This is a genomic window from Bacteroides sp. HF-4919 (genome assembly GCF_018860125.1).
The window spans coordinates 1-96860 of record NZ_JAHKNF010000018.1 but is presented as its reverse complement, the minus strand read 5'-3'; the positions used below and the strand labels follow the sequence as shown (position 1 = coordinate 96860).

The window sequence follows — 96860 nt, the reverse complement described above, 5'->3', positions numbered from 1 at the left end:
AGCTAGCGTTCATCCTGAGCCAGGATCAAACTCTTCATTGTAAAAGTATTGTTATATATCCCGTAAGGGATAATATTAGCTCTGTTCAGGATGTCGAAAATTTATTGACGGTCATTTTTTCATATACCTATATAATAAGTATTGACGGTTCTAAATTTACTTGTACTACTTGTATTGTTTATCAATTTTTCAAAGAACTCTTCTTTTCGATTGTGCTTCGTTTCAAAAGCGGGTGCAAAGGTAAAAGGTTTATTTTAAAACACCAAATGTTTTGGAAGTTTTTTTTAAATGTTTTTCCCGGTCTGTTCTCTGGCTCTCTTAGCGAAAGGAAAAGGCACCGGAATAAACGCCTTTTATCGCGAATCGGACTGCAAAGATAACGAATTTTAATATTAAACTCCAAAGAAAAAGGAGATTATTTTGGTTATCCGTTAAGGCAATCAATACGCACTTGCAACATGTCAATTTCAATCGGCTCTCCGTCTCTTGGAAAGCGGGTGCAAAAGTACGCGATTTACCAATACAAGGCAAATATATAAGGAAGTTTTTTAAATAAAAATATAAATTTATATGTAAAGGGCTGAGGGAGAGACCGGTTTTAAAACAGGATTATGGGGAACGGAAAGGAAAAGAAGGAAAATGACACATTATTATATTATATAAAGGGGAAGTTTTCCGGAGAGGACGGAAAGGATATGTGCTACGAAAGGGAGGAGAACGAGTGTTTTGGGGTGGAATTGCGGAGAAAAATAGGGAATTGGAGGAAAATTGGAGGGGATGAAACTGGAATTGGACAGGGACTGAATGGAGAGTGAACGGGAATCAGATGGGAGTCAAACAGGGATTAAACTGAAAAGTCGGTGGGAATCAGACGAGGATTGGACGGAAATTAAAACAGGAATCAGACGGGGATTGAATGGAAATTGAGCAGGAGCCAAACAGTAATCAGACAAGGATCAAACAAGAATCAGACGGGAATTGAACGGAATCCTGCGTTAACATTGTTAATGCGGTTGGGGAAACATTTATTTCAGGGATGGAAATAACAAGGCTTTTGCTTCGAAAAGACTTGTTATTTGGAGACAAAAGCCTTGATTTAACATCCTGTTAAATCAGGTAATAGGAAGAGAAGAAACGAAAGGAAGAAAAAGATTGAAGATGAAGACAATAGAGAGACAAGGGAATGTTTTCCGGGAAAAGGGATAAGTGGCGGACCGAAAAGGATAGTTACGATTGAAGTAAGTATAGTTGCGATCAAAGCAGATATGGGTGCAATCAGAGCAGGTATAGGTGCAATTAAAGCAAGTGCCAATGCAATTCGGAAGAACACATTTGCGATCCGTAAAGCCTAGTTATACAATATTTTCACAAGCAAAATTTGGGATGGAAACGGGAGAAGCCTACCTTTTAAACCAAAGGCTCGTTGGTTTAAAACCAAGGAAGCGTTGATTTTAGAGGTAAAGGGTCTTGGTTTTAAAAGTAAAAGGATGGCCGTATAAGGAGGCTATAGGGGCGTTTTTCAGAAAATTGAGAAATGATCAGAGAAAAAGGGAGAATAAGGAAATATACCGATTTAAGAAAAGACGAAGTTGAAAATTAACGGTAATTGAACCACAGATTAAAGTAAGTCGTTACTATTCTTATCCTCCTCCCCTTCCATTTATAAGAATAGAATAAAAATAGTAACGACACTAACAATTTCTATTGAAAGCCCTTCTTACAAATAACCGGCATAAGAGGGCAACAGTAAATTTGTATAATCCGTAGTGAACTATTTACGACTCCTTCACCAACTGCCCCATAGCCCATACCGCCTTGACGTTTAGATCACGATCCAGGATCAGAATATCCGCATCTTTATCCTTCTGGAGAGATCCTTTACGGTCATAAACTCCCATAATACGGGCAGGAGTCTCAGAAGCCATACGTATGGCATCTGCCAGAGGAATATCAGCCTTCACCATCGTACGCACCAACTGATCCATGGTAGCAATACTACCTGCCAAGGCCGAACGGTCGGCAAGCTTGCACACACCGTCTTCTATAATAATACGGGGATCGTCAATTGCCTTGCCTTCAGCAGCCGCATATGAAAGTGCGTCGGTCACCAGGCAAGTATGCTCCACTCCCTTCAGCTTATAAGCCAGTTTCAAAATAGTGGAAGGCAAATGAATGCCGTCAGCAATCAGCTCGATAGTCATGCCATCGGTCAGGTAGACACTCTCAACCGTTCCCTCGTATTTATATTCGCGACGCTTATGAAAGCCCGGCATTGCATTGTAGAAGTGCGCAGCATGTGTAAATCCTGCCTCGTATGCTTCCTTTATGCCATCATATTCGGCTTCCGTATGCGAAACAGCTCCTACAATTCCCTTCGACTTCAGATAACGTGCAAAGTCAAGTGCTCCGGGCAGTTCGGGAGAGGCATCCCAACGCTTGATGCAATCGGTGCTTTCAAGCAAAGAGGTGTATTCTGCCACATCGACTTCTTTCACTTGGTTTGCAAACTGTTCTCCCGCCATCTTACGGTTCAGGTAAGGGCCTTCCACATGCAAGCCGAGTATCGGGCTATCGGGTTCGGCCATCAGTTTTTCGCATATATCTACAGCTTTGCGTATTTCGGAGAACGGAGAAGAAGAAAGTGTCGGGAAAAAGCTGGTGGCACCGTGCTTCATGTGTGCAGCTATCGCCGTACGGAAAGCCTCTTCGGTACATTCTGTAAAATCGTGTCCTCCCCCACCATGGGCATGCATACAAACAAAGCCGGGAACAATATACATTCCTCTGGCATCCACCAGATTGGCACCGATCAGCGCCAGATCGCAATTAGTTACTTCCAGAATTTTTCCATCTCTCATCAACACAGAACCTTCGTTCAACCAACCTTGCGGAGTAAATATGCGTCCATTGATAATTTGAGTCAACATGATAAATTATAGTATTAGAGATTCATACTCGTGTTATTTTTGTTTATTGGAAACAAAATTAGACACTTCTGTTGAGATAGAAAAATAAAATAGCTTTTCTTTTCAGTTTTATTTCAGAAATAAGCCTTTTCTTTGCAGGTAGAAATAAAAAGCCCTATGAAAATATTAATAATCGAAGACGAACCCTCACTGAGGGAACTTATCCAGCGTTCGCTCGAAAAAGAACGCTATGTAGTGGAAGCTGCCGCAGACTTCCAGTCGGGATTACGCAAGATAGAGGACTACGATTACGACTGTGTCTTGCTGGACATTATGTTGCCTGACGGCAATGGGCTGAACCTGCTGGAGCAACTGAAAAAGATGCGTAAACGGGAAAACGTAATTATCATCTCGGCCAAAGACTCCCTGGACGATAAAGTACTGGGACTGGAACTGGGTGCCGACGACTATCTGCCCAAACCCTTTCACCTGGCCGAATTAAATGCCCGCATCAAAAGTGTGATCCGACGCCAGCGACGCGACGGAGAAATGGACATACGCCTGGCCAACATACGTATTGTTCCCGATACATTCCAGGTATTCGTAGATGACAAGGAAATAGAATTAAACCGCAAAGAGTATGATATCCTTCTCTACTTTGCCAACCGTCCCGGACGACTGGTAAACAAAAACACGCTTGCCGAATCGGTGTGGGGAGATCATATCGACCAGGTAGACAATTTTGATTTCATCTATGCGCAAATCAAGAACCTGAGAAAGAAACTCAAAGATGCCGGTGCCTTGGCAGAACTGAAGGCTGTATATGGATTCGGCTACAAAATGACTGTTGAATAAAAAAAGACCCTACCTCCATGAAGTTGATATACCGCATTATCATCCGCATCGCACTCATGCTGACAGTTGTTCTCGGGGCATGGGCTGTATTTTTCTATATAGCCGTAATAGATGAAGTGAACGACGAAGTAGACGACTCTCTGGAGGATTACTCGGAAACCATCATTATCCGTGCCCTGGCCGGAGAAGAACTGCCCTCGAAAAACAATGGGTCGAACAATCAATACTATCTTAGAAAAGTAAGCAAAGAGTATGCCGACGAACGCGAAGATATCTGCTACAAAGACTCCATGGTCTATATTGTGGAGAAGGAAGAGACTGAACCGGCACGCATACTGACCACCTTATTCAAAGATGACGAAGGACAATATTACGAGCTTACCGTATCGACACCGACGATCGAGAAGGACGACCTGAAAGACGCCATGCTGGGATGGATTATTTTTCTGTACATCGTCCTGCTGCTCACCATCCTGATTGTCTGCATCTGGATATTTCACCGCAGCATGAAGCCACTTTACAACCTGCTGCGCTGGCTGGATGCCTACAGGATAGGCCGTCCCAATCGCCCTTTGAAGAATGAAACGCAAATTACGGAGTTCAGGAAGCTGAACGAGGCAGCCATCCGCAACGCGGAACGAAGCGAGCACATCTTTGAACAACAAAAGCAATTCATCGGCAATGCTTCACACGAAATGCAAACACCGTTGGCCATCTGTCGGAATCGCCTGGAAATGCTGATGGAAGACGACTCCTTGTCTGAAGCACAGTTGGAAGAGCTGATAAAAACGCACCAGACCCTGGAGCATATCACCAAGCTCAATAAATCGCTGCTGTTACTGTCCAAAATAGATAACGGACAATTCTCCGATACCCGAACGGTGGAGTTCAACAGCATGCTCAAGCGATATATAGAAGATTATAAAGAAGTATACGGCTATCGGGAAATTGAGCAGACGCTGGATGAACAGGGAATATTCCGGGCGGAGATGAATGAATCGCTGGCAGTAGCCCTGATAACGAACCTGCTCAAAAATGCGTTTGTACACAACGTAGACGGTGGGCATATCCGGATTGAAATAACCGGTCATAGCATGACCTTCAGGAATAGCGGCTCAGGCCGCCCCCTGGATGCGACCCATATCTTTGAACGATTCTATCAGGGAAGCAAAAAGGAAGGTTCGACCGGACTGGGACTTGCCATAGCCGACTCCATCTGCAAATTACAGCATCTCACACTCAGGTATTATTTTGAGAAAGATGAACACTGTTTCGAATTGCGGAAGAACAATTTCACCACAGATTACGCAGATTAACACAGAACGAATTTAATCCACTGAGAACCGGCGACATTCATCTGCGCAAACACGTGTAATCTGTGGTGGATACGACTCCCCGGCACACCTGCCTGTACAAATCATTTTCATACCTGTTGCGAGAAGGACTTCCCGCTCAGCGTTAAATATTGTGTAAATATACAGTATAAGTCCAACCGGATGAACAAGAGTAATCAAACTTTTATTTAGAAAAAAGTATCAAAATGGAGAGAATTCCCAATTCTTTTCAGAATCGACCTTCATCTTTGCATTATAAATTAATTGCTAAAAATAAAAACCAATAAAAAAAAGACGATTATGAAAAAGTTACTTCTTTTATTCGTATGCCTGTTCACTCTGCAAACCATCGCAAGAGCGGACGATGATAAACCGATTCAAGTAAGCCAGATGCCGCAGAAGGCACAGCAGTTCATCAAACAACACTTTGCCGGCAGCAACATTGCCATGGCCAAGGTTGAAAGCGATTTCTTACAGAAAAGCTACGATGTCATCTTCACCGACGGCAACAAAGTAGAGTTCGACAAGAAAGGAAACTGGACTGAAGTAAATTGCAAATTCAGTGTAGTGCCACAGGGCATAATACCCGCTCCTATCCAGAAGTACGTAACCACCAACTATGCGGATGCGAAGATTCTGAAAATAGAACGTGATAAAACAGATTACGAAGTGAAACTGTCCAACGGATGGGAACTAAAATTCGACTCTAAATTTAACTTAATCGATATCGATAACTGATGTTACGCACATATACGGGTATAATTCCGCTTTATTACAATATGCGCATAACATGAATTGACAACTAAAAAAAGTATAGTAGAAATGAAACTGAAAATGTATTTTCTTCTTTTGGCACTGGGTGCCCTGGGATTACAAAGCTGTGATAACGATGATGATGATGATCTGTCTTATGTACCGGCAGAACTGAAAAACGCATTCACCGCAAAGTACCCGACAGTCAGCAATGAAAAGTGGGAAACAAAAGGTAACTATTATGTGGCTGACTTCCGCCATCAAAACTATGAAACCTCTGCTTGGTTTACTCCGGACGGAACATGGCAAATGACAGAAACTGACATTCCATATCAGGCTCTGCCCTCAGCGGTAAAAAGTGCTTTTGAAAGCAGTGAATATGCAAAATGGAAAATAGATGATGTAGATATGCTGGAACGTCTGGATATGGAAACCGTATATGTCATCGAAGTAGAATCCGGCAAACAAGAGTTCGACCTGTATTATTCGGCAGAAGGAATCCTTATTAAAAACGTTGCAGACACGGACAATGATTCGGGAAATTACCTTCCGGCGGAAGTCCCCGCAGCCATCGAGAACTTTATAAAAGAGAAGTATCCGAATGCGCGCCTGGCAGAGGTTGAAGTGGAACATGGAATGACAGAAGTCGATATTATCCACAACAATATCAGCAAAGAGGTTGTATTCAACAGCTCCAACCAATGGGCATACACTTCCTGGGACGTACACCGGAATGCACTACCGGTTGAGGTAACCAATGCAATTGCCTCTTCACCACAATATGCCGGATATCACGTAGATGAAGCCGACTTTTTTGAAACTCCCACAGGCGAATACTATCTGGTTGAACTGGAAAAAGGAGAGCTGGAAGTAAAAGTGAAAATCACCACAAAAGGAGAATTCATCCCATAAGTACTAAAACCGTGACAGGTGACCGACCTGACACAATGCATAAAAAGTGTGTCAAAACTCTTTTCACCACGGAGTAACACAGAGTAGCACAGAGTCTTTTAACTAATAATCAATAACTTAAAATCGCCTCTGTGTTATTCTGTGTCCTCTGTGGTGAGTTTTGATTCAGCCTCACTTTTATTGCTTATTTATACCAACCGGTATCTGCCCAACCGGAAGCCTTATACCATCCCGTATCCCGGTAGGACGTATTGGTAGACTCCCTATTCGTCATTGGAATATAGGTGGAAAGCCCTTTCGCCTTTGAGTCCATGGTAAACATGCCGACGTATGCCGAATAGTTGCGCGGAGTCGACTTCCAGTAAACCATTACCTTATCAAAAGCCGCCTTCCATGCATCATAATCGCTGTTACCGGCTGTCAGCTTGTAAATATACTGATCGAGGTCATGATACAACGCCAGGTACCTCCGGTCATAACACATCACCCCTGAAAGATCGAAATCAGTCTTTCCCGTCACATATTTGGGAAGTATCTTTGCTGTGGCAGCTGCCAGATTTTCAAGTTCACTCATTTTTGCGACTCCCACCGAAACCCCACCGGTCCAGTTTTCATTAGTCAGCCCTACCCCGTCGTTATACCTGTTTTCATAGTAGGTATAATAAGCAGAGACAATCTTCATGGTCGGGTTTCCGGCAGTAAACATAGCGGGAACCACATCTTCATAAGGAGCTCCTACACCGGGAATTTCAGTAGGCGAGCTGATCATATAGTCACCGCAGTCACGTAAAGCATAAGCCACTTCCACCGACTCCATGAAACAGGCATCGAAGAGCAAGAAATCAAGCTTTGGAGCCACCTGTAAGGCTTCGTGCAGATCGTCTATATTCATATAATCATTGCCGTCTTGTCCGAACCAGCGCGTTTTGGCCGGCGAGGGTATCCATCCTTCTCCATGCGACCAGAAGCCCATACCGTAACTCTCTGCCTTATAAGTATTGAAAGCGGTTGAAATGACTTTTTTCATAACAGCCACATCCGTTGAGTTCTGTTCCGGATAGTTGGCAACCACTTCTTCCACAACCTGCCCTTTACTGTTTTTACCCAAACGAACCAGACGGGGAGCCGAATAGTCATCGATATAAACCAACAGATTATTAGACGTTGCATCGACCTGCTTCATTCCTTTTATCATTTCTTCCATATCCAGCCGGGCAAATGGAGACAAAGAGTTTTGCGCCATCATATAAATTAAAACCGTACGCGAACCATACGCCGGAAGAGTAGGTTCATCTTCATTCCGGCAAGCGCTGAACAACATGACAAAACTTACAAAAAAAAGAATCATTTTTGATTTCATATCTGTATTGAATTTAAAACCTAAAAAAAAGGATGCTTAAAAGCTCCTCCATCAGGAGCTTTTAAGCATCCCCTTCTTATATAACGTTTAAGTTATTCTTCCGGTTTAGTGAATTTAAAACTTTGGGTATCTATTTTCTCAAGAGCCACCGATTTATTCTTTTTATATTTGCCCAATACCTTTGCAGCCTCCTTTTCAAGTTTCTTCTGATTCTCCGAGAAGTAGATCATGCAAGTACGGTTGGACTGCCCTTTATCAATCTCCAGATAGTTTTTCAGTTGATAGCTGTATATCTCTCTATGCGGCAGAAATCCGTTTTTATCCAACGCCACGCTATCGAGTACCTGAATCTCGGTGTAGTATACCACTGTATCGGTAAATGACGCCGATACTCCAAAAGCATAAACGGGCTTATGTTCTCCTTTTTTCAACGAAAACGCCGAGCACAATGTAAACACTAACGCTACGGCAAACAGTATTTTTACGTATTTCATATTCTGTTATTATTTTAACTTCGCAAAGATAACAAAAAAAAACGCCCATCAAAAGATGAAGCGTTTTTTAAATACTTTTTCGGAAACTGATATATCTTGCTTATCCCAAGTAAGATTTGAGCAATTTACTACGATTACTTTGTCTTAATCTTCTGATTGCTTTTTCCTTAATCTGACGAACACGCTCACGTGTGAGACCAAATTTGTCGCCGATTTCCTCTAATGTCATTTCCTGTTGTCCGATACCGAAAAACATCTGAATGATTTCTTTTTCCCTATCGGTTAACGTAGAAAGAGCTCTATCAATTTCCCTCGCAAGAGACTCATTAACCAGAGAACGGTCTGCCATGGGCGAATCATCGTTCACCAACACATCGAGCAGGCTGTTGTCTTCTCCTTCAACAAAAGGAGCATCCACCGAAATATGACGGCCGGATACTTTCAGCGTATCGGAGATCTTGTCAACCGGAATGTCCAGTTCACCTGCCAGCTCTTCGGGAGACGGACGACGCTCGTTCTCCTGTTCGAACTTAGAGAAGGCCTTGCTGATTTTGTTCAGCGAACCAACCTGGTTCAACGGAAGACGAACGATACGGGATTGCTCTGCCAATGCCTGCAAAATAGACTGGCGAATCCACCATACAGCATAACTGATAAACTTAAAACCACGTGTTTCATCAAACTTCTCGGCAGCTTTGATCAGTCCTAAATTGCCTTCATTAATCAAGTCGGGCAAACTCAAACCTTGGTTCTGGTACTGCTTGGCTACGGATACGACGAAACGAAGATTGGCACGTGTCAGTTTCTCTAATGCTACACGGTCACCCTTACGAATGCGTTGAGCAAGTTCTACCTCTTCTTCCACAGTAATAAGGTCCTCGCGACCGATTTCCTGCAAATACTTGTCAAGAGAAGCGCTCTCTCTGTTAGTGATACTTTTGGTAATCTTTAGTTGTCTCATTCTTATAAAACAGATTTGGAGTGCAAAGTTACGACAATTTATTTGTTAACGTATAAATTTCCACAACTTTTTCACCATTATTATCTACTACTACAAACAAAAAGAGTGTCGACTGGTTGATTGCCGGCACTCTCTTTTCGATTTCCTTAGCTATTATTAAGCTACCAATTACTTTTTTCGGCAGACGATTCGCTGGTGTGACCATACTCACCACACAGCAGCTTTCAGCTAATTTACTCCTGAGTCAAGTCTACAGCGTAATATCCGCGTTTTCCTGAAGGGAATACTCCTGTGAGGAAGAGCACCTGGTTCGGTGATTTCACAGCAGCTTTCATCACTTCTTCAAGATCGCTGACTTTACGCATCGGCTGATCGTTGGCTTTCAGGATGATGAAGCCCTTTCGTACACCGGCATCCGCCATCTTGCCCGAAGTCACTCCGGTCACCTGCAAGCCGTATCCGAGATTGAGTTGTCTCTTCAAGTCGTCCGGCAACTCCTTAAAGGCAGCACCCAAAATCTCCATACCTGCATCCTTCACAATCTTTGTTGTACCTTGTTCATTCTTCAACGTTACGTCGATATTCTTTTCTTTCTTGTCACGCATCACCTTCACGGTAACTTTATCACCCGGACGATGCTGTGCAATGGCTTCCTGCAAATCGGCGAAGTTCTGTACTTTCTTGCCATCGATGCCGATGATGATGTCGTTCACCTTGATATCGGAACCGGCAGCAGAACCGCCATCCACAATCTCACGAACCCACACGCCGTCTACAACGCCAAATTCTTTGCGTTTATCGGCCAAAGTAGCTCCCGACTTGTCAATCGGCTGATCGGACATCATGTCGCCGTCACCCGCAAGAGAAGTACCCTTGATTCCCAGCAATGCACGCTGTACGGTTCCGTATTGTTTCAGGTCGCTGACCACTTTGGTCATCACGCTCGTCGGAATGGCAAAACCATATCCGGCATAAGCGCCTGTCGGTGAAGAAAGAACGGCATTGATACCAACCAGTTCACCTTTTGCATTGACCAAAGCTCCACCACTGTTTCCCTGATTGATAGCGGCGTCTGTCTGGATAAACGATTCCACACCGCCAATACCGTATACGCCCAAAGTACGTGCCTTGGCGCTGACAATACCTGCGGTTACAGTCGAAGTCAGGTTGAAGGGGTTACCTACCGCCAAGACCCACTCTCCCACTTTCAGGGCATCCGAATCGCCGATAGGAACGGTCGGAAAATCATCTCCTTCGATTTTGACCAAAGCCAGATCCGAATTCGGGTCGGTACCGATCACACGGCCTTTAAACTCACGGTTGTCATTCAACTTCACAACAATCTCGTCCGCCCCGTCAATCACATGGTTGTTGGTTACGATATAGCCATCCTTCGAAATGATAACTCCCGAACCGAAACCGACACGCGGCTGGGTCTGTACACGGCGCTGCTGTCTGCCTCCATTACCGAAAATATCTCCGAAGATCTCGGCAAACGGATCTCGCACGGTGACTGTTTGTTCTTTAGCTTGTTGAGTCGATTTTATATGTACCACAGCATGAAGCGAATTTTCTGCTGCCTGCGTCAGATCCACAGGCTGTGCATTAATGGCGTCATAAGCAGCCAAGCGGGCATTGGGATTCTGGCGGAACTGTTCGCTGAACGACAGGCTGTCTCTGTTTTCCGGTTTCAACATCGTATACGTTGTCACTCCGGCAACTCCTGCGCTGAGAAGAACAACCGCTCCTACCCCAAGAATGTTTTTTGTTGTCTGTTTCATACTATTCTTTTTATTCATTTAATTGTTAATATTCTACTTTCATTTAACATTTACGACGTTAAAATAACGACAAAAATCATTCTGTTATTCTCCTTGTCACTCTTTTTTGTTCTCTTTTAACAGTGAATCTGCAGAGCTTAACAGCGGTTAACGGCAGAGACTGACAAATTAGCATTCGTTGCATGACACACAAGTATTTAGAAGGCAGAAAAAAGACTTAAGCGTTTCTCTCGAAAGACTAAAGTCTTTTTGAGAAACACTTAAGTCTTTTCGGAAAACGCTTAAGCCTTTTATGGAGAATGAACTTAATAATTCAGGTAGTCTATATCCATATGATAACTCCATTGCGGGAAGTACAGGTTTCCCCCTTCCCACTCTACCTCCCCACGCTGGAAATCAACCGTTTCACTACGCGGATATTTCTTCTCGGGAACCAACGGCATGGAATAGTCACTGTTGACTATCATACGCCAGGAGTCGATACCTCCCAGAAAGAACATCTTTTCTTCGGGATTGCCGGCAAATGCGGGAATGCCGAATGATTGATCTACCGGCACCCAGCCCGCGCCTTCGAAATAGACTTCCGCCCAATCGTGCAGGTTCCATGCACGGGGATGCATCATAAAGCCGCTCTGGAAACGGGCAGGAATGCCGCTGCAACGGCAGAGGGTGATAAACAACAGGCTCACTTGGCCACAATCGCCGTGACGATTGTCGAGCACATATTCCGGAATATTCTCAATAGTGGAATATTCGCGGGCCGAGGCCCAGGGGAAATGATCGTTTATCCAACGGAAAATGCGCTGCGCCTTCAACAAAGGATTAGTTTCACCGGCTGTCAGATTGGCAGCCAGCTCTTTGATACGGGGTGTGAAGCGGATATGGGTTTCCCGTTCGGCAGTATATTCTTTATAAAGATCACCGACAGTATCATAAGGCAGTATATTTTCGGGCTTCAACGGATGCCATTCGGCATACGAGGTATACTCAAAGGTTTCCGAAAAGACCGTCGGCTCACCGGGAATGGCCTGCTTCTCCATATAGAGGGTGCTGTGCCGGCATGAAGGCGGAGCCAATGTATAGCGGAGCTCGCTGGTACGTATCAGTTTCACGTTTTGCTGACGGGCCTGATCCGTACGGGGATAGGGCAGCCAGCAGCGAATCGTTTTTCCGGCAGGAACCGCGTTGCTGTCCACCGTCAGCGTGTAGGTGACCCGCATCCGCTTGGGCTGCACGACAGGCGTTCTTTCTTTCCTGACAGCAGCCATCACTTCGGGCAGATGTTCTTTATTGACTTGTTCGCTCGTGTTCAATGAAGTGCCTTCTTTCTCCATTTTGACGGCACAGCAGGCAGAGTCTATCCGGAACAGGTTGGGACCGGCATTGCGGAAATAACGTTTCTCTCCGTCGATCACCCGGCATTCAAGCGCTTTGCTCTCTTCCCATTGGCGCATCTGTTCGTCCGTCACGTCGGGAATGTATTTGCGGATATAGTCTTTCACCTGAGATTCGGTCAGACAGAAGTCCGCCAGCAACCGTTGGTGCAAGTCATCGTCCCAGTTGTAAGGCTTGGGAGCCTGCCGCGAAGTACAGGCTGAAAGGCTGATAAATACGGCAATTATATAAAGTAGTTTTTTCATTATCAAAACAGTTTCAAAGGGTTACCCGCGTTCATAATTTAACCACACCAATTCCCGGAAGATCGTTGAGGGTGATCTTGCCTTTTACAACCTCCATCCCTTTGAAGCGGTCGTTCGCTATCAGCAGGTTTCCGTCCAGATCGGCAAAATCGACGGCCGGAGAGAATTGTGCGGCGGCAGAGACTGCGCATGAAGTTTCCGTCATACAGCCTACCATCACTTTCATGCCTAACGCCCGTGCCAACGTCACCATCTTCCAGGCTTCCCGCATACCGGTACACTTCATCAGCTTGATGTTTATCCCCGTAAAGGCCCCCTTCAATCCTGCCACATCAGTCAGCCGTTGCAAAGATTCGTCGGCAAAAACAGGTAACGGACTATGCTGGGTCACCCATGCAATATCGTCCAACTGTGCTTTGGGCATAGGCTGTTCAATCATTACAATTCCTTTTTCTTTCAGCCACTGAATCATGTCCAATGCATATTTCTTATCCGTCCACCCCTGATTGGCATCGACCGCAATAGGCAGATCGCTCACCGAACGGATCGTTTCAATCATCTGTTTGTCATTCTCACGCCCTAACTTCACTTTGAGGATATTGAACTGCCCGGCCACCTCAAGGGTCTTTTCACGTACCACCTCGGGGGTATCAATGCCTATCGTGAAAGTGGTCGAAGGTGCTTTAGCCTTATCCAGTCCCCAGATCCTGTACCAGGGTGCTCCCAGAAGTTTACCCACCAAGTCGTGCAAGGCGATGTCTATGGCAGCTTTGGCAGCCGTATCTCCCGGAGTGATACCGTCTACATAAGCCAGTATATCTTCCAGCCGGAACGGATCGTCGAACTGCTCCAGATCGACCTTCTTCAAAAAAGCCATCACCGAGTCTACCGTCTGTCCCAGATAAGGAGGCATCGAAGCCTCGCCATAACCGATGACTCCGTCATATTCTATCTCTACCTGCACATCGGGAGTGGTGGTTCGCGAATAAGTGGCCACCGTAAACACATGTTTCAGTTTCAGCTCGTAAGGGAAAAAGCGCAATTTCAGCTTTGCTCCCAGGCCGAGTTTGTTGATCGCAAATGAAGCGGGACTCTTCTCGCCGGCAAAAACACCTTGCAATGACAGCCCCGAACCTATGGCGGCAAAAGCAGCGGTCTTGAGGAAATCTCTTCGGTTTTGCATATCTATTTTGAGTTTAGTTATAATACGGATTCGTAACGGTGGTGTTTAAGGCTGCCTCCTTATTTATAGACGGCAACACACGGACTGCATACAACAGGCGATTCAGGTTATACTCATCAAAATCGGCATCCGACGGATCGAAACTGCTGATATGGACATCGCCTTGTGAGTGAATGAACTTTTTATCACCCAGATAAATGGCCACATGAACCACACGCTCTTTCTTCCCGGCAGTGGCCTTCCGCCCGAAGAAAATCAAATCTCCCGGCTGAACATTACCGAAGTCAGGAGCAATGTCGATATGCTCGCCCACATAAGCCTGTTGAGAGGCATCACGGGGAATGATGATATCGTGCATAAATAAGACGGTACGTACAAAGCCGCTGCAATCGACTCCCTTCGAGGAAGTGCCCGCCCATAGATAGGGAATCCCCATCATTGTATAAGCGGTGCGGATGATGCTTGAAGCGTCTTGCTTCAAAGAGGCACGCCACTCCTTTTCGGGCATCGATATCGATCGTGAGATATAAGCCTGCCGACCGTCCGGATAAGAGACTTTATAAAATCCGCCTTGCGTACCTTCGTACTTCAGACGGTTTCCGGCTACCACGTCCGACACGGATTGAGACTTTTCATCCGGCTGCTGATAAGTGAACCCATAATGCGACGTCACTACAATTTTATCTGCCTTGTTCCAGGCATCCAGCCCGGCTTTGGTGACCGGATGGATTCCTACCCGGTGTACCCATGCGATATAATTATCAGGTGTCTGGATGCGATACCAGTTGCGATGTTGCAACACTTTAACGGGCATTCCCATCAATGCCTGAGTAGTCATCTCCGAAGAGAAATCATCCTCTACACGCATATTGCATACGGAGAGATTGACAATGCCGTACATCTTTCCTTCCAGGGCCACGCTGTCCGGAACCAGTTGCAGGCTGTCCCTCACTTCATAAGCCTTCTCTTCCAGTCCCGATAACAAAGCCGACTTAGCTTCCGCTGAGGTAGTCGCCCCCTTTACGGTAATCGTCTTTCCGGATACATCGTAATCCACATCCCAAAGGATGACACGCTTATCGGGAATGAACCGGTTGCGAACTTCACCGGACAACAGTTCTACATCTTGGGGAAGTGCGTTTTTCTTGTTCTCAGGAATACCTGTACAGGCGGACACTGCCAGAAGCAGCGATACAAAGGGCGTCATATTCTTCATGAAAGAAAGATTTGGGGGTTACATTTTTAGCAAAGATAGAAACTATTTCCGTTTTAGATATATTTTTTCAAAAATATTAAGAATAAGAACTGAAATTGATTCACACGGTGTTCACCACAGATTACACGGATTAACACAGATATTTTAATTTAACTCTCAGTAAAATAAATTATTAATCTGTGATAATCTGCGTAATCTGTGGTGAATTTATGTCATTCGTGAAACTCTGTGCCCTCTGTGTCCTCTGTGGTGAACCGAACTAATCCTCCCTTCCGTTTGCTCAAACAAAATAATTCTTGTACTTTTGCTGACCAAAGCAGTTGGCCGGTCTGTCGCGTGTATTTCGGTACAGGAGGAAAGTCCGGGCAACACAGAGCATCCTACTTCCTAACAGAAAGCTGTCCGCGAGGGTAGAGTAACGTAGAAGAAAAGAACCGCCCCTCCCTCCGGGGAGAGGTAAGGGTGAGAAGGTGGAGTAAGAGCCCACCAGCCGTATGGTGACATATCGGGCTGTACGTCTTAGGAGTTGTAAGGTCATGTAAACCGGCGTTATGAGAGTTGCTCGCTCCATGTCGGAGGGTAGACCGCTAAAGTGGTGTGGTGACACCCCACTCAGATAAATGACAGGCACCTTGATTTATTCAGGGTACAGAACTCGGCTTATAGGCTGACTGCTTTTCTTTTTTTTAATTTCAAATAACAGACCTATGAATCAGCGTCTCTCCGATATATGGAAATTCATTACCTATGATATCTGGCGGATTACGGAAAGCGAAGTCACCCGCACCAAGTTCTCGATATACAATATCATCAAAACGATCTATCTCTGCGTCAACCGCTTCAACAAAGACCGCATCGTAAACAAAGCCTCAGCACTGACCTACAGCACACTGCTCGCCATTGTGCCCATCCTGGCCATCGTCTTTGCCATTGCACGCGGATTCGGTGTTTCCACTTTGATGGAAAGCCAGTTTCGTGATGGTTTCGGAGGTTCCACCGAAGCGACGGATGTTATCCTCCAATTCGTAGACTCGTATCTGTCACAAACCAAAAACGGTATTTTTATCGGAGTCGGCCTGGTCATGTTGTTGTGGACCGTGCTCAACCTGGTCAGTAACATTGAAATCACCTTCAACCGCATCTGGCAAGTGAAAAAAGGACGCAGCATGTACCGCAAAATCACCGATTATTTTTCAATGTTCCTGCTGATGCCGATCCTGATCGTGGTATCGGGAGGTCTTTCCATCTTTGTGGGCACTATGCTGAAGAGTATGGCGGATTTTGTTTTGCTTGCTCCTATCCTGAAATTCCTGATCCGCCTGATTCCGTTCGTGCTGACCTGGCTGATGTTTACGGGACTCTACATCTTCATGCCCAATACGAAGGTAAAATTCAAGCATGCACTGATCTCCGGTATCCTTGCCGGTTCCGCTTACCAGGCATTTCAGTTCCTGTACATCAGCAGCCAGTTGTGGGTGTCCAAGTACAATGCCATTTACGGTAGTTTTGCCGCCCTGCCGATGTTCCTGTTATGGTTGCAAATATCATGGACCATCTGCCTGTTCGGTGCCGAACTGACCTACGCCGGACAGAATATCCGTAACTTCAGTTTCGACAGAGACACGCAGAATATCAGCCGCCGTTACCGGGACTTCATCTCCATCCTGATAATGTCTCTTATAGCCAAACGTTTTGAAAACAATGAAACGCCTTACACCGCCGAAGAGATATCCGAAGAGCATCGCATCCCTATCCGGCTGACCAACCAGATACTCTATCAACTGCAAGAGATTCATCTGATCCACGAAGTTGTGACCGATCAGAAAAGTGAAGACATCGCATATCAGCCTTCCATCGACATCAATCAACTGAATGTCGCTTTACTGCTCGACCGGCTGGATACATACGGCTCAGAAGACTTCAAAGTGGATAAAGACGAGGAATTCAGCGAACAGTGGAAAGTATTACTCGACTCAAGGGAGGAATATTATAAAAAGGCAAGCAAAGTGCTGCTGAAAGACTTGTAGCTCACCACAGAGGACACAGGGTACACAGAGTTTTTTTAGACATAAGAACAAAAGAACAAAAGGGCAGATGATTCTTTATGTGTTCGTTTGTTCTTTTGTCTGAAAACAGATTGAGCGCAGCTAATTAAACTCTGTGTCCTCTGTGTCCTCTGTGGTGAATGTCCGTTTCCGATAAGTCAAAGAGCGATATGGGTTTTCTTTATGTCTCCTGCCGGCAGAGGCCGTTCACCCTGCCGCCATTTACCTCCGATGATGCCGTCATTCCGTTCACTTCTCCCAAACGGGGTGCTACACACGACGCGTTCCGTGCTTGAGGTGAAAGGAGGATCGGGAGTAGCTCTGCTTTCTCTTCTTCCCCTTCTTCTCCTTCTTCTTCTTTCTCTTTTAATATATTCTTTTCTTAGCACCGTGTTACGGTGAAACGCCCATTGGCAGCACGTTTCACGGTGACTTCCACCGCTCCCCACGGTGACGGTTCCGGCAACCGTAGTCCCGGTTGCAGCGGGTTCTCGACGGTCCGTCCCGGTTGAAATGCGGTTCTGGACGGGGGTGTTCGGGTCGGTGAATCAGAGATTATTCAGTTCATTAATAGCTGTTATAAGAAACAACTTTCTCCTTTTCTTTTCGGATCTTTTTCCGTTTCTCCTTCACCGGATAGCCAATCAGCACATCCAGCAACACACGTTTCGAAGACGGAATGCCGGTCAGGCTCTTCACCTCTTTCTCGTCAAACCAGCCGAGTATGCACGATCCCAACCCTTCGCTTTCGGCAGCCAGCACAATGTGCGCAACCGCAATGCCTATATCGATCTGCGGAAAATGCTTCCCTTTCAGTTTGCCGCCCAGTCTGGACGTTATGTTAGCCGACTCTTCTACAATCAGTATGTGCACGGGAGCATCTTTAGCAAATTTATTCATTCCCAACCCCGCAGCAGCTTTGCCAACCTTCTCCGCCAATAACGGATCGGTTACTACCACAAACTTCCAGGGTTGCGCATTGCATGCGGAAGGTGCCAAACGTCCTGCCTCGAGGATACGTTCCAGCTTATCCGGTTCCACAGGACGTGATTTATCATAGGCCCTGTCACTCTGCCGGGCATTTACCAATTGCAGAAAGTCGTTCATACCTGGTCCTGCTATTTATATTGAATCATCCGGCTGATGTACTTGCCGATGATGTCAAATTCAAGGTTCACAATACTGCCTACCTCAAAAGTATGGAAATTGGTATGCTCGTAAGTATATGGAATAATCGCTACCTGGAAAGTATCGTCCGTCGGATTGCATACCGTCAGACTGACACCGTTCACCGTTACCGATCCCTTATCTACGGTGATGTAGCCACGTTTAGCCATTTCCTTGTCGAAAGCATATTTAAATGTGAAGTACCAACTTCCGTCCGCATCTTTTATACCGATACATTCGGCAGTCTGATCCACATGTCCCTGCACAATGTGTCCGTCCAGACGTCCGTTCATCATCATACTGCGTTCCACGTTCACCTTGTCCCCCACCTTCAGCAACCGGAGGTTCGAGCGGTCCAGTGTCTCTTTCATGGCAGTCACTGTATAGGTATCTTCCGTCATGCTGACCACAGTCAGACAGACTCCATTGTGCGAGATACTCTGATCTATCTTCAACTCGTTTACAAACGAACACTTCAGTGTGAAATGTATATTCTCCTGGTCTTTCACCAGTGCTACAACGGTAGCGTACTCTTCTACGATTCCGGAAAACATAGTTCTATTTTTAATATTAGGATTTACCATTCAAAAAGATGCATACGCGCATCAACGGGGGTCAAAGATACAAAGAAAATGGGAGAGAGTGAGTGAATAAACATAAAAAAGCGGGGCTTTTCACAAAGCCCCGCTTTTCAGTTTTCAATAGATATTAGTTTTTTTTTAAGGTAAAAAGATTGTTTTCAGGATAACGGTGCAAATATAGGTGCTTTTCTCGTTATGAACCAAATATAAAAACATGTCATATAACATCTTTTTGTTTTTTCTTTGGATTTATTATCATTTCAAAAAAAACTCCTGTAACCGAACCGTTACAGGAGACAAATATATGACATTTTTTTAAGTAGCACTAATTTTTGTTTAAAAATTTGCGATTTATTATTTATCGGGATAATGCTCTTCCACCTTGCCACTATGCTTCAAGACTTTAGCATCTATGAAAAAGACAATTTCCTCGGCAATATTCGTTATATGGTCGCCAGAACGCTCCAGCTTACGGAATACCCCTACCAGATTCAGGCAAGACAGCGTGCTTTCGGGATGCTCTCTGATATAATCAGCCAATATCGCTGTAGCTTCGGCATTAATCTCGTCCAATAAATTATCTTTAGCGAATACGGAAGTTGCCAGTTCGAGACTTTCTTCGTTCAGCGCACGTTTGGCCACCTCGAGCATAGAAAGCACCTGTCTCTGCATCTCTTCCAGACGAAGGCGTTTCAGTAAGTCTCCATCCAGAATAGGCTCCTCACTTTTCAGCACAAAACGTGCGATTCCCTCGGCAAAGTCGCCCAAACGTTCCAGATTCGTATTGATTTTCAACATAGCCAACACAAAGCGAAGATCGATAGCTACCGGATTATACAAGGCAATCACATCCTCCACATCACTGTCTATCTTCAACTCAAAAGCATTCACTCTGCGCTCACGGACAATTACCTGCTGAGCCAGTTCCTTATCCAGTGTCAGTACAGCCTCTCCTGCTCTATCCAGCTGATTGTAAACCAATGTCCACATCTCGTCTATTTCCTTTTTCAGCAGAACAAGTTCTGATTCTATAAACTTCACCATACTCTATGTATTAAATTAATTATTAAGCAAATATACAATATAAAACCATGTTTCGACGATCTGCGCCGAAAAATCACAGGTTACCCGAATCGTCCGGTAATATAATTCTGGGTGGCTTCTTTCTCCGGATTCGTAAAGATCTTCTTTGTATCGCCAAACTCCACCATCTGTCCCATATAGAAAAATGCCGTCTTATCACTGACACGGGCGGCCTGCTGCATGTTGTGCGTCACAATCACAATGGTATACCGTTCTTTCAGTTCATGAATCAATTCTTCCACCTTTGCCGTCGAAATAGGGTCGAGTGCCGAAGCCGGCTCGTCCATCAGCAGCACCGAAGGAGATACAGCCATCGCACGGGCGATACAAAGGCGTTGCTGTTGTCCGCCGGATAAAGCATAAGCCGATTCCTTCAGTTTGTCCTTCACTTCATCCCAAAGGGCGGCACCCTTCAGGGTCTCCTCCACCCGCTGCCGGATAAAAGCATTATCTTTCACTCCGTTCACCCTCAATCCGTAAGCTACATTCTCGAAAATGCTTTTCGGAAAAGGGTTAGGACGCTGGAACACCATGCCTACGTTTTTACGAAGTTCGTCTACCTGCACTCCTTTGTCATAGATATTTTCACCATCTATACGGATTTCCCCCGTCAGGCGAATGGCAGGGATCAAATCGTTCATACGATTGAAAAGACGCAGAAAAGTAGATTTTCCACATCCGGAAGGACCTATAAACGCGACTACAGATTTTTCTTCAATCTGCATACTGATTCCCTTCAGTGCATGGAAGTCACCATACCAGAAATTCACGTCACGCGCATCAATTTTCACTGTTGTATCCATATTTTTTGTTGTACTCCGTCACTAATTCATTTTTACTTTCTTTTCAAAATACTTCCGTAAAGCATTGGCCAGCAGGTTCACCAGGAGTATGATCGCAATCAATACCAAAGCCGTCCCGTAAGCCAAAGGCAACTGTGCCTCCATATCCGTGCCACTGGTCGATATCACATACAAATGATAGGGCAGCGCCATACACTGGTCTAAAATGCTTGTCGGCAACTGCGGAAGAAAATATGCCGCACACGTGAACAGGATCGGGGCCGTTTCTCCCGACACACGTCCCAAGGCAAGGATCAGTCCGGTTATGATATTCGGCATCCCCATAGGCAGAATCACGTGCCAGATGGTCTGCAACTTGGTAGCTCCCAGTGCACGGCTTCCCTCACGCATGCTGTCCGGTATCGCCTTCAGCGCCTCTTCCGTGGTACGGATCACCAAAGGTACACAAAGCAATCCTAATGTCAATGAACCGGCCAGAATGCTATCTCCGAAGTCCATATAATTAACGAACAAAGCCATACCAAAGAGACCGAAAACAATCGACGGAATGCCGCTCAGGTTATTGGTCATCACACGGATAAACCTCACCAGTTTTCCTTTCGGCGCATACTCGTTCATGTAAATTCCACTCATCACTCCCACCGGAAATGCAAAGAGCGCACTGCCTGTCATCAGATAGAATGTGCCCACGATAGCCGGCCAGATACCTCCTCCCGTCATCCCGTCGGTAGGTGCCGATGTAAGGAAATCCCAACTGATGACACCGATACCCTTGTAAATGATGAACCCTAAAATCGCAAACAGAATCAGCACAATGCATAAACTCAGCAGCCGGAATATGCCGAAAGCGATGCCCTGCGAACGCCTTTTAGCTCTTGTATTATTCAGTATTTCCATATTACTTACTACGTTTTACGCCCTTAGATGAAATACACTCCACGCTAAAGTTGATGATTAATGTAATGAAGAACAGCACGACTCCTAAAAGGAAAAGAGCCTGATAGTGTGGTCCCCCTGCCGGTGCCTCTCCAAGTTCGGCCGCAATGGTGGCGGGGATCGTACGCAAAGGTTCGAGAATCGTAGTCGGAATCACGGCCGTATTTCCGGTTACCATCAGAACAGCCATCGTCTCGCCGATGGCACGTCCGATGCCGAGCACCACCCCCGAAGTAATGCCTGAAATAGAATAAGGGATCACCACTTTATAAATGGTCTGCCACTGTGAAGCCCCGAGTGCCAGACTCGCTTCACGCATCGCACGGGGACAATTACGCATCGCGTCTTCAGTCACCGTTATAATCGTGGGCAATGCCATGATGGCAAGCACTATACTTCCGGCGAGTCCACTCTCACCTACCGGCAAATCGAATACCTTCTGAATCAGAGGCACAATCACGATCAACCCGAAAAAACCATATACAACCGAAGGAATGCCACTCAACAACTCGATCACCGGCTTCAGCCAACCGCGCACTTTCGGGTTGGCCACCTCGGACATATAGATCGACACCGACAGCCCGAACGGCAAAGCAATCAATATGGCAAACAGGCTCACCCAAAGCGTACCGGTAATCAGCGGCAGAAAGCCGAACAGGGGTGCCGGTGTTGCCGTGGGAAACCATTCCGCTCCGGCAAACACATCTTTCACGGAAATGGTATTATCCTTTATAAAATGCACCGCATCCGGCTGAGTTACAAACTTCTGAGGAATAAAAGCTACGATCCCGGGCGTCTTCTGAATCAACTCCATAATCTTTGCCCCGGCATTTTCGTATGCCTCTCCCAGTTCTTCTTCCGAGTAGTAATGCGTGATGTCTTCCAGGCGGAACACCCGGATCGGCAGATCTTCACCTCCCAGTTCTTTCCAGTTGGTGATCTCTTCGTCAAAAACATCTTTAATCTGCATCGGTGTCAGTTCACTGACCTTGTTATCTTTGTTCAGTGCCAGCACATACCCTTCTTCGATAACCTTACTGCTGAACAGCCCGAATGCCTCTGTAAAAAGGAAAAGCACAATCAGCACAATCGTAATACTCGTTACAAATCCGCTACAGGTCAAAATTCCTTCTATAATCCTTTCAAAAACCTTTTTCATACCATCTGATTTTCATGATGCAAAGAAACAGAGTAAGTATTAAGGATGTGTGAATACCGTTTGAAGGAAGTGTTTCAAAGGTGTTACATTTGTGTTACAAGGCGGAATATCGAACGTTTTGAAACAAGAATGTAATACACTATTGCTTTATTTGCACATAAATATAGAATCCACCACAGGATTCACCACAGAGTACACGGAGTACACGGAGAAATTCGTTTTCTCTAAAATACTGTAACAAGAGATTAAAGACCTGTGAGACTCTGTGTACTCTGTGTACTCTGTGGTGAGTCAAATTCAAAACTCAATTATATGAAAGTTAGAACTATCTTATTCGCCGCCCTCTCCCTCGCAGCACTGAATGCCAATGCCCAACGCATTAAAGGCAGTGACACCGTATTGCCCGTAGCCCAGCAAACAGCCGAACGCTTCATGAACCGGGAACCTGATGCTCGTGTCACCGTCACCGGAGGTGGTACAGGAGTGGGTATCTCCGCCCTGTTGGATAATACCACTGACATCGCCATGGCCTCACGCCCCATTAAGTTCAGCGAAAAGATGAAAGCCAAAGCTGCCAAACGGGACATAGACGAAGTGATCGTTGCCTATGACGCGCTTGCCGTTGTTGTCCACCCGTCCAATCCGGTGAAGCAACTCACCCGCCGGCAACTTGAAGACATCTTCCGCGGCAAGATAACCAACTGGAAACAGGTGGGAGGCGATGACCGCAAAATAGTGGTTTACTCCCGCGAAACCTCTTCCGGTACCTACGAATTCTTTAAGGAGAGCGTCCTCAAAAACAAAAATTATATGAGCAGCAGCCTTTCCATGCCTGCCACCGGAGCCATTATCCAGTCGGTCAGCCAGACCAAAGGTGCCATTGGTTACGTAGGACTCGCCTATGTGTCTCCACGCATCAAAACCCTGTCCGTTTCATATGACGGAGAACACTATGCCGGCCCCACCGTAGAGAACGCCACCAACAAGACATATCCCATTGTCCGCCCCCTCTATTATTATTATGACGTAAAGAACAAAGCACAAATCGCTCCCCTGCTCGAGTTTATTCTTTCTCCCGAGGGACAGGATATTATAAAAAAGAGTGGATATATACCCGTGAAATAAGGTTATACAAAAAAAATATCCTACTTTTGCAGCAACTTATTAGCTACGAGCTTTTATAATAATGACAGATATGACAGATATAAAAAACGAAGAGGCAAGCGAAAAGAAAAGCCTTAATTTCATTGAACAGGCAGTAGAAAATGATTTGAAAGCAGGAAAGAACGGAGGAAGAGTACAAACACGTTTCCCGCCGGAACCCAACGGTTACCTGCACATCGGGCACGCCAAAGCTATTTGCCTCGACTTCGGCATCGCTGCTGCACATGGTGGTGTGTGCAACCTTCGTTTCGACGACACTAACCCGACGAAAGAGGATATGGAATATGTAGAAGCCATACAGGAAGACATCCAATGGTTAGGCTTCCAGTGGGGCAACGTATATTATGCCTCGGATTATTTCCAGCAGTTATGGGACTTTGCCGTCACTCTGATTAAAGAAGGCAAAGCCTACGTAGACGAACAGACCTCAGAACAGATTGCCCAACAAAAAGGAACTCCCACCCAACCCGGTATCGAGAGTCCGTACCGCAACCGTCCGATCGAAGAGAGCCTTGCCCTGTTCGAAAAGATGAATAGCGACGAAGCCAAGGAAGGCTCCATGGTGCTTCGTGCCAAAATCGACATGGCCAGCCCCAATATGCACTTCCGTGACCCGATCATGTACCGCATTCTGCATGTGGCACACCATCGCACCGGAACCCAATGGAAAGCCTATCCGATGTACGACTTCGCACACGGTCAGAGCGACTATTTCGAAGGAGTCACCCACTCACTCTGTACGCTCGAGTTCGTACCTCACCGCCCTCTTTACGATCTGTTCATCGACTGGTTGAAAGAAGGTAAGGATCTGGACGACAACCGCCCCCGCCAGACAGAGTTCAACAAACTGAACCTCAATTATACCCTGATGAGTAAGCGTAACCTGCTTATCCTCGTCAAAGAAGGCCTGGTCAACGATTGGGACGATCCCCGTATGCCGACCCTCTGCGGATTCCGCCGTCGCGGCTACTCTCCCGAATCCATCCGTAAGTTCATCGACAAAATCGGCTACACCACTTACGACGCCCTCAATGATTTCGCCCTGCTCGAAAGCGCTGTACGCGAAGACCTGAATGCCCGCGCCACGCGTGTATCTGCCGTGCTCAATCCGGTGAAACTGATCATTACCAACTATCCCGAAGGACAAGTTGAGGAACTGGATGCCATTAACAACCCCGAAGATCCCACTGCCGGAAGTCATACCATTGAGTTCAGCCGCGAGCTGTGGATGGAGCGCGAAGACTTCATGGAAGACGCGCCGAAAAAATATTTCCGCATGACTCCGGGACAGGAAGTGCGCCTGAAGAACGCTTACATCGTGAAATGTACAGGCTGCAAGAAAGATGAAAACGGTACGGTGACCGAAGTCTACTGCGAATATGACCCGAATACCAAAAGCGGTATGCCGGATGCCAACCGCAAAGTGAAAGGTACGCTCCATTGGGTCAGCTGCGCACACTGCCTGCCGGCAGAAGTACGCTTGTACGACCGCCTTTGGAAAGTAGAAAACCCGCGTGACGAGATGGCTGCCATCCGTGAGGCGAAAGGTTGTGATGCTCTCGAAGCCATGAAGGAAATGATCAACCCGGACTCACTGACCACTCTGACCCGTTGCTACATAGAAAAATACGTGGCCGACCTGCCCGTACTTTCCTATCTGCAATTCCAACGTATCGGATATTTCAATGTAGACAAAGATTCTACGCCCGGTCATCTGGTATTCAACCGCACGGTGGGACTGAAAGATACCTGGGGAAAAATCAATAAATAGCTTTTTGGCAAGAGAGTGTGTGTCGAAACTCACCACAGAGGACACAGAGTTCACAGAGGAAAAATTTATTTTCCCCGGAACCGGTTTTTAAATTAAAACTCTGTGTCCTCCGTGTCCTCCGTGGTGAGTTTCGACACACCTTCTCCCTCCGAATCAAATCATTATTAACTGTATAATTACTAATTAAATTGGGTAGAAAGAACTCCCCGTCCGAAAGAGAGCGGGAATTACATAATATGATCGTGCAATACGAAACATTAAAAGCCAAAAACCAGTCTCCCTATATGGATGGTGACCAATTGGCCGATATTGCCGATCAATACGCCTCCGAACGCAGGTTCAAGGAAGCCCAGGAAGTCATTTCGTACGGACTCGGACTTCATCCGGGGCATACCGACCTCATGGTAGAACAAGCTTACCTGTTTCTGGATCTCAACCAACCCCGGAAAGCCCGGGAAGTGGCCGACCTTATCACTGACACCTACTCCGCCAACGTCAAACTACTTTTAGCCGAACTATTGCTGAACGAAGGCAAGCTGGACGATGCCGACCAAATACTCGACAGCATAGAAGAGGAAGAGAAAAACGAACTCGGCATCCTGGTCGATGTTGTCTACCTGTATACCGATTTAGGCTATCCGGAAAAAGGCATACAGTGGCTTACGCGGGGGATAGAACTGTATAAGGACGACGAAGATTTTCTGGCAGCCACCGCCGATTGTTATGGAGCAGCCGGAGCGGCACATATAGAAAAAGCCACCTTCTTCTACAACAAGCTGATCGACAAGAACCCATACAACCCGGCTTACTGGGTGGGGCTGGCCAAATGTCAGTTCGCCACCAAAGACTTTGATAAGGCCGTAGAATCCTGCGACTTCGCTATCGCAGCCGATGAAGAATTCGGCGAAGCCCATATCATCAAAGCACACAGCCTGTTTCACCTTGAAAATATCGAAGGAGCCATCGCAGAGTATCAGAAAGCACTGGAATATAAAACGCTCTCTCCCGAATTCACCTACATGTTCATCGGATTGGCTTATGCCCATCAGGAGAACTGGGCAGAAGCCGCCGAGAGCTACCGCCTGGCCCTTCAGGCAATTGAAGAAAGCGGCAACGGCTCTTCTCCGTTACTGTCCGATATCTATTCAAACAAAGCGGTCTGTGCCTCCCATCTGGGTGACTCGGCAGAAGCCCACCGCCTTTGCCGGCTGGCCAAAGAGCTGGCTCCACAGGATGCAGAACCCTATCTGCTTGAGGGACGCATTTACATGGAAGAGGGCAACTTCGATCAGGCCCGTGCAGAATGGGCACTGGCTCTCCGTTATGCCCCCGAAGCCGATACATGGATGGAAATCGGTAATTACAGCCTCGAATACCGTATGCTCGAGAATGCCCGTTTTTGCTTCGAGCAAGTATTGGAGGAAGATCCCGAATATCCCAAAGTCTGCGAACAACTGGCTTCTGTATGCCTTGTACTTCAGGACCACGAAGGATTCAAGAAATACAACGGGATGTGTGGCAACTCCATCAATCTCGAATCGCTTCGGAACATGATCCTGGAAATGGGAACGGATGGAGAACAGATGCTCCGTGAACTGGATGATTTCTTAAAAGACGAAAAATAATCCAAAAACCAAAACTATATTAAATTCAATCTAAATTAAACAAATGGAATCTGTAGCCTTCATTCAGTGGTGTTTAGACCACCTCAATTACTGGACCATTACACTCTTAATGGCCATTGAAAGTTCTTTTATTCCTTTTCCATCCGAAGTGGTAGTTCCTCCGGCAGCTTACAAAGCAGCAGTCAACGAAGAGTTGAACATCTACCTGGTAGTGCTTTTTGCCACCATAGGAGCCAATATCGGCGCTATCATCAATTACTATCTGGCCCGCTGGCTGGGACGTCCCATCGTCTATAAATTCGCCAACAGCCGTTTCGGGCACATGTGCCTGATCGATGAAGCCAAAGTGCAACATGCCGAAGAATACTTTGACAAGCACGGAGCGCTGTCCACTTTCATCGGCCGTCTGATCCCTGCAGTACGCCAACTGATTTCCATCCCGGCCGGACTCGCCCGCATGAAGTTGCACACCTTCCTTATCTACACCACCTTAGGTGCAGGACTATGGAACACCATCCTTGCCGCCATCGGATATTATCTGTCTACCGTCCCCGGCATCGAAAGCGAAGAGCAACTGCTTGCCAAAGTAACAGAATACAGCCACGAACTGGGCTATTGCTTCATTGCCATCGGAGTCTTCATCGTCGGCTTCCTTATCTACAAAGGAATGAAGAAAAAGAAATAGTGCCTCCACAGCAAGAATCAGCATTCACCACAGAGTAACACAGAGCAACACAGAGTGAACTTAATCTATCGATAACGAATGGCAGTGAACTCTAAGAACTTTGTATTACTCTGTATTACTCTCTACTCTCTATTACTCCGTGAGACTCTGTGGTACTCCGTGGTAAAACTCCGCCTTCATCCCTCCCTCAAAAAAATCTTTCTTTTTTTTCCTCTTCCATGCAGTATCTTTATATTCCCTGCATTTACTTATTGTACGTACACCAAACCAGTTAATCAACAATTCATCAAAAAACAAATCCTAGGCCTTACAGTTGGTTGATGAACGACTGATTTATGTAACAAATTTAATGTTTAAGAAAATGAAAAAAGAATTTAATCTATCCAAGCTTTTTTATGCTTTTGCGATTGCTTTTTCAGTGGTAACCTTGTCTTCTTGTGACAACGATGACAACTCTCCGCTCCCTCCTCCGTCGACCAATGACGTGGCAGGCACCTATAACGGAAAAGTACTGATCACCCAAATTACTCCTCTTGCAGGCAGAGAGAATGCCGGCGAAGGTGAAACTCCCAAGGGACAGGATGTCAATGCGACAGTAAAGAATGATACCGTTTTCTTCGACAAATTGCCGGTTGACGACCTTATCATCTCTATTATCGGTGACAAAGACAAAGCAGAAGCCATTATCAAAGCTATCGGTGACGTGAAATACAAAGTAGGTTACAAGCCGGCTCTCAATACAGAGAAAGACAGTATCTACCTTGCATTCGAACCGAAACCGCTGATCCTCCAGTTGCCCTCTACCATAGAAGGTGGAAAAGATCAGACTGTAACCGTAACCATTTCTTCTCCGGAAAAAGGCAGCTTCGCTTACAAAAACAATCAGTTGAAGATGAAGCTCAATGCCGACGAGATTAAACTGGCAGATGTGGTTGTACCGACTTCTAAAGTACAGTTCGACTTCGATATGACTAAAAAGAAGTAACAATTCCACATGAAAAAGTCCGTGTTCCCACCTCCTTGGAGTGAACACGGACTTTATTTTTTCCTAAATCTTCTCCTACACAGATTACTTCACGGCAGCCAGTGCCTTTTCATAATCAGGTTCCTGAGTAATCTCCGGAACAAGTTCCGTATAAGCCACTTTCCCGTCTTTTCCGATCACCACCACCGCACGTGCCAGCAATCCGGCAAGCGGTCCGTCGGCCATTCTCACTCCATAGCTTTCGTCAAAGTCCGAGAAACGGAAATCGGACAATGGAATCACGTTTTCAATGCCTTCCGTCGTGCAGAAACGTCCCTGAGCGAACGGCAAGTCTTTCGAAATGGCCAATACCACCGTGTCCTTTAATCCCGCTGCCATCTTATTGAATTTACGCACCGAAGTAGCACAGACACCGGTATCCATACTTGGGAAAATATTCAGAACTATATTTTTACCTTTCAAATCCTTTAGTGAGAAAGAAGATAAATCACTTTTCACCAGCTCAAAATCGGGAGCCACCTTTCCAACCTGTATAAATTCGCCAATCAGCTTTACCGGTTGTCCTTTGAAATTTGTTGTTGCCATAATTGTTATCTCTAAGTTTTATTTACTATATTCTAAACAATCGGTACGCTTACTTTGTTCACGTGGGACAATAATCTAAAAATAGAATTGATATGAAAACTTTATTCGACGAGATGGAACACGCAGTCAAAAACTGGTGGTTATCTCTTATCTTAGGTATTCTGTACATCATCGTGGCTCTCTGCCTGCTGTTTGCACCGGGAAGCAGTTACATTGCCCTCAGCGTTATCTTCAGCATCTCCATGCTGATCAGTGGTATTATCGAAATCATCTTTTCCATCAGCAACCGGCGAAGCATCTCGTCCTGGGGATGGTATCTCGCAGGAGGTATTATCGACCTGATCTTAGGTATTTACCTGGTAGCTTATCCATTGCTCAGCATGGAAGTCATACCGTTCATTGTCGCTTTCTGGATGATGTTCCGCGGTTTCTCTGCCACAGGCTATTCCATGGACCTGAAACGTTATGGAACCCGTGAGTGGGGATGGTACATGGGCTTCGGTATCCTTGCCATCATTTGTTCGCTGATCATACTCTGGCAACCGGCCGTGGGTGCACTTTACGTTATATACATGCTGGCATTCACCTTCCTGATCATCGGTTTCTTCCGGGTCATGCTCTCCTTCGAACTGAAAAGCCTTCATAAACGATCATCGACGATGAACGGTAAATGATAAACAGTGAATGAACTCATATTCACCACAGATTACACAGATTAACACAGATATTTTAATTTAACTCTCAGTAAAATAAATTATTAATCTGTGAGAATCCGTGTAATCTGTGGTGAATCATGGCTCCCCTAATCGTTCATCATTCACTAATACATCGTTTTCATGAACCGGAACAATGTTGTTCTGGACACCCCCATTTTTTCCGCCAGTTCCGAGTAAGTAGTTCCTTTGTCAAGTTCTCTGGTTAGTACCCGCTTGTTGGCACTCAGCAATTTAATTTTAGGCGTATCCCCCTTTCTTCTGCCTAAAGTCATTCCTTCCTGTTTTCTACGTGCAAGTGCTTCTTTGGTACGCATCGAAATCAGGTTCCTTTCGATTTCCGCCATCAGCCCGAATGCAAATCCCAGCACCTTACTGTTGATGTCGTCCTGAAACACATAGCCTTCTTTGGTGCTATAAAGCACCACCTGCTTCTTGATACAGAAATTCAGGATAGTCATAATCTCGAGCAATGTACGGCTCAGCCTCGAAATCTCCGTTACAATCAGTGTATCCCCCGGGTGCATCCTTTTCAGTAACTCTGATAATTTCCTGTCTTTTGTGCTTACGCTTCCACTGATAGTCTCTGTGTACCACTTGTCGATCGATAATCCATTTTTCTCTGCAAATCGCAAAATCTCTTCTTTCTGATTAGCTAAAAACTGTTTTTCCGTACTTACTCTCAAATAAGCTATTACCATAATTTCATGTTTTTAATTGATTAATACACCACGAAAGAACGGCTATTCATCCAAATTCGGGACACTTTTTTACTCTCCTTTTTCATCGGACCATTTGGGTATTTATGACACTTTCATTCGTCTATACTTTATGGCTATTGATTTTTTACTAATTTCCTGCAAATTTTCTGCCTTACCGCTCAAAATCTTTTTTATTAGAATCATTGTTGTTGAACACACTAAAAAAAAACAAGAAAATGGAAATTGAAAAGTTCATTAAATCTTTAGCCAAGAAGGCTAAGTTAGGTGGTCGTTACAGTACAGCCAACACTTACATTTACACCCTGCACAGTTATCAGAAGTTTGCAGGAAAAGATTCGCTTACTTTTGAAGAAATCACTCCCGAGAGCATCAAGGAGTACGAACAGTATTTGCTTTTGAGTGGGAAAAGGCATAATACGATCTCACTCTATATGCGCATGTTACGTTCCATTTGCAATCAGGCCATCGAGCAAAACCTGGCTTCACTCAATACGCGGGAGTTATTCGAGAATGTTTTCATCGGCAACGAACCTACCGCCAAACGGGCTATTTCGCCTTCCATCATCTCCCGTCTGCTGGAGGCCGATCTGGGTAAGAACAGTAAGCTCGATTTTGCCCGCGACCTCTTCTTGCTGAGCTTCTATCTGCGTGGCATCCCATTTGTCGACCTGGTGCACCTCCGCAAAACAGACGTGAGAGGGAAAACACTGGTTTACTTCCGTCAGAAAACGGGTCAGCAACTTACGGTCATCATAGAAAGCTGTGCCAAAGCGATTCTTAGGAAGTATGCGGCACTCTGTGCAGACTCCATCTATCTGCTACCGGTCATTAGCGCAGCCGGTGAAGAAGGGCATAAGCAATACCGGAGTGCGCTGAGGGTGTATAACAAGCGACTCAACCGGATATCTGAAATACTTAAGCTGAAGACTCCGCTCACTTCTTATGTAGCACGCCATAGCTGGGCCACCACAGCCCTGCAAAAGGGGGTTCCGGTTTCAGTAATCAGTGCCGGCATGGGGCATGCTTCGGAAAAGGTGACATACATCTACCTGGCTTCTTTTGATAATAAAACACTGAGTAATGCGAATAAAAAAGTAATTGCTGCCGTGAGACTAAAGAAGGAAGAAGAAGAGTGATATAAATGGTTCCCTTACTTATTAGGTAATAGAACAAAGCGATCCCTTACTTATTAGGTAATAGAACAGATTTGTTTGTTTTATCGCTGCAAAAGTAGAGATAAAAATTGAAATATCACAAACAAAATGATAATTTCTTTCCCAATAAAGTGGATAATAATCAGTTTAAATATCAGTTTGAAATAATTTATTCATATAATAGAAAGATTAGTCATAATTCCTGTTTGATGTAATTACTCAAACAGGAGTTACCAAATTGCGATAATTTTACATCGTAGTTATATAAGCTACTCCCTCTTTTATGTTTAGTTAACCTCTCCAAGCCATATTTTATATCTTTTCGTTATTCTGCATTCTATTACCTAATAAGTAAGGGATCGCTTTGTTCTATTACCTAATAAGTAAGGGAACAAATTGTAATGCACACAGCAAGATGACAATAAATAGAACATTGACGACTATCGCAAATCATATCTGTAAACGGGATATGTACATATCCGAACAGGACATGAACCTGTCTCAGATGTACTGCGATGTAATTTGTATCGGCATCCTGATTCAGAGTGATTATATAGCCCCCGCCGATTCTGCAAAAGGAACATCCGTAACTTATACGGGTTGGTATCGGCAGGATTTCCGTGATTTCGGAAATCAGAAGCGCTACGTTGATTTCCCTTTGGATACAAACTATCGGAAAGACAAGGAAATAGAGACAAACGGTGGAAATCAGCTCACCGTCACTTCCCACTCCGGGAGCTCCCGGAAGTTCGGTGGAGAAACTAACAATAAATTCATAACTATTATGGAGTTTTTCTGAATAAAAATAAAAGTTATAAATCTACTTTTGTGTTTCCGAGTCAAAAGTATATCAAAAAGATTCAAAAGAACATGTCGTTAGGAACCATTTCTAAACATACAATATGAAACAAGTGTTGCGGTTTAATAAAGTTATAAAAAGGATAGTATTCGCCGGAGATTTAATTCTCTTGAATGGTATCTTTCTATCTCTGTACGCACTCTTAGGAAGTAAATTCTTTGCAGACCCATTTACACACTCACTTCCACAGGTTTTAGTATTACTCAACTTATGCTATCTGGTTAGCAACATGTCATCGGGCGTCATACTGCATCGCCGCGTAGTACGTCCCGAACAAATTGTATGGCGCGCCATACGCAACAGCGCCGGACACGCCCTATTCTTCTCCTGCGCCCTCACCTTTGGAAACTTCGGTATCCTCTCCGCACGTTTCTTCCTGATATTCTATCTCACGTTCACCACGCTGTTAGTCTGCTACCGTCTGCTGTTTCGCAGACTCCTGAAATGCTACCGCAAGCATGGAGGAAACTCCCGCAGCATCATTCTCGTGGGCAGCAACAGCAATATCATCGAACTGTATCATCAAATGACGGACGATGTCACTTCCGGATTTCGTGTCATCGGATACTTCGACGACCAGCCCGGCAGCCGCTTTCCCGAAAAAGTGAAATATCTGGGACAACCCGGCAAGATTGTGGATTATCTGAAACGGGGAGGAATCGAACAAGTATATTGCTGCCTGCCATCCGCCCGCAGCGAGGAGATACTCCCCATCATCGATTATTGTGAGAATCACCTGATACGCTTCTTCAGCGTCCCCAACGTACGCAGTTATCTTAAACGCCGGATGTACTTCGAGCTTCTGGGCAACGTGCCCGTACTCTGCATCCGTCAGGAGCCTCTCAGTTTCACCGAAAACCGCTTCAGGAAGCGTACGTTCGATATCGTTTTCTCCCTGCTGTTCCTGTGCACGCTCTTCCCCGTTATCTATATCATCGTCGGACTGACCATCAAAATCACCTCACCGGGCCCCATCTTCTTCAAGCAGAAGCGAAGCGGAGAAGACGGACGCGAGTTCTGGTGTTACAAGTTCCGTTCCATGAAAGTAAACGCACAGAGCGACACCCTGCAAGCCACCTTGCACGATCCGCGTAAAACCCGATTCGGCAACTTCCTGCGTAAAAGCAGCATCGACGAACTGCCGCAGTTCATCAACGTACTGTTGGGCGACATGTCGGTAGTGGGCCCCCGCCCTCACATGCTGAAACATACGGAGCAATACTCACAACTGATCAACAAATACATGGTCCGCCATTTTGTGAAGCCGGGTGTAACCGGCTGGGCGCAAGTCACCGGCTTTCGTGGAGAAACCCACGAGCTGTGGCAAATGGAAGGCCGCGTGCAACGGGACATCTGGTATATAGAGCACTGGACCTTCATGCTCGATTTATATATAATATATAAAACTGTAAGAAATGCGTTAGAAGGAGAAAAAGAAGCTTATTAAAACAAAGGGTTCACCACAGAGGACACAGAGGACACGGAGTTTTTATTTTCCAGGTTTATAGAAAGATCTTAAATTCTTCCTCTGTGAACTCTGTGTCCTCTGTGGTGAACCACCCCATATAGTAATATTCTAAAATTAAGATAAATGACAAAAAGACTACTTTTTTTTACGTTAACCTGTATCCTGCTGGCTTCCTGCCAGTCCTACAAGAAAGTGCCTTATTTGCAAGACTCGGGAGAGGCGCAGCGTGCCGTTGCGGAAGCCAAGCTTTATGATGCACGCATCATGCCGAAGGATCTACTCACCATCGTCGTGTCCTGCACCGACCCCGAACTGGCTGAACCGTTCAACCTCACCGTAGCGACTCCCGTCAGCGCCGCGCAGAACAGCCTGACCAGCCAGCCGGCACTCCAGCAATACCTGGTAGACAACCGGGGCAATATCGAATTCCCGATACTGGGCACCCTGCACATCGGCGGGCTGACCAAAAGCGAGGCGGAAACACTGATCAAAGGGAAGTTAAGCGACTATATCAAAGAATCGCCCATCGTCACCGTCCGTATGGCCAATTATAAGATCTCTGTCATCGGTGAAGTAAACGCTCCCGGAACTTTCACCATCAGCAACGAAAAGGTCAACCTCTTCGAAGCCCTTGCCATGGCAGGCGACATGACCGTGTACGGATTGCGTGACAACGTCCGCCTGATCCGCGAGGACGCCGACGGACACCAGCACATCATCACGCTGGACATGAACCGGGCAGATATCGTCCAATCGCCCTACTACTACCTGCAACAGAACGACATCCTGTATGTCACGCCCAATAAGACCAAGGCAAAAACAGCCGACATCAGCACCAGCACCACCATCTGGTTCTCCGTGGTAGGCACGCTTGTGTCGCTTGCCAGTTTAATCATTACAATCGCCAAATAAAGAAACCCCGAAAATGAAAGAAGACTTATACGACGATCTATACGAAGAAAAAGAAGAGAAAATAGACTTCCACGCCATGCTGTTCCGCTACATCATCCGGTGGCCCTGGTTCGTGGCTTCGATCATCCTCTGCCTGGCGGGAGCATGGTTATACCTCCGGCAGACCACTCCGGTCTACAACATCTCGGCCTCCGTAGTCATCAAGGACGATAAGAAAGGGGGCAACAGTGGAGGAAACCTCACCGCGCTCGAAGGCCTGGGTCTGGTCAGCTCGGTATCGAACATCGACAACGAGATTGAAATACTACGTTCCAAAACGCTGGTCAAACATGTGGTCAGCGAACTGAACCTATACACCACCTATACAGCCAAAGGCAGTTTCAACGAAACGGAACTTTATAAAAATTCGCCGGTACTGGTGGGACTCACTCCGCAAGAAGCGGACAAGTTAGCAGCGCCGGCCGTGTTCGAACTCACCCTGTCGCCCGGCAACCGGCTCGACGTGAAAGCTACCATCGGAGAGAGCTCCTACAGTAAAAAGTTCTCCAAGCTGCCGGCACTGCTCACTACTCCCGCAGGCACGTTCACGTTTACGCTTGCCCACGACTCCGTCACCGTTAAAGAACCGCAGACGCTCACCGCCGTTGTCAGCAATCCCCTGTGGACAGCCAAAGGCTATGCGGGAGCACTCAGTGTAGAACCGACGTCCAAAACCACCTCTATCGTTATCGTCTCTTTAAAGAATACCAACAAACGCCGGGGCGAGGACTTCATCAACAAGCTGATCGAGGTCTACAACCGGAACACCAACAACGACAAGAACGAGGTGGCGGAGAAAACGGAAGAGTTCATCGCCGGACGCATCCGCATCATCAACGACGAGTTGTTCAGTACCGAAAAGGAATTGGAAAACTTCAAACGGGATGCCGGACTGACGGACCTGGCAAGCGATGCCCAACTGGCCGTCAGCGAAAACTCCGCCTACGAGAAACAACGGGTGGAGAACGGCACCCAGCTCAACCTGGTACGCTACTTAGGCGAATATATCTCCGCTCCGGACAAGCTCAACACCGTGTTGCCCGTCAACGTCGGTCTGACCGACCAGTCCCTGTCCACCCTTATCAGCCAGTATAACGAAATGGTGCTCCAACGCAACCGCCTGCTGCTCAATTCTTCGGAAACCAACCCGGTGATCGTGAATCTGGATACCAGCATCCGTGCCATGCGCGAAAACATCCTGACCACCATCCACAGCGTTCAGAAAGGTTTGCTGATCACCAAAGCCGACCTCGACCGGCAGGCCAACAAGTTCAACCGCCGCATCAGCAATGCTCCCGCCCAGGAACGCCAGCTTGTCAGCATCTCGCGCCAGCAGGAAATCAAAGCCGGACTCTACCTGATGCTGCTCCAGAAACGGGAAGAAAACTCCATCGCGCTGGCTGCCACTGCCAACAATGCCAAAATCGTAGACGAAGCCATGGCCGACAACGGTCCCGTCTCACCCAAGACAAAGACGGTCTACATGATCGCACTCCTGATGGGGATAGGCATCCCCGTAGCCGTCATCTACGTCATGGGCCTGCTCCAGTTCCGCATAGAAGGACGGGCGGACGTGGAGAAACTGACTTCCGTCCCTATCATCGGGGACATCCCCCTGGCGGAAGAGGGAGACGGGAAACACGGAAGCATCGCCGTCCGCGAAAACGAAAACGACCTGATGGCGGAAACTTTCCGGGGCATCCGCACCAACCTGCAATTCATGCTGGGCGAAGAGAACAAAGTGGTCCTGGTCACCTCCACCATCAGCGGCGAAGGAAAAACATTCGTAGCCACCAACCTTGCCATCAGCCTCTCGCTGCTCGGCAAGAAAGTAGTCATCGTGGGACTCGACATCCGCAAGCCGGGACTGAACAAAGTATTCTCCCTTTCGCACAAAGAGAAAGGAATCACTCAATACCTGGCCAATCCGCAGCATACCGACCTGCTGTCTATGGTGCAGCCCTCGGAGATATCACCCAACCTGAGTATCCTCCCCGGTGGAACAGTTCCGCCCAACCCCACCGAGCTGCTGGCACGCCAGGCTTTGGTGCAGGCCATCGATATTCTGAAAAGGCACTTCGACTACGTGATACTCGACACCGCCCCCATCGGGCTGGTCACCGACACACAGATCATCGCACGGGTAGCCGACCTCTCCGTTTACGTATGCCGTGCCGACTATACGCATAAAGCCGACTATACCCTGCTCGAGGATCTTCGTCTGGGCAACAAACTTCCGAACCTGTGTACCGTCATCAACGGGCTCGACATGAAAAAACGGAAATACGGTTATTACTATGGATACGGAAAATACGGACGCTACTACGGGTACGGCAAAAAGTACGGCTATGGATATGGTTACGGCCAAAAACACACTTAGACATCTCTATGATTTTATAAAATATGAAGAATTAATTATTTGTTACACTTATGCCATGAAATCCAAACCGCTATAAGAGTTAATTTAATTAACTCTTATAGCGGTTAAATTTCCATTTTAAAACATCAATGTAATTTTTTATCATCAGACACATCAAAACACGGACACTGCTTTATCCATTCCTCGGGCTCGATCTCCCCATTGGCGTTCAAGTCCGGACTCAGATCCCGGTGGCCACACACACGGCTGCCGGGATACTGTTTTAGCAGAGCCTTCACCAACACCCGCATCGAATGCACCTGCCACTCCGTCCGGGTATCCTTGGGACGTCCCCTCGCATCCAACCCTCCTTCATAACAGATACCGATACTCGTCGCATTGTGCCCTTTGGCATGCGCCCCTATTTTCTCTACCGGACGAGTGGACACAATCCGCCCGTCCTTGCGGATATAGAAGTGATACCCCGGCCCGTTGAATCCACGCCTGCGATGGCAGACATCCAGATCGAACTCCGTAAAGCACCGGTCTTCCCTCGTTGCGGAGCAATGAATCACGATTAAGTCGATTTTCCTCATACCCCCTCCTTCACTTTTCGACATTCCTCCCACTGAGAAACATCAGGAACGCGATCACCCATTCCAAGATTCTTTGTAACTTCTTCATCGTTGCTTTGCTATATTAAGTTTCATTATTCACCACAGAGGACACAGAGGACACAGAGTTTTTTAATTTTCACCACTCTGTTTCACCACAGAGTAACACAGAGTTTTAATTCCTCCTCCGTGTCCTCTGTGTCCTCCGTGGTGAAAAACTGTGGTGAAAATCATGCCGTCGGGTCATCCACAATCCCCCCGTCGCCTCCGCCGCCGTCGCCCTTTTGCGCCGCCCGCGTGCTCACCTTGCTGAAGCTGAGCGTCTTCATCGCATCCGCCAGCACAGGCCCCGGACGGAAGTTCACTCTCGCCTTGCTGATATTCGCCGCTTTGAAATCCTCTGCCTTCTCCGCTCCCCTGCTTCGCAGGCCCACCTGAAAGGTCCCGATATTCCCTAACCTGACAATCTCTCCCCTCGACAGCCCGTCTACAATTTCATCCTCCAGCGCCTTCAGCACCGCCACCACATCCGCCGAGTGCACCGTACAGGCCTTTTCCACCCGGGTCGAGATCTCGTCCAGCCCTACATCGCCGCTGGCCTGGGCCTGGGCATAATACTTGGCGGGATCATCCTTCTTCAGCATGTTCTTGCGCGCCACTACCGAATACGTAACTTCTTTACTCATAATCGTACTTTCTTTTAGAGTTAAACATCTGTTTTTCAATCACATTCCAAAGATACGACACCCCCGGTGCGCCAATGACAAGGAAAGAGGACCGATGACGAAGTTTGACGAAAAAAGAGTATAAAAACACGCTGCATTCCGGGTATTTTTTCGTATATTTACAGTAGATAACAATCAGATAATCAAAACTATGAACCAAAGAAAAGAAGAAGACACAACCGAAGCCGATTTCATTATCCGCTCGTACACCAAAGCCGAACTTGCACAACTTTACTGCCCGGGACTCGACCCGGTGCTCGCCCTGCAGAAACTCTACCGCTGGATGCGTAAAAACACCGCCCTGACACAGGCACTGTCCGAAGTCAATTACAACAAATACCGCCACAGCTTCCTCAAGCGTGAAGTCGGGCTGATTGTGCATTACCTGGGAGAACCTTGATTTCACCACAGAGGACGCAGAGGACACAGAGTTTTAATTTAAAAACCGGTTCCGGGGAAAATAAATTTTTCCTCTGTGAACTCTGTGTCCTCTGTGGTGAAAAACGTGAAAAAGACTTAGACGTTTCCCCCGAAACATCCAAGTCTTTTAGTAGAAACTCTTAAGTCTTTTCAGAAAAGGCTTAAGAGTTTTTTCATACATTCGCCTCCCCCCTATCCTTTTTGAGAAGGTTCAAAGGCTCAAGGCTCACTCTACAAGCATCATTACGCCCACTTGCGGTGAGTCTTACGATATTTTCCATCCTCTTTCACAACGAGTTCCAAGTCTACAGTCTTCTTAAAAAGCCTCTTGGCAGTGGACTGGGGAATTCCCATTTTCACCGCCTTTTCTACCATCTCGGCGAAGGTAAAAGTTCCTGAAAAAGATTGTAATACCGGCCGTAACCTGAAATAAGGCTTCAGAGGTTTGGAGTTCGTTTCACTCTTCTGCACACTGGTAGACAGCAGCAAGCTATGCTCCAGGAGCACATCCGTCATCAGCATGGCAGTATGGAAATCTTCGTCCGAACACACATACTGCGGCATCGCCCAGGCACACTCCCCCTTGCGGAGAGCAGTGAGCACACCAGCTATCCGACTTGCCATCAATCCGTGACGCAGCACGATCGCCCCGGGCGAATCATCCCGCTCGTTCACCACCTCAGACAGGTGAGAGGAGAAACGAGACGTATGCTCCTCCCATTGCGCAGCCGTAAACGTGACCTCCGTGGGAGACTGAAGCAAGAACAGGTGTAACTCCAACAGCCTGTGACTCAGACGGGCAAACACCGATTGATGATCTTCACCCCCTGCCCGGGGAGCGGCCGAACGCCAACACCAATCACTCTGTCCGGTATAGATCAGAAAACGGCTGTACAATCCACTCTCCAACGAAGGTATGAAACGCGCCAACTGATTCGGAGTACCGGCGAAACACAATGCCAAGCGTGGATGGTGGGCTACCACCTGGCGCCCGTTCACCTTAAAATCGGCCGAAACCACCTCGTGCTGAAAAGCCGCCCGAAACACGTCATCATGCTTTCCGTACTCATTGCGGATAGCTCCCGACACCATGTCCAGCTCCGTAGCGTTGATGCAGCACCCTAACTTGCCGCTCTCCTCCAATGCACTGATCAGCAAACTCTTCGACACATTGGGCGAAAGTGTCAGCAATTTACGGGCAGGCTCTTTGGGACGCAGCGAAAAGTCCGGCGAACGCTTCTCCGCCTGCGCCTTTTTCAGCTCCAGTTCCCACTCGAAGAAAGCCTTATCATACACCAGACGCATATCCTCGTTCTGCTTCTCATAATACCGGTGAATCTCTCCGGGCAATATGCCGGCAAGCGACACCACCCCCTTTCCGCCTCCGGCATGGGCAATCACCATGTAATACAGGTGCGGCGAGTAGTACACCTGATCATACAAAACACGCACCTCGGGCAGACAAGCGCTGATGTTGGCAACCATCGCCGTCAGCAACATGTCACGCTCCCGATAGCTGCCCGCCACCTTTACTCCCTCCGCAAGCACCTCGGGCAGATGCTCGAACACCTCTTCGGGAAAGTAAGGCGCCTGTCGTCTGTAAGCTTCACTTTTTCCGAACAAGAGATCTTCCAAATCATCCCCCTCCTCTTCCCCGTGAGGGGTATAAAGTGAGCCTTGAGCCTTTGAGCCCTTTTCTTCCCCGACAGCGTCCGCCTTTCTGACAGAAGCATACTGATAACCAGAGAATAAAGTTTTCTCAATCTCTCCGCTTCCGAAATCAGCCTGCGCGTATTTCTCAACCACTGTTTTTTGCAACAGCCGCATTTCCTCCGGCGAAAAACCTTTATACCGGGCATAGCGTCCCAACTTCAACATAAACGCATGACGCCCTCCCGTCGCAAACGGGTTCCGGACATCAAAATCATTCAGGAAAGCCTGCATAAAGCCATTCCCCGCTTCGGGAGCAACGCCTGCCGGACGAGCTCCGTCCACCGCCTGCACAGGATACTCCCCTTCCGCCTGCGGCAGTCCGTCCGCCTGCTCCCGCCACGGAAACACCTCTGCAGCGGGATTATAATACGCCTCCGGATCATACGAAGCGTAACATGCCCGTCCTAAATCACGGCACGACATATCGCAAGGATGCCCCAACACGCGCTCCAACTCACGGGCGACGACAGGATAAGCCACCGCGTATTGCCCGGCATTCTCCGCATCGATGCGCACAATCAGCTTCAACCCCTCACCCGAGATACTGACAAAGGCCTCCACCACATAAGGCAGCGCCTTGGCCTTCTCCTTCATCCCGGACAGTTTCTCCGGACAGTGGTCAAAGTCGAACAGCGCCAGTCCGCTCAGCCCGCTCACCTGGTTCGCCGCATGTCCGCCCCGGCACTTGCCGGCTACCACCACTGCATTCAGGGCACCCTTCAGCTTCTTGGCTTCCTCGGTCATCCCCGTCTGCATCCACCGCCGATACGACTCGGCAAGCACCTTCCAGCGTGCTCCCCTGAGGTCATTATGAAACTCTTCCAACGAAATCTCTTCCGCTTTCTTTTCCCACACATGGAGGAAAAAGGAAATTTTAAACTCTCTCCTTTTCATTGAGTATTAAATTTTAATGTTTTTAATCCCGATCCACCGCCAAGCGCACACAGCAAAACCCTTGCCACTCCGCATCCTCTGCAATGAACCATGATGCAAAAGAACAACAAACTTTTTACACTTCCGAATGTTAAAACCGCCGTAAAAGTCCCTTCGGAAAGCCTCCACACCCGCCCACACGCCACTTTCACCGTCCGCCTCCCGGCTTTTTTTAACACCCGAATTTATTTTCTCACCTCCCGCTTCCGCTCCTGATCCTTCACCGTGTTACTCAGGAAGCGGCACAACCGTTTCATCTCCCGCATCTCCTCCCTCGAGAGCGGTTTGGGAAGCTCACGCACCAGGGCAAACACCTGTCCGGACAACTCTCTAAGCAATTCATTCGAGCTCTTTAACTTGTAGTTTTTTTTTCCATAATCATTAAATTTGAAATATATGTTAATTATTAAACTCACAAAAGTACGATCCAAAGATTAAAAATTCATTATTTTTTCTATTTTAATGAACAATTTATTGTATTTAGTAAATTTATATCTATCTTTGCAGCAAAATCAAACGTAAGATTCGGTTTACCCAAGCAGACAACTGTGACAGGTAACCGCGTAGCGTATCCGGGAGCGACCCTCCCACTTTCTCAAACCATACTCCCCAACCGACATGAAATCCTGGCTTGCCGCCTACGTCCGTCTCTATCACGAGAAGAAAACCCGTGACCGCCTGACGGCAATGGGCATCGAAAGTTTCCTGCCCGTGCAGGAAGAAATCCATCAATGGAGCGACCGCCGCAAAAAGATAGAGCGTGTGGTCATCCCGATGATGATCTTCGTACACGTCGACCCGGCAGAACGTGCCGAAGTGCTGACCCTTTCGTCCGTCAGCCGCTACATGGTGCTGCGCGGACAAAGCACTCCCGCCGTCATCCCCGACGAGCAGATGGAGCGCTTCCGCTTCATGCTCGACTACTCCGAAGAAGCCATCGAAGTGTGCTCCTCCCCCCTCGCCCCCGGCGAACAGGTGAGGGTGATCAAAGGCCCGCTTACCGGACTGGAAGGCGAGCTGGTGACCATCAACGGGAAAAGTAAGGTGGCGGTAAGGCTGGATATGCTGGGCTGCGCCCATGTGGATATGCCGGTGGGGTTCGTGGAGAGAGTGGGAAAGATGGAAGCGGTGAGATGAAGGATATGGAAGTCGTCCGTAAATTTTTCAAGAACTTCTTTAGGAGCATTACTACCGACGGTTATAATGTTTACAAGTTATTTGACCGGGATCGAGAAAGAATCACCCGTTATGGTTATATGGCTCATGTCAAGCATAAGTTTGTGGATGCCTTGCACACAGATTCCAGTTCGGCCAAAGTCGTTCAATTCATCTCGAAACTTTATTGGGTGGAATCGGATTGCCGGATTCATTTTCTTTCCGAGTCAGAACATGCATTAGAGAGGAAACACCGGCCTATACCTGTTTTATCTGAATTTTGCAGCTTCTTAAACCGATATTTGATGATACGAAAGATATTGCAGCTACTCTTTTTATCAAAGCGGTTCGTTATGCGGCTAACGAATGGAAGGCTGTGCGTCGTTACGTGAATAATGATCGGGCTGAGATCGACAACAACACCGCAGAACGGCTGATGAAGCCAATTTACTTGGGAAGAAAGAATTATTTGTTTTATGGTTCGGAACAAGCCGCTAAAAATACGTCTTTGATTTACTCATTTATAGAAAGCTACAAGATGAACAGAATCCGTTCTGTTAAATATATTGCGGATGTTTTACGAAAATTAGTATCCGGTGAAACGGATAATATGACACTTCTGCCTATGAATATTGCAAAACAACTTAATTATTAAACAAAAATACAACTCAATGTGGGCTACAATACCTTTGCGGGCATTATAGCCGTACAGTGAGTCCTTACAATTGGACACTTACAGTATGCCCTAAGTTGAGTACTTACCAGTGAGTGCCTACTATTCTTATCAATTTTATGAATAACAATAAACGCATAGCTAAAAATACTTTAATGCTATATTTTCGCATGTTGCTTATAATGTTTGTATCCTTATATACAAGCAGAGTTACATTAAAAGCACTTGGCATTACAGACTATGGATTATACAATGTTTTAGCAGGTTCAATTGTCATTTTCAGTTTCATAAATAATTCCTTAGCAACCGCAACTACAAGATTCATAACTTTTCACTTAAATGAAAAAAACACCGACAATATCAAAAACATTTTCTCTACTTCTGTTCATATTCACTTATTTATATCACTCATTGTTATCATATTAAGTGAACTTATTGGCATATGGGGAATTAACAATATACTCAATATTCCAACTGATAGAATATTTGCTTGTAATATTGTTTTTCAAATCGTTATTTTTTCTGCTGTCACAAGTATTCTACAATCTCCATTCGGAGCATTAATTATTTCAAATGAAAAAATGAATATATATGCTTATATTGGCATCATTGACGCATTATCCAAACTTATAATTGCTTTATTGATAACAATTACTCCATATGATAGACTAATTTCATTCAGCATATTACAATTTATTGCTGCGAGTAGCATATTCTTTTTTTATTACTACTACTGTAAACAAACATATAGTTCTATATTTTATATTTCTAAAAAGAAAAATTATAAATTAATCAAGGAAATGTTAGGATTCTCAAGCTGGAATCTATTAGGTTCAACAGCTATTATGCTAAAGAATCAAGGAGTAAATATCCTAATTAATATTTTTTTTGGTCCTGCAATAAACGCAGCCAATGGCATCGCATACCAAGTAAATTCCGCCGTTTTTCAATTTAGCAATAATTTTACAACAGCCATTAACCCGCAAATTATCAAAAGTTATGCAGCTAATGATAAAGAACGAATGAAAAATCTCATTATAAGAGGTGGAAAATTCTCTTTTTTCTTACTTACATTTTTAACTGTACCTATCATTGCAGAAACAAACTATCTTTTAACATTATGGTTGGGAGAATTTCCTGCATACACCATTACATTAACCCGACTCGTTTTATTTCTAACTTTAATTGAATGCTTCAATTATCCCATTAGCTGTGCTATACAAGCGACAGGAAACATCAGAAATTATCAAATTATCATCAGTGGCATGAATCTGCTTATATTCCCTTTCTCATATATATCATATAAATTAGAAGCTCCACCACAAACTGCATTGACGATTTCTTTGTCAATTAGTTTTTGTTTATTATTTATTCGTCTATATTTTATTTATAAACAATTAGGTTTCTCCCCATTTATATTCTTTAAAGAGGTTTACTGCAAATCTTTCATAATATTAGCAATTTGTTTACCCATTCCTCTTTTTATATCTACCCATTTAGACGAAAGCCTTTTAAGGCTATTCATAACAACAGCTACAGCACTTATAGTAAATACATTTATAATATATAAAATAGGTTTATCTATAGACGAAAAAAAATATGTAATAAATAGTATAAAGAATAAATTGCAAATAAAAAAATGAGAAGATTCATAGAATGTCTATTACCAATCACCGCTTGTAATTTACATTGTAGCTATTGCTACGTTATTCAAGGGAATAGAAGAACCAATGAAAAAGCCATATTTCAATATTCACCTGAACATATAGGAAAAGCATTAAGTCCCGAAAGATTAGGAGGCATAAGTTTAATTTCTATAACAGGAAGTGGAGAAACTTTTATTCCTAAAGAACTACCAATAATAACCTATGAAATCCTTAAACAAGGACATTTTGTCAATATAACGACCAATGGAACTTTATCATCAAAAATACAACAACTCTTAACTATAACTGAGGGATATCATAACCATTTGCACATTTCTTTTTCATTCCATTACGTAGAACTAAAGAAAAAAAGACTTCTAAAAACCTTTTTTGATAATATAAAAATGGTTAGAAATGCCGGTTGTTCTTATCTTTTACAAATAAACTTATCTGATGAATATCTTGAGTATTGGGAAGAAATAAAAGAAATTTCATTAAAAAATTGCGGTGCATATCCTCAAGTAGCATTGACCAGAAAAGAAAAAAACAACACATTTGAAATTCATTCTCACCTTCCAACAAAAGAATATATAAAAATAGGAAAAGAAATGCATTCTCCTCTATTCGATTTCACTTATAAAAATTTCATGGTAAAGCGGAATGAATACTGCTATGCTGGCTATTGGTCTGGAAAATTAAATTTAAGTACAGGAATCCTGACAGGATGTTATGGGAATGGAATACAACAAAATATATTTAAGGACTTAAACAAGGAAATTCAATGGTGTCCTATCGGTAAACACTGCAATTTTCAATATTGTTTTAATTCATCTCACTTTATTTCCCAAGGAATTATCCCTGAATTAGAGCCTCTACCCTCTTATGGAGAATTGAGAAATCGAGAAAATGCGCATTGGTATACAGCAGAAATGAAAAGTTTTCTATATCAAAAATTTCAAGATACCAATCCACTCTTAAATAATAAACAAAAAAAATACTACAACTTTAAATATATTATTTACCAGTATGCCCGAATATCTTCATGGAAACAACTTATAAAGAAAAATTTAAAAAGAGTCTTTTCCCACTCATAACAAATGACTATATCCTTTTAGATCTACCATATTTTACTAATGTTGGAGATGTATTGATATGGCAATCTACTTTAGATTTACTAAAAGACATCAACCATAAATGTATATATTCTTCTAGTATTGAAACTTATCAAAAACAATCACTTCCCCAAGAATGTATAATCATATTTATGGGAGGAGGAAATTGGGGAGATCTTTGGATAAGACATCACAACTTTAGAAGACAGGTTTTAAATAATTATCCCCAAAACCCTATCATACAATTACCTCAAAGTGTATGCTTTAAAAATCCAACATACCTACAAGAAGACATCAAGATATTTTCCAAACATAAAGGAGATATAACCATTTGTTTAAGAGATGAAAATTCTTATAATTTTGTTTCTAAAATGTATGATAACGTAAAAACTCTATTATTACCGGATTTGGTTTTAATATTCAATACCAATAAATACACAACTCCCCAAAAAGGAAAGGGTATTCTATTCAATAAAAGATGTGATTCAGAAGCTATTACATACACTAATTACAAAATACCTCCTGAAGCAGTAGTAAAAGATTGGCCCACTATAGAGAACTTGCCCATTACTATCAAAATATATAATAGAATTATCCCATACATCAAAAAAATTGATTATCTATTAAAAACAAATGCATACTGTTCCATTACAGATTACCTATATAAAAAACACTTTAAAAATCTCATTATTCGATCAGGTATATCATTTGTAAACAAGTATCAAACAATCTATTCTACACGATTACATGTGGCAATACTTGCAACATTACTTGGGAAGAAAGTATATGCCATTGATAACTCATATGGAAAAATTAAAGGAGTATATAATCTATGGATGAAAAATATTGTAAATATCAAAATGATGTAAAAATATCCATTATTGTTCCTGTTTATAACGTAGAAGATTATATTGAAAGATGTATTACTTCAGTCATGGAGCAAACTTATCAAAACATAGAGTGCATTATTGTTGATGATTGCACTCCTGACAACAGTATCAAAATCACACAAAAATTATTATCTACATATAATGGTGCAGTCAGTTTCCTACTTTTAAAACATACCAAGAATAAAGGACTATCAGCAAGTCGAAATACTGGTACAGAAAAAGCTACAGGTGATTATATTTACTATTTGGATAGCGATGACGAACTTATGCCTAATTGCATTGAACATTTAGTAGATATCGCAAAAACAGATGATTCCATCGAAATTGTACAAGGAAACACAAAAGGACTTCCTGAAAATGCTGATATTGATTGGTATGATATCAGTCAATATAATCTTCCAACAGAATTTGTTAATAACGAAAGTATTCGATATTGGTTCTATGACTTAAATTCCCCCATCCCCATAAATGCATGGAATAAGCTTATAAAGAAAGATTTTCTCACAACCTATAATCTTTTTTTTGAAAAAGGATTAATTCACGAGGATGAGCTTTGGATGTTCTATGTTACAAAAGTTTTAAAACATATATATTTTACCCATCAAATTACATACAAGCACTATTGTACTCCTAACTCTATAATAAGTACCTCCAGCCAACAAAAAAGTGCATACCATATAAGCAAAATATTAAAAATAGTAACTTTGAACTTTGACAGAAAGTATTTCAAGCAGCAGTACAAATTCTATTTATGCTATTTTGCACCTCGCTTCATTAGCTATCCATCATTAGGAGAATATCCATATTTATACAAATGGTTTTTAAAAGAATCTATATCAAAACACCTCTATTATTACACATTTATATTATTAATCACAAAATGTCTATCTATACCTCATAGAGGAAAAACAATGATACTAAATTTAATAAAATTGCATACACTATAAATCATTAAGAATTATGGAACAAACAAAAATTTGTGTACTAGGTCTCGGATATGTAGGTTTACCATTAGCTCGACTTTTCTCAACTAAATACCCGACTATAGGTTTTGACATGAACCGATCTCGTGTTGATGCTCTTAATAACGGACATGATAGTACCCTTGAAGTCAGTGATGAACTTTTACAGGAAGCCTTAAAAGGTGGATTTTATTGTACTCATGATTTAAAAGAAATCAAAGATTGTAATTTTTATGTAGTAGCCGTTCCAACGCCAGTAGATAGAAACAATCATCCAGATCTCAAACCATTATGGGGGGCAAGCGAAACTGTTGGCAAGGTTATCTCAAAAGGCGATATCGTAGTTTATGAATCCACAGTATATCCTGGAGTCACAGAAGAAGAGTGCTTACCGGTTGTCGAACGTGTTTCAGGTTTAAAATTCAATATAGACTTTTTTGCAGGTTATTCCCCAGAGCGTATAAATCCCGGCGATAAATCACATACAGTTGAAAAAATAAAAAAGGTTACATCTGGCTCCACTCCAGAAATAGCAGACATTGTCGATGGAGTATACAATTCTGTACTAATTAATGGAACTCATAAAGCACCCTCTATTCGTGTCGCAGAAGCTTCCAAAATTATAGAGAACTCACAACGTGACGTAAATATCGCTTTCATGAACGAATTAGCAAAAATATTCAATGCTATGGGAATTGATACAAACGATGTCATTGAAGCTGCTGCCAGCAAATGGAATTTCATCAAATTAAAACCGGGATTGGTAGGTGGTCATTGCATATCCGTTGACCCATATTACTTAATTCAAAAAGCACAAGTATATGGTGTACTCCCTCGTATCATGTTTGCTGCTCGTAGATTGAATGACGGTATGGGTGATTATGTGGCCAACCAAACCATTAAGCTAATGAACAAAAAAGGAATATTAGTCAAAGATGCCGCAATATTGCTTCTCGGCATTACTTTTAAAGAGAACTGTCCTGATATCCGTAACACCAAAATTATTGATATTTATCACACGCTTACGGAATATACTCAGAATGTAACAATATACGATCCTTGGGCTGATACGAATCATGTTCAACAGGAATATGGCATTCAACTAACAGACTCCTCTATCAAAACATTAAAAGGTAAATTTGACGCTGTGATTCTTGGAGTTGCTCATACCCAGTTCTTGGATATCAATATTCGGGAGTTTTTAAAAGATAGCATAACAGGTGTGGTTTATGACGTAAAAGGTGTCCTTGACCGACAGCTAATAGACGGACGATTATAATGAAAAAAGTATCTATTCTCATACCTTGTTATAACTCGGAAAAATGGGTCGGTGAAACACTTGACTGCTGCCTTCGCCAGACTTATCCCAACATTGAGATAATCCTTGTTGATGACGGGAGCACAGACAATTCACTGGCCATTGCTCGTGATTATGAAAGAAAGGATGAACGTATCCACGTCTTCAGTCAGCCCAATTCAGGTGGATGCAGGGCGCGAAATTTAGCATTTGAAAAAAGCACAGGAGACTATATCAAATATCTAGATGCAGACGATCTGATGTCTGATGATATGATAGAAATGCAAATGAAGCGGTTAGAAAAAGCAAATGATTCTCTCGCCATATCGACATGCTCATGGCAAGAATTTTGGAATAGCACAAATGTTAAATTCTGCAAACGCTGCATTTATAAAGATTATAACGATCCTATCGAATTACTAACAGACCTTTGGACAAAAAGTGAAATGTTTGCAGTAACATGCTATCTTGTACCTCGTCAGCTTATATCTTTAGTTGGAAAATGGGATGAACAACTTACAAAAAATCAAGATGGAGATTTCTTTTGTCGGGTATTAAGTAAAACTTCAAAAGTTCTATTTTGCAAATCTCCCCAATTTTACTACAGAAGAGGACATTTTTCCGTCAGCACGCAAAACAGCCTATCACCAACTAAAATGCAATCATCACTTGATTCTCGCATCAATTATGAAAAAACAATATTACCCATCCGTAATACGCCCCTTGTTAGACGAGGGTTAGCACTAAACTACTCCATTGTAATGTTCAATTCACCAGTGAATTCAAAATGGTTCAATGAAGCCAAAAGGCGAATTTACGCATTGGGAGAAAAGCCGATACATCCAACCGCAAAAGGAATACAAAAAAAGATAGTCTCTATCATTGGCTTAACCACGTATCTTCAGATTAAAGAATTATTGGAGAAGCATTAAAAAACATCAGAAAATTATTATGCTATTCAACGATTTAAAATTTATATATTTTTTCATTCCAGTCCTAATCATATTCCATTTATTGAATCTGACCAAAAAGAAATGGGTAAAAAATACATTTTTATTGGCAGTAAGCTACCTATTTTATGGATTATTTGAGGCCAAATTTTTGTTTGTACTTATATATATAACAATCATAAACTATGGGATAATCTTGTTGCTATCAAAAAAAAAGGATAAAAGCATACTAACTTTAGGAATCATATTATCATTGCTACCACTGGTATTCTTTAAATACACTTATTTTCTATTGAATGATGTCTTAGGAATAGAGGGAGAAGTGTTTGGAAAAATAATCTTACCTGTAGGAATCTCTTTTTTCACTTTTCAGGCACTGAGTTATACCATCGACATCTACCGACAAAAAGAAAATGTGATACCATCACTACTTGATTTTTCCCTTTACACCGCTTTTTTCCCGACCGTACTTAGTGGACCGATAGAACGTGCCCGTACATTAATGCCTCAAATAAAGAACCTACAACATTGTGATTTTCATCTCATACTAAATGGAATACAATTATTCACATGGGGAGTGTTTCAAAAGATTGTAATAGCAGATAGAATATCAGAATATGTAGGTCATGTCTATGCATATCCAGAAAGCTATGGTACAACTACCATTTTATTAACAATATCCCTATATAGTATCCAGATATATTGTGACTTTGCAGGATATAGTAACATGGCAATAGGCATAGGACGTATGTTAGGATTTTATATTTACAAAAATTTTAATTTTCCCTATTTTTCTACCTCTATCCATGATTTTTGGAAAAAATGGCATATATCACTGACTTCGTGGCTAACAGAATATGTTTATTTTTCATTGGGAGGTAACCGAGTGAAAAAATGGAGATGGATGCTAAACATACTTATTGTATTTCTTGTTAGTGGTATATGGCATGGAGCAGCATGGACATTTATTGTATGGGGGGGGATACACGGTATTTACCAAATTATAGAGCACTATGTGCTTGGTAAGAAGAAGTTCAAAAACAGCTTAAGCAAGATAGTAGCAGGTAGTACCCTCTTTACTATAGTATCGCTTGCATGGGTATTCTTCCGGGCGAACAGTATAGAACAAGCATGGAATGTATTATCCTCATTAGGCAATCTCAATATTCCTCTATTTACGATGTTTGCAACTCAGTTCTTTCTAATGTTATTCATTCTATTCATTTGGTTAATAATTGAACTAACAATATATAAACGTGTAGTGAAAATTACGGAATCCAATGACAATCCTTTTACTTGGATAAATCTCATCTTTATGTCTTTGGCTGCATCAATGATTTGTTTACTAGGAACGAGCGGATCATCATTTGTTTATTTTCAATTTTAAACATGAAAAATATTCACAGACAAATTATAGTGCTATTATGTTTTTTCACCATCGACCTTATCGGAAGCCAAATACTTAAACATGGACTTGACCAAGGTATGGGATTAAATGAACATAGTAAGATTCTAATAGTGGGACATTCCCACCTAATGATGGGACTAGACAAAAGTATATTAGAAGACAGTCTTGGTTGTAAAGTAACAAAACATACACGCAGTGGAGTGGGAATGACAGAACGCAAACTAATGACTCAAATGTTTCTTAATTCTCCATACTCCGACTCACTGAGAGTTATAGTCATTGGAGTTGATCCTTTCTCCTTTAACGAAAATGGTCTTAGCGAAAATTGCTATACATTATTTTATCCTTGGATGGATGATAAATATGTAGGCGAGTATATTAAAAAATCTACTGACCCAGTTACCTACTATACCCACAAACTCTTTCGTTTGTCTAGATATAATGATGACTTAATAAAACAATCTTTAAGAGGTTGGAAACACGATGACCGCAATTATAAGACATCCGTCTTTACAGATTCATTGTTTGAAGCAAATAAAATGAAATGGACACGCAACATCACATTCAACAAACATTTAATGGCTGAGTTAGAACAAACAATCAAACTTTGTATAACCAAGAAAATACACGTTATTTTACTTCAGACCCCTATATTAAAAGTATTAACAGATATACATTCAGATGATTATATAAAAATACTTGATTATTATCAGTTGTTAGACAACTCTTCTAAATACATACATTTCATCAACTATAGTCCTTATTACGATGAAAACTATAATATATTTTTCGACCCTATCCATCTGAATGTAAATGGCCAGAAAATAGTAACTGAAAGATTTATTAAAGACATATCATATTTACTAAAATAAAATGATACAAATAAAAAAAATATTCAAAATGTATCCTAAACCCATTTGGATATTAACATTAATCGAATTTATATTTATATCAAGAAAAACGATATTCAATGTATCTCGCGAGGTCGGTGACTATTCAGCAACTATAGACTCTAGTACGTCATTAGCAATATTAGGTATAGCATGTTCTTTAATATGCATTATCCAATACTCAAAGTTTATAAAATATATTCGTAAACTGATGGCTGCATTAATAATGGTATATATAGTAGCAGCATTAAGTTTTTTATGGGCAGGAAACATATTCTCTATCTTATTCAAAGCAACAGAAGTCCTTGCTAATATTTATATTATTGGTATAATCCTTATATTACTATTTCAATCATGTAACATAAAACAGATTATATATTATATCATTATCTTTTGTTTAATAGCCACTTATTCAGAAGTATTGGCAGAAATGGTGAGAAAGGGACTCAGATTTCATCATACGAATGCATATTCTTATTCAGCAATGATTGCACTTTTATTATGCCTCGGCTCTCTTCGATTCAGTTTATTTAAGTTTACGGAATTGAAATGGCCTATAATATTAGCTTCTATTGCATGGGTCGGTGGTACAAGTACAGCATCTTATATAGCTTGTCTTGCAGGATTATTTTTATTATATTCATCAAACAAAAGTGGGCTGAATATTCAAAATGCCATAATTGTACTCGTCCTATGCATAATATTCTATGCCATTGCTGGTGACATTATTTATTCATTCATTAGAGCTGGACATAGTGAAGCAGAAATGCAAAGTGGAACTGGACGTTCTGTTATCTGGGAAGCTGCTTATATGTCATTTAAAGATAATCCCATTTTAGGTTCCGGTTTTGTAATCGGTGAAAGAGAGTTAGGCCCTAAATACGGTTTTGATTTCCGCCAACTTTCCGCACACAATGCATTTCTATCAGTTCTAGTCAACACAGGCCTAATCGGCTTTTTCATATTTATACGATTTCTTTATAAATGGGGAATAATTCTATATCGAAACTCCCATTGGAATGTATTGTCAACCATTTTACTCCCGATATACATTAGTATTGTGATTAATAGTGCTGCTTGCCCTTCTATTGGTTCAGATTGGGGACCTATCTCATCTTGTATCTACTTAATAATAGGAGTTTCATTTATGCCTACTAAAAAAAACATAAAACCTAGACCCCAATATAAAAATTCCAAATAAAAATTACACATATATTTTCTATTTAACAATAAACTTCTCAGACTTCAAATATTTTATTCATTATGCGAGTATTATATTGCAACCCTGTATTTTTTGAATACAGGCTTCCATTTTATCAAGAACTTATCCGATTATTTCACGGTGAATTTTATGTAATGTATTCACCTATTCGCTATAAAATGTGTAACAAAGAACAACTTTGTGAACAAATTAAGAATCAATTAGGTAAAAATGCCATACCATTGACAAGCGACCACCTGTTTGATACCTATTCAAAGAAATGGGATAAAATGCCTAATATAGAAAAAGGAAAACGAATACCTTTTACCCTTGGTTTAATGCGTGCTATTTCTAAAGTGAATCCCGATATACTAATCACAGAAGGATATTTTCAATGGACACCTTTAGTTTTATTATATGGCATCATTCATCATATCCCCGTATACATGGGATATGAACGTACTTTACATACAGAACGAAATACAGGTAAATTAAAAACCCTACAACGAAAAATATTCAACAAAAAAATTACAGGTTTTTTAGTAAACGGGCAAGAAACTAAACGTTACTTAGAATCATTAGGGGTAACTTCTGAAAAAATACATATAGGAGGAATGAGTGCAGACTCCAAATGGTTAAAAAGCAAGATTACAACATTTACATTAAAAGAAAAGCTAAGTTTTAGATCAAGTTTTAACATTGAAAATACAGGGTTATTATATATGTTCTCCGGTAGAATATCAGAAGCAAAAGGTGTAAGCTATTTATTAAAAGCATGGAAAGAACATATAAAAAAGAATCCCAAAGATGTAATTATATTGATCGGTCATGGAGATAAATATGATTATTACAAAGAAAAATATAAGGATGAAACATCCATACGTTTATTAGGGATGATAAACTATGCTGATATTTATAAATATTATGCCATAGCAGATGTTTTCATATTACCAACTTTGCAAGACAATTGGAGCCTTGTGATCCCTGAAGCCATGGCTTGCGGACTTCCTGTAGCCACCTCTATCTACAATGGTTGTCATGCAGAACTTATACACAAAGAAGAAAATGGGATCACTTTTGATACTTACAAAGAAGAAACATTGATTGCAGCTCTTGACTATTTTCACCATCAAAATTTAAAAGCACTAGGGCAAAAGTCCATTGAATTAGAAGAAATATTCAACACAGAAAATTGTGCACAACGTGTATTCAAAGCCCTAACTCAAAATTAATCAAGAAGAATATGAAAGTAACTATAATTACCGTATGTTTTAATGCGTCAGAAGATTTACAAAAAACATTGAACTCTGTTCTTAATCAAGAATATGCAAATCTTGAATATCTTATTATAGATGGAGGTAGTCAAGACAATACATTAGAACTATTAAAACAATATGAGGTTTTGTTTGTATCTGCAAAAAAGTCATTTCGCTATATATCTGAAAAAGATAATGGTACATATGATGCCATGAATAAAGGTGCACGAATGGCACAAGGAGAATGGATAAATTATATGAATGCAGGGGATAGTTTCTATACAACTACAACTTTACAAGAAGTCTTTTCTCACAAAATAACAGACAATGTGGGAGTCGTTTATGGAGATACATTACAAGTTTTTGACTTTGGAAGCGGAATAGCGAAAGCATCTGATTACATGAAGGATAATCAAATAATGCCATTCTGTCACCAATCTTGTTTTGTAAAAACAAAGCTTATGCAAGAATATCAATTCAACTTAACTTACCGGATTGTAGCTGATCATGACCTTTTCTTTCGACTAACAAAAAATCATATAAAATTTCAATACATCCCTGTAGTCGTAGCCCGATACAATGGTCAGTATGGATTATCAGCTACTAATCCATTAACATTAAGATTAGAAAGATTGCAAATTCATCATGTTACAAAAAAGTGGTATTATCCTATTGCTCTTATGTGGACATATTTACGATATGGATGGATACAAACATTTAAAAATCATATGCCACATTGGATGACTAATGCTTGGATGAAGCATAAAAGAAAATTTATTGTTAGAAACTAATATATATGATCCAATTATCAATAATCATTCCAGTATATAACACAGCATCGTTGATAAACAGATGTCTAGATTCCATATTTAATCAAACTACAACTTATCTTTATGAGGTAATTATTGTAGATGACGGAAGCACAGACAATAGTATTGAAATTATAAAATCCAGAAAAGAAACAAATATAATACTATATCAACAAAAAAATGCAGGACCAGCAGCAGCACGAAACAAAGGTGTAGAACTCGCACATGGAAAATACTGTGCATATCTTGATGCTGACGATTATTGGAAAGAAGGATTCATCGAAAATACTGTAATGTTTTTGGAAAACCATCCGGAGTGTGTAGCAGTTAATGTTGTACAACATCATATAACACTATCTGGTTCATCAATTATCCCTATATGTTATACACAATACACAGAACCTTTTGTTTTAGATGACTTCTTTGCCTTTTGGGCAAAATACATGCATGTATGTACAGGCAGTGTCACCATTCAAACCAAAATATTACGCAGTACTGATGGACAACGAGAAGATTTACGTATTACAGAAGATTTAGAATTTTGGGCACTATTATCTACTTACGGTAATTGGGGAGTTATCCCAAAAATTCTTTTTGTTAGTGATGGTAACAGTATAACTCATTCACAAGGATGGTTAAATAAAATGATTATAAGATGGAATAATGCTACAAGCATTGCAGAATGGGAAAAAAGAATTATTCCACGCCTTCCAGAACTCACAGAATCTTACAAGGAAGCAAGGGGTAAAATTTCAAGAAATTTAACCTACTGCCAAATTCTGTCTGGTCGTCTCTCATTGAGTCGAAATGAGGCTATAAAATATGGTAAGTACTTTAGTAAAGATCTTATCGGAATACTAATGAATATAGCAAAACACTCATCTTTAACCTGGAGAATATTAGCTATTTTTTTGAAGTACAGAGAATATCATCGCAAATGAGTAATAAAATACTATTTATCATGCATTTACCTCCTCCTGTACATGGAGCCTCTATGGTAGGTCAATATATACATGACAGTAAGATTATAAATAACACCTTTGAATGCCATTATCTGAACCTTACATTAGCCAAAGATATAAACGACATAGGAAAAGGAGGTATAAGAAAACTAAAAGATTTTTACAAGCTACTAACACAGATAAGAAAGCAAGTGAAATTCATAGAGCCACAGCTTTGTTATGTAACCCCCAATGCAAAAGGCGGTGCTTTCTACAAAGAATTCTTCGTAGTGCTACTACTGAAAATATTAAACCAAAAAATTATCATTCATTATCATAATAAAGGAGTAGCAACAAGGCAAAGCAAATGGCTTGACAATTTACTCTACAAAATATTTTTCAAAAATATAAAAGTGATTTTATTGGCAGAGAATCTATATCAAGACATAAAGAAATACGTAAAGCACAAAGACGTCTATATCTGCCCTAATGGAATACCTATTAATCCAAATCTTCCTACAATTATAAAAAAAGAATTCAATATTTTGTTTTTGTCAAACATGATGGAAGAAAAAGGAGTATGGGACTTGGTAGAATCATGTAGGATATTAAAGAAAAATGGGAAGTCTGCAAAATGTCATTTTGTAGGTAAATGGAGCGACATTACGGAAGAACAGTTTGCTGCCGAAATCAACAAAAGAGGACTTAAAGAATGCGTATCTGCTTACGGAGCGAAATATAATAATGAGAAAGATACATTTCTACAAAAATCCGATGTATTTGTATTTCCTACCTATTATAATAATGAATGTTTTCCATTAGTCCTGTTAGAAGCTATGGGACAAGGTATTCCTTGTATCAGCACCAATGAAGGAGGTATCCCTGCCATTATAGATAATGGAAAAACCGGATATATAATAGAAAAACACTCCCCAGAAAAAATTGCTGTAAAGATAGAGTATCTAATGGAACATCCCAAACAATGTACAGCGATGGGGAAAGCAGGAAAAGAGAAATTTTTGAAAGAATTTACTTTAGATAAGTTTGAAAACCGAATGAAAGATATACTAAAGGATTGTATAACTTCAATATAGAGTTACATATGGTAAGTACTTACTGTATGGTTCTTGACATTTATACTTTTGTCCCTTACTTTTGCCTCATAATTTTAAAGTAATAATTTTATGAACATGAGTAAATTTTACAGTGTTTTTTTATTTTGTCATCAAACGGATGCTGCTCCTCAGAAGGAATTTCATAGCAGAAGCTAACAAAATAATCGTATTTTTACCATACTATTAGATAAAAACGATATGGTTGATACTAATTTCTATATAACCCGGATGCAAGTGTACAACTTGTTGGGAAAAGAAAACATTGATTGGAAACCAAGGCAAGATGTTAACATCTTGGGAGGGATCAATGACAGTGGCAAATCGACATTGCTAAAATATGGATATTCACTACTGCACAATGGTTTTCTGGATGCAGAACAAACAGAAATGGCGGAAGGGATAGAAATTGAATTCTTGAACGGATATAAACTGAATTGGAAAAAAGAAAAAAGAGTCTGCCGAATATGTACGGGAAGAAGGATATGAATATTATGGCAACCTGAAAGAAATAGATAATGAAGGAAAAATAACGATTCAAAAATTATAAAAACGATTTATGATATCAATCCGAATATGCAAATCATCTTGTCGACTCACGCACCAAGCATGGTGGAAGGCTGGTTTGACCATATAAAGGAGATGGAACAAATTACAAAAGGATAAAAGGATATTTCCTCCAACAGCCTAAAGATGCTCAAAAACATCTTTTTTACATCGAATAGTTTTCTCTTTACAAGAAAAAGCATACCTTTGCAAAGAAATTCTTACCACATCATTCGAAAGCCTGTTCTTCGTGACAGGTAACAGCGTAGCGTACTTATAACCACCCACTCCTTTTTCATAAAACATGTTGAAGCTTAAAACAGTTTCACTCCTGAAGCACAGGAGTGACTTATCGGTATTGCCTGAAGGTAAATTATTGATAAACACGATTAATGCCCATTCATATAATACGGCGCTGAAAGATGCTGAATTTGCAGAAGCCTTGCTCAAAGGCGGAGCACTGATTCCGGACGGGGCAAGCATGGTGCTGGCTTTCAGGTGGCTCCGGAAAGAGAGCATAGAACGTACCGCCGGATGGGATCTTTTTGAATATGAAATGGGACGGTTGAACCGGAAAGGAGGCATTTGCTATTTTCTGGGAAGCAACGGGAATACACTTAAGCTGATCAAAGAAAAAGCTAAAACCATATATCCGAATATTCAGATCAAGACTTACTCTCCTCCCTACAAACCGGAGTTTACACAAGAAGAAAACCAAATGATGATAGATGCCGTAAATGCAGTAAAGCCAGACTTATTATGGATAGGCATGACGGCTCCCAAACAAGAGAAATGGGCATATACGCATCTGGATGAACTGGAGGTGAACGGACACATAGGGACCATTGGAGCGGTATTCGACTTCTTTGCGGGTACGGTGGAACGTGCTCCGGTCTGGTGGCAAGAGCACGGATTGGAATGGCTGTATCGCCTGATCAAAGAGCCTAAACGGATGTGGCGCCGGTATATCATCGGAAATGCCTTGTTCCTATGGAACATCACCAAAGAAAAATTCTCCATATAACATAAATCAATGAGATTAAAAAAAGCAGTATTAACGGTCTGTGTAATGGTGATGGCATCGGGAATCAAGGCACAGTACACCATGGGGACAACGGGGATGATGAACATTCCGACCGCCGAGATGCAGCAGACGGGAACGTTTATGATCGGTGGCAACTACTTGCCCAAAGAACTGAATCCGTTTAAATATAATTCCGGAAACTATTTCGTGAACATCACTTTCTTTTCATTTCTGGAATTGAATTACCGTTGCATCTTGCTGAAAAGTGACTATATGGCTACAAAGCCCAAATTCAATCAGCAGGACAGGTCTTTATCGGTCAGGATACGTCCACTGAAAGAAGGTAAATATTGGCCGGCAGTAGTCATTGGAAGTAACGATCCGTTCAAAGACAAGGGTACAAATTATTTCGCGTCCGTATACGGAGTGGTTACAAAGAACTTTAGGATAGGCGAACATCGACTGGCAGCGACCGCAGGTTACTATCACCCATTGAGTAAAGACAAGTATATCTTACAGGACGGTATATTCGGCGGTCTCAGCTATACTCCCTCCTTTTGCAAACCACTGTCCGTCATAGCCGAGTATGACTCCGACGGATTTAACGTAGGAGCAGCAGCTAAATTATGGAAACATCTCTCACTGAATGTATTTACCCGGGAGTTTAAATGTATTTCTGCCGGAATACGATATGAATGCGTTTTAATCCATTAATCCGTATGAAGAAGAAATTGATAATTATAATCGGCCTGCTCCTCTCCTGCCCTGTCATGATCCATGCGCAAGTGGCCCGTAAACTCAGGGAGCTGGGTCTGGAGAATATCCGGACAGCCGAAGCCGGGGGAACAACCATCGCTGCTTTTGAGGACAATGTATATCGGGGAACTTATCGCGGAATAGGAAAAGCGATTGTCGCCGGAATGGAAGGCATAAGTAACGGAAATCTGGAACTGGTGGCGCTGGACGGAAACGGGATTCCCCAACTGAGTATCTGTCTGCCGGATACATTGATAACCGGTTACAAGGCCGGTAAGATAACACTGAAAGAGGTATACGAACGAATGGAGCTGAGTTACAGCACCGACCGTCCCATGCGGTTATTGAAGGAAAGCACAGAAGTGATCAACCGCTCGGCATGGAAAGCGGACATCGTCCTATATCCGGAAGTGTCTTTAGAGAACTCGACTTTTGAGAAATTATATTCATATACGGTGAATCTGTCTCCTGCCGTGGAAATGGCTTTATGGAAAGGAGCAGAAGCAACAGCACAGGTGGTTTTCCCCATCGCGACCAATATGAAAGGGGAATACCGGAAGATACGGCCGGGGGTGATGACACTCTCACAGGAGATAAGGTTCCGTAACAACTTTCTGGGACGCATCGTGATAGGTAACTTTACCAATCACCGGATCGGCGCACAGGCGGAAGTGAAATACCGCACCGGGAACGGACGGGTGGAACTGGGCGCACAGATAGGAACAACCGGATATTCGGCCATCACGGACGAGGGATGGTATATCGGGACAAGGCAACGCATCAACGCGGCAGTGAAAGGTTCGCTCTATGTTCCGCAATTCAATGTCCAGTTGGATTTACAGGCCGGAAGGTATCTATACGGCGACTACGGGGTAAGAGGTGACTGCACACGCCACTTCGGAGAATATGCCGTGGGAGTATACGCCATGTACGTAGAAGGAGAGATCAACGGGGGCTTTCATTTTGCCATCCCGTTGCCCGGAAAGAAATGGAACCGGAACCATGCTATAAGAATCAAGCCGGCCGAATTCTTTGCAGCCGAATACAGCATGGTGTCATGGGGTGAGTATGCCGATAAGAAAATGGGATATACCTATCAGACACGTCCGGCAGAGAACCGGAGCAGCGGATACTTCCAACCGGAATATATACGATACTTCCTGATCAGAAGTATCGAAAAAGAGAGAAATAAAAAGTAATTTTAATATTTTCTTAACAACAAAAATGATTATGAAAAAAAGTGACTTGTTTAAAATAGGTGTGTTGCTGCTGGCAACCACCTTGGGAACATCCGGATGCTCTTTCGGTGAAGACGAGAAGAAGCCGGAAATAGTAGTGGATCCGGCCGAGAAAACGATAGAATACTATATCGCGGGCAAGGTTACCGAAGGAAGTACTGCTCTGCCCGGTGTGGAAGTAAAAGCAGGCGAGGCTACAGCTACCACAGATGCGGAAGGAGCATACAAACTGACGGTAGACAGTAAGAAAGCATATACCGTTACTTTTACAAAGGAGGGATACCTGAGTATAGATAATGCACAGGCCACCATTGCAGACAATGCGGAGAACCGCAGCATGGTGAGCTTAAGCGTAAAACTAAGCAAACAGAGTCCCGCCCAGAAAATAGACGCTGAAGCTACAGAAGAAACAATTGTAACGGACAAAGGGCATAGCGACATGACAAAGGCGGAAGTAGCCATGATTGTCCCTCCGGGAGCGATTGAAACAACAACCAACGTAAGCATCACCCCTTATGAAGAACCGGCAGCCGCCACAACTACCGTAACAACAGGAACGGTGGAAACTCCGGTGGCTATTGCCAACATCGAAGTGGCAACAACGGAGGCCGTGACACTTGCCCAACCGGTCACGCTGGCAGTGATGAATAAGGCTTCGGAAAATACCACATTTGAAGACGTGGAAGTGTACAACCAGAAAGCGGCAACAAGAGCCGGAGAGAGCTGGGACAAAGTAGCTGATGCCACCTATGACGTGGCATTGAACAGCTATAAATTTACATTACCTGCCGGAGCAACACTGTCCGGTAAGTATTCAATGCGTATCAAAAGTAACAAGACTACCGGATCTGAGCAAATAGGCGAGACAAACATAGAGGAGAAAAAAAGTAACGAAGGGAATATGACAGCAATTCCTGAATACAAAATCAACTTTGAGGCAACAGCCGGATGGGAATACACAGTGACTCCGGAAACAGCATTAGCCAATGCCGGTGTAAACGCCACGGATGCAAAAGGAATGGCATCCATGATCAACAGTGCCATCGAAGCGCAAGAAGGTACGACAGGCATATACAAAGTGAATCAGGAACTGGTGGCCGGTATCAGCGGTAATCATATTCTTTATTACCTGAACCAGGCCAAATATTGCGAAAAGAAATACACGTTCAAAATCAGTGGCGGAAGAACTGTAACGATTACTCTGAAATTTTATACGGGCATGAAGATAACTTACACGAATGTGGAAGCAAGCCAACACTCGGGAGGTAAAGTTTAAAATCTATCCTGCAAACACCATTCTTTTACTAAATTACTAAATTATGAAGCTGAATAATATAAAAACAGTATTGCTTTTGGTAGGAGTGCTAATGACATTCGGAAGTATGAAAGCACAGGACAATCCGTTCAAACCGGAGTGGTTTGTATCGGGAGGTATAAATGGACTATCGGCTTTAAACGGTTCGGCAAGCAACATGCTGGGCGGAAAAGTATCCGGCGGAGTGTGGCTAAACAAGATTATCGGTCTGCGTGTCAACGCAGAGGCCGGTAACGTGTGGCTGAAAGGCGGATACAACGCTGTAACGGCAGGTGCCGGAGCGGACATCATGGTGAGCTTGATGAAGAACTATGCAGATGAAGACAGCAAGTTCCGGCTGAATGCGATTTTCGGACTGGGATACAACTATTATTCATTTGATAACGACTTTCCGAATTTATCGAAAACGAATACGATAAGCGGTAATTTCTCTCTGCAGGCTGCCTTCAAACTGAACGCAAAACTAAGTGTCTTTGCAGAACCGGGAATTAAAATCAGCACCAAGTTCTATGACATGGAAAATAAGGATGATGTGTTTGCCGCCGGCATGATGACCATAGGCGTAATATACAAATTCTAATAACTCAGAAATTCCCCACAGAATACACTGATTGGAACTGGTGAAAATCTGTGCACTCTGTGGGGAATTCAAAAACGGATTGACTAATGAAATTAAGTAAATTCTTCTCGAGCAGAACAGGGAAACGTTTCTATAATCTCTGCTATTGTTGGGGAGCCTGTCTTGTAATTCTGGGAGCTGTATTCAGAATAGCTCACATGCCTTATGATAACCTGTTATTGATGATCGGATTGTTTACAGAAGTATTCATTTTCTTCATTTCCGGATTTGACGAACCGGCAAGAGAATACAAATGGGAAAGAGTATTTCCGCTGTTGAATGACAAAAACGCAAACATAAACCCGAATACGGGAGTAGCAGACACACTGGTGACGGAAAAGTACTTGCAACAACTGAAAAGATTGGAAAGTAACATCGGAAAACTCAATGAAACATACGAAGCACAGATCAAAGGCATGGCCGAACATACCAGGTCGTTGAACGATATGAATTCGGAAGAGTTGAAAAAAGAGATGGAAAAAATGGCAGCATACATTGAATTGCTTAACAAACAATACAGTCAGATGCTGAATGCCATGAACGTGAAAACAGGGAAATAACAGAAACACATGGCCAAATATACATTACCACCAAGACAGAAAATGATAAACCTGCTGTATGTGGTGCTGATTGCCATGCTGGCTATCAATATATCATCGGATGTCTTGGAAGGATATGGACTGATGAACAATGATTATCTTCCGCAGATAGAAAAACTGGAAGAATATAACCGGACTTTACTGGAACGAATCAACAACAGCAGGAACGACAAGGTAACTTTATCTGCACAGAGTATAGAGGCAACAGCAGGTAGGCTGATGGGCATCTTGGAAGAACTGAAAGAAGATATTGCGCGGAAAGCGGACAAAGAAAAATATGAAACGGGAAAACTGAAGGCTAAAGACGACCTGAATGCTGTGCCGGAAGTATTCCTGTCGGTGACCGGAAGTAAAGGCAAAATGCTCAGGCTCTCACTGGAAGCATTCAAAGCGGAGACGCTGTCACTGATTAAAAATGAATCACACCGGAAACTGGTCGGCACTTATCTGGATACGGAAGGACCGGGCAAGGGCATTTCCTGGGAAAAAGAGACGTTCTCCTATCTCCCTGCCATCGGTGGAGTGACATTCATCAACAAAATACAGGAAGAGGTGCTGCTGTGTGTAAACGAAGCATACCGGTCATTGCTGTATGAAGAAGCGGAAGACGGAAAAGGCGGAGCCTTTGTGTTCATCAATGAAGACCAGATGATAGTAAATAGAGACGGAACGGTAGATCTGCCTGTAGTACAGATTACACCCACCTTAACAAGTATCTTGTATACCGACTATGAAAACCCGTTAAATATACTGACTGCGGGAATCCCATTCAACGAGGTGACATTCAATATGACTAATGGAAAGATACTTAAAAGAGGAAATCAATGCATCGCCGTTCCCAATGAAAAAGCACAGACAGCAACCATAACCGCCACACAGATAAAAAACGGAGTGGCAAGACAACTGGCCGAGTATCGATATACCGTAAAGGCATTGCCCGATCCGACACCCTATATCCTCTGTACGGATGACAATGGAAATACAGTGCAATACCGGGGAAATGTACCCATTAACAAACGGCTGGTATCCAACATGACACAATTGGGGGCTTCAATCAGTGATGGTCCGAAAGCCAACTACGAGATTAACAGTTTTGAAATGGTATTGATTAAAGGAAACAGTAAAGCGGTAACTTCAATAACCAACACCGGAAACAAGTTCTCGGCCAGGCAAATGGAATTGATCAGACAGTTGGAAAAAGGAGATAAACTCTATATCACTTCAATTGTCGTGACCGGTCCGGGAAACAAAAAGAAACAGATTGCATCAATAAATGTCGTATTAATATAACAACAACCATGACAGGTATATTGGGATTGAAACAAAATAAATGGATCGTTGGGGCAGCACTGCTACTGACAACTTGTAACTTACAGGCACAGGAACAGCCAAACGTCAAGGAAAAGTTTGAAAGGGGTAATTGGTTTGTATCGGGTGCTCTGAATGGAGAATGGATGACCAAGACTATCGGTAACGTGTATGCAGGCGGCAAAGTCTCCGGAGGAGTATATCTGACACCTTTCTCGGGCTTCAGGGCCACTGCGGAGATTGGTAAGAACCGGATAGAAAATAATGCAGAGGCCACACAACTCAGCGCAAACCTGGATTATATGCTGACTCTGATAGGAAATAATGGATTCAAAAGATTCAACCTGACGGCTATTTTAGGTGCCGGTTTCAACTATTATGACTTTGGAGACAATGACCCGAAATACACAAGAGTAAACACTATTTCGGGCAACTTCTCAATTCAGGCTTCGTACAATGTAAACAGAAAGTTCAGTGTATTTATAGAACCGGGATTGAAGATTTTACCCAAATACTACAACAAGGAACTGAACAACAAAATTTATATGCAAAGCAACCTGACAATCGGACTTGCATATACTTTCAGAGATAAATATCGGAAGAGTATAGATAACAGTACCCAATCACTCTATATGCCGGAAACGGATCTTCTGGAAATAAAGCAGAAAGTAGGGATACTTTGTGAAGAGGTAATGCAAATGAAACAGGAATTAAAGGAACGCCGGAAGATAATGGATGGCCAGAACTTAATGATTGTTCCGCAAAAAGATGCACTCTCCATCGACATCATGTTCGATGAATTCAGTTCATTCGTCAGTGAAGAACAGGGACAGAAGATAGACGGTATAGGTGAATGGATGAAGGATAATAACTCAAGCATCCAAATCATTGCTTTCAGCGATAATCTTACAGACAAGAAAGCAGACCAGGAATTGCGCAGCCGCCGTTCGGAAGCCATCCGGAAAAGATTGATAGAAAAACATCATATCGCGCCCGAACGAATCACCGAATCGACTCCGGAAGCGATGGGATACGAAAACAAAACGGGATGCAATGCCATGATTGTATACATTCCCGAAACTAAATAATAATAACCATTCACACACACTAATTACATGACGATTGCTGTTGATTTTGATGGTACCATCGTAGAACACCGCTATCCGAAGATCGGAGAAGAAATTCCATTCGCCACAGAGACTCTGAAAATGCTGGCAAAAGAACGTCACAAACTGATTTTATGGACTGTACGCGAAGGTGAGTTACTTGAAGAAGCCATTGAATGGTGCCGGCAGCGGGGAGTCTACTTCTATGCCGTCAATAAAGACTATCCGGAAGAAGAAAAGAATCATCACGGATTCTCCCGCAAACTGAAAGCAGACCTTTTTATTGATGACCGAAACCTGGGAGGTTTACCTGACTGGGGAACCATCTACCAGATGATCCATGAACAAAAACCATACGAACCCGTTCTATCTGACAGACAGAAATCGGCCGGTGATTCAAACTGGATAGGGAAACTGCTCGGCAAACGTAACAAATAAAAGGAAAGGAGCAACGATGAATAATCATGTAGTAATTATGGCCGGTGGCATAGGAAGTCGCTTCTGGCCAATGAGTACACCGGAATATCCCAAACAATTCATAGACATATTGGGATGTGGGAAGACGCTGCTACAATTGACAGCCGAAAGATTCGGTAATGTTTGTCCATTGGAAAGCATGTGGGTGGTCACATCTGAAAGATATACAGACATTGTTCGGGAACAATTGCCGGGTATACCGGAAAGCAATATACTGGCAGAGCCTTGCTCCAGAAACACGGCTCCTTGCGTTGCCTATGCTTGCTGGAAAATAAAAAAGAAATATCCGGATGCCAACATAGTGGTCACTCCTTCTGACCAAGTGGTTATTGACACCACTGAATTTCGCAGAGTAATTGACAAAGCACTCTCGTTTACAGACAAAAGCAGTGCCATCATTACACTCGGAATAAAACCCGGACGTCCGGAAACCGGATATGGGTATATTGCCGCAGGCGAACCTATAACAAGGGACAAAGAAATATTCCATGTAGAGTCTTTCAGGGAGAAACCCAATAGGGAGACAGCCGAAAAATATCTGGCAGCAGGTAATTATTTCTGGAATGCAGGGATTTTCGTATGGAATGTGAGAACAATCACAGCTGTTATGCGGGTCTATGCACCGGGCATAGCGCAAATCTTCGACCGGATATATCCCGACTTCTATACGGAACGTGAAGAAGAGACCGTAAAAAAACTATTTCCCACTGCCGAAAGTATTTCGATAGATTATGCGGTGATGGAAAAAGCAGAAGAGATTTATGTGTTACCCGCAAAGTTCGGATGGTCAGATTTAGGAACGTGGGGAGCACTACAGAGTCTGTTGCCCAAAGACCAAGAAGGAAATGCCAAAGTAGGACCGGATGTCCGGATGTATGAAAGTCGGAACTGTATAATACATACCTCACAAGAGAAACGAGTAGTCATACAAGGCCTGAATGACTATATCGTGGCTGAAAAAGACAATATACTGCTTATATGCCAATTATCCGAAGAGCAACGAATCAAAGACTTTTCAAAAGAATAAATGTTGATCCCTTTCAATATTTATAAATCCCGGTTTTAATACCGGGTGTAGGGGCGTCCCGATGCGAATCGTGACTGCTTTTATTTGTTTTGTTTGTGTGTGTTCCTCCGGCCAAGCGTGGTCGGAGGAACATTTTTTATCATCTATGATAAACCGGATACCCTTCCGGCTTCAATTAAGACAGAAAAGAGATCAGCACCCCTGCCGCTACGGCAGACCCGATCACTCCCGAGATATTACTGGCCATGCAATATTGCAATACATGATTTTTAGGATCATATTTCAAGGCAATATCATTGGCGACACGGCTGGCCATAGGAACCGCACTAAGTCCCGTAGCACCAATCAGCGGATTAATCTTTTTCTTCGTAAACAGGTTCACCAGTTTCACAAAGAAGATACCTCCTGCTATAGACAACGCAAAAGCCAGGAATCCTCCTACCACAATGCCGATAGTCGTCCAGTTCAGGAAGGCTTCACTTGTCATAGTGGCTCCTACCGACAAACCCAGAAAAATGGTTGCCGCATTCATTATACTATTCGAAGCTGCGTCAAACAGACGGAAAGTATTGGCACCGATCTCTTTCACCAGGTTACCGAACATCAGCATACCGATCAAAGGCACTGCACTCGGTACAAAAAGAGCTACGACCGTAGTCACCACAATCGGGAAAACAATCTTCAGTACGCGGAGATTTTTAATTTCCGTTTTCGAAGGATATTTCTTTTCCTGCTCTTTCATATTAATGCTCAGTTCCTTCTTGGTACACAAAAGCCGAACGACCAATGGTATGATAACCGGAACCAGTGCCATATAAGAATAGGCGGCAATCGCAATCGGACCCAACAGATGAGGAGCTAACTTAATGGTGGTAAAGATAGCCGTAGGTCCGTCCGCTCCACCGATAATTCCCAAAGAAGCCGCTTCACTGGGTGTAAATCCCATCAGGATAGCTACCAACAATACGGTGAAGATACCCAATTGGGCCGCAGCCCCGAAAATCGACAGACGCAGATTGCGAAGCATCGGCCCGAAGTCCGTCAAAGCTCCCACTCCCATAAAAATGATCGGGGGAAGAAACCCTGTCTTTATAAGCATATAATACACAAAGTTCATCAGTCCCAATTCATGAGCAATATCATGAAGAGGCATCTCCCAGATATTCTTCATTACTCCGTTCACCAGGATCATGCCATTCTCGTCAGCCTGTATCACTCCCATGCCTCCGCCGGGGAAGTTAGCCAACAGCACTCCAAAGGCAATCGGCACCAATAAAAGAGGCTCGTATTGCTTCTTTATACCCAGATACAAGAGAACGAAGGCAATGACATACATCACTAAAAACTGCGGTTCGGCAACAATATTGCTGAAGGCAGTCATATCATATAATTTTTCAAATATTCCGTTCATCATCCTATCTTCATTAATACGTCATCTTCAGAAACCGTATCACCGGGGGTTGCAGAAATAGCCGTTACCGTTCCACCAAATTCGGCACGGATGGCATTATAGGTTTTCATTGCTTCCACGTAGCAAAGCACGTCACCTTCTTTCACTGCATCGCCTACTTTGAGTGGAGTCTCCTGCGCATTCTTCACCAGGAAGAATTTTCCTTCGAGCGGAGAAAGCACCTCTTTTCCCTCACCTGCAGCAGACGGCTGTGAAGCCGGTGCAACAGGCAGTTCCGTATCTCCGTAAGCAACTGTCACCCGGTAAGCTTGCCCGTCTACCTGTACTGTAAGTGTTTTGGGTTTTGCCTCTTCAGCAGGTGCCTGTTCTTTCTCCGCCCTGCGTTTTGCCACATCAGCCAAGAAATCTTCTTTCGCTTTCCCGCTCTTATAAGCTTCATATTGAGCCGGATGCATCGCATATTCAAAGAGTTCTTCATCGTCCTCGCCTATCTCCCACTTCTTTTCTTTCATCAGTTTGCGATATTTGTCAAGATCGTCCGGATAGTTATCCTGCGGATTTCCCTCAAAGAATTTCCTTCCTTCTCTCTCGGCTTTCTCTATTATCTCAGGAGCGAGCTTGCCCGGCAGACGTCCGGCTTTGCCCAGAATCATATCCCAAATATCATCAGCAATCATTCCCCAACGCTCTTTTCCTTTCTCCATCGCGATAACATTCATCATCGAGAGATTTTTCACATACTGGCTGAAAGGAGTTACCAAAGGAGGATATCCGACGCGGGGCCATACATAAGCCACTTCATTGAACAACTTGATCAGAAGCTGATCTTGTGTCATGAAAGGAAGATTGTGTTTTGCCTTATACTTATTAATGGATTCCAGATTCGTTTCCAAATCCGCCATCAGACTTCCCATCATTCCACCCGGAAGTCCCGGAGCTATCAATAATGAATTCATCAGCCGGTTTTTCGGACTGATATACAGTCCCAGAAAGTCGTCCATGAATTCCTGAATCAAGGCACGCACCTTCATATAAGCCTCCATATTAATCTCAGGCACCCGGAATCCCGCATCCTTCAACATAGCCTGCACACTCAACAAATCGGCATGTCCCGTTCCCCACGACAAAGGCTCCATTCCGACATCCACATAATCACACCCGGCTTCACATACTTCCAAAATGCTGGCCATGTTAAAGCCCGGTCCCGCGTGACTGTGATATTGAATAGGAATATCGGGATGTGCAGCTTTGATATTTGCCACAATCTTGCCCAAAGAAACAGGGCGTCCGATACCTGCCATGTCTTTAATGCAAATCTCGTCCGCCCCTAATTTTATCAGTTCCAGTGCCATATTGGTGTAATATTCCACCGTGTGAATCGGCGAATGGGTGATGCAGAGTGAACACTGCGAAATCATTCCTGCATCTTTGGCATAAGTGATGGAAGGTGCAATGTTACGTACATCATTCAGCCCACAGAATGTACGGGTGATATCCGTCCCCTGTGCTTTCTTTACTTTATAAAACAACTTACGCACATCGGCCGGAACCGGACTCATACGAAGCCCGTTAAGGGCACGATCCAACATATGGGTTTGTATTCCGGCTTCATGGAAGGGCTTCGTCCATGCGCGCACAGATTTATTGGGATTCTCACCAAACAATAGATTTACTTGTTCAAAACCACCGCCGTTTGTTTCTACCCGGGCAAAACATCCCATTTCAACAATAGCAGGTGCTACCTTCACTAACTGGTCTACCCGAGGCACATATTTACCGGCAGACTGCCACATGTCTCTAAAAACCAGACTAAATTTTACTTCTCTTTTCATTTCCGTTTTCGGTATTATTCTATAAGATTAATTTTCAGATTTTCTCGATTTTAGTCACTTTCCCTTTTCCTTGTGTCACTACATTGACAGCCGCTGTAATGGCTGCAACAATATTACCGGGAATAGGAGCTGATACTTTAGCTCCCTGTTTCACAAGAGGTTGTTCCTCAGGGGCATATTTATTAACTAAAGAGATGAGTAATTTTCCTAAATAGATCACAAGAAGGAGAATAGCAAAGACAGTTGCCATTCCCACTACCATCAGCAGAAGCGCTGTTTCCAGATTTTCCATATAAATTAAATTATTAGTAAACAATGTCGATTTGCTAAAAATCGTTCGAATTTAGCAATAATTTATTAATAAGTGAAAGACAAAAAACTTAAAAAACACAAAAGCGACCAGGCGGCTCAAAATGTGTAATTACATTTTAAACCGCCTGATCGCTTTCATCTTAGCTCTAATTTTTTACTTTTGCACTATGGGTATTGGTGCAGCCGCAGACGAAATAAACCCTTTCAGACTCTTCAAATAATCGATAAAAGCCGTGGTTGTTTCAAGTTTCTGATTATTAAAATCTCCTATTTCATAACCTGAAAATAATTTGCTGTCATAACCGTCACCACCGGAAGTAATGAAAGCATCCAACACAACAATACATTTATCGTCATCACGGATTATCTTATTGGTACGGCAGTCGGTTATCGTTTCAATATTTCCTTTAGAATTCAAATGTAATTTTAAGTAAGAAGTTTGCAGAAAACCATTTTTATTTCTGCGTCCATCGTCCAACAACTGCTTCAATCGTTCACCCGTAAATTCATAAGCCACCACATTGCCACCGAATGGAAGCACATTACCGGCACGCAACCTTGTGACCTTTCCGGCCGGAATACTGGCACGTAAGCCCCCGTAATGATTCACTCCAATCACTGGTAATTTTTTCAATTCATCCGCCACACATTCACTTTGCAAGAAACTCTGCACGTAGGCAGCAGTCACATAAGCTCCCACAGATGTATAGTCCCACTTATTGACGGTACGGTCATGGATCAAAGCATCCTTAGCATTAGTCAAACTATCCGACAATCCATATTCTTCCAGTACATTATTGACCAATGAATCAATATATGGATTCGAAACCTCACCGGTACGAATAGTATCGCCACCGATATAAGAAACCTTACAACTCCCTCCTTCTCTGACAACCTTGAAATCCAGTTTACCGACGTGTGTACCGTTGACTCCTGCCTGAATGATGGGAACATCGTTCACCTTACTAAGCACCACTTCATGGGAATGACCGGAAATGATAGCGTCCACTCCATTAAGATAAGGAAGTGACTTGGCATTCTCTTCTTCAATAATATCTTTATTTTTCATATTGGTACCAATGTGCATCAGAAGCACCACCAGATCCACCTTCCCCTCTTTCTTCAACCGGCAAGCCGTCTCGACACGGGCAACATATGTGGGATGTACAAAAGCCAATCCTTTGATATTTTCCGGACTCGTCTTATGGGCAGTTTCCGTTGTTGTCAATCCAACAAAAGCAACACGCACCATTCCTCCGTTTTTCATCTCCAGATTCACAATCCGGTAAGGTTTTGCCCACTCCAACGAATCCCCCCGTTCTGAAATGATATTGGCAGCTACAAAGTTCATATATACTTTGGCTGTATCCGTCAGATAAGGTAATCCCCAGTCAAATTCATGGTTACCTACCGCTGACATCTTGACATCCATCTCCCGAAACATTTCAGGCAACGGATTACCTCTTGTTATTCTTGAGAAATAACTCCCGCTGAAATTATCGCCGACCGAAAGCACTATTGTATTTTTATTTTGTTCTTTCTGAGTCAAGATAGTTTGTACTAATTTCCCTGCCCCGGGCACTCCCTTATCGCTGGCAAAGGCCCCATGGAAATCGTTAAACGATACCAAAGACAACGTATCCACCGATACGCATTCGTTTACCGATACTTCTGTTTGCGACTTATGTTCTTTTTTCTTCTTTGTTTTCAGAGGTGTCTGAGCCCATGTTCCTGCAAGAAGACAGAAAAGCAGCCCTAATGAAGCAGCTCTTTGAAAGTATAATTTTTCCATAGCAATTTATTTTAAGTATTTTCTCACAAAGGTAAAAGAAATATATTCAAAAGCAATTCGTTTCCCGGAAAAGTAAAATTTAGTTTTCTTGTATTCCCATATATATAAAGGAAAGCCGGCCGGAATTTTTCAAATATTCCAGCCGGCTTTCCTTTATAATACTGATACAATGAATCTATTATATCTTCTTAATCGTATCTACCACCCTCCTGATATCTTCATCTGTCAATGTAGGTCCCGAAGGCAGACAAAGCCCGATATCGAACAACCTCTCACTCGTACCATTCCCGTAAAACGGAGCATCCGTAAACACAGGCTGAAGATGCATCGGCTTCCACAAAGGACGAGTCTCTATGTTTGCGGCATCCAGCTTCAGGCGAAGATCCTCACGACTCTTGCCCGCAAGCTTCGGATCAACCAGAATACAAGTCAGCCAAAAATTGGAAGCAAACCGCGAATCAGGATTCTGAAGAACCGTTATACCGGGAACGTCCTTAAGCAGCTCCGTATAAAGAGTATGTATAGCCCGTCTTCGGGCAATATGTTCATCGAGGACAAACATCTGCCCACGACCGATACCCGCACAGATATTGCTCATACGGTAATTGTAGCCGATATGGGTATGCTGGTAATGCGGAGCGGCATCACGAGCCTGCGTCGCATAGAACTTTGTTTGCCGGGCCTCCTCTTCCGTACGGCAGATCAGAGCACCTCCACCGGAAGTCGTGATCATCTTGTTGCCATTGAAAGAGAGTGCGGCCAGTTCACCGAATGTGCCACACTTCCGTCCGTTCAGTTCCGAACCCAAAGCCTCGGCAGCATCCTCCAATACGGGGATACCATAACGCCCCGCAATATCCATGATCTCGTCCATCTTGGCAGGCATACCGTAAAGGTGAACGGGAATGATCGCTTTCGGCAACCTGCCCGTCTTGCGCAAACGGTCCTTTATAGCCTCCTCGAGCAATACCGGATCCATATTCCAGGTATCCTTCTCACTGTCCACAAAAACAGGTTTGGCCTCCAGATAAGAAATCGGATTGGCAGAGGCGGCAAAAGTAAAGCTTTGGCAGATCACTTCATCACCGGGCTTCACATCCAGAAGAATCAAGCCCAAGTGAAGTGCAGCCGTTCCCGCACTCAAAGCCACCACATGGCGGTCTTCATGCAAATATTCGGCCAAAGATTGCTCAAAGGCATCCACGTTAGGTCCCAAAGGAACTACCCAGTTCGTATCAAAGGCCTCTTTTATAAAGTCTTGCTCACGGCCACCCATGTGAGCAAGCGAAAGCCAGATTCGTTTGTTCATAACGAAATTATCTATGTTTATTTGATTTTCTTACGTAGTAAGGAATAAAAAGGAAAGATAGCAATACATATATTTTTAAACAAAACAATCTAATAAAATGGCACATTGTTTTTCAACTATCCATATGATTAAATATATAATAATTTTATATCAACATAAATTTATTCACTAGACGGGACAAACATCAGTTTTTCTTTGTATCGATAAAACAAAGTTGAATCATCACCAACATTCTTATCAACAATCATCCCTGCCTGAATTTTATTTCTATTTCCAATAATTATATCTGGAACAGTTGTTACTCGAATACCCATATAATTGGCATCTCCTACAATGGTATGTCCACATAATAAAGCTGTTGCAAAAAAATTAAAATCACCGACTTTTGAATCGTGACTAATAATACTTTGAGAAGTTAGCAAATTAAAGTTCCCTAAAAGGACATTTGGACCAATCATAACAAAAGGGCACAATATATTTCCCTCACCAATCTTAGCTGTTTTTGCCACAATTGCGGTAGGATGAATCAAAGTCATAAATTTACCATTACGAGCTTTTATTATCTCCACTATTTTTCTTTTAACTTCACTATTACCTAAAGCCAAAATAAAATGATCCTCCTCTTGAACTTGATAATCTTCTAACAGCCCTAAATATGAATGGGCTAATTGATATTCTTTCCAACTATCAATACCCGACACTCCATATGTCAAATATCCCTTTATTTCAAAGGTACAATCATTTCCCCAACTTCCATCCTCCAAATAAGAGGTTAATTCAGCAGCTACAGCCCCAGTTCCTATAAATACAATTTTTTTATTCATAAAGCCAACTTCATATCATAAGTATCTAATTCAAAACATTCACCATGCCCAGGACAGACGACCAATTTTTTTCCTTTCATTTTCTCTATTACCTCCAATGTATCTATTAATTCCGATCTAGATCCTGTATACAGTTTCGTTACCGTACGTATACCTTTTATCAAAGTATCACCTGTGAATAAATAATGGTCTATTTTAAAAAAGACTCCAGCATTAGTATGGCCCCTTGCATTCTCAAAGTAAATATCATATCCTTCCCACAAAAATTTGAATTGTACATCTTCTAAAAGAATATCAACTTTAGATATAATAAATCCTTTTTGATTATAAAACAAAGAATGATTTCTTTTTGCATCTCTGATAGCAAAAGCGCATTGTTTAGAGCATATAATCCGAGTGCTGTACTTATTCACCAAATAATTACATCCCCATATATGATCAAAATGCTCATGAGTCAAAATAATGTATTCAGGAATAAGTTTATTCTTCTCTAAGACCATATCTATTACAGCACAATTTTCACTCCCCGGATCCACAACAACACATCTCAGGCCTACAACTTTATCAAAAAGGATAAAGCAATTAGAATTCACAGGCTCATTTTCTATTCGTAATAATTCTAATGCCATCAACCTGTTATATTAATAATCCGTCCACCATCTACAACCAATTGTTGCCCGGTTATCCATCTTGCCTTATCAGATAGCAGAAAACTCACTGCATTATAAACATCTTCAGGTCTTCCTAACCCTAAAGGATATGTCACAAGCATCCTTTTTGCAACCTCTTCATTCTCAAATATAGATTGCGTCATTTGAGTTTGAACAGCCCCTGGCAACACAGAGTTTATCCTCACATTCGGTGCCAACTCTATAGCCAAACATCTCATTAAACCATCCAACGCAGCTTTAGAAGCCGCATAACTACTGAACGCCTTTGCACCACGGTTACTTATATTACTTGAAATAAAAACCGCACTTTTAAGAGATGATTTATTAACTTTCTTCGAAACTAAAAGTTTAATGATTAGAGCCACTGAAAATACATTGGTATTAAATGTTGTATATAGATTGGACAAGTTTACCAATTTTAATGGTAACATCTTCATGAAACCAGCACAATGAACAAAATGAGATATTGAGATATCTTCCAAATCAATAAAAGTCCTCAATTTATCTTCTAATGTATGCGTATCTTCTAAATCTGCGGCCCAAATTAGATGAGAGCCCTCCTTATCACAGTCCTGTAAGACAGACATTAATTTGTCTTCATTTCTCCCATTCAAAATAACATTATAATTCTCTGATAATTTAATAGCAATGATTCTACCTATTCCAGACGAAGCTCCAGTGATTATAACATTCTGTCTTTTTTTCATATCATATTTTATTGGGCAGTAAATCCACCATCCACACTAATAATTGCTCCTGTTATCCATTTCGACATATCAGACAACAAAAATAAAACAGAATTAGCCACATCTTCCGCTTCCCCCAGTCCCAATGGATGTAAAGTACTTAGATGATCAACATAATCTTCCGAAAAAGAAGAAGATACATTCTCCATCATCTTAGTTTTTATAAACCCAGGAGCAATACAATTTACACGTACTTTCTTAGGTGCCAACTCAATAGACAATGCTTTGGTAATTCCTTGAATAGCCCCTTTAGAAAGTGCATACCCAACATTGGCAGCGGAACCAACCAAACCATAAACCGACGAAATCAAAACAATAGTGCCATGCTCACCCGCATACACATTTCTATTCATCAATATTTTTGCTAATTCAACCGCAGCATAAGCATTTACAGTATAAAGTTTTTCACAATGGGCTGCTGATACGGTTTTCAACGGTGAAATATATGGAAGTCCCGCGCAATGCACAAATCCATTCAACTTTCCGAACGAGCTAATAGAAGATAGGATACATCCTTTAAACTCTTCTGGAAAAGACAAATCCATTTTTAGAATCATTGTTTCTCCTACACAGTCTTTCTTCGTTATTTGGAGCCCATCTTCATTTATATCTACTAAAATTAAACGTGCTCCACATTTAGATAACAAAATACTAGTAGCACGCCCCATTCCTGAGGCTGCACCAGTTATCAAATAACTCCTTCCTGAAAGATTTAATAAATCTAATTCCATAATTCTATTTAGACTTTGAATCTATAAGTTCCTTTAATCCTCCAACAGTTTTTGCCTCAGTAATCTCTTTGGCATTTAAAGTGATCTTATAACTTTCATCAGCAAAAGCTATAATCGAAAGAATAGTTAAAGAATCCCAAGCCTCAAAAGATTTTAATTCATCTGACACGTTCACCGTATCTTCTTCGAGTAATTCTGCAATTTGTTCTAAAAATTGTTCCATAATTAATAATTTATTTGTTCACAAAAAGATAAATTCCCAACTTTCATTAATAAGCTCCCCCACGTCAGCCCAACTCCAAAACCTGCAAAACAAAGGTTCAGTTCCTCTTTTAATAATCTCTTCTCTAAATTAAAAGTAATATTTGTAGGAATAGATACTCCACTGGCATTCCCAAAGTTTTCCACAATATTACTAGGAAGTTTTTCATAAGGAACTCCTATTTTATCAGCCAATTTATGTAACATAAACCTATTCGGCTGATGAAACATGTAATAATCTACACAATCTTTATCTATAGCTGCATCTTCTAACAAAGAATTAATCATGGGAGGGACTTCTATCTGAACAAAATTAAAAACCTCATCGCCTTTCATTACAAGATTATCCCTTGAACGAAAATTCCCATTAACATCTTCTTTCATCACAGCGGTTTCAACCGACGATGGTTCTCGAAAGCCCCCTGCCGGAATCATTAGTGCTTCAGCCCTACTCCCATCCATTTGTATTCTACCATAAATAACAGAATCACAATTAGAGCGTTCCACAATAGTAACAGATGCACCATCCCCTATCAAAGGATTACTATTACGATCTCTTTTAGACACTTTCTGACTTAATACATCAGCATTCAGCAAAACGACTTTATTTATCTCTGGCTGATCAAGCAGCATAAAAGACTGAATTAAACCTATAATAAATCCAGCACAACCTTGATTAATATCCAAACAAATCATATCCCGCTTTAATCCCAGTTTTCCTTGGATAATATTACTTGTAGGTGGCATAAAATGATCAGGAGATTGCGTTACAAGAACTAAAGCATCTATTTCATCTCTACTAATCTTTCCGCTTTCAATTAGATAGTTCAAACCATAGCAGCATAAATCAGATACACAAACACCCTTTTCCACAATACGATGCTTATTATATCCCATAGCTAATTTCAATTTCAAAGATTTTGCATGTGAGAAATTATAATTATCCATTTCATCTTCAAACAAAACTTCTTTATCAGGCAATATTGTCAATATACCCGATATTTTTTTATTATGAAATAACAACTTCATTAGACAACTCCATTCTTTTTTAGAAGTCCGATAATACTCTCTAAAGAAGAAAAATTTTCTGGCAATACATCAACACCATCAATGGAAATGCCAAAAGTAGAATCCAATTCATTTACCAAATTAATTACATCAAACGAATCTAGCATACCTTCTTCTATAAAGTTAACCGGTTCATTGAAATCAAATTCAGGCCTTAGACCATTTAGAATTACTACAATCTTTTCTTTCATATATATATTATTTTTTAATTAAAACATAATCATATAGTTTCTCTGGGGAAAAGCCATAATGCAAATACCGTTTTATCGCATTCTCATTTCTTGAGATTACCCAAAACATCTGCCGTTTCGATAAAGCACCTTCATGCATGAAAGCATTGAACAATTTTGCTCCAATTTTTTTTTCACGAAACTCTGGTATGACAAACCAATATCTTAAATAAAGTGTTACTCCAGTAAGTTCATAAATAATGAAACCACTTATAGAACCATTCTGTTTATAAACCAGTACTGTCCCATTTTTTACAAAATGGCCTAATTCTTCTTCTGATGGTATTTGTTCTGACAGTGGATCAAAACAAGCATCAAGCAATATTTTTATCGTTTCAACATCACCCAGCACTCCCTTTTTTATGTGTTCATCTATAGGAAGAGAAACATTCGGATATCCTGTCCTACTCATCCGATAGAGCAATTCATACTCTTCAAATCCCCAAAGTACAAACTTGTTTTTAAGTGGTAATATAGAGTCATTTCCCACTAAGTCAACGACACAAGTACCTATGTAGTTTCGAAAGAATTTTACTAAAGCTTTATTTAAAGCACGCATATCAGTTGAGATAAAATAAAGATAAGAGTAAGTCTCATTCCGCTTAATCAATAAAAAGCAATCATCAAATGATTCATAAAAGAAGGCATTACGATCTATCCATAAAGAATGCTTAAAATGATCAAGAAAAAAATTTGTAATAAACCCCTTTCTTTCACTCCTTATCTGCTGAATTAGCATTTGGACGTCATTGATCGATTGTAAATTATCCATTAATCTGTTTATTATAGAACAAACGATCAATTTTACCATTGGTATTACGTCGTAATTCATCCAATCGATAAAAAGCTGTAGGTAACATATACTTAGGAAGTTCCTTTCCTATTTTAGTCCTAAACTCCGCTGGTGAAATTTCTTCTGCCGATTCGTAGAACAGAGTTATTTCCTTATGCACAAAATTATAAACAATACATCCATTGTTCACTAACTTCAACTTATTTATTATAATATGTTCTATCTCTCCCAGTTCCGTACGATATCCCATATGTTTTACCAAACTATCTTTTCTGCCTTTGAAAACAATCTCTCCCAAGGCATTAACATATACAATGTCACCCGTACGATAGATAAGCTCAGGATAAGCACTATTTAATGGATTTTGCACAAAAGCAGCAGCTGTCTTTTCCGGATTATTATAATACCCCATTGCTAAAGAACTTCCTCTAACACACAACTCCCCCTCTTCATTTACTTTTGTAACAAGTTTATTATCCTCATTGAGTATCAACACATCCGTATTCCGGCAAGGGAAGCCAATAGGTATAGGTTCTTCATCTTTTATATCTCTATCTACAATATAATATGTACAATCTAAAGTAATCTCAATAGGCCCATATAAGTTAGCAAACATAGTATTTGGCAATTGTTTTTTCCAATAGTTAAATTGTTTAGTCGGAAATACTTCTCCTGCGAACCAAACAGTTTTCAAGTCAGGTAACTTTATTGAGGTCAATAGATTCATGTTAGCAATATTAACCATGATAGTAGGTACCCAAAAAAGAAACGTAACTTTATATTTTTCCAATAATTGTAATATAGAAGCAGGAAAAGCAGACAAATGCTCTGGGATTACTACAATAGTATTCCCCTTTGCCATCAACATACAAAGTTCAAAACTATATATATCAAATACTAATGGAGATAATGAGCCTATCACTTCATCGTTTGAGAACTTAAATACATCTAACGCCCATTCAGTAAAATCAAAGAAGCTTCTATGATTTAGTACCACTCCTTTAGGGGTACCGGTAGATCCAGACGTATTAATAATACACAAGGGATCAGTATCAACTAGTTTTTGCAAACGAATGTCTAATAGCTCATCATCAATAGACAAGTCCCAATCCACCTCATCTAAGTTTACTACTTGTATAGAATCAGGTAGAATTCCTGATATATTTTTAAGATATTGATTATTAGTAACAATTATGGCTGGAGTGATTAAATCTATTATATTTTTTATACGTTCGGAAGGTGTTTTCACATCTAAATTCATATAAAAATTACCAGAATAGATTATAGCTAAGTCCGCACAAACACTTTCAATACTTTTATTCAAATAGACAGCTATTGGCTTTTTCAGAACATTGGCATTCGATGCAAAATTGTAAGCTAATGTATGAACTTTATCATCTAATGAAGAGAAAGTTATTTCTCTATCTCGATCTATAACAGCAATTTTATTAGGAAATAAGTGTACTGTTTCTTTAAAATACTCAATAATATTGATCTTCATTTTACCATTATTTAATTATTACCATTAAACGCTTCCATAGTTGCACACGAATCTGAACTAATTCCTTCGCGTGTGAATACTTTCTTTACTGTTAAAAACAGAATTTTCAAATCAAGAGAGAAGGAGCAATGATCAACATACCATACATCCAATTCAAACCTTCTTGTCCATGATATAGCATTACGCCCATTCACCTGTGCCCAACCAGTAATACCAGGTCTTATTTCGTGTCTCCGAGCCTGTTCAGTATTGTATAAGGACAAATACTGAGGAAGCAAAGGACGTGGTCCAATCAAAGCCATATCGCCTTTCAATACATTAATCAATTGTGGAAGCTCGTCAATCGAAGTAGAACGAACAAACTTACCAACCTTCGTTAATCGTTTATCATCCGGTAGTAAATTCCCTTCTGCATCACGTTCATCTGTCATGGTTTTAAATTTGATGACTTTAAAGATTTTACCATGCCGTCCGGGCCTCTCCTGAAGAAAAAAAGCACCGGCACCTTTATTGGCAAAATGAAGCCAAAGAGTTACGAGAAGCAATACGGGCCAGATAATAATCAGGACAAAAAACACGACAATAAAATCGATTAATCGTTTAATAACATACTGATACATACTTACTCAAAATGTTTCATTATCATCCGGTACCCTCTTTCTACTGTATAATTGGATTTCAAGTATTCATACCCTTTCTCGCCCATCACTTTTATTTTTTCTCTGTCTGCAGATAAGGAATCCACCATTTCCATAAATGTATCCAAATTCCCATTTTCTGTCCAAAAGCCATAACCATTCCGTTCAGCAATCCGCCCGATATCCGTATTCATGTCTGTAGCCAATAAAACGGGCATCCGGTTTTCTAAATAAGAGAGTAAACGGGAAGGATAATTGGGGATGGTAAAACGTCTGTCAAGGAAAATCAAACCGACGTCACAAGCCTTTACCAAATCATCATACTCTTTCTTTGGAAGTGAAGAAAGTAGCATTGAATTATCCGGATTATTTGTCTCAAACCAAGACTTTATCTTGCCATATTCAGTGCCACTGCCTACAATGATGAAATAACTGTCATTACGTTCCTCGTTTGCGGCTATCACGTCCAACAAGAAAATCAGACCTTGTGGACGCCCCAAATTGCCACCATATATAAAAAGAGTCTTATTAATTGGAATATGCAATTTCTGCAATATGTTTTTTCTTGCAGTTGAAGTCATTAATGGCTTCTCTAACAATTTAATACTATTGGGGCATATCTCTACTCTATCAGCCTTTATTTCCGGATTATGTGTCAACACATAATCCACATTGGCAGGAGACATACAGCCTATAAAGTCCGATATCTGATATAAAACCTCCTCTTTTTTACGGAAAAGTCTATAAATTAAGCTTCTCTTCGAAAACATTCCCAAATCAACGGCATTTTGAGGAAAAATATCTTTCAATAAAAGATAACTTTTCGCCTTACAGCGTTTCTTTTGTGAACTGATGACCCTATTGAAAGTAATGGGAGGAGTTGAATAAAGTATCAAATCAAACTGGATATCCTTCCAATATCTCTTTATGGCACATTGATACTGCATCTCCAATAACAATGTACCGATGCCTTTCTCCACCACATTGCTCTTTTGGATATTCAATGTCTTCACCCTCAATATTTGAGCGCCATAACTCTCTTTTATTGAAGTAGATTCATGAAAGCGACGTTCGGCGGGAACAACCATATAGACCCTATGCCCATGACAAATAAATTCCCGCATCAAGTCCGTGTATATCCCCCGTTCAGAAAGATCTGCAACACGGTTAAGGGTCAGAAACAAAATATTCATTTCGATATTATCAGGATTTTCTCCAGACGATTTTGTTTACTATTCCTGTATAACTTTGAATCAACTTCACCACCTTTGTCGATACATTTCGATCCATATAATCCGGAACAGGGACACCATTATCACCATTCCTATTCATTTCCACAGCAGTATCTACAGCTTGAAGCAAAGAGGCTTTATCAATCCCCGCAAGAATAAAACATCCCTTATCCAAAGCTGCGGGACGTTCGGTACTTGTGCGAATACAAACAGCCGGAAAAGAGTGACCGACAGAAGTGAAAAAAGAACTTTCCTCCGGTAATGTCCCGCTATCACTGACCACGGCATAAGCATGCATCTGCAAGCAGTTATAGTCATGGAAACCCAGAGGGGCATGCCGAATCACCCGGCTATCCAATTCGAAACCACTTGATTCCAAACGGTTACGGCTACGAGGATGGCAACTGTAAAGTACAGGCATGTCATACTTTTCAGCCATCGCGTTTATGCCTTCAAACAATGAAGCGAAGTTCTTGTCAGTATCAATATTCTCTTCCCGATGTGCAGACAGCAGGATATATTGTCTTTTCCTCAAACCCAATCTGGCGTGGATATCCGAGGATTCTATAGCAGAAAGATTCTCAGACAGAACCTCGGCCATCGGAGAACCGGTTACATAAGTACGTTCCTTTGCCACACCCGAAGCATTCAGATACCGTCTGGCATGCTCCGAATAGCAAAGATTCATATCAGAAATAATGTCCACAATACGCCGGTTTGTCTCTTCAGGAAGGCACTCATCAAAGCAACGGTTACCGGCTTCCATATGAAAAATAGGAATATGCAAGCGTTTAGCGCTGATTACACTTAGGCAAGAATTGGTATCACCGAGAACCAAAACGGCATCAGGGCGTAAGTGTGACATCAGTTTATAGCTCGCATTCAAAATATTACCCATTGTCGAACCCAAATCATCCCCCACAGCATCCATATAGACATCCGGAGCCTGTAAGCTCAGGTCATGAAAAAAGACTCCGTTCAGATTATAATCATAATTCTGTCCGGTATGAGCCAAAATACAATCAAAATATTGACGGCATTTATTTATTACGGCAGTCAACCGGATAATCTCCGGACGGGTACCGACTATAATCAACAGTCTCAGTTTGCCATTATACCGAAACTTGATATCTGAATAATCCAGTTTGATTTCCATAATGCTATTAAACTTCTTCAAAATAAGTATCCGGCCTACCGGGATCAAAACACTCGTTACACCACATGAAAGTTACCATATCCGTATCACCCAGATTCTCAATATTATGGGTATAACCGGTAGGAATATCAATTACTTCAAGCTTATCACCTGAAACAAAATATTCTAGAATCTCAGAGGATGAATCATGTATGTTACGAAAACGGATAACACCTTGACCACTTACAACCACAAACTTTTCGTTTTTGGTATGATGCCAATGGTTACCTTTTGTAATATGTGGCTTGGAAATATTAACAGAGAACTGTCCCTGATCCGTACTGCGGATAATCTCCGTGAAACTGCCACGGGCATCCACATTCATCTTCAAAGGATAGCCAAATCCATCTTTCGGCAGATAAGAGAGATAGGTGGAGTAAAGTTTCTTAGTAAAAGCATCTCCCACATGGGGAACCCTCAAGTTGTTACGGTTCTCACGAAAAGAATATAGCAATTCCACAATTGCTCCCAAAGTAACAGTATATACAGCAGATACTTTACAATAAGCTCCTTCCCGGTGTTCATTACCCGTCAAAGCGGAGATTAATTCATCCACAACATCATCTATATATACAAGATTCATCTCCACATTCGGATCATTGACCTGAATGGGAAGATCACGGGCTATGTTATAGCAAAAAGTAGCTATTGCACTATTATAATTAGGGCGACACCATTTACCAAAGACATTGGGAAAACGGTATACCAACACCTTCGATCCCGTTTCCCGGGAATACTCAAACAACAATTGTTCACCCGCCCGTTTAGAAGCTCCATAAGGATTATCCAAAGCGGCTTGTGTAGAAGAGGATATCATGATAGGGCAAGTATTTCCATGTCTCTTCAATGAAGCAAGAAGCGTAGAAGCAAAACCAAAGTTCCCTTTCATAAATTCAGACTGATCCAGTGGACGGTTTACACCGGCCAGATTAAAAATGAAATCAGCCTGTCGGCAATAGTCATCCAATTCAGAAGGGTCACTATCTACATCATATTCAAAAATGACCAACTCGTTTCCGGACAAAGCGTAATTTTTTGCTTTGCCACTTTGAATATTGCGCAATTGGGATACAAGATTCCGCCCGACGAAACCTTTCGCACCGGTTACTAAAACTTTCATAAATAAAGAGGAATTAATTTATTTGACCTTGATTACTATCAATTCTATTTTTCAAGACCAAGATCTTCGCGAATGAAATCAAGTTTCAAGAGAAGTTCTTTCATTCCCTCAACATCAAGACGACGGGTATTATGAGAATGGTAATCTTCTATTTTGGAGACCTCCTCACTTCCTTCCACAAAAAACTTATCATAATTTAAATCACGCGTATCACATGGGATACGATAATAATCACCCATATCCTCTGCTTTAGACATCTCTTCACGGGTAACAAGAGTTTCATAGAGTTTCTCACCATGGCGGGTACCAATCACTTTGACATCCGCATTACTATGGTAAAGAGACTTTAATGCATCGGCTAATACACCCAGAGTGGCAGCGGGCGCCTTCTGAACAAACAAATCACCATTTTTTCCATGCTGAAAGGCATAAATCACCAAGTCGACAGCATCATCCAAAGTCATCATGAAGCGGGTCATGTTGGGATCTGTTATTGTTATTGGATTACATTTCTTAATTTGCTCTACCCACAAGGGTATCACAGAACCACGGCTGGCCATAACATTCCCATAACGGGTACAGCAAATCGTTGTTCCTCCACAATTACCCAACTGACGACCTTTGGCGATAGCGACTTTCTCCATCATGGCTTTGCTGATACCCATCGCATTTATAGGATAGGCAGCTTTATCGGTAGAAAGTACCACCACATTTTTAACACCGTGAGCTATGGCGGAATCCAACACATTCTCCGTACCGAGAACATTAGTCCTAACCGCTTGTGTGGGGAAAAACTCACAGGAAGGGACTTGCTTCAGCGCAGCGGCATGGAAAATATAATCCACTCCATTCATAACTCCATCCACAGAGCGCTTGTCACGGACATCGCCAATATAGAATTTTACTTTAGGATTCTGAAGATGGTGACGCATATCATCTTGTTTCTTTTCATCACGAGAGAATATACGAATCTCCCTGATATCGGAATCAAGAAAACGACGTAAAACCGCATTGCCGAAAGAACCTGTTCCACCGGTAATTAAAAGTATCTTATTATCAAACACAATATATTATTTTAATAGTTCCCTAAACTCCTCACGTCTCTTCTCTAAAGAAAAAGTTTCATGAATATAATTATAACCATCAATGAGTTTATTATAATCAAATTGCTCTATCAAGTCAAGAATAGAAGCAGTCATATTTTCATAATTTTTTTGTATATCGATTTTTATACCAAATGATTTAATGGTATCATTAAGTCCTCCCATACCAGAATGAATAACTATATTACTGGCAGCCAATGCCTCCAAAGCAGATATGCCAAAACCTTCATAAGAAGATAGTTGGAAATAATACTTACTTTTTTTCAACAAAGAGATTTTATCTTCCTCTGATATACTCCCCACAAAAGAAACATATTCCTCCAATCTTAAATTCTCTACTATTTCTCTAAGATAATCACTTCCCTCTCCAAGTTTACCAATTATAACAAATTTAGAGTCTGCGTATTTTTTATTAGCAACCAATTTTTCAAATACATACAAAGCTCTATCAATACCCTTTCTTATTACATTAGCTTTAGTTTCCATCCAGCCAATTGTCACAAATAACTCTTCACATTTCTTTTCAAATCCACAACTAAATTTTTCTATATTTATTACATGATATGAGAAAAAAAGCTTTGTAGGTTTCTTTTTATATAACCCACTTATGTTTTTCAAATCAGAATTTGAAACAACAACACATTTATCAGCAAACAAATAACATAATTTAAACATTATTTTTTGAAATATATATTCTTTCTCCGATACAAGATTTCGGTCTAAAGCATCAATTCCTCCTGTCATATATACTTTCTTGCAGAAAAGACGAGATAATATAGCTGAGAATAAACTTTTTCTATAAAAATATAAGAAAGAGAGATCATATCGATAAAATCTAATAAAATCTATAATTTTATTAGTGATAATCACATCATATCCTAATTCTTTTAACAACAAAATATCTATTACATAAAATCGTTGGCTCACAAATGAAGACAAATCTCTTACACTTGAATAAAATAATATTCTTTTCATCTTTTACAATCTCTATATCTACGAATTTGCAATATTACATTTGGAAATAAACTTCTAATAATAATAAGCATACACTTCCTCAAGTAGGCAATCAAATGATAGCTGTAATGAATAATAAATTTTTTTCTTGAATGCCTATTTCTAAAAATAGAATATAAAACATCTTTTTTAGAGACGATCTCATTTACTGAACTGAAACCAGAATCAATATATAGGATATTAGATATGATTAAATCTAACATTTGAAATCTTTTTCCACCAATATATAATTTATATATAAAATCATAATCGGAAGCTGCTTTTATATCTACATCAAAAAGCATATCTTTACAAACCTCACATTTTACAAAAACTGACTGATGAACAAATCCTTTCCAAATATTCTTAGGAATGCAGGGATTTATTTGAAATTCTCCCCACATACTACGAACCCACGCACCTCCGTACACAACATCAATTCCAATTAGCATTTGACTAAACACCTGAGTAATTATATCAGAACTAAAAAAGTAATCTCCGCAATTCATAAAAATAATCCAATCTCCCGTAGCAACTTTAATTCCTTTGTTCATGGCGTCATATATACCATTATCAGATTCTGAAACCCAATAACTAATTTTTGTAGCATACTTCTCCACTATGTCCATAGTACCATCATCTGATTTTCCATCTATTATAATATATTCTATATTTGAATAATCTTGATTAATGACACTTAATATAGTATCTTCAATATAATCTATGCCATTGTATACTACTGTAATGACTGTTATTTTAAGTTTTTTCTCCATTTTCTGAATTAAAAAAAGGACAAGTAATTAAAACATATAGTAAAAAAACAAATCGCACACCTGAATTAAATATAAAAAAATCACTTTTATAATTACAATATAGTAAAGTGAATAATAAATATATCGCAATTTTTTTATCAACATAACATATACGATAAAACATATAAAAATATAACGCTAACATCAATGATAAATAGAATATTCCACCATAATTTAAACGTAATAAGAAACCTATATCTGTTGTACGAACTCCATCAACAAAAAGATAATTACCTGTACCTAGAAGCCAATCTTGTAAATTAACAGGAAAAACAAGCATATCTCCTAATAATGCTTCTAAATTTTCACTTGTTTTCCCCAATAAAAAATCATTGAGGATATCGAAAGTTGTCATGCTCCATTCAAAAGATGTTGATAACATTTCACTTTTTTCCATAAAATCATCCAAAACAGTAATACACAAAACTATTATTATAAAGAACGACCCTACCTTTAGGAATTTTCTAGTATTTAGAACAAATACAATCAATAATGAAAATAAAATTGGAACAAACCCTGATCTTGCATTTGTAAACACAGCTATCAACATTATACTGGCAAAAAAAGCCCCCCATCCCCCGTATTTCCAATAACCTAAAATAATTAATCCAATACATATACCTTGTATAACTGGATACGAAAATAACAACCCATCAGCCAAACCATACCCTCTATATATAAAAGTGTTTAAAAGTTCCTCTGGGTATCTTAACAAATTTATTTTTAAATCATATGCTATATTAGGATTTAGAATTAAAAAGAATGAGAAAAATGAAGCTAAAGACACACACATAAATAATATTCTTTTAATAGAAATATCAGTTATATGATTAATACTCCATAGTACCCCATAAGAACATGGAAATAAAAATAAAACTAATGAAGTATCATTTAAAGAGCAAACTACATGTCCATTAAATAAATCTACATAAATAGAAAATAATGCTATTAATCCTAAAAAAAACATCTCATATTTATAAAAATAAATGATTTTAGAAAACATCCCATTTATTAATATAATAAACAATATAACTATAATTATTATTTTATCACTTCCAAATGGAAGTACTTTAAATGGAGGTGCGAAAATATAAAAATACAAAATCAATATCGATAAACAAATCATGCTCCATCTAGTCACGTATTTCATCACCTAACTTTTTTTACTAAAAACCTCAGAAAAGGAGCTATTCTAAATATAACTTGAAAAAATATACGAATATCATTTTTTATTATTATCTTGTATATTATCAATGAATATTTATATACAAAGTACTTATTAATATGTTTATATAATGTGTTTTTTTGCCTCAGATACTCTACTGGGAAACTATTAATCATTATAGACAAGCCTGCATTGTGTTTCCTATAAACAGACATTATATCTTTGAAGAAGAAGACCTTTCCTTTCTTTATTAATACAATCTGCAAAACTAAATCACCATTAATAACATTATTTGCCCAAATAGGCCATTCATACAATTCCTTTCTAAAAACAATACTAGCAGTAGGTACACACCAATTTGATAGAATCTCTTTTATACATAGTTCAGTACTCTTTTCCTTTTTTAGAAACTGATATTGTAAATTCGAATCTGTATATACAACCAAAGCATTGTGAGCACAAAGTGAATAAGAAGGATTATTCTCTAAAAAATCAACTTGCTGTTGTAGTTTTAAAGGATTGATCCAATAGTCATCTCCTTCACATATTGCAATATATTTCCCTCGAGCCTTATTTATCAAACTCCCCCAAACATTAACACCTTTTGAGTATTGATTTTCTTTTTGAAAGATCGGATAAATTAAATTTGGATATTTATCCACATATCTTTGTATAATCAGAGGCGTGTGATCAATAGAGGCATCATCATGTATAATAATTTCTATTTTGAAATTACATTGTTGTACCAAAAATCCGTCTATAGCTTTGTCAATAAACTCCTCATGATTATAAGCCGTACAAATAATAGACAACATTACTTCCATCGAGCAACAAAATTTAAGATAATATCAACATCTTGATTTGTTAAGTTATGATGCATTGGCAGACATATCACACTATCTGCCATCTTCACTGCTACTGGTAAGTTCTCCCTTTTAGCGGATTCCAATCCACGATAAGTGGAAAACTCACTTATTAACGGATAAAAATATCTTCTGCCGAGTACGTCACTCTCTTTCAACTTGAAGTAAAGCTCATCACGGGTCAGACCATATTCCTCAGCATTTATAAAAATAGGAAAATAAGAATAGTTGTGACGGACACCGGGTATATCCTCCATGAAACGGATACCGGGGATATCTTTCAAAGCATCACGATATTGAACGGCAACTTTACGACGAGCCTCAATGGCGGAATCAACTTGTTTCAAATTCAATAATCCATAAGCGGAACGAACTTCATCCATCTTACCATTAATGCCAGGAGCAACAATAGTCGTTTCACCGGCAAAGCCAAAATTCTTCAGATAATCAATGCGTTTCTTGGTCTGTTCGTCGTGACAGACCAGAGCTCCACCTTCAATCGTATTATAGACCTTCGTAGCATGAAAACTCAGAGTGGACATATCACCGGATTCAAGTATTGACTTGCCGTTTACCTCTACACCAAATGCATGGGCAGCGTCATAAATGACCTTCAAACCATATTTATCCGCAATCTCTTGAATACGAACCGTGTCACAAGGTTTGCCATAAACATGCACAGGCATGATAGCAGTCGTCTTGGGAGTAATAGCGGCCTCTATTTTTTCAGGATCCAGATTACAGGTTACAGGATCAATATCCACAAACACCGGCTTAATCCCGTTCCACCACAGAGAATGGGTAGTGGCAACAAAACTATAAGGAGTCGTAATCACTTCACCGGTTATACGTAATGCTTGTAAGGCACACATTAAAGGAAGTGTACCATTAGTAAAAAGACTAATATAAGGTACCTTTAAATACTCACATAAAGCCTGCTCCAACTTCTGATGATAATGACCATTATTAGTGAGCCATTTACGATCCCAGATATCCTCAAGATAAGGAATAAAGTCATCCAAGGAAGGAAGAAGTGGAGAAGTAACCGTGATTAGTTTTTCATCCATCTTAATATTTATATTACTTTTTTTGAACGCAAGAGAGTATGAGCTGTTTGATTTCAAGATATTCTTCCAGATTCAACTTTTCATATACAAGAAAAGACAACAAAAGACCTGAAAAGCATTGCAAGGGGAGCATGACATATATTGAAACATCAAGAAAAGAAATAATCCACATGACAAAAGCGACAGACAATGAAACAGCGAACGTCGGAAGCACATCTTTAATCTGATCTATTGTAGGATACCGGATTAAACCGGCGGAATAATAACTATTCAGAAAATAAGCTATAAAGGAGATTAAGACACTACCCCACAACATATATTCTATACCATACATGATACCTAGAAAAATGGGAATGACCGCTATTATTTTTTTTATGATTTCTAACTTGAGAAACAGATCAGACCGACCTTTCACCTGCAAAATATTCAAATTAATGGCATGAAGAGGATATAACATTCCGGCAAAACAAATTATCTGAAGATAAGAGACTGACACCAGCCATTTCTCACCGATCAGTAACAGTATCAACGGCTTAGCCACGGCCGCCAAACCAAGCATACAGGCAAAAGAGATCAGCATGGTAGTCTTTATCACACGGCGGTAAGCTTCACGCAAACGTTCCGGTTCATCCTGGATGGAGCTCAGAACGGGATAGCTGACACGCTGTACCACGCTAGTCAGATTACTGGAAAAAATTGTATTAAACTGCTCGGCACGTGTATATTGACCCAACTGGGCGGAACTGTAAAAGCGTCCGATAACGATATAGTAGATATTCTTGTAAAGCGTATCGAGTAAACCCGACAACAGTAATTTTGAGCCAAAGCCAAAAAGGCATTTAAAACTATCTGCGGAGAACTCACACACCGGACGCCAAGCACTGTAAAGCCAGAGGAAAACGGTATTTAATAACTGCCGGGAGACCTGTTGTCCAACCAAACTCCAGACACCGTAGCCATAGCAAGCCATCACGATGCCAATTCCACCACTGGATAAAGAAGCTATCAAAGAGATTTTGGTTTGTGTTCTAAAATCAATCTCCCGCACCATAATAGTGCGTTGAATGATACCTAAAGAATTAATGATTAGAACAAGGCCTATAACTCTTGTAACAGGAATCAATATAGGTTCATTAAAAAAAGAACTGATAGAAGGGGCACAAAAATAAAGAAGGACATATAGGATGACACCAACCACCAGATTAAAAAAAAAGACTGTGTTATAATCAATACGCTTTATATCCGTTTTGCGAATTAACGCATTGGAGAATCCACTGTCAATAATAGAATTCGAAATAGCGATAAAGATGGCAATCATAGCCATAATGCCATATTCTGCAGGAGTAAGCAAACGCGCAAGTACCAATCCGACCAGAAATGAAACACCGGAACTGGAAATGTTATCAGCAAAACTCCATCCCACTCCCTTAACCGTTTTATGCTTTAAGGATTCGCTCACCCCTCTATCTCTTTTATTACTTTCAATAAATACTTTCCATACTGATTCTTCAGCATAGGATAAGCTAGTTCACGTAACTTCTTTGAATCAATCCAGCCCTGACGGAAAGCAATACCTTCCAAACAAGCTATTTTTAGGCCTTGACGCTTCTCTATTACTTCTATAAAGGTGCTTGCCTCGGATAAAGAATCATGGGTACCTGTATCAAGCCAGGCAAAGCCACGTCCTAATACCTGAACTTTCAGATCCTGAGAAAACAGAAATTGCTGATTTACACTGGTGATTTCCAATTCTCCACGGGAAGAAGGCTTGATCTGTTTTGCGATCTCAACTACCCTACTGGGATAAAAGTAAAGTCCAACAACCGCATAATTAGATTTCGGAATATCAGGTTTCTCCTCAAGGCTGAGGACATTTCCATCTCCATCAAACTCAGCTACCCCATAACGTTCCGGATCTTCAACCCAATAGCCAAAAACCGTAGCCTTATTTTGTAATTCTGCGGATACTACAGCTTCCTTCAACATCTTAGTAAAAAAGCTACCATAAAAGATATTATCACCAAGAACCAGACATACAGAATCACCACCTATAAACTTCTCACCTATAATAAATGCCTGTGCCAAGCCGTCGGGAGAAGGTTGCTCGGCGTACTCAAAACGTACTCCAAAGTCAGAACCGTCACCCAGCAAACGTTGAAAGCCGGGTAAGTCATAAGGAGTGGAGATAATCAATATTTCACGAATCCCTGCCAACATAAGTACAGAGATAGGATAATAGATCATCGGCTTATCAAATATCGGAAGCAACTGCTTACTGACTCCTTTGGTGATCGGATATAAGCGAGTGCCCGAACCACCGGCCAAGACAATACCTTTCATCAATATACTTATTAAAATTAAATTACTATACCGAAATCACTCCACCGGAATCATTCCACCTCACTCCAAGGATACGGATTCTCTTGCACATCCTTCAGACGTTCCATCACCTCACGCTCCTCTTCTGACAACTCCCTGTCCTGCCACGTATCAATGATGGCCTGAGCTTCCCGAGCCAATTCCTCGTCGAAAACTTCTCCGTAACAATAAACTAACAGTTGGACTTTCAACAGGGAGGCAGGCAGATGCTCCAATACATCCCAGCAACGATCCAGAATATGCTGAATACGTTCCTCCTTGTCACCGTTATTATAGAGAGTCGCATTATATCCCATCAGGAGCGACAGGCACAACCGGGCCTCTTCTTCATGACTATTGCCATGCTTGTCGTACAAGGCATTAGCCTGAGAAAAAACATCACGATTCAGACGGGTGAATTGATCACTGTAGATCGGCCGACCGTCCATGCCTAAGTAGCAAAGTTCATGAGCAGAAGCATAAAGGGCGGAGATTTCGGATTCTAAATAGTTCATATCTTGTTATGTTATTTTTCGGTGACAGGTTCGACCAATGAAGGATGGACAAAGGTAGTAGCAACAGCCATAACTCCTTCGATGGTGACTACGACACGACGGTCATTGCGGACACGGACAAACTCGCCCTCCACTCCCTCGAAAAGCCCCCCGGTGATACGCACACGGGTACCCTTGCGGATGTTCAACTCGGAAGGTTCGAAATAAAGCAGGGATTCATCATAATTCGAAGAGACCGCCATGAAATTACGCATTTGGGAATCAGGAACGATGATGGGACGATGGTATTCACGGTCCATAATGTAACGGATAGGAAGCGTGGTGCCCTTGCTCTCTTTGATGGCATCGATACAACTGCGCGAGGAACGGACAAAAACCAGATTATGAACCGCAGGAACAAGCTTACGGACCCGACGCTCGTTTTTAATGGTATATTCATAGTGCATGGGGATGAAATTCTCTATCCCCTCCGAATTGAGGTACTCCTGCAAGGCCAGTTCACGCCCGTAAGTGATACGCAAGGCATACCAGTTCAAAGCGGAAGAAGACAGGAGAGATTGAGAGCGCCCCATCGAAGATTCGATAGATGCGGATGTTGTCATGTCGTTCACGTCAGGATGTTCTTTGGGGACACCGGAGTAGCGAAGCATACCTCCCGGTCAAGTTATGTAATGCGGATTTTAATGAAAAATTCAGTGCATCCATGTTATTTAATGACCCTCCACTATCACAGAAGGAGAGGCAGAAAATAGTTATTTATTATAATAGCCTTTAAACGAGGGTATTGAAAACAAAAAGTGTTTCAATAGACGTTCGTTTAAAAACACATGATTTTTGTATATAAATCAGAAGAGAACAGAAAACAAAATCAGACAGATAATAAACTGTTTTTTGTTAATTCATAAATACCTGTGGTTTAAGATATTGGGATAACAATCAAAAGAGGAAAATCATTTTTTTTATTAAACATTTTGTAGTTCTAAAAATACCCCCTATCTTTGCGTTCAATTAAACGAACGTCTATTGAAACACTCGCTTTTTCAATTAATATCATACTATATACCAAATAGTTATCTAATCAGAAGCGTTCATTTTCTCTTTAATTCCATCTTTACTTGCCTACCGATAGTTTCCTTTCTACCTTTGCCACAAATTAACAACATTTAGTTATTAACAAAATAAAAGAAATTATGGACAAAGAAAAAGGATTATTTCAGATTGCGGACAAAAGTGTAAAAAAACGCCATTAGCGAAGCACAACAATCTAATACAGAAATAGTTAAAAAAACAAGAGGCAGAAAGAAAGGAATACCGATACGTGGAATAATTTCGCATAAAGGAGAACTTATCAAAGCGTTGATAAAATCCTACATAGAAGATGCGAAC

Annotated in this window: 93 protein-coding genes and 1 other RNA gene; 46 read left to right on the top strand and 48 right to left on the bottom strand. The window is 41.6% G+C overall.

The features are described 5' to 3' along the window. Positions 1-611: 611 nt before the first annotated feature. Entirely contained in the window at positions 612-815 is a 204-nt protein-coding gene (locus KO473_RS22425) for a hypothetical protein (protein WP_122130866.1), read from the top strand. 960 nt (positions 816-1775) lie between these two features. Here the strand turns inward: KO473_RS22425 and nagA are convergent. Continuing rightward, complete coding sequence (gene nagA / locus KO473_RS22420) at positions 1776-2927, bottom strand: N-acetylglucosamine-6-phosphate deacetylase (RefSeq protein WP_005788533.1); 1152 nt, start codon at positions 2925-2927, stop codon at positions 1776-1778. A 156-nt stretch (positions 2928-3083) separates the two neighbouring features. Here nagA and KO473_RS22415 point away from each other — a divergent pair, with 156 nt between their 5' ends. From KO473_RS22415 to KO473_RS22400, 4 genes are all read left to right on the top strand, one after another. Further along, positions 3084-3761 carry a response regulator transcription factor gene (locus KO473_RS22415; RefSeq protein WP_005788535.1) on the top strand — a complete coding sequence of 226 codons (678 nt, stop codon included), beginning with the start codon at positions 3084-3086 and terminating at the stop codon, positions 3759-3761. Positions 3762-3778: 17 nt separating this feature from the next. Beyond that, a complete protein-coding gene (locus KO473_RS22410) occupies positions 3779-5077 on the top strand; it encodes a HAMP domain-containing sensor histidine kinase (protein ID WP_122130864.1) in 1299 nt (432 codons plus the stop codon). A gap of 318 nt (positions 5078-5395) precedes the next feature. Further along, positions 5396-5833, top strand: a complete 438-nt coding sequence (locus KO473_RS22405) for a PepSY-like domain-containing protein (RefSeq protein WP_122130863.1) — start codon at positions 5396-5398, stop codon at positions 5831-5833. Positions 5834-5917: 84 nt separating this feature from the next. Beyond that, entirely contained in the window at positions 5918-6760 is an 843-nt protein-coding gene (locus KO473_RS22400) for a PepSY-like domain-containing protein (RefSeq protein ID WP_122130861.1), read from the top strand. 184 nt (positions 6761-6944) lie between these two features. Here the strand turns inward: KO473_RS22400 and KO473_RS22395 are convergent, their stop codons facing one another. From KO473_RS22395 to KO473_RS22365, 7 genes are all read right to left on the bottom strand, one after another. Continuing rightward, positions 6945-8120 (bottom strand): clostripain-related cysteine peptidase, encoded by a 1176-nt coding sequence (locus KO473_RS22395; protein ID WP_005806771.1) that lies wholly within the window; start codon positions 8118-8120, stop codon positions 6945-6947. 92 nt (positions 8121-8212) lie between these two features. Further along, the gene (locus tag KO473_RS22390; protein ID WP_101603242.1) at positions 8213-8614 is read right to left on the bottom strand and encodes a hypothetical protein; all 402 of its coding nucleotides are present in this window, start codon (positions 8612-8614) and stop codon (positions 8213-8215) included. Positions 8615-8714: 100 nt separating this feature from the next. After that, positions 8715-9575, bottom strand: a complete 861-nt coding sequence (locus KO473_RS22385) for an RNA polymerase sigma factor RpoD/SigA (RefSeq protein WP_005779810.1) — start codon at positions 9573-9575, stop codon at positions 8715-8717. 233 nt (positions 9576-9808) lie between these two features. Beyond that, positions 9809-11356 (bottom strand): trypsin-like peptidase domain-containing protein, encoded by a 1548-nt coding sequence (locus tag KO473_RS22380; RefSeq protein ID WP_005779814.1) that lies wholly within the window; start codon positions 11354-11356, stop codon positions 9809-9811. A 305-nt stretch (positions 11357-11661) separates the two neighbouring features. Then, entirely contained in the window at positions 11662-12996 is a 1335-nt protein-coding gene (locus tag KO473_RS22375) for a transglutaminase family protein (RefSeq protein ID WP_181996068.1), read from the bottom strand. Positions 12997-13027: 31 nt separating this feature from the next. Continuing rightward, on the bottom strand, positions 13028-14179 hold the full coding sequence (locus tag KO473_RS22370) for a dipeptide epimerase (protein WP_005820680.1): 1152 nt from the start codon (positions 14177-14179) through the stop codon (positions 13028-13030). Between the two features lie 13 nt (positions 14180-14192). Next, on the bottom strand, positions 14193-15395 hold the full coding sequence (locus tag KO473_RS22365; RefSeq protein ID WP_005820682.1) for an NlpC/P60 family protein: 1203 nt from the start codon (positions 15393-15395) through the stop codon (positions 14193-14195). Between the two features lie 316 nt (positions 15396-15711). Between KO473_RS22365 and rnpB the strand changes: the two genes are divergently transcribed. Both rnpB and KO473_RS22355 read left to right on the top strand, forming a co-directional pair. Next, positions 15712-16074, top strand: an RNA gene (gene rnpB, locus KO473_RS22360) — RNase P RNA component class A. A gap of 28 nt (positions 16075-16102) precedes the next feature. Beyond that, positions 16103-17422: a YihY/virulence factor BrkB family protein gene (locus tag KO473_RS22355; RefSeq protein ID WP_005779824.1), complete on the top strand. Its 1320-nt coding sequence runs from the start codon at positions 16103-16105 to the stop codon at positions 17420-17422. A 585-nt stretch (positions 17423-18007) separates the two neighbouring features. On the opposite strand, the gene KO473_RS22350 is transcribed toward KO473_RS22355, so the two are convergent. The 6 genes from KO473_RS22350 to pstC form a co-directional block, all read right to left on the bottom strand. Continuing rightward, the gene (locus tag KO473_RS22350) at positions 18008-18547 is read right to left on the bottom strand and encodes a nitroreductase family protein (RefSeq protein ID WP_005779827.1); all 540 of its coding nucleotides are present in this window, start codon (positions 18545-18547) and stop codon (positions 18008-18010) included. An 11-nt stretch (positions 18548-18558) separates the two neighbouring features. Further along, positions 18559-19161: a riboflavin synthase gene (locus tag KO473_RS22345; RefSeq protein ID WP_005820684.1), complete on the bottom strand. Its 603-nt coding sequence runs from the start codon at positions 19159-19161 to the stop codon at positions 18559-18561. A 381-nt stretch (positions 19162-19542) separates the two neighbouring features. Then, positions 19543-20232 carry a phosphate signaling complex protein PhoU gene (phoU, locus tag KO473_RS22340; protein WP_005779833.1) on the bottom strand — a complete coding sequence of 230 codons (690 nt, stop codon included), beginning with the start codon at positions 20230-20232 and terminating at the stop codon, positions 19543-19545. Between the two features lie 80 nt (positions 20233-20312). Further along, positions 20313-21074 carry a phosphate ABC transporter ATP-binding protein PstB gene (gene pstB, locus KO473_RS22335; RefSeq protein ID WP_005779836.1) on the bottom strand — a complete coding sequence of 254 codons (762 nt, stop codon included), beginning with the start codon at positions 21072-21074 and terminating at the stop codon, positions 20313-20315. 21 nt (positions 21075-21095) lie between these two features. Next, positions 21096-21971 (bottom strand): phosphate ABC transporter permease PstA, encoded by an 876-nt coding sequence (gene pstA, locus KO473_RS22330; protein ID WP_005820686.1) that lies wholly within the window; start codon positions 21969-21971, stop codon positions 21096-21098. Between the two features lies 1 nt (position 21972). Beyond that, positions 21973-23169, bottom strand: a complete 1197-nt coding sequence (gene pstC, locus KO473_RS22325) for a phosphate ABC transporter permease subunit PstC (RefSeq protein WP_005820688.1) — start codon at positions 23167-23169, stop codon at positions 21973-21975. A 312-nt stretch (positions 23170-23481) separates the two neighbouring features. Here pstC and KO473_RS22320 point away from each other — a divergent pair, with 312 nt between their 5' ends. The 5 genes from KO473_RS22320 to KO473_RS22300 all read left to right on the top strand — a co-directional run bounded on the left by KO473_RS22320 (position 23482) and on the right by KO473_RS22300 (position 29399). Next, entirely contained in the window at positions 23482-24294 is an 813-nt protein-coding gene (locus KO473_RS22320; protein WP_005779844.1) for a PstS family phosphate ABC transporter substrate-binding protein, read from the top strand. A 70-nt stretch (positions 24295-24364) separates the two neighbouring features. Then, positions 24365-26104, top strand: coding sequence for a glutamine--tRNA ligase/YqeY domain fusion protein (locus KO473_RS22315; RefSeq protein WP_005806802.1), 1740 nt, complete (start codon positions 24365-24367; stop codon positions 26102-26104). 188 nt (positions 26105-26292) lie between these two features. Continuing rightward, entirely contained in the window at positions 26293-27729 is a 1437-nt protein-coding gene (locus KO473_RS22310) for a lipopolysaccharide assembly protein LapB (RefSeq protein WP_032537419.1), read from the top strand. Between the two features lie 43 nt (positions 27730-27772). Then, positions 27773-28414 carry a DedA family protein gene (locus KO473_RS22305; protein WP_005779849.1) on the top strand — a complete coding sequence of 214 codons (642 nt, stop codon included), beginning with the start codon at positions 27773-27775 and terminating at the stop codon, positions 28412-28414. 361 nt (positions 28415-28775) lie between these two features. Next, positions 28776-29399, top strand: coding sequence for a DUF4840 domain-containing protein (locus KO473_RS22300; RefSeq protein WP_005820691.1), 624 nt, complete (start codon positions 28776-28778; stop codon positions 29397-29399). 84 nt (positions 29400-29483) lie between these two features. Here KO473_RS22300 and tpx read toward each other — a convergent pair whose 3' ends face one another. After that, positions 29484-29984 carry a thiol peroxidase gene (gene tpx / locus KO473_RS22295; protein ID WP_005779853.1) on the bottom strand — a complete coding sequence of 167 codons (501 nt, stop codon included), beginning with the start codon at positions 29982-29984 and terminating at the stop codon, positions 29484-29486. Between the two features lie 92 nt (positions 29985-30076). On the opposite strand from tpx, the gene KO473_RS22290 reads away from it, so the two are divergent. Continuing rightward, the gene (locus tag KO473_RS22290; protein WP_005820692.1) at positions 30077-30658 is read left to right on the top strand and encodes an HdeD family acid-resistance protein; all 582 of its coding nucleotides are present in this window, start codon (positions 30077-30079) and stop codon (positions 30656-30658) included. 146 nt (positions 30659-30804) lie between these two features. Here the strand turns inward: KO473_RS22290 and mpi are convergent, their stop codons facing one another. Then, positions 30805-31398, bottom strand: coding sequence for a serine-type multi-promoter DNA invertase Mpi (gene mpi, locus KO473_RS22285; protein ID WP_005779856.1), 594 nt, complete (start codon positions 31396-31398; stop codon positions 30805-30807). A gap of 236 nt (positions 31399-31634) precedes the next feature. On the opposite strand from mpi, the gene KO473_RS22280 reads away from it, so the two are divergent. From KO473_RS22280 to KO473_RS22260, 5 genes are all read left to right on the top strand, one after another. Further along, the gene (locus KO473_RS22280) at positions 31635-32555 is read left to right on the top strand and encodes a Tsr19 family tyrosine-type DNA invertase (protein WP_005820695.1); all 921 of its coding nucleotides are present in this window, start codon (positions 31635-31637) and stop codon (positions 32553-32555) included. 433 nt (positions 32556-32988) lie between these two features. After that, positions 32989-33372, top strand: a complete 384-nt coding sequence (locus KO473_RS22275) for a hypothetical protein (RefSeq protein ID WP_005779860.1) — start codon at positions 32989-32991, stop codon at positions 33370-33372. A 103-nt stretch (positions 33373-33475) separates the two neighbouring features. After that, positions 33476-34879: an undecaprenyl-phosphate glucose phosphotransferase gene (locus KO473_RS22270; RefSeq protein ID WP_005779862.1), complete on the top strand. Its 1404-nt coding sequence runs from the start codon at positions 33476-33478 to the stop codon at positions 34877-34879. A gap of 144 nt (positions 34880-35023) precedes the next feature. After that, positions 35024-35812, top strand: coding sequence for a polysaccharide biosynthesis/export family protein (locus KO473_RS22265; protein WP_122130857.1), 789 nt, complete (start codon positions 35024-35026; stop codon positions 35810-35812). A gap of 13 nt (positions 35813-35825) precedes the next feature. Then, complete coding sequence (locus tag KO473_RS22260) at positions 35826-38231, top strand: polysaccharide biosynthesis tyrosine autokinase (RefSeq protein ID WP_005820697.1); 2406 nt, start codon at positions 35826-35828, stop codon at positions 38229-38231. A gap of 125 nt (positions 38232-38356) precedes the next feature. Here KO473_RS22260 and KO473_RS22255 read toward each other — a convergent pair whose 3' ends face one another. Both KO473_RS22255 and KO473_RS22250 read right to left on the bottom strand, forming a co-directional pair. Next, a complete protein-coding gene (locus tag KO473_RS22255) occupies positions 38357-38806 on the bottom strand; it encodes an N-acetylmuramoyl-L-alanine amidase (protein ID WP_005820699.1) in 450 nt (149 codons plus the stop codon). Positions 38807-39054: 248 nt separating this feature from the next. After that, positions 39055-39510 (bottom strand): HU family DNA-binding protein, encoded by a 456-nt coding sequence (locus KO473_RS22250; protein WP_005820701.1) that lies wholly within the window; start codon positions 39508-39510, stop codon positions 39055-39057. Positions 39511-39700: 190 nt separating this feature from the next. Here KO473_RS22250 and KO473_RS22245 point away from each other — a divergent pair, with 190 nt between their 5' ends. Further along, a complete protein-coding gene (locus KO473_RS22245) occupies positions 39701-39949 on the top strand; it encodes a DUF4248 domain-containing protein (protein ID WP_005820705.1) in 249 nt (82 codons plus the stop codon). A gap of 263 nt (positions 39950-40212) precedes the next feature. On the opposite strand, the gene KO473_RS22240 is transcribed toward KO473_RS22245, so the two are convergent. Together KO473_RS22240 and KO473_RS22235 are read right to left on the bottom strand one after the other, a co-directional pair. Further along, the gene (locus tag KO473_RS22240; protein WP_181996067.1) at positions 40213-42576 is read right to left on the bottom strand and encodes a DUF3987 domain-containing protein; all 2364 of its coding nucleotides are present in this window, start codon (positions 42574-42576) and stop codon (positions 40213-40215) included. A 224-nt stretch (positions 42577-42800) separates the two neighbouring features. After that, on the bottom strand, positions 42801-42953 hold the full coding sequence (locus KO473_RS22235; RefSeq protein WP_164932435.1) for a hypothetical protein: 153 nt from the start codon (positions 42951-42953) through the stop codon (positions 42801-42803). A gap of 280 nt (positions 42954-43233) precedes the next feature. On the opposite strand from KO473_RS22235, the gene KO473_RS22230 reads away from it, so the two are divergent. The 27 genes from KO473_RS22230 (at position 43234) to KO473_RS22100 (ending at position 68932) form a co-directional block, all read left to right on the top strand. Next, the gene (locus tag KO473_RS22230) at positions 43234-43752 is read left to right on the top strand and encodes a UpxY family transcription antiterminator (protein WP_005820710.1); all 519 of its coding nucleotides are present in this window, start codon (positions 43234-43236) and stop codon (positions 43750-43752) included. Next, on the top strand, positions 43749-44162 hold the full coding sequence (locus tag KO473_RS22225) for a transposase (RefSeq protein WP_005820714.1): 414 nt from the start codon (positions 43749-43751) through the stop codon (positions 44160-44162). Before KO473_RS22230 ends, KO473_RS22225 begins: the two co-directional genes overlap by 4 nt. Continuing rightward, positions 44051-44425 carry a transposase gene (locus KO473_RS22220; protein ID WP_157195913.1) on the top strand — a complete coding sequence of 125 codons (375 nt, stop codon included), beginning with the start codon at positions 44051-44053 and terminating at the stop codon, positions 44423-44425. The genes KO473_RS22225 and KO473_RS22220 overlap by 112 nt, the downstream gene beginning before the upstream one ends. A gap of 137 nt (positions 44426-44562) precedes the next feature. Next, positions 44563-46086 (top strand): hypothetical protein, encoded by a 1524-nt coding sequence (locus KO473_RS22215; protein WP_032537420.1) that lies wholly within the window; start codon positions 44563-44565, stop codon positions 46084-46086. Next, entirely contained in the window at positions 46083-47183 is a 1101-nt protein-coding gene (locus KO473_RS22210; protein WP_005820720.1) for a radical SAM protein, read from the top strand. Before KO473_RS22215 ends, KO473_RS22210 begins: the two co-directional genes overlap by 4 nt. After that, positions 47132-48070: a polysaccharide pyruvyl transferase family protein gene (locus tag KO473_RS22205; RefSeq protein WP_005820721.1), complete on the top strand. Its 939-nt coding sequence runs from the start codon at positions 47132-47134 to the stop codon at positions 48068-48070. The genes KO473_RS22210 and KO473_RS22205 overlap by 52 nt, the downstream gene beginning before the upstream one ends. Beyond that, positions 48034-49038 carry a glycosyltransferase family 2 protein gene (locus KO473_RS22200; protein WP_005820722.1) on the top strand — a complete coding sequence of 335 codons (1005 nt, stop codon included), beginning with the start codon at positions 48034-48036 and terminating at the stop codon, positions 49036-49038. The genes KO473_RS22205 and KO473_RS22200 overlap by 37 nt, the downstream gene beginning before the upstream one ends. A 13-nt stretch (positions 49039-49051) precedes the next feature. Next, positions 49052-50332: a nucleotide sugar dehydrogenase gene (locus KO473_RS22195; RefSeq protein ID WP_005820723.1), complete on the top strand. Its 1281-nt coding sequence runs from the start codon at positions 49052-49054 to the stop codon at positions 50330-50332. After that, positions 50332-51282 (top strand): glycosyltransferase family 2 protein, encoded by a 951-nt coding sequence (locus tag KO473_RS22190; protein WP_005820725.1) that lies wholly within the window; start codon positions 50332-50334, stop codon positions 51280-51282. Before KO473_RS22195 ends, KO473_RS22190 begins: the two co-directional genes overlap by 1 nt. A gap of 124 nt (positions 51283-51406) precedes the next feature. Next, on the top strand, positions 51407-52687 hold the full coding sequence (locus KO473_RS22185) for an MBOAT family protein (protein WP_232303446.1): 1281 nt from the start codon (positions 51407-51409) through the stop codon (positions 52685-52687). A 2-nt stretch (positions 52688-52689) separates the two neighbouring features. Beyond that, positions 52690-53580, top strand: coding sequence for a hypothetical protein (locus KO473_RS22180; protein ID WP_005820729.1), 891 nt, complete (start codon positions 52690-52692; stop codon positions 53578-53580). A 1-nt stretch (position 53581) separates the two neighbouring features. Continuing rightward, positions 53582-54799 (top strand): O-antigen ligase, encoded by a 1218-nt coding sequence (locus tag KO473_RS22175; protein WP_032537421.1) that lies wholly within the window; start codon positions 53582-53584, stop codon positions 54797-54799. Positions 54800-54861: 62 nt separating this feature from the next. Further along, a complete protein-coding gene (locus KO473_RS22170) occupies positions 54862-56031 on the top strand; it encodes a glycosyltransferase family 4 protein (RefSeq protein ID WP_005820731.1) in 1170 nt (389 codons plus the stop codon). 11 nt (positions 56032-56042) lie between these two features. After that, positions 56043-56846, top strand: a complete 804-nt coding sequence (locus KO473_RS22165; protein WP_005820732.1) for a glycosyltransferase family 2 protein — start codon at positions 56043-56045, stop codon at positions 56844-56846. Positions 56847-56851: 5 nt separating this feature from the next. After that, positions 56852-57805, top strand: coding sequence for a glycosyltransferase family A protein (locus KO473_RS22160; RefSeq protein ID WP_005820733.1), 954 nt, complete (start codon positions 56852-56854; stop codon positions 57803-57805). Next, entirely contained in the window at positions 57802-58899 is a 1098-nt protein-coding gene (locus KO473_RS22155) for a glycosyltransferase (RefSeq protein ID WP_032537422.1), read from the top strand. Before KO473_RS22160 ends, KO473_RS22155 begins: the two co-directional genes overlap by 4 nt. Positions 58900-59118: 219 nt before the next feature. After that, the gene (locus KO473_RS22150; RefSeq protein WP_005820735.1) at positions 59119-59406 is read left to right on the top strand and encodes a hypothetical protein; all 288 of its coding nucleotides are present in this window, start codon (positions 59119-59121) and stop codon (positions 59404-59406) included. Positions 59407-59767: 361 nt separating this feature from the next. Beyond that, positions 59768-60487 (top strand): WecB/TagA/CpsF family glycosyltransferase, encoded by a 720-nt coding sequence (locus KO473_RS22145; protein ID WP_005820736.1) that lies wholly within the window; start codon positions 59768-59770, stop codon positions 60485-60487. A gap of 9 nt (positions 60488-60496) precedes the next feature. Continuing rightward, complete coding sequence (locus KO473_RS22140; protein WP_032537423.1) at positions 60497-61201, top strand: YjbH domain-containing protein; 705 nt, start codon at positions 60497-60499, stop codon at positions 61199-61201. A gap of 5 nt (positions 61202-61206) precedes the next feature. Beyond that, entirely contained in the window at positions 61207-62442 is a 1236-nt protein-coding gene (locus KO473_RS22135; RefSeq protein ID WP_005820738.1) for a YjbH domain-containing protein, read from the top strand. A 31-nt stretch (positions 62443-62473) separates the two neighbouring features. After that, the gene (locus tag KO473_RS22130) at positions 62474-63757 is read left to right on the top strand and encodes a carboxypeptidase-like regulatory domain-containing protein (RefSeq protein WP_005820739.1); all 1284 of its coding nucleotides are present in this window, start codon (positions 62474-62476) and stop codon (positions 63755-63757) included. Between the two features lie 43 nt (positions 63758-63800). Further along, positions 63801-64376: a hypothetical protein gene (locus KO473_RS22125; RefSeq protein ID WP_005820741.1), complete on the top strand. Its 576-nt coding sequence runs from the start codon at positions 63801-63803 to the stop codon at positions 64374-64376. Positions 64377-64462: 86 nt separating this feature from the next. Then, a complete protein-coding gene (gene gldL, locus KO473_RS22120) occupies positions 64463-64975 on the top strand; it encodes a gliding motility protein GldL (protein ID WP_216035182.1) in 513 nt (170 codons plus the stop codon). A gap of 9 nt (positions 64976-64984) precedes the next feature. Then, positions 64985-66304 (top strand): GldM family protein, encoded by a 1320-nt coding sequence (locus tag KO473_RS22115; RefSeq protein ID WP_005820743.1) that lies wholly within the window; start codon positions 64985-64987, stop codon positions 66302-66304. 8 nt (positions 66305-66312) lie between these two features. Then, positions 66313-67410, top strand: coding sequence for an OmpA family protein (locus KO473_RS22110; RefSeq protein ID WP_005820744.1), 1098 nt, complete (start codon positions 66313-66315; stop codon positions 67408-67410). A 27-nt stretch (positions 67411-67437) separates the two neighbouring features. After that, on the top strand, positions 67438-67866 hold the full coding sequence (locus KO473_RS22105; RefSeq protein ID WP_005820748.1) for a BT0820 family HAD-type phosphatase: 429 nt from the start codon (positions 67438-67440) through the stop codon (positions 67864-67866). A 16-nt stretch (positions 67867-67882) separates the two neighbouring features. Further along, positions 67883-68932, top strand: coding sequence for a mannose-1-phosphate guanylyltransferase (locus KO473_RS22100; protein ID WP_005820750.1), 1050 nt, complete (start codon positions 67883-67885; stop codon positions 68930-68932). Positions 68933-69107: 175 nt separating this feature from the next. Here KO473_RS22100 and KO473_RS22095 read toward each other — a convergent pair whose 3' ends face one another. The 28 genes from KO473_RS22095 to upfY all read right to left on the bottom strand — a co-directional run bounded on the left by KO473_RS22095 (position 69108) and on the right by upfY (position 96046). Then, positions 69108-70343, bottom strand: a complete 1236-nt coding sequence (locus KO473_RS22095; protein ID WP_005779936.1) for a sodium ion-translocating decarboxylase subunit beta — start codon at positions 70341-70343, stop codon at positions 69108-69110. After that, positions 70343-72175 carry a biotin/lipoyl-containing protein gene (locus KO473_RS22090; protein WP_005820752.1) on the bottom strand — a complete coding sequence of 611 codons (1833 nt, stop codon included), beginning with the start codon at positions 72173-72175 and terminating at the stop codon, positions 70343-70345. The genes KO473_RS22095 and KO473_RS22090 overlap by 1 nt, the downstream gene beginning before the upstream one ends. Before the next feature lie 34 nt (positions 72176-72209). Then, complete coding sequence (locus KO473_RS22085) at positions 72210-72467, bottom strand: OadG family protein (RefSeq protein WP_005820754.1); 258 nt, start codon at positions 72465-72467, stop codon at positions 72210-72212. 174 nt (positions 72468-72641) lie between these two features. After that, a complete protein-coding gene (locus KO473_RS22080; protein WP_005820756.1) occupies positions 72642-74279 on the bottom strand; it encodes a bifunctional UDP-sugar hydrolase/5'-nucleotidase in 1638 nt (545 codons plus the stop codon). 178 nt (positions 74280-74457) lie between these two features. After that, positions 74458-75588, bottom strand: a complete 1131-nt coding sequence (locus tag KO473_RS22075) for a DegT/DnrJ/EryC1/StrS aminotransferase family protein (protein ID WP_005820758.1) — start codon at positions 75586-75588, stop codon at positions 74458-74460. 161 nt (positions 75589-75749) lie between these two features. Further along, positions 75750-76412: an acetyltransferase gene (locus KO473_RS22070; protein WP_005820760.1), complete on the bottom strand. Its 663-nt coding sequence runs from the start codon at positions 76410-76412 to the stop codon at positions 75750-75752. Further along, entirely contained in the window at positions 76409-77041 is a 633-nt protein-coding gene (locus KO473_RS22065; protein ID WP_005820762.1) for an MBL fold metallo-hydrolase, read from the bottom strand. Before KO473_RS22065 ends, KO473_RS22070 begins: the two co-directional genes overlap by 4 nt. Next, a complete protein-coding gene (locus KO473_RS22060) occupies positions 77041-77790 on the bottom strand; it encodes an SDR family NAD(P)-dependent oxidoreductase (RefSeq protein WP_005820764.1) in 750 nt (249 codons plus the stop codon). The genes KO473_RS22065 and KO473_RS22060 overlap by 1 nt, the downstream gene beginning before the upstream one ends. Before the next feature lie 8 nt (positions 77791-77798). Further along, a complete protein-coding gene (locus KO473_RS22055; protein WP_005820766.1) occupies positions 77799-78560 on the bottom strand; it encodes an SDR family NAD(P)-dependent oxidoreductase in 762 nt (253 codons plus the stop codon). A 4-nt stretch (positions 78561-78564) separates the two neighbouring features. Then, complete coding sequence (locus tag KO473_RS22050) at positions 78565-78783, bottom strand: acyl carrier protein (protein WP_005820767.1); 219 nt, start codon at positions 78781-78783, stop codon at positions 78565-78567. A gap of 2 nt (positions 78784-78785) precedes the next feature. Next, a complete protein-coding gene (locus KO473_RS22045) occupies positions 78786-79850 on the bottom strand; it encodes a 3-oxoacyl-ACP synthase III family protein (RefSeq protein WP_005820769.1) in 1065 nt (354 codons plus the stop codon). Next, on the bottom strand, positions 79850-80080 hold the full coding sequence (locus KO473_RS22040) for a phosphopantetheine-binding protein (protein ID WP_005820772.1): 231 nt from the start codon (positions 80078-80080) through the stop codon (positions 79850-79852). The genes KO473_RS22045 and KO473_RS22040 overlap by 1 nt, the downstream gene beginning before the upstream one ends. Before the next feature lie 7 nt (positions 80081-80087). Next, positions 80088-80891, bottom strand: a complete 804-nt coding sequence (locus tag KO473_RS22035) for a GNAT family N-acetyltransferase (RefSeq protein WP_005820774.1) — start codon at positions 80889-80891, stop codon at positions 80088-80090. Then, positions 80884-82413, bottom strand: coding sequence for an amino acid adenylation domain-containing protein (locus tag KO473_RS22030; protein ID WP_005820775.1), 1530 nt, complete (start codon positions 82411-82413; stop codon positions 80884-80886). Before KO473_RS22030 ends, KO473_RS22035 begins: the two co-directional genes overlap by 8 nt. An 11-nt stretch (positions 82414-82424) precedes the next feature. Continuing rightward, positions 82425-83033: a sugar transferase gene (locus KO473_RS22025; protein WP_005820777.1), complete on the bottom strand. Its 609-nt coding sequence runs from the start codon at positions 83031-83033 to the stop codon at positions 82425-82427. 2 nt (positions 83034-83035) lie between these two features. Next, positions 83036-84244, bottom strand: coding sequence for a glycosyltransferase family 4 protein (locus KO473_RS22020; RefSeq protein ID WP_005820778.1), 1209 nt, complete (start codon positions 84242-84244; stop codon positions 83036-83038). Between the two features lie 10 nt (positions 84245-84254). Beyond that, entirely contained in the window at positions 84255-85439 is a 1185-nt protein-coding gene (locus KO473_RS22015; RefSeq protein WP_005820780.1) for a UDP-N-acetyl glucosamine 2-epimerase, read from the bottom strand. Between the two features lie 7 nt (positions 85440-85446). Beyond that, on the bottom strand, positions 85447-86598 hold the full coding sequence (locus KO473_RS22010) for a capsular polysaccharide biosynthesis protein CapF (protein WP_005820782.1): 1152 nt from the start codon (positions 86596-86598) through the stop codon (positions 85447-85449). A 44-nt stretch (positions 86599-86642) separates the two neighbouring features. Continuing rightward, positions 86643-87662: a polysaccharide biosynthesis protein gene (locus KO473_RS22005; RefSeq protein ID WP_005820783.1), complete on the bottom strand. Its 1020-nt coding sequence runs from the start codon at positions 87660-87662 to the stop codon at positions 86643-86645. A gap of 6 nt (positions 87663-87668) precedes the next feature. Beyond that, the gene (locus KO473_RS22000) at positions 87669-88676 is read right to left on the bottom strand and encodes a glycosyltransferase family 4 protein (RefSeq protein WP_005820785.1); all 1008 of its coding nucleotides are present in this window, start codon (positions 88674-88676) and stop codon (positions 87669-87671) included. Further along, positions 88673-89467: a glycosyltransferase family 2 protein gene (locus KO473_RS21995; protein ID WP_005820787.1), complete on the bottom strand. Its 795-nt coding sequence runs from the start codon at positions 89465-89467 to the stop codon at positions 88673-88675. The genes KO473_RS22000 and KO473_RS21995 overlap by 4 nt, the downstream gene beginning before the upstream one ends. Then, positions 89451-90656, bottom strand: a complete 1206-nt coding sequence (locus KO473_RS21990; protein ID WP_005820789.1) for a hypothetical protein — start codon at positions 90654-90656, stop codon at positions 89451-89453. Before KO473_RS21990 ends, KO473_RS21995 begins: the two co-directional genes overlap by 17 nt. After that, positions 90656-91495, bottom strand: coding sequence for a glycosyltransferase (locus KO473_RS21985; protein WP_005820791.1), 840 nt, complete (start codon positions 91493-91495; stop codon positions 90656-90658). The genes KO473_RS21990 and KO473_RS21985 overlap by 1 nt, the downstream gene beginning before the upstream one ends. Beyond that, positions 91486-92601: a DegT/DnrJ/EryC1/StrS aminotransferase family protein gene (locus KO473_RS21980; RefSeq protein WP_122130849.1), complete on the bottom strand. Its 1116-nt coding sequence runs from the start codon at positions 92599-92601 to the stop codon at positions 91486-91488. The genes KO473_RS21985 and KO473_RS21980 overlap by 10 nt, the downstream gene beginning before the upstream one ends. A gap of 13 nt (positions 92602-92614) precedes the next feature. Then, the gene (locus KO473_RS21975; protein ID WP_122130847.1) at positions 92615-94060 is read right to left on the bottom strand and encodes a lipopolysaccharide biosynthesis protein; all 1446 of its coding nucleotides are present in this window, start codon (positions 94058-94060) and stop codon (positions 92615-92617) included. After that, a complete protein-coding gene (gene rfbA / locus KO473_RS21970; RefSeq protein ID WP_122130845.1) occupies positions 94057-94941 on the bottom strand; it encodes a glucose-1-phosphate thymidylyltransferase RfbA in 885 nt (294 codons plus the stop codon). Before rfbA ends, KO473_RS21975 begins: the two co-directional genes overlap by 4 nt. A gap of 50 nt (positions 94942-94991) precedes the next feature. Then, positions 94992-95474, bottom strand: a complete 483-nt coding sequence (locus tag KO473_RS21965; RefSeq protein WP_005820796.1) for a UpxZ family transcription anti-terminator antagonist — start codon at positions 95472-95474, stop codon at positions 94992-94994. Between the two features lie 11 nt (positions 95475-95485). After that, a complete protein-coding gene (upfY, locus tag KO473_RS21960; RefSeq protein ID WP_082192971.1) occupies positions 95486-96046 on the bottom strand; it encodes a capsular polysaccharide transcription antiterminator UpfY in 561 nt (186 codons plus the stop codon). Between the last annotated feature and the right edge of the window lie 814 nt (positions 96047-96860).

Excerpts from the sequence above, each read along its gene's own strand:
- KO473_RS22425 (WP_122130866.1), top strand. The coding sequence starts at position 612 with ATGGGGAACGGAAAGGAAAAGAAGGAAAATGACACATTATTATATTAT.
- nagA (WP_005788533.1), bottom strand. The coding sequence starts at position 2,927 with ATGTTGACTCAAATTATCAATGGACGCATATTTACTCCGCAAGGTTGG.
- KO473_RS22415 (WP_005788535.1), top strand. The coding sequence starts at position 3,084 with ATGAAAATATTAATAATCGAAGACGAACCCTCACTGAGGGAACTTATC.
- KO473_RS22410 (WP_122130864.1), top strand. The coding sequence starts at position 3,779 with ATGAAGTTGATATACCGCATTATCATCCGCATCGCACTCATGCTGACA.
- KO473_RS22405 (WP_122130863.1), top strand. The coding sequence starts at position 5,396 with ATGAAAAAGTTACTTCTTTTATTCGTATGCCTGTTCACTCTGCAAACC.
- KO473_RS22400 (WP_122130861.1), top strand. The coding sequence starts at position 5,918 with ATGAAACTGAAAATGTATTTTCTTCTTTTGGCACTGGGTGCCCTGGGA.
- KO473_RS22395 (WP_005806771.1), bottom strand. The coding sequence starts at position 8,120 with ATGAAATCAAAAATGATTCTTTTTTTTGTAAGTTTTGTCATGTTGTTC.
- KO473_RS22390 (WP_101603242.1), bottom strand. The coding sequence starts at position 8,614 with ATGAAATACGTAAAAATACTGTTTGCCGTAGCGTTAGTGTTTACATTG.
- KO473_RS22385 (WP_005779810.1), bottom strand. The coding sequence starts at position 9,575 with ATGAGACAACTAAAGATTACCAAAAGTATCACTAACAGAGAGAGCGCT.
- KO473_RS22380 (WP_005779814.1), bottom strand. The coding sequence starts at position 11,356 with ATGAAACAGACAACAAAAAACATTCTTGGGGTAGGAGCGGTTGTTCTT.
- KO473_RS22375 (WP_181996068.1), bottom strand. The coding sequence starts at position 12,996 with ATGAAAAAACTACTTTATATAATTGCCGTATTTATCAGCCTTTCAGCC.
- KO473_RS22370 (WP_005820680.1), bottom strand. The coding sequence starts at position 14,179 with ATGCAAAACCGAAGAGATTTCCTCAAGACCGCTGCTTTTGCCGCCATA.
- KO473_RS22365 (WP_005820682.1), bottom strand. The coding sequence starts at position 15,395 with ATGAAGAATATGACGCCCTTTGTATCGCTGCTTCTGGCAGTGTCCGCC.
- KO473_RS22355 (WP_005779824.1), top strand. The coding sequence starts at position 16,103 with ATGAATCAGCGTCTCTCCGATATATGGAAATTCATTACCTATGATATC.
- KO473_RS22350 (WP_005779827.1), bottom strand. The coding sequence starts at position 18,547 with ATGAACGACTTTCTGCAATTGGTAAATGCCCGGCAGAGTGACAGGGCC.
- KO473_RS22345 (WP_005820684.1), bottom strand. The coding sequence starts at position 19,161 with ATGTTTTCCGGAATCGTAGAAGAGTACGCTACCGTTGTAGCACTGGTG.
- phoU (WP_005779833.1), bottom strand. The coding sequence starts at position 20,232 with ATGGTGAAGTTTATAGAATCAGAACTTGTTCTGCTGAAAAAGGAAATA.
- pstB (WP_005779836.1), bottom strand. The coding sequence starts at position 21,074 with ATGGATACAACAGTGAAAATTGATGCGCGTGACGTGAATTTCTGGTAT.
- pstA (WP_005820686.1), bottom strand. The coding sequence starts at position 21,971 with ATGGAAATACTGAATAATACAAGAGCTAAAAGGCGTTCGCAGGGCATC.
- pstC (WP_005820688.1), bottom strand. The coding sequence starts at position 23,169 with ATGAAAAAGGTTTTTGAAAGGATTATAGAAGGAATTTTGACCTGTAGC.
- KO473_RS22320 (WP_005779844.1), top strand. The coding sequence starts at position 23,482 with ATGAAAGTTAGAACTATCTTATTCGCCGCCCTCTCCCTCGCAGCACTG.
- KO473_RS22315 (WP_005806802.1), top strand. The coding sequence starts at position 24,365 with ATGACAGATATAAAAAACGAAGAGGCAAGCGAAAAGAAAAGCCTTAAT.
- KO473_RS22305 (WP_005779849.1), top strand. The coding sequence starts at position 27,773 with ATGGAATCTGTAGCCTTCATTCAGTGGTGTTTAGACCACCTCAATTAC.
- KO473_RS22300 (WP_005820691.1), top strand. The coding sequence starts at position 28,776 with ATGAAAAAAGAATTTAATCTATCCAAGCTTTTTTATGCTTTTGCGATT.
- tpx (WP_005779853.1), bottom strand. The coding sequence starts at position 29,984 with ATGGCAACAACAAATTTCAAAGGACAACCGGTAAAGCTGATTGGCGAA.
- KO473_RS22290 (WP_005820692.1), top strand. The coding sequence starts at position 30,077 with ATGAAAACTTTATTCGACGAGATGGAACACGCAGTCAAAAACTGGTGG.
- mpi (WP_005779856.1), bottom strand. The coding sequence starts at position 31,398 with ATGGTAATAGCTTATTTGAGAGTAAGTACGGAAAAACAGTTTTTAGCT.
- KO473_RS22280 (WP_005820695.1), top strand. The coding sequence starts at position 31,635 with ATGGAAATTGAAAAGTTCATTAAATCTTTAGCCAAGAAGGCTAAGTTA.
- KO473_RS22275 (WP_005779860.1), top strand. The coding sequence starts at position 32,989 with ATGACAATAAATAGAACATTGACGACTATCGCAAATCATATCTGTAAA.
- KO473_RS22270 (WP_005779862.1), top strand. The coding sequence starts at position 33,476 with ATGAAACAAGTGTTGCGGTTTAATAAAGTTATAAAAAGGATAGTATTC.
- KO473_RS22265 (WP_122130857.1), top strand. The coding sequence starts at position 35,024 with ATGACAAAAAGACTACTTTTTTTTACGTTAACCTGTATCCTGCTGGCT.
- KO473_RS22260 (WP_005820697.1), top strand. The coding sequence starts at position 35,826 with ATGAAAGAAGACTTATACGACGATCTATACGAAGAAAAAGAAGAGAAA.
- KO473_RS22255 (WP_005820699.1), bottom strand. The coding sequence starts at position 38,806 with ATGAGGAAAATCGACTTAATCGTGATTCATTGCTCCGCAACGAGGGAA.
- KO473_RS22250 (WP_005820701.1), bottom strand. The coding sequence starts at position 39,510 with ATGAGTAAAGAAGTTACGTATTCGGTAGTGGCGCGCAAGAACATGCTG.
- KO473_RS22245 (WP_005820705.1), top strand. The coding sequence starts at position 39,701 with ATGAACCAAAGAAAAGAAGAAGACACAACCGAAGCCGATTTCATTATC.
- KO473_RS22240 (WP_181996067.1), bottom strand. The coding sequence starts at position 42,576 with ATGAAAAGGAGAGAGTTTAAAATTTCCTTTTTCCTCCATGTGTGGGAA.
- KO473_RS22230 (WP_005820710.1), top strand. The coding sequence starts at position 43,234 with ATGAAATCCTGGCTTGCCGCCTACGTCCGTCTCTATCACGAGAAGAAA.
- KO473_RS22225 (WP_005820714.1), top strand. The coding sequence starts at position 43,749 with ATGAAGGATATGGAAGTCGTCCGTAAATTTTTCAAGAACTTCTTTAGG.
- KO473_RS22215 (WP_032537420.1), top strand. The coding sequence starts at position 44,563 with ATGAATAACAATAAACGCATAGCTAAAAATACTTTAATGCTATATTTT.
- KO473_RS22210 (WP_005820720.1), top strand. The coding sequence starts at position 46,083 with ATGAGAAGATTCATAGAATGTCTATTACCAATCACCGCTTGTAATTTA.
- KO473_RS22205 (WP_005820721.1), top strand. The coding sequence starts at position 47,132 with ATGGAAACAACTTATAAAGAAAAATTTAAAAAGAGTCTTTTCCCACTC.
- KO473_RS22200 (WP_005820722.1), top strand. The coding sequence starts at position 48,034 with ATGGATGAAAAATATTGTAAATATCAAAATGATGTAAAAATATCCATT.
- KO473_RS22195 (WP_005820723.1), top strand. The coding sequence starts at position 49,052 with ATGGAACAAACAAAAATTTGTGTACTAGGTCTCGGATATGTAGGTTTA.
- KO473_RS22190 (WP_005820725.1), top strand. The coding sequence starts at position 50,332 with ATGAAAAAAGTATCTATTCTCATACCTTGTTATAACTCGGAAAAATGG.
- KO473_RS22180 (WP_005820729.1), top strand. The coding sequence starts at position 52,690 with ATGAAAAATATTCACAGACAAATTATAGTGCTATTATGTTTTTTCACC.
- KO473_RS22175 (WP_032537421.1), top strand. The coding sequence starts at position 53,582 with ATGATACAAATAAAAAAAATATTCAAAATGTATCCTAAACCCATTTGG.
- KO473_RS22170 (WP_005820731.1), top strand. The coding sequence starts at position 54,862 with ATGCGAGTATTATATTGCAACCCTGTATTTTTTGAATACAGGCTTCCA.
- KO473_RS22165 (WP_005820732.1), top strand. The coding sequence starts at position 56,043 with ATGAAAGTAACTATAATTACCGTATGTTTTAATGCGTCAGAAGATTTA.
- KO473_RS22160 (WP_005820733.1), top strand. The coding sequence starts at position 56,852 with ATGATCCAATTATCAATAATCATTCCAGTATATAACACAGCATCGTTG.
- KO473_RS22155 (WP_032537422.1), top strand. The coding sequence starts at position 57,802 with ATGAGTAATAAAATACTATTTATCATGCATTTACCTCCTCCTGTACAT.
- KO473_RS22150 (WP_005820735.1), top strand. The coding sequence starts at position 59,119 with ATGGTTGATACTAATTTCTATATAACCCGGATGCAAGTGTACAACTTG.
- KO473_RS22145 (WP_005820736.1), top strand. The coding sequence starts at position 59,768 with ATGTTGAAGCTTAAAACAGTTTCACTCCTGAAGCACAGGAGTGACTTA.
- KO473_RS22140 (WP_032537423.1), top strand. The coding sequence starts at position 60,497 with ATGAGATTAAAAAAAGCAGTATTAACGGTCTGTGTAATGGTGATGGCA.
- KO473_RS22135 (WP_005820738.1), top strand. The coding sequence starts at position 61,207 with ATGAAGAAGAAATTGATAATTATAATCGGCCTGCTCCTCTCCTGCCCT.
- KO473_RS22130 (WP_005820739.1), top strand. The coding sequence starts at position 62,474 with ATGAAAAAAAGTGACTTGTTTAAAATAGGTGTGTTGCTGCTGGCAACC.
- KO473_RS22125 (WP_005820741.1), top strand. The coding sequence starts at position 63,801 with ATGAAGCTGAATAATATAAAAACAGTATTGCTTTTGGTAGGAGTGCTA.
- gldL (WP_216035182.1), top strand. The coding sequence starts at position 64,463 with ATGAAATTAAGTAAATTCTTCTCGAGCAGAACAGGGAAACGTTTCTAT.
- KO473_RS22115 (WP_005820743.1), top strand. The coding sequence starts at position 64,985 with ATGGCCAAATATACATTACCACCAAGACAGAAAATGATAAACCTGCTG.
- KO473_RS22110 (WP_005820744.1), top strand. The coding sequence starts at position 66,313 with ATGACAGGTATATTGGGATTGAAACAAAATAAATGGATCGTTGGGGCA.
- KO473_RS22105 (WP_005820748.1), top strand. The coding sequence starts at position 67,438 with ATGACGATTGCTGTTGATTTTGATGGTACCATCGTAGAACACCGCTAT.
- KO473_RS22100 (WP_005820750.1), top strand. The coding sequence starts at position 67,883 with ATGAATAATCATGTAGTAATTATGGCCGGTGGCATAGGAAGTCGCTTC.
- KO473_RS22095 (WP_005779936.1), bottom strand. The coding sequence starts at position 70,343 with ATGAACGGAATATTTGAAAAATTATATGATATGACTGCCTTCAGCAAT.
- KO473_RS22090 (WP_005820752.1), bottom strand. The coding sequence starts at position 72,175 with ATGAAAAGAGAAGTAAAATTTAGTCTGGTTTTTAGAGACATGTGGCAG.
- KO473_RS22085 (WP_005820754.1), bottom strand. The coding sequence starts at position 72,467 with ATGGAAAATCTGGAAACAGCGCTTCTGCTGATGGTAGTGGGAATGGCA.
- KO473_RS22080 (WP_005820756.1), bottom strand. The coding sequence starts at position 74,279 with ATGGAAAAATTATACTTTCAAAGAGCTGCTTCATTAGGGCTGCTTTTC.
- KO473_RS22075 (WP_005820758.1), bottom strand. The coding sequence starts at position 75,588 with ATGAACAAACGAATCTGGCTTTCGCTTGCTCACATGGGTGGCCGTGAG.
- KO473_RS22070 (WP_005820760.1), bottom strand. The coding sequence starts at position 76,412 with ATGAATAAAAAAATTGTATTTATAGGAACTGGGGCTGTAGCTGCTGAA.
- KO473_RS22065 (WP_005820762.1), bottom strand. The coding sequence starts at position 77,041 with ATGGCATTAGAATTATTACGAATAGAAAATGAGCCTGTGAATTCTAAT.
- KO473_RS22060 (WP_005820764.1), bottom strand. The coding sequence starts at position 77,790 with ATGAAAAAAAGACAGAATGTTATAATCACTGGAGCTTCGTCTGGAATA.
- KO473_RS22055 (WP_005820766.1), bottom strand. The coding sequence starts at position 78,560 with ATGGAATTAGATTTATTAAATCTTTCAGGAAGGAGTTATTTGATAACT.
- KO473_RS22050 (WP_005820767.1), bottom strand. The coding sequence starts at position 78,783 with ATGGAACAATTTTTAGAACAAATTGCAGAATTACTCGAAGAAGATACG.
- KO473_RS22045 (WP_005820769.1), bottom strand. The coding sequence starts at position 79,850 with ATGAAGTTGTTATTTCATAATAAAAAAATATCGGGTATATTGACAATA.
- KO473_RS22040 (WP_005820772.1), bottom strand. The coding sequence starts at position 80,080 with ATGAAAGAAAAGATTGTAGTAATTCTAAATGGTCTAAGGCCTGAATTT.
- KO473_RS22035 (WP_005820774.1), bottom strand. The coding sequence starts at position 80,891 with ATGGATAATTTACAATCGATCAATGACGTCCAAATGCTAATTCAGCAG.
- KO473_RS22030 (WP_005820775.1), bottom strand. The coding sequence starts at position 82,413 with ATGAAGATCAATATTATTGAGTATTTTAAAGAAACAGTACACTTATTT.
- KO473_RS22025 (WP_005820777.1), bottom strand. The coding sequence starts at position 83,033 with ATGTATCAGTATGTTATTAAACGATTAATCGATTTTATTGTCGTGTTT.
- KO473_RS22020 (WP_005820778.1), bottom strand. The coding sequence starts at position 84,244 with ATGAATATTTTGTTTCTGACCCTTAACCGTGTTGCAGATCTTTCTGAA.
- KO473_RS22015 (WP_005820780.1), bottom strand. The coding sequence starts at position 85,439 with ATGGAAATCAAACTGGATTATTCAGATATCAAGTTTCGGTATAATGGC.
- KO473_RS22010 (WP_005820782.1), bottom strand. The coding sequence starts at position 86,598 with ATGAAAGTTTTAGTAACCGGTGCGAAAGGTTTCGTCGGGCGGAATCTT.
- KO473_RS22000 (WP_005820785.1), bottom strand. The coding sequence starts at position 88,676 with ATGAAAAGAATATTATTTTATTCAAGTGTAAGAGATTTGTCTTCATTT.
- KO473_RS21995 (WP_005820787.1), bottom strand. The coding sequence starts at position 89,467 with ATGGAGAAAAAACTTAAAATAACAGTCATTACAGTAGTATACAATGGC.
- KO473_RS21990 (WP_005820789.1), bottom strand. The coding sequence starts at position 90,656 with ATGAAATACGTGACTAGATGGAGCATGATTTGTTTATCGATATTGATT.
- KO473_RS21985 (WP_005820791.1), bottom strand. The coding sequence starts at position 91,495 with ATGGAAGTAATGTTGTCTATTATTTGTACGGCTTATAATCATGAGGAG.
- KO473_RS21980 (WP_122130849.1), bottom strand. The coding sequence starts at position 92,601 with ATGGATGAAAAACTAATCACGGTTACTTCTCCACTTCTTCCTTCCTTG.
- rfbA (WP_122130845.1), bottom strand. The coding sequence starts at position 94,941 with ATGAAAGGTATTGTCTTGGCCGGTGGTTCGGGCACTCGCTTATATCCG.
- KO473_RS21965 (WP_005820796.1), bottom strand. The coding sequence starts at position 95,474 with ATGAACTATTTAGAATCCGAAATCTCCGCCCTTTATGCTTCTGCTCAT.
- upfY (WP_082192971.1), bottom strand. The coding sequence starts at position 96,046 with ATGGGGCGCTCTCAATCTCTCCTGTCTTCTTCCGCTTTGAACTGGTAT.